Source organism: Winogradskyella sp. KYW1333, from assembly GCF_003335675.1.
Taxonomy (GTDB): Bacteria; Bacteroidota; Bacteroidia; order Flavobacteriales; family Flavobacteriaceae; genus Winogradskyella.
This window is the reverse complement of sequence record NZ_QPHL01000016.1, coordinates 1-115,343: the sequence shown is the minus strand read 5'-3', so window position 1 is coordinate 115,343 and position 115,343 is coordinate 1. Positions and strand designations below refer to the sequence as shown.

Here is a 115,343-nt window from a genome sequence, read left to right as displayed (position 1 = left end):
CTGATTCTCCAGAACTATTTATGGTTTCTTGTTTTTGAAGCGTTGTTGCAACTGGCTTAAATGCTACATTAAAATAAATGTCCATACCGTTACTAATACCGCCTTGTACACCTCCGGATCTGTTAGTTTGAGTGCTTCCATCTTCATTAAATTTATCATTATGAACACTTCCCAACATTTTAGAACCTTCGAAACCGCTACCATATTCAAAACCTTTCACAGCATTTATAGAGAGCATAGCTTTTCCTAATTCTGCATGCAATTTATCAAAAACAGGCTCGCCCAAACCAGCTGGTACATTTTGTATAACACAAGTAATAACACCACCAATGGTATCGCCTTGTTTTTTAACTTCATTGATGCGGTTAATCATAACCTCAGCCATGGTCTCGTCTGGACACCTTAACACATTAGACTCTATTTTACCTAAGTCTAAGTCTTGATATGTTTTGTCTAAGCTAATATGACCAACTGCAGATGTATATGCGTGTATTTTAATAGAACTCAATAGTTGCTTCGCAATGGCACCAGCGACTACTCTACTTGCAGTTTCACGTGCAGAACTTCGTCCACCACCTCTGTAATCTCTTACGCCATATTTTTTATCATAGGTATAGTCTGCATGACTTGGACGATATACATCTTTAATATGTGAATAATCCTTAGATTTTTGATTTGTATTTTTGATTACAAATCCAATTGGCGTACCTGTCGTAACACCCTCAAAAATTCCTGAATAGAAATCAACAGTATCAGGTTCTTTACGCTGAGTTACAATTTTTGATTGACCTGGTTTACGTCGATCTAATTCATTTTGAACTGCCTCTAAGTCTAGTTGAATACCTGCCGGACAACCATCAATTATACCACCTATTGCTACGCCATGAGATTCACCAAATGTGGTGAGTTTAAATAGTTTTCCGAAGGAATTTCCTGCCATTAAAAATATTTTTACGCTAAGGTAAATGTAATATTATAGAAACAAAAAAAATTGTTCTAAATTTGAAACTATATGACTTTAAAATTATGAAGAATACTACCTTGTTTTGTCTTATTGTTTTCTTGTTCAACTCTTGTTCCACAGACGATTCAACAAGCAATAATCAAATTAATAGCGCCGTTGATTATTTTCCAAATGAAATAGGTAACATCTGGAATTATAATGTTGAAAATATTAGCCAAAGCAATCCAGAGCTAAATACAAATACAGTAGATGTGGTCAGTATCGAATCTTCAAATGAAAGTTCATTTAGCTTGGATGTAAACAATGGAGAGATCGCAAACGGAACTACCAATTCAATTTTTAGTAACGGTACGTTTCTGGTAAACACTGAAACACTAATATTTAATGGTGATTTGTCATTATTGTCGAGCTTAGAGATTTTTCAAGATTTTGAAATTGCATTTACTGATTTTGTTGTCTACGACATTAATGCCACTTTAAATACTGAATTATACTTTTCTGAAGATACTATTGAGCAAGAAGTTGATTTAGGAGAACAGGTTATACCATTCTTATTGGAATACAACTTGTCAAATACACACATAACATACTTAAATTCATTGAATGTAAATGAATTTGAGTACAACGACATTATTCAAACTGAAATTAAACTAAACTTATCTGTTTCTGCAGTCTTCGACTTAGGAATTCCAATTACACAAAGTATCTTAAATACACAAGATGTTTTGGTTATCAATAATTATTATGCAAAGGATGTAGGCTTAATAAAGTCAGTGGCCATCCAAGAATTTACACTAAATCCAACTTTTATTACATTATTGAATACGTTAGGCATTGATATTGATTTTCCAACATCACTTGAAGTTGAAAACACACAAAATCTTGATAGTTATTTCTAAAATTTTAAACTAGCGCTTCTTTCAGAATTGTGATGGGATGTTTTGCCACAACTCCTGTCCCATCCTTTATTTGATGTCTACAACTTGTGCCATTAGCAACAATTATAGTATTTGCAGAAACCTTTCTTACGGCAGGAAACAAGGTTTGTTCCCCAATTTGCATACTAACGTTATACTTATCCTTCTCGAAGCCAAAACTTCCAGCCATACCACAACAACCACTTGGTATTATTGAAACTGAGTAATTTTCTGGAAGACTTAAAATATCAAAACTTGATTTTTGATTGGTCTGAGCTTTCTGATGGCAATGTCCGTGAAACTTCAACTCTACTTTATTAGCGGTAAACTGTTCTTTGGTTATATTACCCTCTTTAATTTCATTTTGGATAAATTCTTCAATCAAATACGTGCAATTTGCCAATTGCTTAGCATCACGTTTATCATCTGCTAATCTTAAATATTCGTCCTTAAATGATAATATAGCTGAAGGCTCTAAGCCTATTAAGGGTGTATCTTCTGAAACTAAAGGTTTAAGATGAGAAATATTTTTATTCACTATCGATTTTGCCTCTTCTAAAAAACCTTTAGACATATAAGTTCTTCCACTTTCTAAATTATTGATTATATGCACTTTGTAATTTAATGATTCAAGTAAATATTTAGCATCAAAAGCAATCTCTGATTCTAGGTAATTTATAAACTCATCAACAAATAAATAAAGAGTTTTTATGGGCTTAACATCTATTGATTTGGAATTATTAAAATTGATCTTCATTGGTCTTGAAAAATGTGGAATTGAACGCTCTGGATGAATCCCCAAAGTCAATTTCACGATTTTAGAAACAAATTTGGTATTGATTAAGGCATTAAAAAACCAAGGTGCCTTTGCTCCTATTTTATTATACTTTGTTGCCTTAGCAAAAAATCGGTCTTTAAATTTAAAACCGTTGGCTTTTTGAAAATGGTATTGAAATTCTGCCTTTAAACTTGCTACATCAACACTGCTTGGGCATTCACTTGCACATGCCTTACAGCTTAAACAAAGACTAAACACCTCTTTAAGCTCCTCGTGATTGAATTTATTGGGTTTTGTAGAATGTGTTAAGAATTCACGCAGGGCATTGGCTCTTGCGCGAGTTGTATCTTTTTCGTTGCGTGTTGCTCTATAGCTAGGACACATGGCACCACCAAATTCAGGTAGTTTACGGCAATCACCTGACCCATTACATTTTTCAGCCTCTCGTAAAATACCTTGAGCACTGGAAAAATCTAAAACCGTTTTAATTTCAGGTTCTGTTCTATCTGACTGATATCTCAGATTTTTATCCATAGGATAAGCGTTTACAATCTTACCTGGATTAAAGATGTTATTAGGATCGAAAGTAGATTTAATTCTTTTCAGAATCTCATAGTTTTTCTCACCAATCATGAGTGGAATAAACTCTGCTCTTACAATACCATCACCATGTTCACCAGACATTGAACCCTTATAGCGTTTTACAAGCTTTGCTACATCTTCAGTAATCTTTCTAAATAGCACTACATCTTCTGATTTCTTTAAATCTAATATGGGTCTTAGATGGAGTTCACCAGCACCAGCATGAGCATAATACACAGCTTTTTGGTTGTGTTTAACCATCAATGCAGTAAATTCGGAAATGTAATTGTCTAAATCCGTTAAAGCCACTGCGGTGTCTTCTATACAAGCCACAGCCTTTTTGTCACCAATTATATTTCCCAGTAATCCTAAACCTGCTTTTCTTAATTCTATGGCTTTATCAATAGCATCATCCTTCAACACAGGATTGGCATAGCTAAGATTTAAACGATCTACGGATTCCAAAAATTCGTTAACTATGGCATTTAATTCATTTTCGGAGTTGGCTTTTAGTTCGCACATGAGTATGGCAACTGGATCCCCTTCAATAAAACGTCTATTCTCCTGCTGGGTTTTATTGTGCTTGGTTAAATTTAGAATGGAATCGTCCATCATTTCGCAGGTATACAAGTCGTGCTGCATCAATGACTCAACAGATTTGAGACATTTTTCAATACTTTCAAAATGAAGTGCAACCATGGCGTTTTTAGTTGGTGGCAAATCATCGAGTTGTAAAGTAATTTCAGTAGTAAAAGCCAATGTGCCTTCGCTACCCGCTAGAAGTTGGCACAAATTTAGCTCAGTACTTTCGGGATTAGAGGAGTCGAATACATTAGAATTTATCAGCTCATCAATGGCATAACCTGTATTTCTTCTATGGATTTGAGGCTTTGGGAATTGTGACTGTATTTCTTTTTGAACTTCATCTCTTTTCAGCGTCTCAAAAATATTACGGTAAATATCTCCTTCAAGCGTTTTTAATTCTAGCTTATTTTTGAATTCGTTCTTTGATAAGGCTTTAAATTCAACATCGCTACTATCACCTAAAATCGTTTTTAAGCTAATTACCTTATCTCTTGTAACACCATATTGTATTGAGGTTGTACCAGAGGAGTTATTACCTACCATACCTCCTATCATACATCGATTAGATGTAGATGTGTTAGGGCCAAAAAAGAGTCCAAAAGGTTTTAAATAATTATTAAGCTCATCTCTAACCACTCCAGGCTGTACAGTTGCTGTCTTTGCTTTTTCATTAATATCAATTATTCGGGTAAAATATTTAGACACATCTACCACAATACCATCGCCTACACATTGGCCAGCTAATGAAGTGCCCGCGGTTCTCGGTATTAATGATGTATCGTTTTTTTGCGCAAAATCAATTAGAAGTTTTATATCATACTTGTCTTTTGGTAAGGCCACAGCTAGTGGTAACTTCCGGTAAACTGAAGCATCTGTCGCATAGAGTTTACGCATTAAATCATCAAAATACAATTCTCCCTTAAGGTTTAATTTTAATTGATTTAATAATGGTTTTAGCTTCATTTATATTGAATAAATATGTTTATAAAACTATAAAGAATTATAAATATAAATTTCGTTTTGGCGTTATTTTTGTAAAGATTAATGAAATCAATTAAAAACGAAATATTATGAGAAAATTATTTTTATCTACAGTTGCCATCTTTACTGGTCTTTTATTTATGAATGCTCAGGACGTATCAGAAAATGCAATAGGTCTAAGACTTGGTGATAGTGATGGATTTGGTGCAGAAATATCGTACCAAAGAGCTCTTGGAGAAGCCAATAGACTTGAGGTAGATTTAGGTTGGCGTAGTGCACGCGACTATGACGGTTTTAAACTTACAGGAATTTACCAATGGGTTTGGGAATTAGATGGTGATTTTAACTGGTATGCAGGTGCAGGTGGTGGACTTGGGTCATATGGATTTGACAACAGTGCTTTAGACGATGAAACCTTTGTGTTTGTTGCAGGCAATGTTGGTATTGAATATATTTTTGATATCCCTCTCTTATTGTCCCTAGACTTTAGACCAGAATTGGGCTTTGGTGATTTCAATGACGACCTGGATTTTGACATCGCTCTTGGTATTCGTTATCGATTCTAACAGTGTCTATCATAAAAATATTAACCACCTTTCGTGGTGGTTTTTTTAGTCTAAATTCTAACATAATATTAAAACTTAACGCGTAAAATTGATTAATTTTGCGCATCATTTAAGATTACAACATTAAAGACTAAATAATGAAAAACACTGCATTAACAGACACTCACGTTGCACTAGGTGCTAAAATGGTTCCTTTTGCTGGTTATAATATGCCTGTACAATATGAAGGCGTAAACATTGAGCACGAAACGGTTAGAAATGCAGTGGGTGTTTTTGATGTCTCTCATATGGGAGAATTTTTAATTGAAGGCCCAAATGCGCTAGAATTAATCCAGAAAGTATCGAGTAACGATGCCTCTAAATTAGAAATAGGCAAAGCACAGTATAGTTGCTTACCAAATGACGATGGAGGTATTGTAGATGATTTAATTATCTATAAAATTAAAGACGAAACTTACTTGTTGGTAGTCAATGCCAGTAATATTGAAAAAGACTGGAATTGGATAGCATCTAAAAACGATGTTGGTGCTGATATGCGCGATTTAAGTGAAGATTATTCACTTCTCGCCATCCAAGGACCAAAAGCAGTTGAAGCTATGCAGTCCTTATCGAGTCATGATTTATCAACCATAAAATTTTACAACTTTGTTGTTGGTGATTTTGCAGGCATTGAACATGTGATCATCTCTGCAACAGGTTATACTGGCAGTGGAGGTTTTGAAATTTATTGCAAGAATTCTGAAGTTAAACAAATTTGGGATAAAGTATTAGAAGCTGGAGAAGAATTCGGCATTAAACCAATAGGCTTAGCTGCAAGGGATACGTTACGATTAGAAATGGGCTACTGTTTATATGGTAATGATATAGATGACACTACTTCACCTATCGAGGCAGGTCTTAGTTGGATTTGCAAATTCAACAAACCATTTACCAATAGCGAAGCGCTTCAAGACGAAAAAGAACGCACTCCAGAACGTAAATTGGTAGCCTTTAAGTTAGATGACAGAGGTATTCCAAGACATGGTTATGATATTATTGATAATAGTGGCAAAACCATTGGTAATGTAACCTCAGGTACTATGAGCCCAAGTTTAGGGGTTGGTTTAGGCTTAGGTTATGTGCCAACAATTTTCTCTAAAGTTGATAGTAAAATTAACATTCAGGTGCGCAAAAAAGCCATACCTGCAACAGTTGTGAAACTTCCATTTTACAAAGGTTAACCAGTTTTAATGTGTTGGAAGATTAATGAAGAAGGATTTAAACAAACATCGCATACTTATATTAGGTGGTAGTGGCTACATAGGCAATGCGCTCTATAAAGAATTGGGTCCATACTTTAGAACCTATGGCACATACAGTACGCCTAAAAAGGAATTTGAAACCAACAAACAATTCTTTCAGTATAATGTAGAGGAAGACGATGTCTATGAAATCATAGAAGCCTCCAGACCATCGATTATAATTTCTGCCATTCGTGGTGATTTTCATGCGCAGACGATCGCACACCAGCATGTTACAGAGTATGCTTTAGAGCATGGTAGTAAAATCATTTTCCTGTCTTCTGCCAACGCTTTTGACGCCTACAGCAAGTATCCAAGCTATGAGCTTGATAAAACACTGAGTCATAGCAAATATGGTCATTTTAAAATTAAGATTGAGAACATGCTATTACGTCTGCCTAAGAAGCAAGTTGCTATCTTGAGACTACCAATGGTATTTGGACCAAATTCTCCAAGAATACAAGAAATAAAACAGCTTGTTGGTGAAAAGGAACCTATTGAGATTTTTCCAAATCTTATAATGAATGTTACTTTAGACAAAAAAGTAACACAACAAGTGCATTATATTATAAACCGAAACAAGTACGGTATTTTTCATTTGGGCAGTACAGACTTAGTACACCACGATGAGTTTATAAAAGATATTCTAAAGGTCATTGCCAACGGTAATGTAAAGTTTAAGCATGTTTTTACAACCAATGAAGACCGTTATCTTGCTGTATTACCTAAGTTTAATAAGTTACCAAAACATCTACAGATAACAAGTGATGTTGTTTTAGAGGAACTACAGAAATAGGTTTGTTATGGAGCAAGTTATTTAGTAATTTTCAGATAAAGAAAAAGTATATGAAACTAGACGATTCTACCATAGAAAAAAAGTTACTACATTTCCCAGATTGGGCATTTCATAAAAATGCCATTCATGCCGAGTTTGAGTTTGATAATTTTAAGGATTGTTTCAGTGCCATGAGTAGAATAGCATTTGAGTGCGAGGCACAGAACCATCATCCAGATTGGACTAACGTGTACAACGTTTTAAAAATCTCTCTTTCCACTCATGACGCTGGTGGAGTTACACAAAAGGACTTTAATCTTGCATCAGCTATTGAAGCTATTGTAGAGGTTGAAGAATAAATCGGCAATTTAAATTCGTCGGTTTTCAACCTTCAAAAAAAATTAGAAAACCGTTATATTTGAGCCTTTAATAATTCACACTAAAATAAGACATATCCTATGGGAAGAGCTTTTGAGTTTAGAAAAGCAAGAAAAATGAAACGTTGGTCAGCAATGAGTAAGGCCTTTACCAGAATTGGTAAAGACATTGTTATGGCTGTAAAAGAAGGAGGACCAGACCCAGATAGTAACTCACGTTTAAGAGCTGTTATACAGAATGCCAAATCGGTTAATATGCCCAAGGATAATATTGAGCGTGCTATAAAACGTGCCAGTGACAAAAATCAGGGAGATTATAAGGAAGTACTTTTTGAAGGTTATGCGCAACATGGTATTGCCATACTCATAGAGACGGCAACAGACAACAATACACGTACGGTTGCTAATGTACGCTCTTATTTTAATAAGTGTGATGGCAGTTTAGGTACTCAGGGCTCAGTAGTTTTTATGTTTGACCATACTTGTAATTTTAAAATTAAGGGAGACGGATTAGATCTTGAAGAATTAGAGCTGGAGCTAATAGATTTTGGTGTAGAAGAAATTTTTGAGGATTCTGATGAAGATGCAAATGGAAACGAGCAAACCAGCGTAATGATCTATGCACCATTTGAAAGTTTTGGTAGCATACAATCGTATTTAGAAGATAATAATATTGAAATTATTTCATCTGGTTTTGAACGAATACCTCAAGTCACTAAGACATTAACACCTGAACAAATGGAAGATGTTGAAAAACTTATAGAAAAACTAGAAGAAGATGATGATGTGCAGAACGTATATCATACCATGGAAGAGATTACGGAGTAATTACTTCATTACATATAAATTTAAAAGAGGGCTGAAGCCTTCTTTTTTGTTATTAAACCTTAACCAACTATGAAACTTTAATTGTTCTTTGAAGTCGTTGTTTGCCCTATTCCTTCTTAGGAAGATGAATACTCAAAATCCTTGGTGTCTTACAGAAATATTTATGTCAAAATGAATTCAGAAGGAATTTCAATCCAGAATAAAGCATTGAATCTATTAGATGTAATTGGTAAAATCAAATCATATTGACTCGCTACAAAATATATAATACCTTTAATTATAGTGATATTAATTAATAAATATCATAATAGCACCCAGAGAAATTAACAAGTACATGCCAATAACGTTTATAATTCCATATATTTACTTCGTTTGTTGGTTGGGTAAAGATTAATAACCCATTTGATATTTAAATAAATGGAAAACACTCCCAAAACGGGTTTTAAGGGACTTCTTGAGAATTGGCAAAGCGATTTAATCGCAGCGGTGAGTGTAGCACTCATTGCATTACCCCTTTCGTTAGGTATTGCATTAGCAGCAGGAGCACCAGCAATGTCTGGTATCTTTTCAGCAGTTATTGGTGGTGTGGTTACTACACTCTATCGAGGAGGTCATATTTCAGTAAACGGACCAGCTAAAGGAGTTATTGGGGTTATTCTCTTAGGTATTGTATTAATGGATGACGGAAAAGGTCAGGCATTTAATTACGTTTTGGCTGCAGTGGTTGTTTCTGGTGCGATACAAATGCTATTGGGAATATTAAAGTTAGGTCGATTAGCGGATATTTTCCATAGTTCCGTGATTCATGGCATACTAGCTGCTATTGGTATTATCATTTTCGCAAAACAGATCCACGTGGCAATGGGCACGCATTCTGATAGTCCGAGTATTATACAAAACCTTATTGATGCTGTTTTATTGTTGCCTCAAGCTAATCCATTCGTGCTTATTATTGCTTTGTCTGGATTACTATTATTATTGTTTCATTCAAAAATCAGTTATAGATTTTTTCATCTACTACCTGCACCAATGTGGGTCATAGCACTTTCTATTCCTCTTGTTTATGTATTCAATTTCTTTGACCAACAAACGCTTTCATTTCTAGGTAGATCCTATGAAGTAGGACCTTATTTATTGTTGGATATACCAGATACTATTGTGGATTCCATAATGCATCCCAACTTTGGGAAAATTAATACCATTGAATTCTGGACGACCGTATTTTCAATTTTGATCATAACAAGTATAGAATCCTTAGCTATTGCAAAAGCAGTTGATAAAATAGATCCATATAGACGAAAAACAGATTTAAATAAGGATTTAACAGGTATTGGGTTTAGTACAATGATTGCTGGATTAATTGGAGGTTTGCCAATCATTGCTGTGATTATAAGAAGTACTGTTAATATTCACAATGGTGCAAAAACTAAATGGTCTAATATGTATCAAGGTCTTTTGTTGTTACTTTTTATAGTAGTATTGAGTCCAATAATGAGACAAGTACCATTATGTGCTTTTGCTGTTCTACTTGTATATACAGGTTTTAAATTGGCATCACCCGCCGTCTTTAAACAAGTGTATAATCAAGGAACGGAGCAACTCGTTTTCTTTATCGCTACAATGATTTTAACCTTATATACTAATTTATTAGTTGGTTTAATTGGTGGTTTATTATTAGCATTAGTAACCCATATGTTACTTGCTAATGTGCCCATCCCACAGTTTTTTAAGATGGTTTATAAATCGCGTACAAAATTAATGAAACGTCCAGATGGTAGTTTTGATTTAAAGATTAGGGGTATTGCGAATTTCTTGGGAATTTTAAAAGTGGATAAACTGGTAGCACAAATTCCGGCAGGAGCAGATGTTAATATTGATTTATCAGATACAAGATTAGTAGGCATGACCTATATGGACTATTTAGTAGAATACCTCAAGATACAAAAATCAACAGGTGGTAGGGTGTTTATAACAGGATTGGATTCGCATGTTTCGTCATCTACATATAATAGAGCTTTAAAACTTAGTTTAACCAGTTCAACAGTTAAATTGTCTCAAAGGCAAAAACGATTAAGAAATTTAGCAACTGAAAAAGATTATGAATATTCTAGTCTGGTTGATTGGAATACAATTTATTTAAAGAAGTTCCACTTTTTTGAAATAAGACCAATTGAACGTAAATACAATTGTCTCAAAGGAACATTTGAAGATTTAAATGTATCGTGGGAAATTGCAGATGTAACTTTTAATGAAGGTCAAGCTTTTACAGCTGAGACATTTAACACAACGCTCATGATTCTAAAATTGAATAAAAAAATTCCGGTTTTCACAATGGAAAAAGAAGCGGTACTAGAAAAATTATTTGACCGCGTTATGGCTTTCACAGGTTACAAAGACATTGATTTTGAGATGTATCCAGATTTTTCGAATAAATTCCTACTCATGGGAAATAATGAATCTGAGATTAGGTCATTTTTTACGGATGAAATAGTTCGATTTTTTGAGAATAATCAGATTTATCATTTAGAAAGTAATGGAGAGGCAATAATTATTTTTGATAAAATCAAATTGGCACGTACAGATGAGACTATAGCGTTTATAGATTATGCCAAAGAATTAGCTACGCTATTAGATACGAAAACGACATAATATTCTTTACCTCAAGCTAAGATTCGGTTAAATTTTGATTGCTCTACTGAATATTTATTTCATCCGAATTAATTAATTTTAAACTACATCAATCAATAATATTTAAATTCTCAGGATCTAAATATTAAAAAATATGAATCAAACTTTCAAAATAAATAATGATACACAAATACCTTCTATCGGGTTTGGTACTTAACAAACTCCTGATAATAAAATAGCAAAAAATGCTGTAGTTTTAGGCAGTAATAAATGATAATGTTTTTTTATCCAGCTTAATTTACATTAAGAATGTCAGACAAACCGTCTTTTATAGACCATTTGGGATAATAGTTAACCTTTTTATAAATATCATCATCGTATTTAAATCCTTGACCTGATTCTTTTCTGTCTTTTACAAATTCAATATTAACAGAATTGTTCGTTAATTCATAAACGTTACGAGCAATCTCTAAATACGTATTTGGCGTCACTGTAGTACAGTCATATACACCATATACATTATTTTTTACAACCCTATAAATCACTTCTGTAAAGTCCTTTATATGAAGATAATTAGCACTACCTCCAAACTTTCCAAATAAAGAAATTGGTTGACCTTTAGAGGCCATTTCTACAATTTGATAAAGAAATGGATGATGTTTTATGAACGACGGATCATTACCATACAACTGAGAAGGCCTTAAAATAGTGAATGGTATTTCATCTCTTTCTAAACAATAATTTATAATTTCTTCTGCATGTCTTTTAGAAATATCATATATACTGTGGAGTGGTGATGAATCCTCCAAATGAACAAATATGCTAGATATAAAAATAAAGTGCTTCACATTCATTTTTTTCAACTGAAAACACAATTCCATTGTATCCAATACATTATACTTTTCTGTTTCATATATTTCCTCTGCTGTATTCCTACCAAATGCAGCAGCTGTATGAATTACAATATCCACATGTTTGGGTAACTGATCTGATAACGATCTTTTTGCATCCAAATTGATATCACAATCTCTACGACCAACTGTAATTATCTCATAATTTTCAGAAAATAATGGCTGTAAGTACCTTGAAACGCTCGAATTTCCTCCAATAATTAGTATTCTCATTTGAATTTAAAATTTCTTCAAGTATATCACCCATTTTAAGAGGGCGGACTTAATATTAATTGGCGCAAATGTAAGAAAATTTCTCATTGATTATGAGCCGTTGGATAAGAGAAACTATATCGAATGCACAAGTACCTAGATTAACAATTTCGAATTATCGATCAAAAATGTATGTAATGATTAAAGGCTATTAAAAGGATGTCAAGTACCTGGCCTTCCTCTTAATGGTACTACACAATAACAAATACTAAAACTCTAAATGAATAAATGTCTAGATTTTACCATTAGCCGCACAAATATGTAAATAACCACAAAAATTAATCAGAAATAGAACTTTTTGAAATAATTGTTTTTTATTTGTTTCAAGTTACAGAAAATAAAAAAGGATTTAAATAAAACTAAACCAATAATGAAAAAAGAGTATTTAGAAAAAGTTCAAACCATAGATGATTTAATAACAGCATTTTATGCTTGCCTTGGTGGAGAACCAGGTGAAAAAAGAGATTGGGATTTTATGAAATATTTATTTCACCCTCAAGGGATGAAAATTGGTTATGAATATGATATAAATAAAAACTTTAGACCTCAATGGATTCACCCGAATGATTATATTGAACGTATTGGATTTTGGTTCAATAATACTCGAGAAACAGCATTTTACGAAAGAGAATTAGGTAGAGTTGTTGAAACTTATGGGAATATTGGTCATGCCTTTAGTCATTGTGAGGCTTTCCATAGTAAGGAAGATATGGCAAATAATAAACCCTACAAACAAGATGTAAAAAGTATTCAATTGGCTTATTACCAAGACAGATGGTGGATTATCAATATGTTTTGGCATGGTGTTACACCAGAATTCCCTGTACCAGACAGATATAAGAAGTTTCAACAATTTCCTTGATAATTTATTTTTCTCATTATACTACTATATTACAATATTAATATTAGTAGCGCATGTAGTCGGTTTTAAATTTCAGCATTAAATTTATCAAGTTAAGTTTTTAATGGTTTACAGAAACTTACAAGATTATTATCTCGTGTAGATAGAAATTAATAAATGATTTATGTATGTATAAAAACTTTTTCAAGAGAATTTTAGACATTCTAATAGCTCTAATGGCATTAATTGTATTATCTCCATTGATTATTGTTTTAATAACTCTGTTGATATTTGCCAATAATGGTAAACCGTTTTTCTTCCAAAAAAGACCTGGTAAGAATTCAAAAATATTTACCATCATAAAGTTTAAGACCATGAGAGACCCAAAAATTAATGAAAGTATATTGCGCAATCAAGAGGAACGTATTACAAAAATTGGGGCATTTATTAGAAAGACTTCCTTAGATGAACTGTTGCAATTAGTCAATGTTTTAAAAGGCGATATGTCAATCATTGGTCCAAGACCACTTTTAACAGATTATCTTCCACTTTATAATCAGGAACAAGCAAGAAGACATTTGGTGAAACCAGGTATCACTGGCTGGGCCCAAGTTCATGGACGTACATCTTTGTCGTGGCAAGAAAAATTTACTCTGGATGTTTGGTATGTTGATAATTTGAGTTTCAAGAATGATCTCATAATCTTACTAAAAACTGTAAAAAAAGTCTTCAATAAAGAAGACATGTCCTCTATTGAAAGTGCATCTTTTAAAGGCTTTGAAGGAAACTAGTAAATAATATTAACCTATTTTACCAATATATTCTAAACATAATATTTGGAGTAATTCCTATAGAATAACGCTCGACAAGTTCAACAGGATCACTTAAACTGTTATTACCACGATATTCCCGAGAAATCAAATTATTTCTATTGTATAAGTTACGAATAGACAAACCTATTTTCCCTCTTAACTTATTTCGATTAGACATTTTAAAACTATATGTAGATGAGAAATCTAACCTATGATAAACTGGTAATTCAGCAGTATTTATACCTCGATTAAACTCTAAACCTTCAATACCTTCGTCAGCTAATGTATATGGTCTACCTGTTTGCCATTTCCAGCCTAAGGCCATTTGAAAATCACCTACCTTATAACTAAACGCAGTTGATATTGCATGAGTAATATTAGATTTAGATTTAAAAGACTTATTTTTATTAAGATTATTGAATTGACTTCTAGACCTAATAAACGAATAGCTTATCCAAGAATTAAAACCATTAAATCGTTTTTTAATAAAAGTGTCAACTCCAAATATATTCTGATTACCTGAATTAAAACTAGTACCTTCCGGGTTTAAAAAACCAAGAGATAAAGCTGTGATATTATTCAGTTTTTTATAATAGGTGTCTACGTCAAGACTGAATGCACTGTGAGTATAAATAAATCCTCCAGAAATATGTTTACCATTAATAATCGGAAAATCCTTACCATTAGACAATCGCCATACACTATTCTCTAAAGACAAATCACTAAAAACAGTTTCATCAATTTCACTTATAATTTGATTCTTAATTTCAGCACTTACTTGAATTTTAAATCGCTGATTTAATTCTTTAAAAACCAATAATCTTGGCTCAAATCTGAGTGCATCTAGTTCTGCGAAATATGTACCTCTTAAGCCAAATGAAAAATCAAATAATTTTGAATTTTTATAATTTAAGTTTCCATATACACTATGGGTTTGCACTAGGTTTTGCTCGGTATCTAGTATAAATTCTAGGTCTGTCGTATTAATAAAAGCATAAGCAACATCTTTTAGTGTATATTGATATCCAAGGGTAAAATCTGTATCGTTAAATGTATTATAGTTTAACTCTGTAGAGATACCAGAATCAAAAATTGTATTTCGTTTTTCAAAATTAGAAACCTGTATACTTTCCTCTGAGGTAATATAGTTATAACCAAATTTATAATCTGAAAAAAAAGCTTGGGTAGTTTGCTTTAATTTGTCATTCCAAATAAAGTCCCAACCCAATCCATAACCTGTATTTTTAATTGATAGTTTGTCATTAAAACTCGTTGTACTTTCCTTTTCATTAGAAACATAATCTAATAGATTCTCTACATTAATCACACTTACATAAAAACTATTAGAAGAATTTAGTTGGTAATTCAACTTAACGTTATAGTCTAAAAATGAAAAATTATTGGCATTGTCTTCATCTTCAATAATCTTTGTGTTTTCAAAAATCTTATCTGCCAATTGATTAAATGTAAATGTTTCTAAAAAGTTGGCATAACTACTTCTAATAGATGCCTGTAAACTCAGTTTATCTTTTATAATTGGTAATTCTAAAACAGCATCAACATTTAGCCCATTAAAACCCATTTCTGCTTTAATATCATTATTAATGGCTGAGCTAGACCTTATATCTATTACACTAGATAATCGCTCACCATATCGAGAATGAGAACCTTTATTAACAAATGTAATATCGGATTGAACATTTGGGTTTAACGGTGATATCATTCCAAATAAATGTCCTTTGTGATAAATGTTAATACCATCCCAAATTAAACGGTTCTGGTCTGCAGATCCACCTCTCACAAAAAAACCAGATGCAGTTTCATTTGGACTTAATACACCTGGTAATAATTGAATACTTTCTAAAACATCTGGTTCTATTAAACCAGGTAAAATACCCAAACGAGATGGATATAACCTATATGTTCCATCACTATTTTTTTCTATCCCTTTCGCTACATAACTTCTTATTAAAACTTTTTTTAGTGCTTCAGTTTTTCCTTCTCTATCCTTTGACACACTTACAATAATATAGCGCTTATAAATCACCTCGTAAAATAATTTGGAAATACTCTCAAGCTCATGCAATGTTTCTTCCAGAGTTCTTTTTTTTCTTATAAACGTTACTTTTTTTCCAATAAGGTAATCATCCTTATATGAAAAAAGAACATTATAAATGTCTTCAATTTCCCCTATTGCCTCGTTTAAATCTACATCTTTAAACTCAATGGAAAAAGCCTCTTCTTGAGAAAAGGCTAGTATAGGAAGTAACATTAAGACTAAGACATATATTAACCTCATTCTTTATATCTAAGTTTAATGTTACGTTTTTCTTTTTCTGTATATTTTATATTTAGTGTCTCAAAGACAGTCTTTAATGCAACATTTAAACTGTCGTGGGGAAAGCTTCCTGTAAAAATATCTGAGTCATTTATAGATTTGTCATCAAACTCAATTTGATATTGCTCCTCCAAGGCTTTTATAACATAACGTAGTGGTACACTTTTAAAGGTACTTTCACCATTAACCCATGCTGGCATTTTATCTAATGTTTTAGAAACTTCAGAAGTATTTCCATTTATTTTTCTAAATGTATCAGTCGGATAAAGCACATGATCCGATTGTAAAGTCTTAACACCTACTTTACCCTCAAAACAAACTACATCAAAAAAATCTGTTGTAGAATTAACATTGAATTGTGTTCCCAAAACTGAAACTGTTCCATTATTTGTAATTACTACAAAACCTTCTCCTTTTGTAACTCTAAAGTAAGCTTCACCATCAAGATATAATTTACGCTCTTTAATCCAGTTATCTTCGTCATAAATAATCTTAGTTTTTGAATTTAATATAACTTCAGAACCATCTAATAGTGCTATTGTCTTACTTTCCCCAAAACCTGTTTCGATAATAATCTCACCAGTGTCTAAAAACATAAATAACCCGAATAGCAATGCTATGGAAGCTGCAATACCAATAGCCCAATTAGAATATAATGGTCTAACCTTGTCTTTTTTACTTTGTATTTTATCTTGAATTTTTGAAAAGGTTGCATCAGTCGGTCTATCTAACAAATTTCTTACATGCAGACCATGACGTATTTTTAAAAAAGCATTATAGTCGTCTTCATTGACAAGATTTTTAAATTCTTGGTCAGTAAGCTCTCCTTCTAACCACTTGGCCAAAAACGAATCTAAATCACTATTTAAATATTCTTTTTTCATCTTTCCTATTATTAAGACAACTAAGGCATAATAAACCCTACTTTATTTTATTATTAGATATTTCCTATTTCTTTTCTCATAACCAAAAGGGCTTGATGCATTCTTTTTTCTACAGCTTTAAGTGAGATACCTAATTGATTTGCTATTTCTTTATATTTTTTCTTTTCAATTCTATTTAATAAAAAAACCTCTCTTTGTTTTTCTGATAATTTTGAAATTGTAGTTTCTAATTTATCCATAAACTCCTTTTCTAACATTATAAATTCTGGAGATTCATTCGTTTTCTCTTCTTTGTAAAGCTTATTATACTTTCGTACTATTTTTTCATGTTTAACTTCATTCAAAAACATATTGTTCGCTGTAGTAAACATGTAACTTTTTACCTTATCATAATCTACTTTATTACAATTATCCCATAATTTTATAAAAACATCTTGCATTAAGTCTTCTGCTCGCTCTATATTTTGAGTTTTAAAAAACAGAAACTGTCTTATGTCTTTTGCATAAGTTTTATAAATATTCTCAAAATTTTGAGACTGACATATATTGCGTTTATCGTTTACATTAATCATTTTAAAGTAGTTGCATCGAAGCTAAATAAAAATATTTTTCATTAAAAGTAGGGTTTTTATTTTATGAATTGTCTTATATCCGATTAACCTCATAAATTTGTTTAATCTTATAATATGTACAAAATGAAAAATTTTAAACGTGTAATTTTAAGTATCGTAATGGGACTTTTAATATTTAGTTCTTGTAATAATGAAGAAGTAATCATTAACCCCCAGGAATTAATAGAAGAAAGTGAATCTATTACTGATGCCTTAAATTTCATGAGCAAACAATTTGATGCAAATGGCAATGTTGTAGCAGATGAGAATCCTGCAGGAGATATAGTTTTTGATTTTTGTTTTAATTTTATTTATCCAATCGATCTTTCCTTTAACACAGGTGCTACAATTACTATCAATAGTTTAGAAGAGCTTGTAACTGTTGTGACGGCCTCAACGGAGGAATTATTTATAAATGGAATTGCCTTCCCTTTTGAAGTAGAAACATATAATGAGGATAGTAATTCACTAGAAATAGAAACTATAAACAACGAGGATGAATTTAATAGTCTCTTAGAAGATTGTGAACTTGAAGAAAATGATGATTGCATTTGCACTGAGATATATGATCCAGTTTGTATTGATATTACAGATTTAGATGGAGAAGTATTTACAATTTCATATCCTAATTCCTGCTATGCTATATGTGACGGATTTACTGAAGAAGATTTTAGTGAAGAATGCGAAGGAGACTATGCAAATGGCCTAGACGAATGTTTTGATTTTGTATACCCTATCTCAATAATATTAGATGATAGCACAGCTGTTAATATAAATTCTAATGAAGAATTGTTTAATACAATATATGGAGTTCATTATTTTGATTTTGTATTTCCGTTTGAAGTACTAATTGAAATTGATACAGTAATAACTATTAATAACTATGATCAATTAGAAGACATAATAGAAAATTGCTTTGACGATGGTTATGGAACAATAGACTGTTCAATTGAAGACATTGCAAGTGCTTTAATAAATTGTTTTTGGCAAATTGATTTTGTTGATGATGACCAATATCTCTATAACTTTTTCAACGATGGCACATACCAGGTACAGTCTGGTGATAGTCTTCTTACATCTGGGGAATGGATTATAAATGATGGAAACGAGACCTTTTACATAACCCTAGCGGCAAACTCACCTAACTACAATGACGAATGGGTGGTTACTATATGTGATGAAAATTTAGAAATGCAAAGTTTAGTATCTCCTCAAGCGGAGCTTTACTCAATTGATTGTTACGGGATAGATTTAGACTGTTCAGTTGAAGACGTTGTTGTACTTTTATCTGATTGCTCGTGGTTAATTGACTTTATTGATTTTAATGAATTTAGCTATAATTTCAATACCGATGGTACATATGAAGTGCAGGACCTTGGAGGTAATTCTAATGGTAGTATTCTTACTACAGGAGTATGGGGCATAGATGTAACAAATAATTCCTATACGATTTACCTAATCGCGGATGACTCACAATATAACGATACATGGTTAATTAGTGATTGTGATGAAGATGAATTAACGATTGAAAGCATTGATTATCCGCAAGCTGATATTTATTCTATTAATTGTGACTAAGCATAAAAATACCCGTTAAAAAAAGTGTATTTAAGTTAGTAATTAAAATACTTTTTTAGCCCTCAGTACTATATTCTGAGGGTTTTTTATGTTTAAACAATAATATTAAAATAAAGTAAAGATCATTCAAGAAGTTAAAGATTTTGGTTTCTTCAACTAAAATATCAAGTTAAATCTCCACTGTCTAATACTTCCCATATAATTTTTGGTAAGCGTGAGTTTCAAGAACTAACATATCCCACAAAAAAAGAATTCAATTATAAAGTTAAGGTTGTCTATTGAGGGTTTTTAAGGAAAGGAAACCAAGAACTTGCTTAATGTTTCTTCGTAAATAGCTTCGTATCTAGGAACAATATTATGTATGTCAAATTTCTTGGACTGTGTTTTTGCATTCTTTTTAAATGTACTTAACACATCTTTATCTTTCAATATTCTTAAGGCATTTATTGTCATATCCTTAACTGCGTTAACATCACTTAAATAACCTGAATATCCATCAACATTTACCTCAGGAAGTCCTCCTGTATTAGTTGATATTACAGGTACTCCACTTGCCATAGCTTCTAATGCAGCAAGTCCAAAACTTTCAGTCTGAGATGGTAATAAAAATAAATCGCTGAAACATAGTATTCTATCTATCTCATTACTATTTCCAAAAAATATAACCCTATCTGAAATACCTAATTCTTCAACCATAAGTTCTGCTCCCTCCTTCTCTGGCCCTTCGCCTACCATCATTAGCTTAGCTGGTATTTCTTTCTGTATATTGTAGAATACCTTAATAACATCTGGAATTTGTTTAACCTTTCTAAAATTACTGATATGCGTAATTATACGCTCGTGATCTTCTGCCATCATTCCTCGCTGGCAATCTGTAAAATTATTAAGATGCTTTTCTAAATCAATAAAATTTGGGACAACATGAATATCTTTTTTAATACTAAAAAGTCTTAGTGTATCTTCCTTTAAACTCTTCGATACAGAGGTAACTGCATCAGATTTATTAATACTAAAGGTTACTGCTGGTTTATAGAAAGGATGACTACCAACTAAAGTAATATCCGTGCCATGTAAAGTTGTAACAATAGGTACTAAAATACCTTCATCCAAGAGCATTTGTTGCGCCATATAAGCTGCATATGCATGTGGCATAGCATAATGCACATGCAACAATTGAATTCCATGCAACTTTACCATATCTACCAGCTTACTCGAAAGTGCTAGCTCATATGGTTGATAATGAAAAAGTGGATATTCTGGAACATGTACCTCATGAAAATGTACGTTGTTGCTTAACAATTCTAATCTTACAGGTTGGCTGTAAGTGATAAAATGGATTTCGTGGCCTCTACGAGAAAGTTCTAACCCTAATTCTGTAGCCACAACGCCACTACCTCCAAATGTAGGATAGCAAACAATTCCTATTCTCATGTAATACTAATTGTATTGAGTTGATAACATTAAATGTCTAAGTTATTTAAAATACTTACAACCTAAGATCTTTTTAACTTATTATTAAAATAGTTTATTCTATAATCGCCTCGTAGATAAGACGTTGAATTTCCGTTCTAATATTTTCTCTCAAGAGTAAATTATTTCCAGCTTCAGGATAGGTTCTATTGGCTAAAAATACATACACTATTTCTTCCTCAGGATCGGCCCATGCATAAGTGCCTGTAAAACCTGAGTGTCCAAAGCTTGTCATAGAAATACATCCGCAAGTTGGACCTTCATCTCCTAGCTGTGGTTTATCAAAACCTACACCTCTTCGATTATCAGAATCGCAATAATAACAGGTATTGAACTTATCAATAGTTTCACTCTTAAAATAGCGTTTCCCACCGTAAAAACCTCTCTGCAAATACAATTGCATGATTTTTGCAACATCATTGGCATTACTAAAAACACCTGCATGTCCTCCGACACCATCTTGCATCGCGGCACCCATATCATGCACGTAACCATGTATTTTACTATATCTATAATACTTATCTACCTCTGTAGGTACAATATCCTTTAAACTAAATTTTTTTCTTGGGTGATAGGTTGCATAATTTGCTCCTAAGGATTTGTAAAAACGATCTTCAGTAATTTCATTCAACGGTTTGTCGTAAAATCCTTCTAAATATTCTTTCAAAATATAATAAGGTAAATCACTATATCTATACCTTAACCTAGTAAGTAAATCACTCTCTTTAATAATTTCTTGAATAGAATCTTTATAATCATTTCGTAAGTAAAGTGTATTCGTAACTTCAATATTAAAGCCTTTTGTCCGTTTTTTTCTATAGTATTTTGGATTAGGTTTGTTAGTTAATGAATCTAATGTAGAATAATAGAATGGAATCCAAGGTTTAAGCTGGGCATAGTGGGATAGCATTTTTTTTAAGGTAATGTCCTCTTTATTTGTACCTCGATAATCCAATATCAAATCTCCCAATTTTGAGTCTAGGGAAACAGCTCCTTTCTCTTCAAGCTCCATTAAAACGGGTAAGGTACCAAGTATTTTAGTTAAAGAAGCAACATCATAAATATCATCAAAATCTACCTTATTCTTTTTAGCATAGGTATGATAACCGAAACTCTTGTTGTAAATCACCTTACCACGTCTTGCAACCAACAATTGAATACCAGGTGTCATTTTATTCTTTACAGCATAATTAGAGACAGAATCTAATTTTTCTAATAGATATGAGTCCATACCTACACGCTCAGGAAGACCATAACTCAAATTTAAAATTGCATTATATGATTCACCAGTACCTAATGGAAAAAATTGTCCAGTACTAACAGGCAACCTACCCTTAGCAGGTATTGCTCCAAAAATTACTTGAGCAGACTTTTGTTGAGCAATTTTACTATTCTGGTAACTCATGATAATTCCTTCAATATTATCAATTGATAATATATCATTCAATGCGTAGGGTCTTGCAAATACGTCTAATATAACTGTATTGTTTCTAGAAATTTCATATAACCAAGCCATCTCCTTTTGTGTGAATTTGTAACCTCTCCAAGGATTAGCATTAGATTTGTGGAAACCAATAATTACGGTATTATAATTTTGAAGTTTAGAAATTAACTCATCTAGCTGATCTGCCTTAATGTGATGTACTTTGGTGTATTTTTTTAATTCACTATAAAAAGTAGAGCCGTTATCATCACCCAACTTTACGTAAGCTATTTTTCTAGTTTCTAAATCTCGCAACGGTAGGATTACTTTATCGTTTTTCACAACCGTAATGGCATTCTCCATTAGCTCTTCATACAAAATGTCATCTTTAAGTCTATTAAGGTCATTCTTCAAATTTACAAGACTCACTGGGCTGTAATTGTTTAATCCAACCTTATACTTGGCCATTAATATTTTCTTTACAGAATGTTCTAAGCGTTGCTCAGAAATAATACCTTCCTTATAGGCCTCAACAAATCTTTCTATTCCATAAACAGGATTTTCAGACATAAGCATAACATCATTACCAGCTAAAAAAGCCATAAGATCTATCTCTCCACCGGTTCTGACAGAATTCTTGTTAATTCCATCTATATTCTTTTCAACATAATCTGCAGCACCCTTCATAGTTAGAGCATCAGTGAATATTAATCCTTTAAAGCCGAGTTCTTCTTTTAAAATATCGGTAACTATGTATTTGGATAGTGAAGAAGGAAAACCACGACGCTTTTCTAGACTAGGAACGTTTAAATGAGCTACCATGACACTAGAAAGGCCTTTCTTAATCAAACTGCGATATGGATGAAGCTCAACAGAATCTATACGTTTTTCACTAAATGACACAGTTGGCAATGTTTTATGACTATCATCTTCTGTGTCACCATGTCCAGGGAAATGTTTAGCATTTGCAAGAACACCAGCACTCTGCATCCCTTTCATAAACGCTAATCCCTTTACCGTTACATTATCTCTATCCTCACCGAATGAACGATTTCCAATAATTGGATTTTTAGGGTTAGTATTGATATCTACAACTGGTGCAAAATTAAAATGTACACCAAGGCGTTTACAATGTTCGCCTATATGTTTACCTGTACGTTCAATTAAATCATTGTCTGAAATTGCACCCAAAGTCATATTCCACGGAAATGCGTAAGTAGAATCTAAGCGCATACTCAGTCCCCATTCTGCATCCATACCAATGAGCATTGGAACTTTAGATACAGCTTGTAATTTATTATTTAGCTTGGCTTGACGCATTGGACTACCCTTAGAATAAATAATTCCACCAATACCATATTCATTTACTAACCTGAAATATTTATTATTAACATCCGCATTGTCAGCTGACATTATCTGAACCATGAATAATTGTGCAATTCGCTCTTTGGTTGACAAGGTTGCATAAATACTATCAACCCATTGTTTTTGAAGCAAAGAATCTTGAGACTGAAGTGGACTCTTTATGTCATTTTGAGCAAATAAAGGAAGAAGGTTTAATAAAAAAATGATAAGGGCAAATCTTCGCATGTAATAAAATTTCAAATTTAGATTAATCAATAACGAATACTATGCCAAAATAGTACAATAAGCAGTACAAATGAAGACTTTAAGATAGATTTATAAACTGCTTAGTTAACAGTTTTAGTCTAATAGATCAATGTGCCTATCGTGATAACCTAAAAGATATAAAACACCGTCTAAACCTATACTTGAAATAGAACTTTGGGCATTATCCTTAACTTTTGGTTTTGCATGAAAAGCGATACCCAAACCTGCTAAATCTAACATCTTAAGATCATTAGCACCATCACCAACTGCTATAGTCTGACTAATATCAATACCCATTTCATCTGCAAGTAATTTTAAATATTCTGCTTTCTTTTCTCCATTTACAATATCGCCAATATAATTACCAGTAAGTTTGCCATCTTTAATTTCTAATTCATTGGCATAAACATAATCAATGTCTAACTTTTCCTTTAGATAATTTCCAAAATATGTAAAACCTCCAGAAAGAATAGCAGTTTTAAAACCATAACTATGGAGTGTATCAATTAACCTTCGTGCACCTTTGGTAATAGGAAGTCCTTCTGCCACCTGTTGCAAAACCTCTTCGCTAAGACCTTTCAATAGTTTCATTCGTCTTTGAAAACTCTCATTAAAGTCTATTTCACCTTGCATTGCCGACTCTGTAATAGCCTTAACTTGTTCTCCAACACCAGCTAATTCAGCTAACTCATCAATAACTTCAGTTTGGATTAGTGTAGAGTCCATATCAAAGCAAACCAATCTTCTATTACGCCTAAAGATATTATCCTCTTGGAAAGCTATATCAACATCTAAATCATGAGCTATCTCCATAAACTTCTCAGTAAAATCACTCTTATTTTCAATTTTACCCCTTACAGATAATTGGATTGAGGCTCTTGGATACTCCTCTTCTTTAATTAAAGAAATTCGCCCTGTTAGGCGCTTAATAGCATCAATATTTAGATTTTTGTCAGATATGACTTTAGTAACCTCCGATATTTGTTCAGCAGCAAGTTTTTCTCCAAGAATAGTAATTATGTAGCGATCCTTACCTTGAAGATTTACCCATTTCTCATAATCCTCTTGGGTAATTGGTGTAAACTTTGCTTGTATTCCTAACTCATAGGCTTTAAACAGCAAGTCTTTGAGTACAGATGCAGATTTTTTGCCTGAACTAATCTCAAAAAGAATCCCCAATGAAAGTGTATCGTGAATATTAGCCTGACCAATGTCTAAAACTTTTGCACCATATTCCGCCAGTACACTTGTGAGGCTAGATGTTAATCCTGGTTTATCTTGTCCTGAAATATTAATTAAGAAAATATCTGTAGCCACTATTTTATTGCGATTAAAGAATTGTAAAATTCAATATTAAAAATGAATAATAAAACATATGTTAAAGTTTTATTTTAAAAAACGACTATGCCAGCTTTCACTAGCTGGTACTTCCCAATTATCTTTAAACTCGGCAATGTTATTAACCAAATTGTTAAACACAATGGTACCTTTACTTATCGCTCTGTCTTTCGCCATTTTTTTAAAGTCCAACAATGGTTTATAAGCAATAAACTCACCTTGTTTATAAGATACATTCATTTTATCCATTAAATCTACGTTATATTTTTGCTCTAAATCCTGAATAAAGTGTACAGAAGCATCAATAGAGCAACCTGTTGCGTTATTCAAGTTTTGATTTAAGGCAATAACTATAAATCTCTTATAAACAATTTTATAGCCAGATTCAAGGTCCTTACCGTGAGCTGTCCAGTTTTCAATAAAAACATCCAATTCACTTTTAAGTTCCTTAATTTCAACATCAGAAAAACTTCGGTTTGCTTGATAAATCCAAACTCTAGATTCGTCTGGTAAAACATCGAAATCTACTAGCATTATTTTAATTCTTTAAAGGATTAAAGTATATCTTAAAGTTCTTCACTTTTAGTAATCACTTATATTTTAAGCTATGTGTTAGCAATTAATTCTGCAATATCCATTACAGATATTTTATCTTCCTTTTCATTGAATTTTACACCATCTGTCATCATGGTATTACAATAAGGACAACCTGTTGCAATAATATCTGGTTTAGTTTCTAAGGCATCCTGAGTTCTAAGGATATTAATGTCCATATTACCTTTTTCTGGCTCCTTAAACATTTGAGCACCTCCTGCTCCGCAACATAATGCAGTTGCTTTATGACGCTTCATCTCTATTAAATTCGCATTAGTTTTTCTTAAAACGTCTCGTGGTGCATCATACTCGTTATTGGCACGCCCTAAATAGCAAGGATCGTGGAAAGTGATACGCTTGCCCTTATAAGTATTACCCTCAAGGTTTAGCCGACCTTCTGATATTAATTCTTTTATATACTGTGTATGGTGTACAACATCAAAATTTCCACCAAGTCCAGGATACTCATTCTTAATGCAATTAAAGGAATGTGGATCACACGTTACAATGCGTTTAATACCATATCCATTTAATACTTCGATGTTCATCATAGCCTGCATCTGAAACAAAAACTCATTTCCTGCGCGTTTAGCTACATCACCAGTGTTACTCTCTTCACTACCCAATACAGCAAAATCTACATTTGCTCTATTTAGAATTCTAACAAAAGCCTTCGTTATTTTTTTTGCCCTATCATCATAACTTCCGGCAGATCCTACCCAGTACAATATCTCAGGTTCTTTACCCGCTGCCATAAATTCTGCCATCGTAGGCACTTCTAATTGATCACTCATTGTTTCTAATTTCATTTTTTCTAAAATCAGCTCGCAACAGTCCAATACCACCACCGATTAATCCACCACCAATCAAATGATTATAACTATTATCGCTATCAGATAGTATCATTACTGAAATACCTGAAATAATCAAAAGTACACCAATACCAATGACTATCTGTTTCCTACTCATCTTTCCAATTTAAACGGTCCATTTGGTTGTATGGCCAAGGAGCACCATTATTTTCGATGTTAGTCATCATATTATTTAATTCCATTGGTGCATCACTTTGCTCCATGACCAAATACCTCCTCATTTCCAAAATAATGGATAATGGATTTATACTTACGGGACACTCCTCAACACATGCATTACATGTTGTGCATGCCCATAACTCCTCATTACTAATATAATCTCCTAAAAGTTGTTTACCATCATCCTTAAACTCGCCACTATTGGCATCAATATTTTTACCAACCTCCTCTAAACGATCTCTAGTATCCATCATTATTTTACGAGGCGATAATTTTTTGCCGGTTAGATTGGCGGGGCAAGCAGATGTACAACGTCCGCACTCTGTACAGGTATAAGCATTCAACAGCTGTATTTGGTTTAAATCCATTACATCACTAGCACCAAATTTAGCAGGCATCTCATCTCCTTCACCTTCGGCTGGTGCCGCAAATGGATCAGCATTAGGATCCATCATAAGCTTTACTTCATTTGTAACAGCTTCTAAATTGTTGAATTTGCCTTTAACCTCAACGCTACCAAAATATGTGTTCGGAAAGGCCAACAATATATGTAGATGCTTGGAAAAATAGAGGTAATTTAGAAAAACTAATATACCAACTATATGAAGCCACCATGCACTACGTTCAATTAGATGTAAGGAAAATTCAGACATTCCTTCAAACCAAGGCGCTATAAATTGTGAAATAATATTTCCAGAACCTAATTCTTGAAATGAGGTATCCGTGGCATTCATTAGCAGGAACAGACACATCAATACAACTTCGAAATAAAGAATAATATTACCATCATTTTTAGGCCAACCTTTCATCTCAGAGCTTAAGAATCGTTTTAGCTTTACAACATTTCTTCTAAGCCAAAAAACAACTACAGCAAGCAATACCAAAACGGCCAAAACCTCAAAAGCACCAATTAAAAATCCATAAATAGATTCTGGTAATAGCTTTAAACCAATGCGGTGTGTGCCTAACAAGCCATCAATAATAATTTCAAATACTTCTATATTGATTATTACAAATCCTATATACACGATAACATGCATGATACCTGCTATAGGCCGTTTTACCATTTTACTTTGCCCAAGCGCTATCATTATCACATTTTTCCAGCGCTGAGATTTATTATCACTGGCATCTACGTTTCTGCCAAGTTTAATATTGCGGATAAGTTTCTTTACGTTTCTGGTAAAATAACCAACGCCCAAAACTAAAATAATTGCAAAAAGGATATTAGGTATGTATTCCATATTGAAATTTAGGTCTAGTTCTTTTGATCTTCTGTTGGTGATTGGTATGGTATCTCCTTTTTTGATAAGATACGTCTGTATCTTGCAGGATGAAGTTTAATATCTAATAATAGCAACTCCATTTCTTTTGAAGCGGCTTCTAAATTATTATATAAAGAATCGTCATTTAATAACTTACCAATTGTGCCCTCATTATTGTCAATGGTTTGAAGCATATTCTGTACACTAACCAAAGTCTTGTTTAAATTTTCAATAGTTTGTGACAATCCCGCCTCTTTAATCTCATTTGAAAGTTCACTTAAATCTTTACTCGTCTTGTCAAAATTATCTAGCACAGAAGAAATCTTTTCATCATTGGTCGCTATAACACCTTGTATTGAATTTGACAGATCCTTAAATGACTTTAGAGTTTCATTTAATTCTGCAATTGTATTTTTTAGGCTTCCCGCACTTTCGTCGATTACCATAGCGTTAATACTAGTCATTAAGGTATCTGCCGACCGAATTGCGCTATCTAAATCAGTACTAATACCAGAAAAATTGTTTTTTAAAGTTGTAATTAACCCAGGCTGAACATCTGAAGGTATAAAATCACCAGATTTTGCCAAGTCATTATCATTAGCCCTAATAATAGCGAGGGCATTACCACCCATCAAACCTGTTTCATAAAGCCTAATAGTACTATTTTTAGAAAACTTAAGTTTAGGACTTACCGAAAATTCAACTCTTGTCTTTCCAGTTTTAAACTCATAACTGATATCTTCTATTTTACCAACTTTATTACCACGAATGGTGACTGGTGACGACATACTTAGAGCGTTATAATCAAACTCTGTATAATAGGTGTTTGTTGTCGTGAAAAGGTCTTCACCTTTTAAATATGAAAATAGATATATAAAAAGTGCTATTCCAGAAAGTACGAGAATAGCGGTTTTAATTTCTCTTGAGATCTTCAATTGGTTTTAATTTGAATGTAAACAAAATTAGGAATATTTTTATTAATAATGTTTCTAATTTGTTGATGATTTCAACACATCAGAAACATCAATCCTTTCCCCATTTTTATAAGCAACCACAAAGCTAGATGTATAGCCTTTAGTTTTAGCTTCTTGCAATAATTGTTTTACTTTACTGTAATCTGAAGTATCACCATAATAATATTTATAAAGATTACCAACCTTATCCTTAGTAATATCTGATAGTCCATTAAAATTGTAGGATTTAGGAGCAAGGTTTTTAGAGCTTGCCGCAATTTGCACCTTAAACGTTACACCACTGTAAACTTGAGGTAAATCCTCATATTCATTTGAAATATCCTCATTCAATCCTGCAATATTTGTGCTTATATTCTGGTCTAATTCTTTCTTGTATGCTATTATAGCATTTTTGATAGCCTTTGCCATTGAAGACTGCCCTTTTTTAGTATTTAAATAAGCGCCTTCACGTTTATTTGTTAAAAACCCAACTTCTACCAAAACACTTGGCATATATGTATTTCTTATTACAAGTAAACTTGCCTGCTTTAGACCTCTACTTTTACGTTTAGCCTTACCAATGAAATTATCCTCAATTTTTCGAGCCAGAACAATACTCTGCTCAACATAAACTTCCTGCTCAATACCGATTGCAATTGTAGATTCTGGTGAACTAGGATCAAATCCCGCATAATTTTCTTCATAATTTTCTTCAAGAAAAATCACCTCGTTCTCACGTTTTGCAACTTCGAAATTTCTACCTGTATTCTTTTCTCCAAGAACAAAAGTTTCAGTACCGTAAGCTTGTGAACTATGAGCATTACAGTGTATAGAGACAAAAAGATCAGCATCTGCCCTATTAGCAATGTTAGCCCTTTCGTGCAATTCAATGAACACATCCTTTTTCCTTGTATAAATTACTTTGATATCTTCATTTGACTCAAGTGCTTTACCAACTTCTAATGCAATTTTTAGTGCAATATGCTTTTCTTTATGGCCATTACCCAAATTACCAGGATCGTCACCACCATGGCCTGCATCAATAACCACCACAAACATATCATCTTGAGCATATACCGAATTAAGCGATGTTAAATAAGTGATAAATGTAAAAGCAAGAAATACTATTATATAGGGACGTTTCGTTTGCATATTTAATCTAACGATTTAAAAACTCAGTTATTACCCATTATTATTGGCTAACAAACATTTTTAAACTTTGTGATTTTAATAATTAATCACAAAAAAATATCTGTACTTTTGGCGTTTCAAAAACCGAGCCATACTTTTACAAAAATACATTTAAAAGGATTGCGTACAAACAGCCTACACATACTTTTTAGTCTGAGTTTTACAGTGTTTATCAACACTTTGAGCTTTGCGCAAGAATTACCTAAAAAGAGTAAAGAAATTCCTGCCCGGGAATTAGACGACCGTATGCCAATTAGAGCAGATTCAATTATTAACAGACCAGTAAAAACCATAGAAATTGATACTACTGAGCAAGATTCTATAAAACAAGATGAATTTCTTAAGGATGTAGTAACCTATAAAGCAAGTGATTACGTAGCTGTAAACCAAAAAAAGCAAAAAATCTATTTGTTTAATGAAGCTTTGGTTCAATATGAGGACATGGAGATTAAGGCTGGTGTAATTGAAATTGATTACAGTAAGAACTTGGTCTATGCTGGCCGTTTAAAGGATTCTACTGGTTACTCACAAAAACCTGTTTTTACCCAAGGTGCTAATGTCATTGAACCAGATTCAATTATTTTTAACACGGATACTAGAAGAGCTTTAATCTTTAATTCTGTTACCGAACAAAGTGGTGGTACTGTGATAGCAGAGCGGACAAAACGCGAAAATGATTCAGTCTATTTTATTGGAAGAGGCAAGTTTACTACGTCAGAAGATCTAGATGACCCAGAGTATTACATTTTGATGAATAGGGCCAAAATTGTTCCCAACAAGAAAATTGTTACGGGATTAAGCCAAATGTACATATATGATGTGCCGACACCTATAGCCATACCTTTTGCGTACTTTCCTATGTCTAAAAAACAAACCTCAGGTATAATATTCCCATCCTTTGGTGAAGATACTGGTAATGACAGAGGGTATTTTTTACAAAATGGAGGTTATTATTTTGCTATTAGCGACTACTTAGATCTTGCTATATTAGGAGATTATTACACAAACGGAAGTTATGGGTTCAGAGTAGACAACAATTACGCCGTTAGGTATAAGTTTAGAGGAAACATTAGTTTTAGATACGAGAATTTATTGAATAGTGAGCGTGGCTTCCCAGACTTTGCCCAAAGCACTATTTATAATTTTAGGTGGTCGCACAATCAAGATGCAAAAGCTAATCCAAATTCTCGCTTTTCAGCTTCTGTGAATTTGGGTAGTTCTCAGTATTACCAGCGATCCATAAATCAGCTAAATCAATCTAATTTTTTAAATAATACACTTGCATCTTCAGTTTCTTATTCTAAAACTTTTAAAGGGGAACCACAAGTAAACTTAAATGTAACAGCCACGCATTCTCAAAATACAAATACAGAGTCAATTAATTTAACTTTACCAACGGTACAGGCTTCTATGAGTAGAGTTTTTCCTTTTGCCCCTAAATCTGGCGCCAAAAAGGGTATTATTCAAAATATAAACTTCCAGGTAAATACTAGAGGTGAATATCGTATCAATACTACTGATTCCTTGTTTGGTAAAAGTGAAATGTTTGATGATGCTATTGCAGGAATGAAACATACCATACCTCTTACAACCAATTTTAAAGTTTTTAATCATTTCAGCGTGAGTGCGAGTACAAATCTTGAGGAAACCTGGACCTTAAAAACCATTAGACGCTTTTATGATGCAAGCCTCGATGAAGTCGTTACAACAGATATAAATGGTTTTGACAGGTTTTTAACTTATAATTTCAGCACTAGTTTAGGGACAACCCTTTATGGAATGTATAATTTTGATAAAGAAGGGAAAGACCCTAAGATTCGAGCTATAAGGCATGTTGTTCGTCCCTCGCTTTCTTACAGTATAACACCTGCATTCAATCAATATTATGAAACCTATGAGGTGATTGATGCAGATGGTACTACAACTGAGGAATATACTAAATTTGAGAATTCACTTTTTGGAAGACCAAGTAATAATTACTCCAGTAGTTTAGGTATATCTATAGGAAACAATTTTGAAGCTAAAATACGGGATAAGGATTCCACTAAAACAGAAGCTAAAAAGGTCTTTTTACTTAATAACCTAAATTTTGGAACATCTTATGATTTGGCTGCTGACTCTTTAAACTGGAGCCCTGTTAGAGTTACTGGTGGTACGCAGATTCTAAATAAAAAGATGAATATAAACTTTGGTATGACATTAGATCCGTATGCATTAGATAGTAACAATAATAAAATCAACACTTATAATATTGATAATGGTGGCAGTCTATTCAGACTAACTTCTGCTAATATGAATATTAGTTACTCCCTATCAAATGAAAGTTTTGGAGGTGGAGATGATGATGAAGATAGTGCTTCATCAAGAGAGGCTGCAAGATCTGGTGGTAGAACTGATGGTCTATTTGGAAAAACACAAGACTTCGCCGACAAAAGACTTTCTGATAGAGACAGAGATAATAAAGACGAAGAAGAAAACAATGATTTCTACAATTATAAAATGCCTTGGTCCTTAAGATTGTCATATGCCCTCAATTACACCAATACCAGAAGGCAAAATCAGATTTCCTCAAATTCATTAATGTTTTCTGGTGATGTAGAATTATCGCCAAGATGGTCAATAGGTGCTTCATCGGGTTACGATTTTCTCAATAAGGGTTTTACATTTACTCAATTACGTTTTGAACGAGATTTATTGAGTTGGCGTATGAATTTTACTTGGGTGCCTTTTAGTGATCGTTCGTCTTGGAACTTTTTTATAGGAATAAAATCTAACTTATTAAAAGACCTGAAATACGATCAAAGACGTCAACCAGATCAACGTTTAGGAAACTAACCTAATTGATTTAAAGGTATTTTTCTAAATTTAATTCACCAACATGCATACCCTAATTTATTTAAGATGAAAAAAATAATTAATACTTCAAAAGCTCCCGCTCCAATAGGACCGTACAATCAGGCTATTTTAACTGGAAATACACTTTACACCTCTGGACAGATTGCTCTAGATCCAGAAACTATGGAATTAGTAACAGATTCGATAGAGGCAGAAACCACTCAGGTTATGGAAAATATGAAAGCTGTTTTAGTTGAAGCAGGTCTGACCTTTGAGAACGTTGTGAAAACTTCAATTTTTATTAGTGATATGAATAATTTCTCTAGAGTCAATGCTATCTATGGAAAATATTTTGATGAAGCAACTGCGCCAGCAAGAGAAACCGTAGAGGTTGCAAATTTACCCAAGTTCGTTAACGTTGAAATTAGTATGATCGCCATTCAATAAAGGCATATTAGGTTTTAACTAATTCGAATCTTCAATTAATACATAAAAAATTAAATGACTATGGTCATTGTTTGCATTTTAATTTAGAATTCAATTAAAGATTGCACTATTAAAATAAAATCCAATACCAAAAATGAAAAAATAACTATTAGCGGGCATTTAGACTTTTACTTATGTGAATTCACAAAAAAATAAAATTTAAATGCTATGATACTAGGTTTACTATTGATCTTCTCTTTTCTGATGGCTGTTATAGTATTAACCCAAAATCATCTAGGTATGAAGCCAATAATAACACTTTGTGGTTACCTATAAAACTAAATAAAAAATCTAAAACCATTTATAAATCTAACGGGGCTGTACGAAGATCATTTATATATTTTCCAAGTATCATAAAAACCATTTTTAATATTATAGACATAAGTTTATACAATTATATTGTGAATGATAAGATCCTAATATTTGAAATGTATTAAACTGTATAAGAAGCATTACTTTTGTAAAAAATACCCTATTATTGAAACTTAACAAAACAGAACTTAAGGAGTTTTTAGATACTAAAGTTAGCCTCTATAATAATCCCAAATTTATAGATAGTGATCCTATCAAGATTCCTCACAAATTTTCCAAAAAAGAGGATATTGAAATTATTGGTTTTTTAACCGCTACCATTGCATGGGGAAATCGTAAAAGCATAATCACAAATGCCAATAAAATGGCGAAATTAATGGACTTCTCCCCTTTTGACTTTGTGATAAACCACCGAGCATCAGATCTAGAAAATCTTAACGGATTTGTACATCGTACTTTTAACGCAGAAGATTTTAAACAGTTTATAAAAAGCCTCCGGCATATTTACCAAACTCATGGTGGATTAGAATCAATTTTCAATAAGTATTGTACTGAAGAATCATTACAAGTAAGTATTCATAAATTTAAAAATGTATTCTTTGAAATAAAACATTTAAAGCGCTCAGAAAAACATGTTAGTGATCCTTTAAGAAATTCTGCTGCAAAACGAATAAACATGTATTTACGTTGGATGGTTAGAAATGACAACAATGGTGTAGACTTTGGTATATGGAAATCCTTAAAACCATCGCAGCTTAGTTGTCCATTAGACGTACATTCAGGAAACGTAGCTCGCAAACTTGGTCTTTTAAAAAGGAAGCAGAATGATGCTAAGGCTTTGTTAGAACTTGATACCGCCCTTAGAAAATTAGATCCAACAGATCCGGTTAAATACGACTTTGCACTTTTTGGACTTGGAGTGTTTGAAGGGTTTTAATTTACAGGTTCCCTTTTTATTATCTTTAAACTTCAAAAACCTCTCAAATGAAACTTTATAAATTATTATTCATTTTTTTATTCTCAAGCTGTCTTGTTTATGCACAAGATCTAAAAATTCCGCTTGACACAACAATTATTAGTAGTGGCTCAGTGTCAATAAAAGGAAAGCAAGTAAACTACAAAGCTGAAACTGGATTTCAACCCGTTTGGGATAAAGATGGCAAGACCATTGCCTCACTTTATTACACTTATTATAAGCGTACTAATGATAACAAGGGAAACAAACGGCCTATTATTTATTCTTTTAATGGAGGTCCTGGTTCTGCCTCAGTTTGGATGCATTTGGCTTATACCGGACCGAAAATCTTAAAAATTGATGAAGAAGGTTATCCAATCCAACCATATGGTGTTAAGGATAACCCCAATTCTATTTTAGATGTTGCTGATATAGTTTATATAAATCCTGTCAATACTGGTTACTCTAGAAAAATTGCCGATAACGAAGGTAAAATGCCTGAAGATCAATTATTCTTTGGAGTAAATGCAGATATAAAATATTTGGCAAGTTGGATGAACACATTTACAACGCGTCACAACCGTTGGGAATCTCCCAAATACATAATTGGAGAAAGCTATGGCGGCACCAGAGTAATGGGATTGTCACTTGAATTACAAAATAGTCAATGGATGTATTTAAATGGCGTTATTCTTGTATCTCCTGCGGATTATAAAGTTTTGCGTGTTGGAGGTCCACTGTCCTCGAGTTTAAACTTACCTTATTATACGGCAGCCGCTTGGCATCATAATGCTTTGCCTAGTGTTTTACAATCTAAAGATTTATTAGATATATTGCCTGAAGCTGAAGAATTTGCAATAAATGAATTAATTCCTGCGTTGGCAAAAGGCGGATTCATTAGTACCGCCGATAAACAAAAAATTGCCAATAAAATGAGCTACTATACTGGCTTATCCGAGAAAGTAATACTACAACAAAATTTAGATGTTCCAAACCATTTTTTCTGGAAAGAACTCTTAAGGGACAAAACAGGACAAACCATAGGCAGATTAGATTCTAGATATTTAGGCGTGGATAAGGTAGAGACAGGAATAAGACCAGACTATAGTGCAGAATTAACATCATGGCTACATAGTTTTACACCAGCAATCAACCATTATGTCAGGAATAATTTAGGCTTTAATACAGATGTAAAATACAATGTCTTTGGTGATGTTGGAGAATGGGATAGAACCAATGACAATACTAGAGACAACCTAAGGCAAGCTATGGCACAAAACCCTTATCTAAAAGTACTGACCCAATCCGGATATTATGATGGAGCGACAACATATTTCTCGGCAAAATACTCACAATGGCAAATTGACCCAAGTGGTAAGATGAAAGACCGCATTTATTTTGAGGGCTATCGTAGTGGACATATGATGTACCTTCGAAATGTAGATCTCATAAAAGCCAATGAGGATTTAAGAGAATTTATTATTAATTCATCCTCTAATGGCAAAGCGGCCAAATATTAATTAATACAACTAAAATTTAAAGTATATTAAATAGTGACTATTACATCGCATTTAATTCAACAATGATTTAGGAAACTGAAATAAGATTATTCAAATAATTTCCGGTTAAGTAAATTATTTTTTAACGGTAAAGTAAAAAGTTGTACCAATACCTAAAGTAGACTCAAACCAAATTTTACCACCAGCATTTTCTATTATTTTTTTAATGATCCATAGGCCAACACCACTAGAATCTGTTCGCTTATTCATTTTTTTAAATATTGTAAATACCATATGATGATGACTATCGTCAATACCAATGCCATTATCTTTGATTTTAAATAAAATGTGATCAGATTTATCCTCGAATGATATATCAACATAAGAACTTTTCTTCTTATCTCTATATTTAAAACTATTATCAATTAAATTTTGAAATATTTGTTTTATTTGAACCTCATTGTATTCAATATCTGGAAAAGTCTTTGGGAGTCTTACTTCAAATTCATTTTTAAAATGCAAGAAATTATTGTTGATTAAACTATTAATGGTTTCAGATAAATTAATTAGAATATTTTTATTGCCTTCCGCGCTTCTTATTTCGGCAAACTGTAAAGTGCTAGAAATGAGTTTATCCATATCTACAATAGTATCTTCTATGGTTTTTATATGGTTAATACTTTCTTCATTTAAACTATCTACATTATCCTCGTAAATCCAATTAATAAAAGTAGAAATTGTACGCAGTGGAGTCTTTAAATCGTGAGATACCAAATGAGCATAATGCGATAGCTCTTCGTTACTATCTGTTAAATTCTCAATTAATTTTTCATTTTTTTCGATAAGGTTTTTAAGCTCTGTTATATCCAAATTAACCCATACCGAACCATAAGAATTACCATTAATATCTTGAATTGCACTACCACTTGTAAGCCATTTGCGAATTGTACCGTCTTTTGTTTTAATATCTAACTCAAAAAGAACAGAATAATCATCTTTATTTTTATCTCTAGAATGTTTGAATACATCATTTAATGCACTTTCATCTGCAAGTAATAAATCCTTCGCCTTTACACCAAAAAGTTCTTTATTTGAATAACCCGACATATCCATAAGAGATTTATTTACAGACAGAATGTTATCATCATTGTCAACCTCCAATAAACCTAAATTCATATTATCGATTATACGCTTGTATTTTGATTTTTCAAATTCTATACTTTTTTCATAATTAACACTTAGGGTAACATCTCTATATCGCCATACAAAACAATCTAGCTTTCCATTAAATAAAACAGGCATAAAATCTCGCGACACAAACCTACCGTCTTTTAATTCCAATACCTCTTGCAATATAGGTTGTTGATTTTTAATGAGTTCTTCAATTCTAGTAACAAATTGTTCCTCATTTACAAAAAAAGACTTTAAATTTTCTCTTGCAGTAGAACAAGACATTCCTATGAATACCTTTTTTTGTTCTAATGGTATATTAAATAATTTTAAAAATGCATTTCCAAGGTCTAATATTGACCCGTCAGAAGATTCCACAACTTCAGCGTTATGGTCGCTATTGAAAATTAATTCTAATCTATTTTTTGTTATTATTAACTCTCGATTTTGAATGTCTTTTTCTATTTCTATTATCGATGCTTTAACTCTTAAGGCTATCGAATTACTTATATTTGTTAAGAAGTCTAATTGCTCTTGTTTATAATAGTTTTCTTCAGGGTGTTCAGAGTCTATAACACCAATGACTTTGTTATCTAAGATTATTGGTACGGTTATTTCTGATAATCTTGTGGCATCGTCTTTAATATATACTTTTGATTGTCTAGTATTTTTAGTTATTATACCTTTCTTAGATCGTGCTACATAGCCTACTATACCTTGATCTACGGGGATTTTTAATTTATTTATTATTTGTGTTGTATTATACTTAATCTTGTTGCCAGTTGCGGCTATTTGAATTAATTTATCATCGATAAGTGTGTAAAACACACAATCGTCGGTTTTAAGATATCTTGCTATATGGTTAACTAATGACCAGGAATTTTCAATAAGGTCATTTTCAACTAAAAACTCCTTTAATATCAGAGCCTCGAACTTTTGATTTTCATAACGTTGTTGAAGCTGTAGGTCTAATTGATGTTCAGTAGTAATATCCCTTACTATAGCTTGAATGGCATGGGCTTTACCAGTAAAGTTATGTAATAATCTGGACTTGATCATTACTACTTTTTTTTCGTTTTTCCTATTAGTAAAACTCCATTTTAAGCTTATTTCGCTATTCTTTTTGAAATTTACATTTTTGAACAAAGATGTAATTTCTTTATAATTTTTACTTTTAAATTCTTTTATAGATTGTGGAAAAACTTCGTCTGAATTTAAACCAATTAATTTTCTAGCCTCCTTGTTGGACTGTATAATATTACCCTTGAAGTCTACTACAAATAGGGCATCAACTAAATTCTCAATTAAAATTTGTTGGAACTCAGATTGGGATTTAAATTTTTTGTTTAGGGATAAATTTTCAGTATAAAGTTCAAAAATACGCTGTTCAACAAATAATTCTGCATCCTCCTTTGCCTTACGTTCTCTTTTTAAAGCTCTTTTTAGTATTTCAATTTCACCTTGGGACATAATCTCGGAGTTAATTACTTAAGATAAACTTTTTTATGATGCAACGAATAATCGATAAATTACTTTAATTCTCATAAAATGCAAAGTGTTTATATCTATGAATCTATAAAGTACAATTAATCCTCTAGAGTTACAGTAAATTTTACCGCATTACTATTTTTTGGATTAAAACTTTCATCAATTGCTACGATACCTTTTACTTTGAAATGTTTTAGAGTTTGTTTCATTAATCCTATAGCAAAATAAGTAAGTCCTCTTTTAGATTGATAAATAATTATAAGTTGCTTATCGGTTTTTTCAACTAAAGTAAATGTAGGTAACTCTGCATCTTCATATAGTTTTTTTACCTCAATATGTATGTGGTTTTCAATACCTGCAATGAGCTCTATGGGATCCTTATAGTCTTCAATAATATAACTATGCTTACCTATTAAATAAGGGAATACAAATTTACCAAATTCCTCTAGGGCAACTTCTGGTTTCAATCCAGATTTTGAACATACATAGGTTAGCATACTTTGCAATTCACCAAACTCATAACTATTAAAGGCAGTATAAATACCTTCTGACTTTAAATTTGAGTTAGCGATCATCTGGTCGACCATTTCTAAGCCAAATGATTGCTCTACAAAGTCAAGGAAATTAGTAAAAACAAATCCTTTCATATTCTGTTATTAAATGAATTAATCCAATACTTCCCAATGGTAATTAGGGTTTCTTTGTACTTATTAAAGTCTACATTTTTCACAAAATAACCGCTAACACCCAAATTTTTACACTTAAAATAGTCCTCTAAATTAGAACTTGTCGTGTGTATAACAACCGGTATTGTGGAAAAATTATCATCCCTTCTTATCTCGGATAAAAATTCTATACCATTCATAATTGGCATATTCAAATCTAAAAGTATAAAGTAAGGAAAGTCAACTTTGTTACACTTCTGTAAATAGTTTAGTGCCTCCTGACCATTTTCAGTAATTGTGATATCTATAAGAGGATATTCTTTTTTTAAAATTCTTGTATTAGCGAGGTTAGTAACCTTGTTATCTTCAACAGATAATAGCTTCATAAATAAAAAAATAATTGGGTTAAGGGCTTTTAATCATTCTAAGGAGTGATGAAATTTACAAAAAAAACATAATTATTCACAAAAAATAAGAAAATATTATGATCCTTTGTGCATTAAGTCTAACTATATGGTATATGGTATAGGGTAGAGAGATACATAATGATAAAAAAATTCTATTATATCTTGAACAAAAAAAGAAATAAAAATGATATAATATTATTTCTTTAGCCAGGCATTACGTAAAGCAACTTTCTCATCTGATGCGTTAGGATCTTCAATTAATGATTCGCTTTCTGCTGTAGCCTTTGTAAGAACCGTTTTAATCGAAACTGTTTCACCATTGCGATTTAATTCAACATCAATCTCCTGCCCTTCTTGCCATCCATACATTTCTGTAATAATTTCTTGAGCATTCATTAAGGTCAATTCTTTAGCATCAACTTTTTTTATGACATCACCAACCTGCACACCTTGAGACGCCCAGAACGAATTTTTAAGTGCCATTTCAGAGAAAAATATTTCGCCTTTTTGAGGATCAGCATCAAAAATTATATTTTGGCCACCAGCAAAAATATAATTTGTTGGAACTTCGGAATTGCCATATATTAAACCAACCATATCAAAAAATTCATCATAATTAATAGGAACATCACCTTCAACATATGTTTTAAAAAACTCTCCTATGCTTGGGTAGGTCATAGTAGTCATTTCTTCAATAATTTTATCATCTTCAAATGGTTTATTCTTACCATATTTATTTGATAATTCTTTCATAAGCGATAACATGCTACGCTCTCCATTACTTTCCTTACGCATTAAAATATCAATACACATACCTATAAGTGCGCCTTTCATGTAGACATTATAATAATTGGTTGCATACGGTTCGTCTAATACATTTTCACTCATTATTGTAAAGCTCATAGCATCATCAAGATTCATAGATGTTGCAATTTTTTGCATTACCGTATTATAAAATTGATTATTGTCTATAAGACCTTCATATACTTGAAAATGCTGAGCAAAATATTCTGTAACACCTTCGTACATCCATAAATGCTTAGAAAATGTTGGTTTGTTATAATCGAAATAATGAACATCTTCTGAGTGCACTGACAAAGGCGTTACAATATGGAAAAACTCATGCGCTACAACATCGACCATTTGAAACTTAAGACCTTCTAAAGTGCTATCTTCAGGAAATACTACCACAGTAGAAGTATGATGTTCTAAAGCACCAAACCCTTTTGGAGAGGTTTCATCACCACGTGATAGATACACATATATATCATATCTAGGTGTACTGTTTATATCACCCAAATAAGCTTTTTGGGCTTCCATCATCTTGTAAACGGTTTCCTTTAAACTAGAGGCAGTATGCTTTTTAGTTGGAGAATATAGACTCAAAACAATTTTGATATCTCCAACCATAAATTCTTCTACATCGAGTTTACCATACATCATTGGATTATCAGTGATATCAAAATAACGTGGTGCATGATAACTACTTGTTATTGATTTGCCATCAGCCGAAGTGACGTTACCTTTACTTTCTAAAGCAGAGGTTCTTATAAAATCTGCAGGTGCAGTAACATCTAGAGTGTATTGGTTATTCTTTAAAGAATCAAAGTAACCAACAAATCCATGCAGGTTTAATACATAGTTTTCAGGCTCAATATTAGTACCTGCTGGAGAAAAAGGCTGTTCTCCTTGTATACCTCCACTTGTTTCGATATCGTAGGTGTCATTTACAAAATATTCTATTCTGTCTAATTGAGTAGCATTGTTAATAGACCAAGAGTTTGTATCAATTTTGTTGACTGATAAGGTATTGCCGTCGTAATCAAACGCTCTAAAATCGTCTACATACTTGCTAAAATCACTCACTGAGTATGTTCCCTGAACTACTCTAGGTAATCTATACGTTACCGTTTCTGTAGTGAATCTTCCTGGGTTAATTACAACAGGTACTTTATCCTCTTTTACTGCAGACAAATTAAGTGCAGTTTCGATGGGATTGTTTGTTGCCAAATCATCAATTTTAGGTTTTGCAGATCCACAAGCGACCAAAATCAAACTAAGACCAAAGAGGGCTATATATTTCTTCATTTTAACTATATTTAGTTTTAACATATCGCACAAATCTACAACCTGTTACTCCTTAAAATCTAAAGGTTTTGTTAAATTCGTGTTGTGTCAGAACCATTAATAACCATATTAACACCCTTCAAGAATACCGAATCATTTATTGAGGAATGCGTCCAATCTATTATTAATCAGAGCTATACAAATTGGGAAGCAATTTTTGTAGACGATAATTCTACTGACAAGTCATTCAAAATTATGGAGACCTTTACTCTCAAAGAAAAAAGAATCAAACTTTTAAGTAATGAAGGTTCAGGTATAATTGAAGCCTTAAGAACCGCATATAATGCGAGTTCTGGACAATACATCACAAGGATGGACAGTGATGATATAATGGCCAACAGTCGTCTAGAATACATGCTTGATGACCTTATTTTATATGGTAGAAAACACCTTTCAATTGGTTTAGTAAAATACTTTAGGGATGATGGCATTAGTGATGGTTATGCCAAATATGAAACATGGATTAATGGTCTAACTAAAGTAGGACAAAATTATTCTGAAATCTATAAGGAGTGTGTTGTGCCCTCACCTTGCTGGATGTTGCATAAGGAGGATTTTAATAATTGCGGAGGGTTTTCACCTAATCTTTATCCTGAAGATTACGACCTTACATTCAGGTTTTATAAGGCTGGTTATACTTGTATTCCTTGTAATGAGGTTTTGTTACACTGGCGAGATTATAGCACAAGAACTTCAAGAACACATGAGCATTATGCTCAAAATTATTTCTTAGACATAAAAGTTCGTTATTTTCTAGAATTAGATTATGACAAATCAAGACCATTAACTATTTGGGGAGCTGGATCTAAAGGGAAAACTGTCGCACAACTTCTAATTAAGAATAGCATCCCATTTCATTGGATATGTGATAATCCAAAAAAAATTGGAAAACACATCTATAACAAAAAGATGCTGAAGTTTGAATATTTAAAAGAACTTACTAATCCGCAAAGCATTGTTACGGTTGCTAACGAAGAGGCGCAAAATGAGATACGCTCTTACTTTTCAAAGCAGAAAATGACCTCAATGTCAGATTATTTCTTTTTCTGTTAAATTTCTCAAAAGTGACTCACAGTTATCATTGAGCATTTTCTATATTTGACAGTACAACTTTGGCTTAAAAACGAATGCAGTTTAAACATCCGGAATTACTATACGCTTTATTTTTACTGGTTATTCCAATTCTCATTCATTTATTTCAACTTCGACGTTTTCAAAAGGTAGAATTTACTAACGTAAAATTTTTAAAAGCCGTCAAATTACAAACTCGCAAAAGTTCTCAACTTAAAAAATGGTTAACCCTGTTAACTAGAATGCTATTAATAGCATCTGCAATTATTGCATTTGCCCAGCCTTTTATACCAAAAACAGAAAATTTCAATGAATTGCAAGAAACTGTTATCTATTTAGATAATTCATTTAGTATGGAAGCACAAGGTAGAAACGGTAGCTTACTAAATGAGGCTATACAAGATCTTATAAATTCAGTATCTGAAGACGAAAAAATCAGTGTTTTTACTAATGATAATGTATTTACTAATACAAGTATTAAGGCCATTAAAAATGACTTGATTAATCTATCGTTTTCTAATAATCAAATTAATTACGATGCTGTTATCTTAAAAGGAAAACAAATGTTTTCTAAGAATACTAATGCAGAAAAAAATCTGGTTCTAGTTTCAGATTTTCAACAAGGAACCAAGGCTCTTGACATCGAGAAAGACAGCATAGTAGACATATCATTGGTACAACCTAAATCAAATCTAGTCGCAAATGTTAGTATTGACAGTGTTTATGTTGCCAATACAAATGCAGAAACCTTAAATTTAAACGTAAAACTCACAAACTATGGAGAACCAGTTGAAAGTATAAGTATATCATTGTACAACAATAATGAGTTATTAGCAAAGAACTCTGCAAACATTGAAAATGAGGCCGAAGCCACATTTACTATTTCAAATAACACTGAATTAAATGGTAAATTAATTATTGAAGATGCTGGCTTGCAATACGACAACGTCCTTTACTTTAATATTGGTAAGAAACCCAAAATTAGAGTGCTGGCCATAAACAATAAATCGAGTGATAATTTCTTAAAACGCATATATACCAATGATGAATTTGATTTCAATTCATACAATATCAATGCACTTAATTTTAATTTAATAAATGACCAAAATTTGGTTGTATTAAATGAACTAGAATCTATTTCATCGGCTTTAGTATCAGCTCTAAATGCATTTAAAAAAGATGGAGGAAACATATTAACTATACCATCAAATAACATTTCACTAAATTATTATAATCAATTATTTAACATAAATAATTTGTCTAATTTTGTCGATGGCATCTATTCTACAAAAAGAGTCACCTCTATTAATTATGACCATCCTTTGCTATTGAACTCTTTTTATACCAAAGTGACTAATTTTCAATACCCACGTGTCAACTCGTCGTTTAGATTTTCATCAAATACAGGTGGTGTGTTATCTTATGATGATGGCTCTATATTTTTGCAAGGTAAAAATGGTAGTTATGCTTTTGCTTCAGCCATAAATGTCGACAATTCAAACTTTCAAAACTCTCCTTTAATTGTTCCTGTTTTATACAATATTGGTTTACAAAGTCTTGAATTACCAAAATTGTTTTATACCATAGGCAGGCCTAACTCAATTGCTATAAAAGCCGTATTAGGACAAGATGACATTTTAAGTCTTCATGCAAACGATGGGTCTGTTATTCCTTCTCAAAAAACATATAGCAAATCTGTTGTATTGGAAACCCAAGAATATCCTGAAAATGACGGTATTTATACCATAAAGAACGATGATGAAAATTTGCAAAATATAAGTTTTAATTACGGCAGGGAGGAGAGCAATATCAATTATTTAAATATTAATTCCCTAAACAATATAAATACAGAAACCAGCTTGTCTAAAACAATAAATGCGATAAAAAGTAATGCAAATGTTAATGCGCTATGGAAATGGTTTGTTATTTTTGCGCTAGTATTTCTGCTTTTAGAGATACTTATTTTAAAATATCTTAAATGAACGCACTCATAAAATCTGCAACTATCGTTGATTCTAAAAGTGATTTTCACAATGAGACAGTCGATATTTTAATTGAAAAAGGTCGTATCGCTGAGATTTGCAAAAGAATTTCTAATCCCAATAATTACAGAGAAATTAAACTAGACAACCTTCACGTTTCACAGGGCTGGTTTGATAGTAGTGTCTCATTTGGAGAACCAGGATTTGAAGAAAGAGAAACCATTGACAATGGTCTTAAAACAGCCTCAAAATCTGGATTCACAGCTGTAGCATTAAATGCTAATTCTTTTCCTGTAATTGATAACTACGCAGACATTTCATTTGTTAAATCTAAAGCATTCAACAATGCTACTCAGCTTATACCAATTGGAGCATTGACTAAGGAGAGTAAAGGAATAGAACTTGCTGAATTGTTCGACATGAGCAATGCAGGCGCAGTAGCATTTTATGACTACCAAAAGCCTATTTCTAATCCTAACTTAGCCAAAATTGCAATGCAATATGCAAGTAATTTTAATGGTTTAATCTGTTCGTTTCCACAGGAAAATAAGATTACTGGGTCAGGAGTTGTAAACGAGCATGTCAATAGTACTAAACTCGGTCTTAAGGGCAATCCAAATCTAGCTGAAGATTTACAGGTCGCAAGGGATTTATTTTTATTAGAATACACAGAAGGTAAACTTCATATACCCACAATATCTACTGCAAAATCAGTTGACTTAATAAGACAAGCCAAGGCAAAGAAACTTGATGTCAGCTGTAGTGTAGCCATACATAATCTTATTTACACCGATGATGTATTATCGGATTTTGATACTAATTTTAAGGTTTTACCTCCTTTAAGAACTCAGAATGATTGTAAAGCATTAATTGAAGGTTTAAAGGATGGCACTATTGATATGGTTACTGCAGATCACAATCCAATTGATATTGAAGACAAAAAAGTAGAGTTCGATTATGCTAAATATGGTACTATCGGTTTAGAATCTTCATTTGGAGCGCTTCAAACAATTTTCACAACCAAAAAAGCTATTGGTCTTCTTACGCAGGGAAAATCGAGATTTGGTGTTGATGAAAATACGATTAATGTAGGTAACGATGCAGAATTAACACTATTCAATCCTGATGTTAATTACCAGTTTTCTGTTTCTAACATACTATCAAAATCAAAAAACAGTGCTTTTATTGGCCAAAACCTAAAAGGGATGGCTTACGGTATTGTAGCAAATAAAAAAATCGTCTTACTTTAATGAATCAGAATTCTGCTAAGGAAGGCAAAGGCCTAAGTATTATTGCTTATATCACCATTATTGGTGTGCTGATTGCTTTTTTTATGAATCAAGAAAAGAAAAACTCATTTACTTTTTTTCATATTAGACAAAGTCTAGGTCTTTGGTTAATGTATTTCATTTTTGGATATGTAGTAAGCGGATTTGATAGTTGGATGCTCACCTACTCTTTTTGGATATTTTTTGCTGTTTTATTTCTATATGGATTACTAGGTGCCATTTCTGGAAAGGCAAATAGCATCCCTTTTCTCGGTGATTTTTTTCAAAAGCTTTTTAAGTCATTAGGTAATTAATTATGAGTGATTTATTTTACGTAAAACGTCCTTCATCATTACAATCTAATGCTCCTTTGGTAATCATGTGTCATGGTTATGGAAGTGATGAAAATGATTTGTTTTCCTTTGCTCAAGAATTGCCAGAAGAACTTTTCATTATTTCCTTGAGAGCTCCTTATAGAATGCAACCTTTTGGGAACGCATGGTATGCCATAAATTTTGATGCAGTACAAGGCAAATGGAGCAATAATGAACAAGCCAAAGAATCGGTTAATTTAATTGCGGAATTTATCGATTATGCCTGCACTATTTATCCCGTTGACAAAAACAACGTCACATTATTAGGTTTTAGCCAAGGCACAATTTTAAGCTATGCTGTCACCTTAAATTATCCAACAAAAGTAAAAAACGTTATTGCGTTAAGTGGTTATATAAATAATGATATTATTCCAGACAAACTGGATACAGAAAATTTTAAACATTTAAATTTCTATTGCTCACATGGTACAGTAGACCAGGTAATCCCTGTAGATTGGGCTAGAAAAACCCCTGCTTTTTTAAAGGCTTTAAACATTAACCATGTTTATTCAGAATATCCGGTTGGACATGGAGTTGCTCCGCAAAATTTTCATGATTTTAAAGACTGGCTAAAGAAATATATTTAATAATTCATTGGATACATAAAGTATTCAACGAGATTATATTTTAATTCATTGTTTTCATTAATTTCATAATTCACAAAAATCTCACCCCAATTTTCTGTATCGGTAAAATCTGCAATAATCCATTTGTGATTAAGTATTCTCACTTTATTGATTACCATTTTTGAATCTGTCATGGATACATATGGAACAATTGGGTGATCTTCACCTTTGTAATTGTTCATGCTATATAAACCATCAACTATTGCTGGAATGAGTTCTTCAGTATTATAGCCTTTATCTTCAAAAAATGTCAAAGCATCTTCATTTCCATTAATAATGAAATGATTTAACTCAAAATTCTGCTCTTCTAATTCATTAGATTTCTGCTCCAGTTCAGTAATATTGGCCTTAAAGGTTTGTATATCTTTTTCGTATTTATCAATAATATTTTTTGAATTAACATATTGAAATACAATAAGTAATACAGAAAATAAAAACAAGTACATAAAAATTCTATTCTTCATTATTAGATTTGTATTTGTAGATTATCGTATGCTAAAAAAACGTTTTTGGGAAGTTTTTGTTGTACATCATCATGAAATCCCATATGATGACTGATATGTGTTAAATATGCACGTTTAGGTTTAACCTCCGCAATAAATTCTAAGGCTTCCTCTAAATTAAAATGTGAGATATGTGGCTCTTCACGTAATGCGTTAACGACAAGAACTTCTAAATTCTTTAATTTTTTCATCTCCTTTTTTGATATAGTTTTCATATCGGTGAGATATGCAAAATCGCTAAATCTAAATCCGAAAACTTGTAATTTATAGTGCAAACCATCTATTGGCCAAACATCCAAGTTACCTGCTCTAAAAGCACTATTGGATATCTCATGTTTTATAACACTTGGCACACCAGGATATTTCTTTTCGGAAGTGAATATATAGTCAAATCGCTTTTCTAGTGCTTTAAAAACTCTTTTATTAGCGTATAGTGAAATATCGCCTTGCCTAAAAAAGAATGGTCTAATATCATCTAATCCCATCGTATGGTCTGCATGCTCATGTGTAAATATTATGCCATCTATACGATTCACTTTAGCATTTAGCATTTGCTGTCTAAAATCAGGCCCGCAATCCACAACAAAAATGTAATCATCCCACTCTACCAATATAGAAACTCGTAATCGTTTATCTTTTGGATTTTTGCTTAAGCAAACAGGATGTTCACTTCCGATAATGGGTATTCCTTGCGACGTACCAGTACCTAAAAATGTTATTGTCAAGACTGTTAAGTTTATAACAAAAATAAGCTTATTTTTTTGTATACCACCGTAAAATAGTACCTTTACGGCATTAAGAAGAACCCAAATTCTATGGAAGACATAAGGTACAAAGGTGACTTTGAGATAGAAAATATACCTTCATTAAAGGACAAAGCCCTACGAATAAACCTTAACAAAGATATTTATGGAACATTCGCAGAGATTGGTGCAGGCCAAGAAACTGTGCGTCAGTTCTTTAGAGCAGGTGGAGCTTCTGGCACCATTGCAAAGACAATGTCAGCATATGATAAGGACTTTAGTGATGCTATTTATGGTATTGAAGACGATAAGCGTTATGTAACCGAAGCTAGGTTAAGAAAAATGCTTAATCATGAGGTAAATCTTATTGAACAACGTATAGGAAGAGAAAAGCAACCAAACAAAATATTCTTTTCATATGCTAATACAGTTGCAACAATTGATTTTGCAAAGAAATATAAAGGCCACGGATGGGTAGGGATTAAATACCAGGTAGCACCAGACCAAGATTACAATGATATTGTGTTGCATATTAGATTTAAAGAAAACGATGCAAGACTACAACAAGAGACCTTAGGTAAATTAGGAACTAACCTCATTTACGGTGCTTTCTATAAATACAATCAACCCCGTAAATTATTACGCTATTTATATGACCATTTAGACAAAGATCAATTAGAAATTGATACCATTAATTTTTCTGGTCCGGTTTTCGAAGATGTAGATAACAGATTAATGAGTCTTCAACTCGTTAAAAATGGAATGACCGATGCAGTAATGTTTGCACCAGATGGTAATAATGTTCTACCAGCAAGAGTACTTTACAAAAAAAATATACTTGCATTAAGAGGAAGCTTCAGGCCTGTAACAAAGGTGAATATGGATATGTTTGAAAAATCACATGAAATGTTCATTAAAGAAAACAAGGTTGATAAAGAAAAGACGCAAGTAATTTTTGAAATCACCCTTTCAAACCTTAGGGCTGAAGGTGAAATAGACGAGCAAGATTTTATGGATAGAGCTCGGCTACTGTGTTCTCTAGGTCAGACTGTTTTGATATCCAACTTTCAAGAATATTATAGACTGGTTGAATATTTCTCTCAATATACTAGAAATAGAATGGGTCTAGCAATGGGTGTAAACAATCTCATTGATATTTTTGATGAAAAATACTACCGTCACCTAAGTGGTGGTATATTAGAAGCTTTTGGTAAGCTTTTCTACAAAGATCTACGCGTTTACCTATATCCTATGGAAAATGAAGATGGAAGCTTAACAAATAGTGAAAATCTTAAGGTTCATCCACGGATGAAAGAATTATACAAATTCTTTAAGTACAATGGAAAAGTGGTAGATATTCATGATTATGATCCATCCATATTAAGAGTTTTCTCTCGAGAAGTTTTAAAGAAAATCACTAGTGGTGATGATGGTTGGGAAGAGATGCTACCAGAAGGTGTTGCTAAACTTATCAAAGAGAAGTCGTTATTTGGTTGTGAAACTGAAGAAGTTTTAAGGTAATCCCATTTTTTTATTCTTACGATAAATTGCATATTAGTTGAGGACTAATGATTGCTGTAATGCAGTTTCGGCTATAATTACTTATTTTGTCCAAAAATTCAATAATCACTGCTAACATGAATCAACTATTCAAAACTCTTCTTTCCATCGTAGTTATATTCTTAATTTTTTTCTCATGTAAAGAAAAACTGAAAGAAAAAAAATTTAATACAAAAGAGCTAACTGAAATTGGATCAAAAAATGAAGGGTGGAGTTTGGTATGGTTAGACGAATTCGATTCGGATACTATAGATTCAAATAATTGGAATCTTCAAGTTCTAAAAGCCGGTCAATTCAATGATGAGTGGCAACGATACACAGATAGCAATGAAAATGCATTTATTGAAAATGGAAATTTGGTCATAAAGGCTTTACATGAAAGTGATACTCATGGTATAGACCAATATTCTTCAGCAAGGCTTAATACGGCAAACAAGCAATCTTGGAAATACGGTAAAATCGAAGCTCGTATAAAACTTCCAAAAGGCAAAGGAATATGGCCTGCATTCTGGATGTTGGGAGGGAATATAGATGAAAATGGAGGTGATACTCCATGGCCACAATGTGGTGAAATAGATATTCTAGAGCTATACGGTACTAAACACGATGCCGTTGTCGAGGCTAATTTACATTATGCTGATCAGTCAAATTCTCATGCAATGATGGGAGCAAAATCCTATAAATTAGATAAGGGAATTTTTGCAGATGATTTTCACATATTTGCTTTAGAATGGGATGATAAAAATATCAAATGGCTTGTAGACGGTTATCAATATGCAATCACCTCTATTTCTGAGGCAGAACGCTCAGAATTCCATAAAGATTTTTTTATCCTTCTTAATCTAGCTGTTGGTGGTACGTACGCAGGACGACCAGATACCTCTACTCCATTTCCACAGTTAATGTATGTAGATTGGGTAAAAGTTTATCAAAATAACCAAAGTAGCTAAGCTCTGTTTATTATAATTCACTGACCTCAATGACATATATTCTAAAAAACAAAACCATTGAACTCCATATTGATGACCCTTCGGAAAATTATAATTTTTCTCGTTTTGACTGGAGCGGTAAAATCAAAAAACTAATTTTTAAAGGTACTTGTGTAACAGGTGATGAAAAGACAGACGCAAAGGAAATTCCAAATTATGGGAGAGGATTTTACAATGAATTTGGAATAAATAAACCTGTAGGTTATCAAAACCTTGAACTGAATGATTGGTTTCATAAAATTGGAGTTGGACTTTTAAGAAAGGAGGAGTCAGATTATTTTTTCATGAAAAAATACAATATTAAACCAGCAAGATTTTCGTTGAATGCTAATTCTGAAACACTTCAAATTAAATGCCAATCTCAATCACATAATGGCTATGCGTATATACTCGAAAAAGAAATAAAACTATTAAAAAGTGGATTTGAAATTAATTATACTCTCAAAAACACTGGAGAAAAATCCATTATTACAGATGAATATGCACATAACTTCATATCAATAAATAGAGCCTTGATTAATGAAGATTATGACTTGATTTTTAATTTCAATATCAATCCTGACACCTTCAATGAAACTGTTAATCCTGAAAATGTAGTCAAAGTCTCCAACAATCAAATATCTTTTAATAGCACTCCCAAAAGTGATTTTTTCTTCAGTAATATGACTGGAGGAAAAAGAGTTAAAGCACAGTGGAAATTAGTAAATAAAAGAAATAAGATCTGCATATCGGAGAAAGGTGATTTTGAAACTAACTCAATTAATCTCTGGGGTTGTCGTCATGTAATAAGTCCAGAATTATTTATTGATATTAATCTTAAACCAGATAATACCAAGAAATGGTCAAGAACATATATACTATATAATTTAAGTTAAACTTCATAATTTTTGGTTTAATAATAGATTATTACCTTAGACGATATTTTGGCGTAAGCCATTTTAAATTACTAACTAACTCTTACCAACTAAAATGAATAATCAATCTTTATATACCATACGTATTGCTCTTATTGTAGCATTAGGAGGTTTCTTAATGGGTTTTGATGCATCTGTAATTTCTGGTGTTAACAAATTCATTCAAATAGATTTCAATTTAACAGATATTGAACTAGGTTTCTCCGTAAGTTCATTAACCATTATAGCTGCCTTAGCAATGATGATTTCAGGACCTTTAAGCGATCGTTTTGGTAGAAGGATTATGCTAAAGGTTTGTGCAATAGTATTTACAATTTCTGCCGTTGGTTCAGCCCTGGCGTCAGATTTTTCACTTTTCTTGATTTTTAGAATGCTTGGTGGTTTTGGCGTTGGAGCATCATTAATTTTAGCGCCAATGTATATTGCTGAGATTGCACCACCAGCACAAAGAGGTAGACTTGTATCTTTCAATCAATTAAATATTGTACTTGGTATAACCATTGCGTTTTTTAGCAATTACTATATTTTATCACTTGGTGATTCTGATGCAAGTTGGGTACAATCTCTAGGGATAGCAGAAAATAATTGGCGTTGGATGTTAGGTGTAGAAGCCCTTCCTGCAGTTCTTTACTTTTTTGGGCTATTAACTGTTCCTAGAAGCCCTAGATGGTTGGTTATGAAAAATCATTTAGTTGAGGCAAAAGGCGTACTACAAAAGTTTTATACAGATGAACAAGCGGAAAAGGATATGGTAGCTATACAAGATTCATTAGAAACTGATAAGAATAAAAAGAAAGTATCAGTAATGGAAATCTTTAAACCTGCCATGAGACTAGTTATCACCATAGGTTTAGTTGTAGGTATTCTCCAGCAAATAACAGGTATAAATTCTGTCTTTTTCTATGCACCGATGATATTTGAACAATCTGGTATTGGCACTGATGCGTCATTCATACAAGCCATACTAGTTGGAGTAAGCAATTTGGTCTTTACAATTTTAGCAATGCTATTAATTGATAAACTTGGGCGTAAACCATTACTTACATTTGGCGTTGCCGGAATTGGTGTTTTTATGGTGTTATTAGCCTTTGGGTTTAATTCAGCAACATATTCATTAGATAGTGAAAAAATAAACCAATTATCAAATACAGAATTAAGAGAAGAATTATCTGTTCTTGCTGGGAAATCCTTTAAAAATGATGTCGCCTATAAAAATGAACTAAAATCACTTTTAGGACCAGAAAGAGCAAAACAAAATGAGTCTGAATTAATTACTGCCGCAATTAGTATGAACCCATCTCTTATCCTTATAGGTATCCTAGGCTTTGTAGCATGCTTTGCAATTTCACTTGGGCCTGTTATGTGGGTGCTTTTTTCAGAGTTATTCCCATTGAGAATCAGAGGTGTGGCAATTTCATTCGTTGGATTCGTAAATTCTGCTGTTTCAGCAGGAGTCCAATTTATTTTCCCATGGGAATTGTCTACCATAGGCAGTTCAATGACCTTTTTGATTTATGGTCTTTTTGCCTTTGCTAGTCTAATATTTATTATTAGAGTAATTCCAGAAACAAAAGGTAAATCCTTAGAAGAACTAGAAGCTCAATTGGTAAAATAGCTTGTTAAAATTTAATATTACATCAATGTTCTAGTCGACTAGAATTTGAGCTGTATGACCTTTGGTTTTAACTTTAGTGATTACATCTTCTATGATCCCCTTTTCATCTATGACAAAAGTAGTTCTATGGATGCCATCATATTCCTTACCCATGAACTTTTTTGGTCCCCAAACACCGAAAGCATTTATGACTACCTTTTCCTCGTCTGCTAGTAGAGGATATTGAAATCCATATTTAGTTTTAAAGTTAGATTGACGCTTAGCACTATCAGCACTCACACCTAATATTTCATAGCCTTGCGCCTTAAACCTATCGTAATTATCGTTAAGATTACAGGCCTCGGCAGTACATCCTGGTGTACTAGCCTTTGGATAAAAGAAAACTACAAGTTTTTTACCTTGGTAATCTGCTAGTGATATTGTATTTCCTTGTTCGTCTTTTGCCTTGAAACTAGGTGCCTTATCACCTATTTTTAAGTTCGTCATAATGCTTAATTTTATTTTTGTAAAAATACGATGCATAACAAAATATTGAAAACCTAGGTTTGTTATTAATAAGTTAAATTATACTATAGATTCGAATAAATCTTTCCATTTTAACATTATATTCTCTTTTGAATACCTTTGAATATTATTATATGCCATATCCCCAAATTCAGACCTTAGTTTATCATCCTCAATTAATCTTATAATCGACGTAGCGAGAACATTAGTGTCATTTGGAGGGACCAATAGGCCATCAATACCATCACTTATTATTTCACTAGGTCCATATTTACAATCGAATGAAATTACAGGAATTCCAAAAGACATGGCCTCTAGAAGTATTAGTGGAAAACCCTCTAGTCGTGAACTACAAACATATATTGATGAATTTAAATAAATACTTTCGATATTCTTAGTGGGCATTTGAACTTCAACAGAGTTATTTATTCCAAGCTTATCAATTTGTTTTTTAAGCTCATTATCAGTCGCTTTAACACCAACTATCTTAAGTCGCCAATCTGGATATTTTAAAGTAACTATACTCCAACTTTTCAACAACATATCAAAACCTTTAATCGGATCTGATCTTCCAATAGCTAAAACAATTTTTTTGTCTAATCTAGCCTTTCTTCTGTCATCATTAATCGTCAATGGATTTTCGATTACAATTAAATTATTTAGATTTTTCCAATCTGCCCTATGTGCATCTGAAAGTATCACAAATTTGTCATACTTATGGCCTGCTAAATTGAGTAAGAATATTTTTAAAGTATTACCAAAGCTTATTTTAAGATTACCACTAAGTCTTTTTAAATTTCTTTCTTTTGTATCATGACGTTGATATATATATTTAAATCTTGAATTTGTAAAATAAGGTAAATAAAGACTAAAGAAATTACTCTCCACAGGCATCACTATAGTTGGATTTATCTTATTAAGTATTTTATTTAAAAGTTTAAGTTTTTGAAAAGTGTGTTTAACCCCATTTCTTTTTCTGTTAATAAAATGTAGATTAACCTTGCAATTTAAATCATAAAAAAAAGTAATTTCTTTAGGACTTTGTTGTAATAATATAAAATCTATATCATAACCATAATTACTAATAAAATAATTTGCTTGTAGAGTTACCATTCTAATAATACCTGAAGTACCATTTAAAGTGTTTATGATATAAGCTAATTTCATAATAACTATAGGTTTCAAAGATATATCCATCATTTATTACGAAATTATTTATTAGATTAAAGGCTTTATAAATCCGTCCTAAAAATTAAAATATAGTTTTAAAGCATGAATAAACAAGAAAAGGTACAATTTGTTATAAATACGTTAAATGAATTATACCCAGAAATTCCTATTCCTTTAGACCACAAAGACCCATATACGCTTTTAATTGCAGTACTAATGTCAGCACAAAGCACAGATGTACGTGTTAACCAAATCACGCCCTTGTTGTTTGAACGTGCAGACAACCCCTATGATATGATTAAATTAAGTATTGAGGAAATACGCGAAATTATAAAACCAGTTGGTCTATCTCCAATGAAAAGTAAAGGAATATATGGCTTATCTCATATTCTAATTGATAAGCACAATGGTAAAGTACCTAAAACCTATGAAGAGCTTGAAGCATTGCCAGCTGTAGGCCACAAAACGGCGGCTGTTGTACTTTCACAAGCCTTTGGCATACCTGCTTTTCCTGTTGATACTCATATTCATAGATTGATGTATCGTTGGAATTTAACCAATGGTAAAAATGTTGTACAGACGGAGAAAGATGCAAAACGTTTATTCCCAAAGGAACTATGGAACGACCTTCACCTTCAAATAATATGGTATGGTCGTGAATATTCTCCGGCTAGAGGTTGGGATTTAGAAAAAGACATTATTACGAAAACAATTGGCCGACAGTCCGTAATTAAAGATTATTATAAAAATAAAAAGTAGTGGCAGTGGTATAGTTATTGATGCTTTTTCATCAAACTAACTTTCCATGAAAAAATTTGTTCTATTCATATTTTTAACTGCTATTATCACATCTTGCATTCCTACTAAAATTGCACCACGGTTTAAAAATGAAGATTATAAGGTAATGCAAGCGAAAAAATTTGAGCGGAAACTACCCAGAGAGACTTCCTTTATCTTCAAGGATCCTAAAGATGCAGATGAATTTTATCAATTCATAAATATCAAGTTAAATCTACAGCACAAAGACGTGGGATACAATTCCCCTTTTCAACTGGATGGAGCGACTTACTATCTATCTTACAAAGAAGTGGGCAAGGAAGACAGAACTTTAAATATAGGATTGGCAGCTGTAGATCTTGTTCTCAGCGAAAAAGCTGGGTTTAGAGTTTTTGACGAGAATTATGATAGTAGAAAAGGCCACTGGTACATCCTTATAACGGTATATGATGAAAAGGTTAGCAATTGCTTATTAAATAAGCACTCTAAAAGACAAGATATTCTTCAATATTTAAAATCATTAAAAAAAGAATATTTAGATACGCACAACTACGAAGAGTTATTATTCACAAAAAAATCCTGATTGTAAAATCAGGATTTCTTTCCAACTTAATTTAGAAGTGCTTCAAACTTCAATTTATTATAATTTATAACACTTAAAGCCTTAGAATAATTCAAAAGGAAACTTACAGTTTCATCTTTTGGTTTTAGGTTAATGTTTTTTGGGGTTTTAGTAGAGTAAATTTTTGCCATATTAATAATTTAGGATTTATTATATGGCTATAACGCAATCTATTCTACTTTATTATATCAATTTGTTAAAACAATATTCTTTTGTTCTATCACCTTACGCATATTGATTAATGCATACCTCATACGTCCTAATGCTGTATTAATACTAACACCAGTTCTTTCTGAAATTTCCTTAAAACTCATGTCCTGGTACATGCGCATCATTAATACTTGTTTCTGGTCATCTGGTAATTCTTCAATAATACGTCTTACATCTTTTTCTACTTGCTCCTTAATAATAGATTTTTCAGCGTTCAGACTAGAATCACTTAAAACCGAAAAAATACTGAATTCGCCTGCGTTGTCAAACTTGGGCATTCTGCTATTCTTTCTAAAATGATCAATAACCAAATTATGGGCAATACGCATTACCCAAGGTAAAAATTTACCTTCTTCATTATACTTTCCTAATTTTAAAGTTCTAATTACTTTAATAAAAGTATCTTGAAATATATCTTCAGTAATATCTCTATCGTAAACTTTAGAATATATAAAGCTATATATTCTTTGCTTATGCCTTTCTATCAAAATTGATAATGCATTCTCATTGCCTTGTATGTAATTTGATACCAACTCAGCGTCTTGGATAAGTTCTTTATTCATAACATCTACTTTAATACCTAATAACTAGGCTATTAGGCTTGGGGTTTCTAGCTTTTTAATTAAAGTAATATTATGCTATACGCTGTTTTTTTAATTGAATACGTCTCAAATATAACAACAATCATTCCGAAAAAACAAAATTTACTACTAAATTTTAACATTTAATCTAACATTATTGCGTTTTATCAGCTAAATAAGTTATAGTATCTTTGCAAAATTATACACTTCGATTACCTATGAATACTGCTATCACAGATGTAAACCCTAAAGAAAATATCATAATAAAGGGTGCGCAGCTCCATAATCTTAAAAATATAGATGTTGTAATTCCTAGGAATGAACTAGTAGTTATCACAGGATTATCGGGTTCTGGTAAATCAAGCCTGGCCTTTGACACCTTGTATGCAGAGGGCCAAAGACGATATGTAGAGAGTCTTTCAAGTTATGCTCGTCAATTTTTGGGTCGGTTAAACAAACCCAAGGTTGATTACATAAAAGGTATTGCACCGGCAATTGCTATTGAACAAAAGGTGAATTCTACAAATCCACGTTCTACTGTGGGTACTACAACTGAAATTTATGACTATTTAAAATTACTTTTTGCTAGAATTGGAAAAACATATTCACCAATTTCAGGTAAACAGGTTAAGAAACATACGGTAACAGACGTTATTGACTTTATTTCATCCTTTGATGAAGGAACAAAACTGTTGCTCCTATCACCTATAATTTTAGAGGAAGGCAGATCAATTGAAAACAAGTTAGATACACTTCAAAAACAAGGTTATTCTAGGGTTAAAATTAATAATCAGGTAATAAGAATTGACGAGGTACTAAAAAATGGAATTAAATCCAGCGAAAATCTTTTCTTGGTAGTAGATAGAATAGTATTTAAGCATGATGAAGATTTTTTAAACAGGTTGGCAGATGCTATTGAAACCGCATTTTTTGAAGGTGTTGGTTCATGTATAATAGAAACCGTTAATGAAGGCAAGCAAACTACCTTTAATAATAAATTTGAACTAGACGGTATTACATTTCTAGAACCAAATGCACATCTCTTCAGTTTTAACAATCCTTATGGTGCTTGTCACAAATGTGAAGGTTATGGTGATGTCATTGGTATTGACGTTGATTTGGTAATACCTAATACTGCTTTGTCTGTATATGAAAACGCAATATTCCCATGGCGTGGTGAAAGTATGAGCTGGTACAGAGATCAACTAGTCATTAATTCACATAAGTTTGATTTCCCAATTCACAAACCGTTTTTTGAATTAACCGAGAGCCAAAAGTCCTTAGTCTGGTCTGGTAATGAATATTTTGAAGGCTTGGATAGCTTTTTTACCGAATTAGAATCCAAAGCTTACAAGATTCAAAATCGTGTGATGTTATCTCGTTATCGTGGCAAAACCAAATGCAATGTATGTAAAGGCAAAAGATTACGTGAAGAGGCTAACAATGTTAAAATCAATAATTCTACCATCACAGATTTGGTTGATTTACCAATCAAAGAACTGATTTCATTCTTTAACGAATTAAAATTAGATAAGTACCAATCTAAAATTGCAAAGCGTCTTTTAGTTGAAATTAATACTAGGTTAGAATTTTTATCTAATGTAGGTTTAAGCTATTTAACGTTGAATAGAAAATCAAACTCACTATCTGGTGGAGAGAGTCAACGTATAAATCTTGCAACCTCATTGGGTAGCAGTTTAGTTGGTTCAATGTATATATTAGATGAGCCAAGCATTGGGCTTCATCCTAAAGATACGGAACGGCTAATTAATGTTCTAAAATCTCTTCGTGATTTAGGAAATACAGTCGTTGTGGTAGAACACGACGAGGATATAATGAAAGCAGCTGATACCATTATTGATATTGGACCTGAGGCTGGTACATTTGGTGGTGAGGTAGTCGCTACAGGTGGTTTTAAGCATATATTAGAATCTGATACACTTACTGCCAAATACTTAAATGGAGAATTGCAAATTGAAGTTCCCAAAAAACGAAGAAAAACTAAATATTACATTGATGTTTTAGGTGCCAGAGAAAATAACCTGAAAAATATAGATGTAACTTTTCCATTAGGCATGTTAACCGTAATTACTGGTGTTTCTGGAAGTGGTAAGAGTACTTTGGTTAAGAAAATCTTATACCCTGCAATACAGAAAAAGTTAACTGGTTTTAGTGATAAAGCTGGTCAATTCACCAAAATAAATGGTAACCATAGCAATGTACAACATGTTGAATTTGTAGACCAAAATCCAATTGGTCGTTCTTCAAGGTCTAATCCCGTAACATATGTAAAGGCATATGATGATATTAGAGCTTTATTTGCATCTCAAAAATTAAGTAAAATTCGAAATTACCAAGCCAAACATTTTAGTTTTAATGTAGATGGTGGTCGATGTGAGACATGTAAAGGTGAGGGTGAAGTTACTATAGAAATGCAATTTATGGCAGATGTGCATTTAACCTGTGATACGTGTGGTGGAAAACGATTCAAAAAAGAAGTGCTCGAAGTAACCTTTGAAGGTAAAACAATAGAGAATATTTTAAATATGACTATTGATAATGCAATTAACTTTTTTGAAACTACTAGTCAAACTAAAATTAAAAACAAACTACAGCCGTTGCAAGACGTAGGATTAGGTTATGTTACTCTTGGCCAGTCCTCTTCTACTCTATCTGGTGGAGAAGCACAACGTATAAAGCTTGCAACATTTTTGGGCAAAGGAAGCAAAAGTGATAATGCGCTCTTTATTTTTGATGAACCTACCACAGGCCTACATTTTCATGATATTCAGAAATTACTTAAATCATTTCAAGCACTAATTGAAAAAGGACATTCAATTATAGTAATTGAACACAATATTGATTTGATAAAATGTGCTGATTATATCATAGATCTCGGGCCAGAAGGCGGCAAAGAAGGTGGTAACCTAATAGCAAGTGGACCACCTGAAGAAATTATAAAAAATTCGAAATCCATAACAGGAAAATACTTATCTGATAAGCTCCATTAATAAAACACAAAGGAGAATGCTAACAACAGCAAAAATGAAGTTGGAATAATAAATATTGTAAAAATAAATGTGATTATTCCACTTTTAAACCAAGTTAGCAACCAGTGCTGGCGATAAAATTTTATCAGTGCTATTAAAAAATACAAATAGGTTGAAATTGCAATTAGCCAATCAATCCCATCCGGAATATCATAAACAAATCTGTTGACTGCAAATAAAATTGCAAATACTGTAAACAGAAATGAGAAAAAGTAAAAACTAAAAACTAAGTGGTGCGCGTATGTCCCTTTATTGTAATAGAAAATTTTCAATATAAAGGCAAACAGCGGCATTAAAAAGAACATCGCGATTGGTATACTATCAAAAAAGGCCTGTACCATTCCTCCCGCTCCTCTACCTTCCATAAGATTTAGAATATTAGCAAAAAATCGTCTTTCTAAGAAACTAGCGTCATCTGTCATTCCCATTTCCTTATAAATTAACTCTTTATCAGAACCAGCATTAATCATAGAGTCAATTTTCTTCTTATTAAAATCAAATGAAGATTTTATATTATTTGGTTCATTATTAGCACTCTTAATTATAGAATCTGGTATTTTAAAATCATCTTCCTTTAGACCTAACTTATCTTGATTTTCCTTTAATGGCTTCAATACTTTCTCAAACTGTATTGAATCGAGAACAGCTTCTACACTATCAGTATTAACCGTTTTGGTTTCGATATCACCTTTTACTACCTTTTCATTAAAAGTATTTGCTTGTGACACCAACTCTCTTGTACTAAATGAAATAACAAAAAAGAAAATCACCGAGATAAATAAATACATCTGGGCAGGATGTAAATAGAGCAGTCTTTTTCCTTTAATAAACTCTTTTGCCAAATGACCTGGTTTAAACATTAATGGCAAAAAACTCTTTAAAAAACGAGCATCAAAAGAAAAGTAGTTACTAATAGTGTTGTAGAACAAAATACCAATTGTGAGATCATCATTGGTCTTTTGCCCACAATGAGGACAGAATCTAAACCCTTCTTGATAAGGTTGTTCGCAATTTTGACAATTGACTTGTTTGTTACTCATGGTTGGTTAATGTCTGTTTAAAATTAGTAAAATTTCTAATACACTTCACTCAGAATATAGAAGATTGAAAATAAATATTGTAACAACACAGTAATAAATAATTCATTTAATCACCTGAATATATGGTATTTACAATAATGGCACGCTAATTGAAACCGGCTTAACAAATAGCGTAAGGCGAAAAGCTAGATATGAGTAGGCAAAATCTAAATTTTACAACTATGAAAAAATTAGTTTTACTTTTTACAGGTTTGTTAATGGGATTAACAAATGTATCCGCAACAGAAAAATTTTCTGAAAATAAAAGTATCAATTTAGATATTACATCACGCTATCGTCATGCACAACCTATTTTGTTTGTAGAGCGTGGTGTAGAATTCTTAATCTTTGCTGATGGAAGCTTTGACTTTAATACAGAGATTTTCTATGATTCACCTCGAGATGTCTATTACAAAGACAGACGAAATAGAAGAAGTAGAATTTACGGAGCTCCAGGGCATGGTTACGGAAGATCTAACCGAGGAACACTTGTGAGACATGATAGATTCGGAAGAGTCAGGCGTATTGGAAATGTATTTATTAATTACGACAGATTTGGAAGAATTATCAGGGCAGGTTCAGTATATATGGATTACAGACGTGGTTTACTGCATCAAATTGGAGGATTGAGAGTTTTATACAGCAGACATGGTATTATGACCGGTACGCGTGGACAAATAAACTTTAGAAATCCAGGTAATGGTATATATGGTTTTAATGATTTTGAATCAGATCGATATTATGATAGAAGAAGACAAAGAAACAATAGATGGGTTAATGATGACTGGGATGATGACAGATACTTCTATTTTAAAAAAGATGGAAAAGTCAAAAAACAGAAAAAGCTGAAAAGCAAAATTTCAGATTGATTTATAGTCCATTAAGATTTTCTTGGTGGTTTCAAAACCCTGAATATTACCCCAAATAATTCAGGGTTTTTCTTTTAATATATCTCGCTAACAATCAGGATTTTAAGTTTTTTGGCACGCTGTTTGTATCATAGGTAATGAGTGTAATTTTAAAACCCTTTTACTATGAAACGATTACTATATTTATTTGCAGTTTTGGTGACAGCTAGCACCACAGTATTTGCAACCAACACAAGTTCAAAGGAAGCTGATGCTTCAATTAATAATTATGTGAGAGGTTATGGTAATTCTTTCATATTTATGGAAGCAGGTATTGAATTCTCTGTATACCCAGATGGTCAGTTCGATTTCTACATGCCTCAATATGGACCAAATGTTAGCGTTGGCATCAATAGACCAGGCTTTACTTTAAGCTTTAATACGGGTTTTGATTATAATGCATACGTACAGTACGATGGTTATGGGGCAATTATTCAAATAGAAAATACACCGATCTTCTATGATTATTATGGTAGGGTAAACCAAATAGGTAACATCTTTATCAATTATAATGGGTTTGGAAGAGTTAATAGAATTGGTGGATTAAACATTTATTACAGAAATAATTTCTGGAGATATGATGGGTTTATAAATGTCTATAACAGAGGTTATGTTTGGAGACCATGGCATAGATACTATGCAATTCCTCCGGTAAGTTTCTGTGTAATAAACACATATCCATACAGACAGTTTTACACGCCTGTACGACATATTTGGTATAGACCATACAGAAACAATGTAAGATATTATAATGTTCAAAATGGAAGTCGTGGTAACCCACAATATGGAAGACGTAATGCATCTACCAGAAACTCAAATAGATATGCTCAAACTCCTCGAAATAGAACGGAACGAAATGTTCAGAAATCAGTAGAACGTAGAAATGCAGAAATTACAAGGTCTAGATCAACGCGTATTGTAAGCAATTCTGGTACTATGCGCACTGGAACAACTAATACATCAGGATCATTAACATCCCGCTCTTCATCTAGAAACTCTGAACGAAGTCTGAGTACTAGATCCAATAGCAGAAATATTGAGCGCGGTGTAAACACTAGATCTAATAGTAGGAATGTTGAACGTGGTGTTAACACGAGAACAAATTCTAGAGAAAATACTTTAAGTAGATCACAAAGTTTTAGTAATAGTAACGCTACTAGTTCCCGATCTAACTCAAGAGTAACATCTCAAAATAGAACAAGTAGATTAAATAACAATACACGTTCAAGAAATTTAAAAGAAAATGTAACCAGAAGTAGATCTTCTGTGTCCAATGAACGAACAGGAACAAAAAGTACTTCTGTTAGAAAACCAAAATTGGCTAGTTCTCGTAATTATAGTAGAACAACATCGAAAAACAGTAGACAAAGAAGTAAAATACAAAATAAGAGAAAGTCATCGTCGGTATTGACAAGATCTAAAAGCAGTAGAAAAAGCAACCAAAGTTCTACAAGATCAAGTTCAAGACGAGCAAGAAGATAAAAAATGATTTTTTTGGTTGGTTAGTAGAAGTCCCGCGTGCTGTATGCCTCAGAGTACCTTGCGGGGCTTCTTATTTATATAGGTACTTAAAACTTTAGATATCTTTTTATTTGCTCATTAACGTCTTCTGAAACATTTAATTTATAAATACTCACAAAGTATAAAATCCCAATTAAAGTAGATTTTAATGCTATATTAAGAATTGGATGAAACGGAAAGTCCCAGAAATACATAACTAGAACCGAAACTACTAGTAAAAGGCATATTTTCAACGATTCAGCTGAAAACGGTTGCATATTAAATTTCCGTTTAACAAAAAGGATTTTCACCGTATTATAAAATACAATTGCTAAAAAAGTGGCAAGTGCAGAACCTTCAATTCCATACCTTGGAATAAAAATAATATTCAATACTATAGCAGTAATCGCAAGAAAAACACCAAAATATAGAACCATCTTATAGTATTCGCTATTAAAGAGTATGGCATTATTATTTCCTAAACTGTTATCATAGAGTTTAGCTAGACTGACAATAAAAACAACAAATAGGCCACCAGTAAATTCTTTTGGTAGGATAAGATAAAGCTGATTAATATTTAAAACTATTAGTAAAAAAATAAAACCACTTACTACCAATAGAGTCATGGAACTACGTTTATACAAATCTTCAAGCGCAGTTAAATCATTATCATTTAAATACTTCGCTGTTAACGGCATCATAATTTGATGCATAGCTCGCTGTGGCACGGCTATAACAGTAGCTATAAATATTGCTACACTGTAATATGCTACTTGTTCAATATCTTCTATTAGTATGCCTATCATAAACTTGTCTATATCCAAAATCAACATTGCAACAGAGCCAGCAATTATCATTAATAAAGCATACTTAAATATAGATGATAAATTATTTGGTAATTGAAATACAAGTTTTGGAAATCTAACAGTATAGGCATATAATTTCATTATAAGCATTCTTAAAACGTAAACTCCTACCAATCCAATAATAAACTCATCTATGCTAAGCCAATTAAGATAAACTGCGAATAACAAAATCATTATGGCTACTCTATGGAAAACTTCTTTCATTATATTTCCAAAAACAGTTTGCATTTGCACTTTTGTCCACGCAAAAAAGATCTCAAAATAGGCCATAGCAATGGCCAAAATAAAAATATACCATGTATAATTTTCTACAATTGAATTTTCTCTAGAAAGAAAGGAACCTATAGTTTCATATGAGAAATAACCTATAGTCCCAACTGGAATAATAAAGATTAATGGAAGGAACAGCATCAATGTTAGGAATCCATTAATACTATTTTTTGTTTTAAAAGAAGAATAATATTTTATTATCGCATTATGAACGCCAAACGCCATAAATGGCATCATAATATTGGCTGTAGAAAACAAAAATGCGACTAATCCATAATATTGATCAGTTAAAAGATTGGTATAAAGAAAAAGCGTATTAATAGCACCTATACCAAAACCTAGATAAGTACTAATGGTATTTTTGAAAGATTGTTTTAAAATGATGCCCATTGCTAGGCAATTTACAACTTAATTTTATTTATGATAAAAGCTTCATTATTAAACCCTATGAATAATTTTGCTCAATTTTTCGGTTAAAGATTTACGGCTATATTGTTCTAGGCCAACTGCATTTACTTCAATATTCTGAGACTTATAATCCGCAAATAATGATAAAATTTTAGTCTTTAGATTACCCTTGTCATTATATGTAAAATAAAACCCAGTATTTGTTGATATTATTATTTTCTCCACATCAGAATCAGATGGGCCAATGGCTAAAATTGGAGTTTCAGAAATCAAATATTCAAAAACTTTACCTGGTATTATTGATTTTGTATCCTCAGAATCTATTTCAATTAACAATAATACTTGAGATTTCATTTGATAAGCCAGTGCTTCTTTATGTTCAACATAGCCCATTATATTCATGTATTTATCAAGCTGATGGTACCTCATTGATTGAATTACTTCCTCGCTGACAACTCCAATTAAATTCAATTGAAAGTATTCGGCAAAACCCTCACTTTCAGAAATGATTTCTGAAAGTACTTCCCACAACACCTGCGGATTTCTCTCAGATAATAAAGATCCAATATGTGAGAAGGTAAACTTTTCATCCTTCATATCAATTATTACATTATGAGTATCATAACCATTTGTAATTACCGTAATGGGCTGTTTTGTTTTAGATGAAAACTCGGCTTTAGTATTTTTACTAGTGACAATTATCTCGTCAGCATTGTTCAGTACTCTTGATTCGAGATTTCTATGCTTTTTCTTAGATATAGAAGTTAATTTCAATTCTTTGTGATACCCAATTGTTGTCCATGGATCTCTAAAATCTGCAATCCACTTGACTCCTATTGCGTTTTTTAAAGCTAATCCTATTAAATGCAAACTATGAGGTGGACCTGTGGTAATTATAGAATCAATATCATTTTCTGTAATAAACTTTGAAAGAAATTTCACCGATGGTTTAACCCAATTTTTACGTGCATCAGGAATGAAAAAGTTGCCTCTTATAAAAAGTAATAGTTTTTCTATTACAGATTGTTTCTTTGACTTCGGTATTATCCCTGAGCTTATGTTTTTTGTGCTTTTACTTGAAAATGCACTAGCAAATCGATAGGGTTCTTTAATTGAACGCTTAACTATCTTTATACCCTCTGGTATTTCATTAACTAAAGTCTCATCAACTATTGGGTAACTTGGATTTTCAGGACAAAAAACAAATGGTGTTACATTAAAATCTGCTAAATACTTTACGAATTTTAACCAGCGTTGCACACCAGGACCACCAGCTGGTGGCCAGTAATAGGTAATCACTAAGACTTTCTTTGATGACATTACTATAAACTAAGTATCAATTTTTTTACGTTTAAACTCAAAGAAGAGTCCTAAGAATAACAAAATACCTAAAACTACAGAACTGGCCAATGCAATTTTACTACCTATTTTAACCACTTGAGGCTCAAATTTAAATTCGATTATATGAGTACCTTTTGGTATTGACATCCCTCTTAAAACATAATTTACTCGTTGATGTGGGACTTCTTGACCGTCTATTAACGAAATCCAACCTGGCTGGTAATATATCTCTGAAAATACAGCAAAAGCGCTATTACTATTGTTGGTTTCATACTTTAAGTAGTTAGGTTTAAATTCTATTAACTCTATCGAGGCAATTGAATCTAGTGAATAACTTTCTTTTAAAATATTCGAACTTAATAGTGATTTTTGAATTACTGCCTTCAATTTTGTATCTAAACTATCGAGAGCTTTTATTTCTTCATTAGCAGTTTCAACAATTTCCAATTCCCTAATAAACCAAGCATTACCATTGGTTTCTTTATTTGTATAAGGCAGTACTTGGCCTTGCTCTTCAATGATAATATATTTTGTATTAAGCATGTTTAAGACATTAATGTTGTTTCTATAAACATGAAAATCTAGTAGTTCATTATAACGTCCAAGTTTAGCGGCATGGTAACCCAATAAAGAATTATGGAAATAGGCAGCCTTTCCAGGTTGACTCTGACCTTGGGACGACATGTCCAAGACTCTAAAATGACTTTTATCCCTCAATATATCCTTATCTGCCGTGTTTGCCTGATATGGCATATCAACAATTCGTGCAGATTTAAAATTACTACTATTTACGTATTCTCGATCAACCGAAACCAAATCAAATAGAACTAAAATTACAAACACAATTACAACCTTTTTTTCTGAGAGCTTTTCCTTTAAAAAAAGAAATACGGTTCCTGCGGACAGCAAAACGAAAATCAGCGTTCTTAGGGTATCAGTAGTAAACAATGCTTTTCTATCTTCAATTAATGCGTCTACGAAGTGCTGACCATAAGCCTGAGCATATCTGTCATCGCGTAATCCTTCAAAATCAAAAAGAGAGGATTTAAATAGTAGAAACACAACACAAAGACCTGCCGTAATAATTACTGTGTATTTTAAATACCTTAATTTATCTTCATTATTTTGAAAGTCATTAAACAAACGTACTAATGCAAAAACACCTAATATAGGTACACATAATTCAAGAATGACCTGTACTGAACTCACTGCCCTAAATTTATTGTACAACGGCACATATTCAATAAAGAGATTAGTAAGGAAATCTAAATTCTTACCGTAGGACAATAGTAATGAAAAAATAGTACCACCAACTAACCACCATTTTAATCTTCCTTTCACTAAAAACAGACCAAGAACAAATAAGAAAATAATTACAGCGCCAACGTAAGCTGGTGCTTCAACTATTGGCTGATCTCCCCAATACATAGGTGCTTCTCTAGATGCTTCTAATGCTTCAATAGGCGATGCACCAAGATTTACATAAGCTTTGTAAGTTGCGCTTTCCTTTCCGACATCTTCCGAATTTCCACCACCCATAAATTTAGGAATGTAAAGATTAAAGGTTTCCCAAATCCCATAGCTGTATTCTGTTATGTATTCGTTAGACAAACCTGTTGAGACCTCCTTTGGTGAACCATCAGGATTAATAGTCAGTTCGCTTTTACCGCGAGTACTTTCCTTAACATATTCTTGAGTGGCCAAAAAGTTGGTAGCATTTAAACCAACAGCAATTATGGTAGCTACAATTAAAATCCCAACAGATTTAAAAAAGTGTGGCACTAGTTTTTTTCTATATGCATCAATGAGATATGTTATTCCTATTACTAAGACTAACAATAACAGGTAGTAGGTCATTTGAAAATGATTGGCTACAATTTCTAATCCTAGTGCTATTGTGGTTAATAGAAATCCTAAAACATACCTATTTCTAAAAGTTAATATTATACCTGCCAAAACCATTGGTATGTACGCAATAGCATGTGCTTTAGAATTATGGCCTACACCAAGAATAATTATCATATACGTTGAAAACCCAAAGGCTAAGGCACCAAAAGCAGCCAATTTAAATTCAACCTTCAAGCTTAATAATAAAATATAAAAACCAATAAAATACAAAAAAAGGTAATCTGCAGGTCTTGGCAAAAAGCGTAAGGTTAAGTCTAGTTTCTTTATATAGTTATGTGGGTATTTTGCACCTAATTGATAAGTCGGCATTCCTCCAAACGCACTATTGGTCCAGTAGGTTTCCTCTCCTGTTGATTTTGCAAATTCTTTTTGCTGTTGGGCCATGCCTATATAATGCATGATATCGCTTTGGAAGATCTTTTTACCCTCCAATACTGGGCTAAAATAAGCCAACGACAAAATAACGAATCCTAGTAAAACAAAAAGATGCGGAAGAAATTTCTTCAAAGAAAACGACATGAATTATGAAAGATTTGAATGATACTGAAAAGTAGTTATTTTTTTGAAAAGAATTTGATATGACTTACTCTATTTCCTCGTAATCTATATATTCTCCTACTTTATCATTTGAATTTTTAGACTTATTCGGCATTTTATCTATTACAGTCTCACCTTCTTTTCTGTGGTCATTCCGACTATTGTTTTGATTTTGAAAACCACCGAATTGATCACCAAATCGTCGCTCTGCCTTCTTAGCAACAAAACGCAAAAGTAATGGAGCAAAAATTCGTGACAATATCTTTAATCCAAAATAGATTAGTAAAATAATTAATATAGTTCTCAATAATCCCATTACCGACGCCGTATATATCATATTATCAAATTCTAATCAAAAATACAATTATCATAATTTATAATACGTTATAATTCCCTAAAAAAACTATAAAATATATATATTTGAATTTAAACAAAAACCAATGAAAATTCTCAGATCACTACTTACCTTACTTATTTCATTTAGTTTTTTTACAGCCTTTGGTCAATATACAGAAGTCATAAATTCCAACAGACCAGGTGTCTCAGAAAGTGCATTCTCTGTTGGCACAGGTATTCTTCAATTTGAAGCTGGAGCATTTACCGTTAAGGAAGAGCATACACCCCTTAACTATGAAGTAGGTGGATTTGGACTTGATTTTTCAATTAGATATGGTGTTCTGTTTGAACAACTTGAATTTTCACTTGATGGCATTTACCAGAATGATAAAATAACATTTAACAATGCCGCAATCCCTGTAGAAAACAAAAGATCTAATTTTAAAAATTTTACACTAGGCGCTAAATATTTGGTTTATGATCCTTATAAAAATGCGGAAGACGATAAACCAAATCTGTATAGCTATCATGCAAATAGAAAATTCAAATGGAAATCATTAATCCCTGCTGTGGCAGTTTACGTAGGTGCAAATTATGATAGTGACCCAAACCCATACACAGCAACAAGTGTTGAAGGGTTTAGCTCAAAAGTAATGATAGCAACTCAAAATAATTTTAATGGAGGTTGGGTTTTTGTAATGAATTTAATTCAAGACAGAATCGGATCAGATGATTCAATTTTTCAATACGTTCTGACATTAACCCATTCATTCAATCCTAAATGGGTTATTTTTGGCGAGGCACAAGGCATAAATAGTGATTTTTATGCCGATAACATTTTTAGAGTTGGTGGTGCCTATCTTTGGGATAAAGATTTTCAATTAGATGCCAATATTGCATTTAATACAAAAGATACACCATCAGTATTTAATATAGCATTTGGTGCTTCGTACCGTTTAGATTTTCATAAAGACAAGAAAATTGATAACGGATATTAGACATATCATCTCAACCAACTATATGATTACAGTAAAAGAAGTTTCTTCAAAATCGGGCCTTAGAACCTTTGTCAAATTTCCATTTAAACTATATGAGGACTCAAAATATTGGGTACCTCCAATTATATCAGAAGAAGTAAAAACTTTTAACAAGGAGAAAAATCCTGTATTTAAAGATGCAGACGCGAGGTTTTTCTTGGCTTACAAAGGAAACCAAGTTGTTGGCCGAGTCGCTGCAATAGTAAATTGGTTAGAGATTAAAGGCCAAAAGCAAAAGAAGATGCGTTTCGGTTGGTTTGACTTTATCGATGATTTAGAAGTTAGCAAATCATTGTTGGAAGTTGTTGAGAACATTGGTAGAGAACATAAATTAGACTACGCAGAGGGTCCTGTAGGATTTTCTAATTTAGATAAGGTAGGTGTTATGACTGAAGGATTTGATAGTGTTTCTACTATGATTACTTGGTATAACCATCCATATTATGTTGATCACTATTTTAAGCACGGCTACAAAATAGAAAAAGAATACTCTGAAAGTAAATTTCCATTTAAGAATGTTACGCCCGAAGCCTTTGTAAAGGCTCAGGAGCTTATTAAACGTCGTTATAAACTCAGAGCGCTTAAATTCACCAGAACTTCGGAAGTGATGCCTTATGCGGATAAAATGTTTGATTTATTCAACGAGAGTTATGCGGTACTTTCGTCATTTGTTGAAATCACAGATATCCAAAAAGAGTATTTCAAGAAAAAGTTTATAAGTTTTGTGAATCCTGAATACATAAAATTTGTGGTAGATGCTGACGACAATCTCATTGGGTTTGCAATTGTTATGCCTCGATTTGCAGAAGCATTACAAAAAGCTAAGGGTAGAATATTTCCGTTTGGCTTTCGACATATATTAAAAGCTAAGAAGAAAAGTAAAGATGTTATTTTCTACCTAATAGGTATTCATCCTGATTACCAAAACAAGGGTATTCATGCAGTTATTTTCAATGAATATTATGAGACGTTTAAAGCAAAAGGTATTGAATTTTGTTACAGAACGCCAGAGTTAGAGGATAATGAGGCAATACATAAAATTTGGAAACATTTTGACACTATGGTATATAAACGACGAAAAACCTTTAAAAAATATTTATATTAAAATGAAAAAGACCTTGCAATACAAGGTCTTCTGTTTTTATGATAATTAAATAATGATTACTCTCCCATTGCAGCGATTAGAGCTGCAGACATTCTTTTATAAGTTCCGTTAGTTAAACGTTCTCTTATTGCGTCAAACGCATCTAAAGTTAGTTTAACATCTTCCAATGTATGGGTTGCTGTAGGTATCATTCTCAATAGAATCAATCCCTTTGGAATAACAGGATAAACAACAATGGAGCAGAAAATACCATGATTCTCTCTTAAATCTCTTACCAATGCCATTGCCTCTGGTATACTACCCTTTAAATAAACGGGGGTAACACAACTTTGAGTTGTACCTATATCAAATCCTCTTTCTTTTAGTCCTGATTGCAATGCGTCTACAATAGTCCAAAGGTTTTGCTTTAACTCTGGCATTGTTTTTAGCATTTCTAGACGCTTTAATGCACCTACCACAAGTTGCATTTGTAATGATTTTGCAAACATTTGAGAGCGCAGATTATATTTCAAATAATCTATTATTTCTTGATCACCAGCTATAAAAGCTCCTGTACTGGCCATCGATTTTGCAAATGTTGCAAAATACACATCAATCTCATCTTGTACACCTTGTTCTTCACCTGCACCAGCTCCTGTGACTCCTAATGTACCAAAACCATGTGCATCGTCAACAAGGAACCTAAAATTAAACTTTTTCTTAAGCTCAACGATTTCCTTCAATCTACCTTGCTCACCTCTCATTCCAAATACTCCTTCAGAAATTACAAGAATTCCTCCTCCAGTCTGCTCAGCCATCTTTGTGGCTCTCTCAAGATTCTTTTCTAAACTAGCAATATCATTGTGCTTGTAGGTAAATCTTTTGCCCATGTGTAAACGAACACCATCAATAATACATGCATGAGCATCAACATCATACACTATAATATCGTCTTTAGCCACTAATGCATCAATTGTGGACATGATACCTTGGTAACCAAAATTTAAAAGATAGGCTGCTTCTTTATTAACAAACCCTGCAAGTTCATTTTGTAATTGCTCATGTAAGTCAGTATGACCAGACATCATTCTAGCACCCATTGGATAGGCTGAGCCATATTGCTTGGCAGCTTCCGAATCAACTTTTCTTACTTCTGGGTGATTGGCTAAACCAAGGTAATCGTTAATACTCCATGTAATAACTTCTTTACCTTGAAAATTCATTCTATTAGAGATTTGACCTTCTAATTTAGGAAACACAAAATAACCTTCTGCCTGAGACGCCCATTTACCTAAAGGACCCTTATCTCTATAAATTTTCTCAAATAAATCTTTCATTAGTTACGTTTGCCATTAATCGTTTAAATAGTGCTTTCCAATCACATAAATAAACTCTTAAAGTTTAGTTAATTTAATCTTGTCAGTTCGTGCAAAATTAATTAATAATATTATGACAGCATAATTTATTTTTATTGTCTATTCACACTGTTTTCAACATAAAAAAACCTATCACAGTATTACCATGATAGGCTTTATCTATTATTAAAATAAAATTATTTTATATACTCTATTGTAGTATGTACTTCATGCTTACTATCAAAGAATCCTTGATCTTCCATCCATTTATCGCTATAGACCTTGCTCATATATCTTGAACCATGATCTGGGAAAACCACAACAACCTTATCAGTTGATTTGAATTCTCCTTCTTCATTTAATTGTTTGATTGCCTGCATCGCGGCACCACTAGTATATCCTACAAAAAGTCCTTCTGTATTAGAAATTTCTCTTGCTGTATGTGCACTTTCTTCATCTGTTACCTTGACAAACTTATCAATTGCATCAAAATCTGTTGCAGTTGGAATTAAATTTTTGCCTAATCCCTCAATTCGATATGGATAAATCTCTTTGTCATCAAATTCTCTGGTCTCATGGTATTTTTTCAATACCGAACCATAGGCATCAACTCCGATTATCTTAATATTAGGGTTTTGCTCTTTCAAATATTTGGCAATTCCTGAGATAGTTCCGCCAGTACCACTACAAGCCACAAGATGTGTTATTTCACCTTCGGTCTGATCCCAAATTTCCGGACCAGTTGTATTGTAGTGTGCATCAATATTCAATTCATTAAAATATTGATTTATATAAATAGAGCCTTTAACTTCTTCATGAAGGCGTTTTGCAACTTGATAGTAAGATCTAGGGTCATCTGCATTAACATGGGCAGGGCAAACATATACTTTTGCTCCCATTGATTTTAACATGTCAATTTTATCCGCAGAAGACTTTGAACTCACCGCAAGAATACATTCATATCCTTTAATTATGCTTACCATAGCGATACTAAAACCTGTATTACCAGAAGTAGTTTCGATTATAGTATCACCAGGAGTTAAAATTCCTTGGCGCTCTGCTTCTTCAATAATGTGTAGTGCTATTCTATCTTTAGAGGAGTGACCTGGATTAAAAGCTTCTACTTTCGCGTAAAAATCACCGTCGAAATCGGCAGTCATCTTGTTTAATTTGATTAAGGGAGTACTGCCAATAAGCTGTAGTACATTATCAAATACATTTTTGTTTTTACTCATAAATGCTATTTATCGCTCACCAATTTAACACATTGATGACCTAAACCTCGCAAAAGTAACATTTTTTTTTAAATCAGCCCCTTATTCCTTCAAGATCTAATAGGAAAGCAAATTCTTCTGCATCTTCTCTTAGACTCTCAAATCGGCCAGAAGCACCGCCATGTCCTGCATCCATATTGGTTCTTAGGTACAGCTGATTAGAATCTGTTTTCATCTCTCTTAATTTGGCAACCCATTTTGTTGGTTCCCAATATTGTACTTGAGAATCATGCAAACCTGAAGATACAAGCATATGAGGGTATTTTTTTGCTTCTACATTGTCGTATGGAGAATAAGATTTCATATAGTCATAATATAACTTATCATTAGGGTTTCCCCATTCATCATATTCACCTGTAGTAAGAGGTATAGCATCATCTAGCATTGTGGTGATAACATCTACAAAAGGAACAGCCGCAATTACTCCATTATATAATTCTGGTGCCTTATTGATAACAGCACCAATTAATAGTCCACCTGCACTACCTCCCATTGCATATAAATGTTTAGATGATGTAAATCTTTTTTTTATTAGCTCAATTGAACAACTTATGAAATCTGAAAATGAATTTTTCTTATTAAGCAACTTACCATCTTCATACCATGGCCTTCCTAGATATTCTCCACCGCGTACATGAGCTATCGCATAAATAAATCCTCTATCTAATAAACTTAGTCTAATAGTTGAAAAATAAGGGTCTACTGTAGAACCATAACTTCCATAAGCATATTGCAATAATGGATTTTTTCCATTTTTTTTAATCCCTTTTTTATATACAAGTGAAATTGGAATTTTAGTTCCGTCTTCTGCCTTGGCCCAGATTCTTTCTGATATATAATTTTCTTTTTTGAATTTACCTCCTAAAACTTCCTGTTCTTTTAAAACTTTCTTTGATTTAGTTTTTAGATTATATTCTATAATGGAGGCAGGGGTTGTTAAGGAATTGTATCCATATCTTAAGACATCAGTATCAAATTCGATATTAGTAGTAGTGTAGCATGTATAAGTCTCATTATCAAAAGGTAAATAATAGTCCTCATGATTATCCCAACGTTTTATCCTTATTTGGTTTAAGCCATTGCTCCGTTCACTAATTACCAAATAATCCTTAAAAATATCTATGTTTTCAATTAAAACATCATTTCGGTGAGATACTACATCTTTCCATTTTTCAATGGAAGTATCATGTATTGAAGTTTTCATTAATTTGAAGTTGGTAGAATTGTCTTTATTAGTCAGGACGAAAAAATGATCCTTGTAATGAGAAATACTGTATTCTACACCTCTTATTCTTTTCTGAAATAATTGAAACTTACCCTCTGGTTTATCAGTATCTAAAAAATGATATTCGTTAGTTAATGTACTGTAACAAGCAATGATGATATATCTTCTTGATTTGGTCTTGTAGACTGTAACACCAAAGGTAGTATCACCTTCTTCAAATAACAAGTCATCCTGATTATCTCCAAGCTTGTGCTTGCAGATTTGATGTGCTCTTAAGGTAACTTGATCCTTCTTTGTAAAGAAGATTGTTTTATTATCATTTGCCCAACTGGATGAACCAGTTGTGTTATCCATTGAATCCTTAAGAATCTCTCCAGTAACTAAATTTTTTATATGAATAGTATATTGACGTCTGCCCGTTAGATCAATTCCATAGGACACCAATTTATTGTCTGGACTAATACTTATACCAACAATTTTGAAATAATTATGTCCTTCTGCCATTTCATTGCAATCAAAAAGGAGTTCCTCAGGGTTAGCTAGAGAATCTTTTTTTCGAGTATAAATAGGATAATCTTTATCTTTCTCAAATTTTGTAATATACCAATAACCATTGTATTTATAAGGCACAGACGAATCATCTTCTTTTATTCTAGCCTTCATTTCTATGAATAAACTTTCTTGAAATTCCTTTGTATGAGACATTTGCGCATCACAATAATTATTTTCAGCCTTTAAGTAATCAATTACCTCTTTATTTTCTCTATCATTCATCCAAAAGTAGTTATCGATTCGCACATCACCATGTATTTCTAATCTCTGTGGCTTTTTTTTCGCTATTGGATAAATTGAATTTGATTTCTTTAACATTGCTTTAAAATTATTTAGACTAGAAAAGTTGAGCAATTTACTAATTTTGTACTCCACAATATAAAATTGAAGAATATGTTTGGAGATATGATGGGTATGATGAATAAACTTAAAGAAGCCCAAAAGAAAGTTGAAGAAACAAAAGAGCGTTTAAATACAGTACTTCTTGATGAGTCGAGCAATGACAATAAACTCTCTGTTACGATTACTGCAAACCGTACTATAAAATCAATAAGAATAGACGATGAACTACTTGAAAACAAAGAAATGCTTGAAGATTACTTAATCTTAACTTTAAATAAAGCAATAGAAATGGCTTCAAAAGTCAATGAAGCTGAATTAGCTGCTGTTGCAAAAGAAGGCATGCCAAATATACCAGGAATGGATATGTTTAAATAAAAGGAGACTAAAATTTTAGACTCTTTAAAATTTTTAAATGAGAATCGTGCATGTCATCTGTATAATCTAAATGCGTAACCATCCTTAATTTGTTGCTACCCATACCTATTATATGAATATTATTTTCAGTTAAAGTAATTAAAAAGTCTTTTTCGCTTACAGAATCATTTAGTTCAAAAATTATGATATTTGTTTCAATAGGTTCGACCTTTTTAACAAAGGTTAATGATTCTAAAACTTCACCTATTTCTTTGGCTTTTATATGGTCTTTCCTGAGACGCTCAATGTTGTTATCTAGAGCATATAATCCTGCTGCCGCCAAATAGCCAACTTGGCGCATACCACCACCAAATATTTTTCTTATTCTAATGGCATGTTGCATCAACTCTTTATTTCCTATTAAAACAGATCCAATAGGACAACCGAGACCTTTGCTCAGACAAACTGAAATGGTATCGAATAATTCACCATATTGTTTTGGTTTATGATTTAAAGCTACTAACGCATTCCAAAGTCTTGCACCATCTAAGTGATATCCAAGATTATGTTTATGAGCTACTGCCTTAATTTTCTTAAGTTCTTCAAAATCCCAACATGCACCACCACCCTTATTGGTTGTGTTTTCTACCTCAATTAACGAGGTTAACGGGCTATGATAAAAATCCGGTGGGTTTATAGATGCTTCTGCTTGTTGAGCTGTAAACATTCCTCTATCCCCGTCTATTAATTTACATGATATACCACTGTTAAATGATGCCCCTCCACCTTCATAATTATATATATGGGCATATTTATCACATATGACTTGTTCTCCTGGGTTTGTATGTAATTTAAGTGCTGCCTGATTAGCCATACTTCCAGTAGGGAAAAACAGAGCCTTCTCCATCCCAAACATATTTGCTAGCTTTTCCTCCAAGGCATTAATCGTAGGATCCTCTTTATATACATCATCTCCAACTTCTGCATTTATCATGGCATTTAACATGCCTTTAGTAGGTTTGGTAACTGTATCACTACGTAAATCTATAGTCATTTTTATAATTGTTTCTTCAAAAATACTTCAAATTTGAATAATAAAATAGATTCAATTTGCATCCAAGTTTTATAATTCATAAAATCATGACAATATTGATTATTAAGCTCATACCGTACAAGTAGTTTTAAATTTTTCAATTACTATTTATCCAATAAAAAAGAAATTTATATATTAATTCCTTTTCCACCTAAATAGTATTTTTACATCCTACTTTCTAAATATCTTTTGAATTAATATGTTCTTTGTGCGCCAAACAAATTTATAAAGCATAGGCATAGGATCTCTTAGAGCAAAACTAATAGGCGTATTTTTCCAAATGTAACTAGTGTTAATGATAAAAAATGGGTTCGTTTTCAAACGTTTAATCAAACCTTTTAGGTTTAAATAAGTTATTTTATCAGCCTTTTGAATTTTAAAATTATGATTTAAAGTTGATAAACAATATAGATAAGGAAAGTTTACACCAGCCATTGCGGATGCTTCAATATTTTCCCAGAATCTCGTGTTTATTTCAATAATCTTAAATGTGCTAATATCAATGTCATACCTACAATCAATATTTGCTACACCTGACCAGTTAAGGCTTTTCATTAATTTTTTTATTATTTGGAGTAATGCTTCTTCTTCAACAAAAGAAAAACTTAATTGAGGCGTTAATTTTCCTTTCTCGCTGAAATGCGCTTTCTGAATTGAGTATGCTATTATATCTCCATTTTTACAAAGAACATTACAACAAATATCATAACCTTCAATAAAGTTTTGAAAAATAGTATTACAACTAAATGTGTGTGATTTAATATATTCAAATATATCTTTATTTTCACTTAATACTTCTATTCCTTGACCCGCTCCAAAACCCTCAACTGGCTTAGCAACAACGGGAAATGTCAATTCCGCTAATTCTATTGGCTTATTTGGTTCAAGGATTACACTTTGAGGACAGGGCAAATCATTAGCTTTAAGATGACGATATAACGAATCCTTATTTCTTGCTGATTCAAAATTTGGAAAGGTTGGCAAAGAGCAAAGTTTATCTTTTTCTTTTAGTTTGTTCTTGTTTTTAATAATTCTGTTAAATCCAACTTCAAATACAGGCATGATAACATCAATATCATTCTTCTCAACTTCGTAATTAATGTTATTAACCCAATCTCTATCGTTTGAATCTGGATAAAAAACATAGCTCTTGATGTATCTAGAATATTTCATATAATAATGCCGTCTTGATGACATAACATATACTTCTACATTTTCAACAAGTGACAAACAATTAATAACAGATAATAATCTAGGGCTTTCCCCATCTGGAATCAATACTGTAATTTTTTTATTGAAATTCAAATACATGTAAGAACAAATTAAGTATACAACATTTCGAATAATAATTTTATTGAATTACTAAGAGCTTGCTAATTAACAATCTAAATACAGAAAAACTTTTATTTAACTCTCTTATTTTGGTTACTATCCTTAAAATAATTTTTACAATATTTTAATAATCGATAACAAATTAATTTATAAAAATTCGCAATTGGATCTTTTAAAACAAATCTAAAAGCGGTATTGTTCATTATATAGTTTATGTTAAAGACAAATAATGGATTATTTTTAATTTTTTTTAATAAACCATGTAAAGTAAGAAATGAAATAAACTTGACTTTAGGGTTTTCAAATTCTATTTTAAGACTAGTCAAGCAATACAAATATGGAAAGTTAATTCCAGCTAATGCAGATGCCTCAGTTGTCATCCAAAATCTAGGATTTATCTCAAGTATCTTAAATTTAGAATCCTTCTCATCAAACATCAAATCTATATTTGCAATTCCAGACCAATTAATACTTTTCATTAGTTTTCTGGTCGCATCAATAATTAGATCTTCTTCAACAATATCTAGACCTATTTGCGCAGAAAACTTTTTATTACTAAATAGATTGCCTTTTTGAATAGTATAAGTCAAAATATCTCCATTTAGACATAGCACGTTACATCCTATATCGTAACCACGAATAAACTCTTGGATAATAGTTTTTCCAGCAGGTTTAGAACAATTATAATAGTTTTTCAAACCTTCTCCATCTTGAAATAACTGTATCCCCCTTCCATCGCCTAAGTTTTCTACTGGTTTGACAATTACTGGGTATTCAATTTCAGAAAAATTCGGTAATTTATTTTGTTTAACTACTTGGCTATTAGGACATGGTATACTATTGGCTTTCATGTGATAATATAAAAGCCCCTTATCATTAGCTGTATTGAAATCACTTAATGCTGGCAAAACACAAAGTTTATCCTTATTTTTTAATAACTTTTGATGTTTTATTATTCTTTTAAATCCATTTTGAAAAATTGGGATAATAATATCTATATTATTTTTTTCAACCTCATGATTTATTCTGTTAAGCCATTCCTCATCACTAGAATCAGTGAAAAAAATATATTCCTCTACAAAAAAAGAATACTTCATGAAATCTGATTTATTGCTCGAGATTACAAAAATCTTAATATTTTTAACTAAGCTTAAACAATTAACTACAATCTGTAAAAAAGATGATTCTCCATCAGGAATAAGCACAGAAATTGATTTTGACTTTGATTTCATGCAATTAGTCATTAAACAAAAATCCTGGTGAGTTTATCATATTTTGAATGAATAATTCCAGATTTATAATTAATGTGTTTTTTAGTATCCAAATCATAATTATCTATAATCCAGTCAACATAAACGGCTGTAATATTAGCCCCTGCTAAATGCGAAAATGGGTAACCTCCTCCAAATCTCAAGTTTATATCTAAAATAAAAATCTTTTTATCTTGAACTATTACATCAACATCAGCAAGACCAAGATGCATCAAGTTTTTAGATATTTGTTTCCCAACATCAATTAGTGACTTATCAATTACAGAAATTGCCATATCAGTCTCGCCATTTCGCATAGATAGTTTTTCTCTAGCAAAACAGGCGAAAAATTTAGAATTAAAATTATTAACTATGTCTAGCCCAAATTCTTTACCCTCAACTTTTTCTTGGATTAAAACATTATTTTTAAAGGATAAAGCTGTACTATCATTAATTGAATTAGCTTTTTTTATTTGAATGCATTTTATTTTATAAAAAAGTTTTAACTCTTCAACTGTTTCAGCTAACTCAACACCTTCAGATCCACTTCCAATCGTAGGTTTGATTACTACTGGGAAGTTTAAAATATTGTTATCTATATCATTCAGTGCATCTTCTAACTTAAGATAAGACTTTGGTGAATTAAGACCAATTCTATTAATAAAGTTATGACATTTCCATTTATCAAAAACGATAGAAACTATTTCTTCAGTTGGTACAATAACTTTAGTTCCTAAACTTTCAAGATATTTTTTGTTTTTAGATAAAACCAATAGCTCATAATCATTCAATGATATAATTACTTTTACCGAATATTTTTTGATGATTTCTACAATATCTTCAATATATTCTTGTTGATTGAAGCTTGATACACAAATAGACACATCAGCATCTGAAAATGCTGTGGCAAATTTATTTGAATCGGCAACAATTATCATTCCCCTATCTTTTAATGCAACTTTGAAATAATTGATTAGGTAGTTACGCCGTCCTGCAGAAGTAATTAATATATTAAATCTCATCAACTTTTGAATTATGCTTTTTACAATTTCGTCTTGATACGTCTAAATCATCTATGACATTCGAAGTCTCAAAATCAACATCTTGATTAGAAAAGATTTTATTAATTGTTTTAAGAATTATAATTAAATCATTCTTAAATGATATATTATTAACATATTGAATATCTAATGAAAATTTATCATCCCAATCTAAACTATTTCTACCTGAAATCTGAGCTAATCCCGTAATGCCAGGCTTTACACTGTGTCTTATAGATTCTTCTAAGGTGTAAAAAGGAAGATATCTTACTCTTAAAGGTCTGGGGCCAACAAAACTCATATCCCGCTTGAGAACATTAATTAACTGAGGTATTTCATCTAATGAATATTTTCTTAAAATTAATCCAACTCGAGTAACTCTATGGCTATTTGGCAACAAAAGCCCTTTTGAGTCTTTTTTGTCTGTCATAGTTTTGAATTTTATTATTTTAAATATTTTTTCATTTTTACCCGGTCTTTTTTGAATAAAAAATACTTTTCCATTATTATCTAATAGAAGAATAATAATTAATAAAAGTATTAGTGGTAATAAAATCATTAAACACATAAAAGCAAGAATGAAATCTAAAACATCCTTTATGAAATTTCTATAAATAATTTTCAAAATATGGTATAAATTTACTTTTTGTTTGATTTAGTTTTGTGTTGTAAAAAATTAATTGGAGAAATAAGAATTATAAATAACAGAAAGGATAAAACTAATGATTATAAGTACAAATACCACTTCCAATGGGTGAACCGTCTGGTATTTTCGGTGAAGGTATTATTTTGAACTTTTCTGGATGTGATTTAAATTCAATAATCAATTTCAAATATTGATTAGCATAAGGAACAAGCTTTTTCTTGTCATTAAGAAACGAACTGAGATTATTAATCACTTCATTAGATTTAGCTTGAACCTGAAAAAATGAGTTATTATTCACTGCTAGATTCATAATGTATTTCAACACATTAATGTTTATTTGGTGCTGCACTTCAGAAAAATAACTGTCCTCATGTTTGATACCAAATGTAGATTGAATTAACGCATTCAAAACATTGTGTAATGAGAGTTGATTTTCATCTAAACTATTTTGAATAACTAGCCTATTTGCGCGTTCTGGATGTAAAAGTAATTTCAAAGTCATATCACTTGCAGTATTTACTGCGCTAAATGGATCAAATGCCACTCCAGTTTGACTTTGAAACGATTCACGTGTTCGATTAAAACCATATGCTCTCGGCGGAAACATAGAAAGTTTATTCTTAGGAATGGCAAGCGTTTCAACTCTTAAAGTATTAATTATAGCATTTAAAGTCTGTTCTTGTAATTTTTTATCAACACTTTTTGTAGTGAATTGCCCATCGCTTTTCACAGCATAATTATAATCTAATCCACCAATAACTTTCGTCGCCGCTTCAACTTGATATCTGTGATAAAAATATAAAGGAACAAACACATCTTCTAAAACAGAATATGGCTCAAAACTTTTAATATTGTTACTAGAAAAATTACGTATTGCTAATTCCCGCACTTTCATCACTTCTGATAGCTCTTGATGTGGGAATTTACCATTATCCCATAAATGGGCAAATGCATGAGCCCCACCAATAGCTCGCGCATCGCTATCGGAGATAAAACGTAAACCATCATTCTTGGCTTTTTCTAAAATATCATTCAAAGCCTCAGTTTCATTTATTGTTTTATCAAATTCAGAATAACTATAAGCAGTCGTTATTTTATCCCACTCTCCTATCCCTTTATCATAAGCATGGCTAAAATCAATAATATTGTGCTTTACAACAACATTTGGGTGTGGATAATCCATTACAGAAGCCCTATCATTAGTGCTCGAGGCAAAATTATGAGTAAACCCTAGGGTATGTCCAATTTCATGAGCACTCAATTGTCGTATTCTTGCCAATGCTAATTCTAACATTGGTTCATAATTATCATCACTTAGAGCATACGGATTATTCATTAAAGCCTGGGCGATCATAAAATCTTGACGAATACGCAAACTTCCTAAGCTAACATGACCTTTTATAATCTCGCCTGTACGAGGATCAACTACACTTGCCCCATAACTCCAGCCTCTGGTACTCCTATGTACCCACTGTATAACATTGTATCTACAATCCATTGGATCAGCGCCTTCAGGCAACATCTTCACTCGAAAAGCATTTTTAAAGCCTGCTAATTCAAATGCTTCATTCCACCATCTACCGCCTTCTAAAAGCGCGGACCTAATAGGCTCTGGTGTTCCTGGATCTAAATAATAAACAATTGGCTCTTTCGCTTCACTTTTTGCCAAATCTGGAAATTTCTTCTCTAACCTATGACGAATAATAAAGCGCTTTTTGATATTTTCTTGAATAGGTGTTGCATAATCCATATAAGAAATTGATATGGCTCCACTTCTTGTGTCAAAAGCCCTTGGCTTATAGTTATTATCTGGTAACTTAATAAATGAATGGTGTTGAATAACAGAAACAATTGAAGGCGTAGGTGTTACAGTTTTCAGGTTTTTCCCTATTGGTTGCCCCGTATAGGTTATCAGAGCTTCAAATTCCACATTTTCAGGAAAGGCTTTGGTAGTATTCAATTCTATAGCACTTCTCGTCTTATCTAACTTAAAATTACCTTCCTTTTTACTTTTTAATCTGTTTATAACACCATGGGTATCCTGCATTAGAAATGGTGTAAAATCAACAATATAACCATCAGTATCGGAAAGTATTTTAAAACCAAACAAGACAGATTTGGCAAAAGCTTGTTCAATACTTTTCCGTTCTAACTCATTCTCAGTGTTGGCACGATACTTTAAATTTGGTTGAATCAGTAACAATTTATGGCCGGCTTTTTGAAAATAAACCAGTCGCTCATTACCTAGTTGACCACGATCTAACCCTATGTCATTGCTACCAATACCAGAGGCAAGAGAATTTACATAGAGAAATTCTTTATTTAAATTTTCAACTTTTAAATAAATCTTATCCGTACTTTCTTCATAATAAAAATCAAAATAGCCATCGAATGCTTGTAAATTCTTTTTGTTTAAAATTTGAGCATTCACTAAATCCGAAACTATGAAGAGAAGAATAAGAACATTTTTCATAATAGTTAATTTATAATATGATTTAATCTGTAAAACTATTTTTAGTTTAAAAATATACTTCTAAGTATTTCATCTTGAAATTTTCCAAAAAGAGGTCCATTAGTAATCTGATGAATGTCAATACCTTGTGCATAGGTGTTATATTCAATAAAAACAGGAGCGTCATTGATATCTAGTGCTATATCCCAAGATACAATTTTAAAATAGGGTATTTTAGAATGGAGTGCTTTTACCATATTCGTAACTTTAGGAAAATTTGGTATTAAAATTCCATCTAATTTTAAGCCTGATGGTGATGTATTTGTTATTTCTCCATTCTCTTTGTAGCTATTAGATTTCAGATAACCCGTGTCTTCCACACCACAAATCGATCCTCCTTTACCATAATTATCAATTCTAGAGTCTTTACCTCCCATTCTTAAAACTGTAGATAGAATAACCACATCATTGTTACGAAAAAAAGAAAGAACTCTTAAAGTATTTAAAGAAGTAGGATTTAATTCCTTTAATATTTTACATTGATCTAATATTTCTTGAATTATAAAGTCTTTTTTGTATAATTCAAAAAGATCATTAATTTTTAAATTTTTATAGTTTGTAGTAGACTTTTTTACTTTAAAAAAATTAATCATTTTACCACCTCCAGACCTGATACTCGGCTTTATTATAAGCTCTTCTTTTTGATTATTTAATATACTTATTGCCTGATTAAGACTTATTAATTGATTATTTGAATAAAAATATCCATTAATATTTTTAATGATATATTTTGGTTGTGAAAAGTTTTCAAACAATCTATCATATAAATTTTTATCCAACAATGCCGGCCATTGTACTGAATTATTAAATTTAGGTAAAATTACAGAGTGAAATATATCATCGGGTATATAATTTTCATAAAATTGTCCTGTTATTGATGTATAATATTGATGAGCGTATGTGTTTTTTAATTTAATACCATAAAAATTGTAGAATCTTATTGCTTTTATTTTATTTCCATTTGACAATTTTTTTGCTTTTGTCAGAGCTATTAAGTTTTTTAAAAAAATAATCCAATTTTTTTTTGAATTGTAGATAATTAAATTCTTTTTAATTGAATTAAAAGGCTTTATAATTTTGTTTTTTATATGGTAATACATGATATGTAAATGATAGCTTTTTATCAGTTACTAAACTACCAACAATATTTAAAGTTTAGTAAAAAAGTATTTAGAATCTTAATAATTAATTTAATTCCAATTAAAATTCATAAATAAAGTCAATACTGATTAATCATGAATATATTAATTTTACAAAAAAACAAAAAATGATAACATCAGATCACATTAAAGATCTAAATACGCGCCTAGCTAAGCTAAGGCAATATCTTTGACTTAGATGCTAAGTTAATAGAAATTACCAACGAGGAAGAACAAACCTTCGATCCAAATTTTTGGAACGATTCAAAAATAGCTGAGCAAGTGATGCGTTCTTTAAGAGAAAAGAAAAGCTGGGTTAAGGATTTTGAAACTGCAAATACGTTGTGTGAAGACCTTGAGGTCATTTACGAATTCTACAAGGAAGATGAGGCTCCAATGGAAAACGTTGAAGCTCGATTTAGCAAGGCGATAGAAGCCATTGAAAAGCTCGAATTTAAAAACATGCTTTCAGAAGAAGGTGATAGTCTTAGTGCGGTTTTGCAAATTACAGCAGGCGCAGGTGGGACGGAAAGCTGTGACTGGGCCAGTATGTTAATGCGTATGTACTTGATGTATGCAGAGAAAAATGGATATAAAATAAAAGAATTAAACCATCAAGAAGGAGATGTTGCTGGTATAAAAACAGTAACATTGGAAATAGAAGGCGACTACGCTTTTGGTTGGTTAAAAGGAGAAAATGGAGTTCATCGCTTGGTAAGAATTTCCCCTTTCGATAGTAATGCTAAACGTCATACAAGTTTTGCTTCAGTATACGTTTATCCTATGGTTGATGATTCTATTGAGGTTGAAATAAATCCAGCTGATATTGAAATTACAACAGCTCGTTCAAGTGGGGCGGGAGGACAAAATGTAAATAAGGTTGAAACAAAGGTTCAACTTTTGCATAAGCCAACCGGAATTCAGATTCAGTGTTCAGAAACCAGATCTCAACACGATAATCGCGCACGAGCTTTACAAATGTTAAAATCTCAGTTGTACGAGATTGAACTACAGAAACAAATGGCGCAAAGAGATGATATTGAAGCTGGCAAGATGAAAATTGAATGGGGAAGCCAAATTAGAAACTATGTGATGCATCCATATAAATTGGTGAAAGACGTCAGATCTGGTCACGAAACCGGTAATATTGATACTGTAATGGACGGTAATATTGAGCCGTTTTTAAAATCTTATCTTATGATGATGGGACAAAAAGAAGAAGATAATAACACTATATAAATGAACAAGATAGATACCGTTATTTTTGATTTAGGAGGTGTTCTAATCGATTGGAATCCAGAGTATGTCTATTTGGATGTATTCAAAGGAAATCACCAGAAAATGAAATGGTTCTTTGATAACATCTGTACCAACGATTGGAATGAAAATCAAGACGCAGGCTATCCTCTACAACTAGCAACTGAAGAGAGAGTAGCCATGTTTCCAGAACACGAAGAAATAATTAGAATGTATTACGGCAGATGGGTTGAAATGCTTGGAGATTCAATTGAAGGATCTGTAAAAATATTAAGGGCGTTAATAGATAATCCAAATTACAAAGTAGTTGCATTAACTAATTGGAGTCATGAAACTTTTCCAATAGCATTGGACCGTTTTGATTTTTTACATTGGTTTGAAGGCATTGTTGTTTCTGGTGAAGAAAAAACAAGAAAACCTTTTAAAGATATCTATGAAATAACCTTGAATAGGTTTAATATTACGGCACAAAATTCAATTTTTATTGATGACAATCTAAGAAATATTGATGCTGCGAAAGAATTAGGTATAAATGGCATACATTTTGAAAACCCTAAAGCATTGATTAAAGAATTAAGTAACTACGCAATCAACATTTAAAATGATAACTATTTATCACAACCCACGATGTAGAAAATCTAGAGAAGGTGTTTCAATTATCGAAGCATCAGGTAAACCTTTTGACATTGTTAAATATTTAGACAATAAAATACGTAAGTCTGAGTTAAAAGATATTCTTAAGAAACTTGATATTTCACCAATTGAATTAATTAGGAAGAATGAAGCAATTTGGAAATCAGAATTTAAGGGGAAATCTTTATCTAATGATGAATTAATTGAAATAATGATTGCTAATCCAAAGTTAATTGAGCGACCAATCGTTGTAAATGGTGATAATGCCGTAATAGGTAGACCACCAGAATGTATTAATAGAATTATATAATCTAATTAAAATGAATAAAACAGTTGTAGCTATAGTATTCCTTTTTTTAAGTCTTAATGTTCTAAGTCAAACCAGAAGAGACCGAATGGGAAACCCACAAGTTAATAGAGAACCTACCGAGCAAGAAATTGCTAAACGAGAACGCGAAATCGAACAACGAAAACAAGAATATATTTCTAATTTTTTAACAACACTTGAAGCAGATGAATTCCAACAGGTAATAATAAGACAGCACCTCAATTCTTATTATGATGCAAAATTATCTATACTTAAAACACCTTTTGAACGCAGTTTTGATAGAGCAAATGCCATTAAACATCTTGAAAACACTCATTTTGAAGAATTGAAGACTTTGATTTCAGAAGGTGACATGAATAAAATTCAAGACATGATTGAGGGCGATTTTGATGAAAAGGCTGTAAAGAAAGAGAAGAAAAAGAAAAAGAAGAAGACGAAAAAGAAGAAAAAGGGTTAAGTTTAAATACTCAGCTACAGCGAAAAGTAAATTTCCTAGATCACAAATCCTTAAAAAGAATTGACGTTGGTGTTACCTGTGAACAATGTAGCATTAAAAATTGTGAGGTGAGACAAGTTCCAGCAACTCAGTTAGTGTCTAAAGAAAAAGAAGCTACAACTACTGCTGTAATTAAACAGATTACTGAACGCTACAGTTAATCACTTAAAAAAGTGTTTAGATTGTCAAACCTTATGTCATTAAAATCTGAAATAACTAAATCTGCATTCGAATAATCCTGCCCAGATGAGTGAGAGCTTTTAAAGCCAATACAGTAAATATCAGCATCATTAGCTGCTTTAATGCCATTTGTGGAATCTTCAATAACTATACATTCAGTCTTTAAGAAACCTGTAAATGCAGATGCTTTTATAAATATCTCAGGATGTGGCTTTGATTTCTTTAAATCAGCACCACTAAATTTTCCAGTGAAATATTGGTTTAAATCAAACCTTTTAAAAACCCTTTCAATATTAGGCATTGAAGCAGAAGATGCAACCACTAACTTAATGTTATTATTGTAATAATCTTGGATTAATTGCAATACACCATCGATTAGCTTTAAGTCCTTATCATGTTCAAATAAATATTTAAAATGCTGACGTTTAAGTTCAACTAAATATTCAGGTGCAAAGTCTAAATTGAAATGATCGACCAATCGTCTGCAAATATCAATTGTAGATTGCCCAGTGAATGATTCATACAAATCTTCATCAACATTAATATTAACATCTCCAAACATCTTATGATAGGCCTTATAGTGTAAAGGTTCAGTATCTACAATAACACCATCCATATCAAAAAGAACAGCTTTAAGCATAGGTTTCTGATTTGCGGCGAATATAAAAACTTAAATATGAAAAAAGCATCAAACCACAATTTGATTTGATGCTTAATTTAAAGGTTTAGAATATTAGATAGGTCTAAACAACATTGTCCATAATATCTTGAACCACCTCAGGATTCAACAAAGTACTCGTATCCCCTAATTTGCTTGTGTCATTTGACGCTATTTTTCTTAATATCCTTCTCATGATTTTACCAGATCTTGTTTTAGGCAAGCCAGAAGTAAACTGAATTTTATCAAGCTTTGCAATAGGGCCAATACGATCGGAAATCAGTTGGTTTATTTCTTTTCGAACATTTTCATGAGAACGTCCTTCTCCTGTATCTTTCAAAGTAATGTAACCATAAAGCGCATTACCCTTAACATGATGAGGGAATCCGACAATTGCAGATTCGGCAACAGCATTATGCTCATTGATGGCATCTTCGATTGGTGCAGTTCCTAAATTATGACCGGAAACAATAATTACATCATCAACTCTACCTGTTATTCTATAGTAACCAACCTCATCTCGCAAGGCACCATCTCCAGTAAAATACATGTTTTCAAAAGCAGAAAAATAGGTGTCTTTATAACGCTCATGATTTCCCCAAATAGTTCTCGCCATTGATGGCCAAGGAAATTTTATACACAATCTACCGTCTACTTGATTGCCTTTTATCTCTTGTCCATTTTCATCCATAAGAGCTGGCTGAATACCAATAAATGGCAATGTTGCATATGTTGGTTTTGTTGGTGTAGAAAAAGGAATAGGTGTTATCATAATTCCTCCTGTTTCCGTCTGCCACCAGGTGTCTACTATTGGACTCTTCTTCTTTCCTACATTATCATTATACCAATGCCATGCCTCTTCATTTATCGGTTCACCTACTGAACCAAGTACTTTTAAAGATGATAAATCATATTTATCAACTAATTCCGTACCATGCTTCGCTAATGCTCTAATAGCCGTTGGTGCCGTATAGAACTGATTAATTTTATGTTTTTGTACTATTTCCCAAAAACGTCCAAAATCAGGATAGCTAGGTACACCTTCAAACATTACTGTGGTTGCACCATTAGCCAGTGGACCATAAACTATATAACTATGTCCAGTAATCCAACCTATATCAGCGGTACACCAATACACATCTTCCTCTCTATATTGGAATACATTTTTAAAGGTATATGCCGCATACACCATGTAACCAGCTGTTGTGTGCATCATACCTTTTGGCATACCAGTGGAACCCGACGTGTAAAGAATAAATAATGGGTCTTCAGCATCCATTTCAACAGCAGAATATTCCTGAAAAGCATTATCTAAAAGTTTTTGTAGCCAATAGTCCCTCCCCTCTTTCATATGTATGTCAGAATCTATACGTTTTGCAACTAGAACGGTTTTAACTCCTAAGCAATCTTCTAAAGCCTCATCTACAATACCCTTTAAATCAATAGTTTTAGCACCGCGATAAGAACCATCTGAAGTGATAACCATTTTAGCATCACAATCATTAATTCGAGTTGATAGTGCTGTTGAAGAAAAACCAGCAAAGACCACTGAATGTATAGCGCCAATTCTAGCACAAGCCAGCACTGAAACGGCAAGTTCTGGTATCATTGGTAAGTAGATACAAACACGATCACCCTTTCTTATACCCTTATCATGAAGCACATTGGCAAATTTACAAACACGTTGATGCAGGTCTTTATATGTAATGTGCTCAGCTGACTCATTTGGGTCGTTAGGCTCAAACAATATAGCTGTTTTATCACCTCTTGTATGTAAATGTCTATCTATACAATTTTCGGTTATATTAAGCTTTGCGCCTTCAAACCATTTTATTTCTGGTTTACTAAAATCCCAGCTGAGGACGTTTTCCCATTTTTTGCGCCAAACAAAATGTTCTTCAGCAATTTCTTCCCAGAATTCTTCAGGGTTTCTTACTGATTTTCTATAAACCTGAAAATACTCTTCAAAATTCTTAATGTGGTAATTACTCATAATAAATCTAATGTTGAATAGCTTCTTTGGCACCGCTTGGGATTCTTATATCTTCAACAATTTTTTGAACCTCTTCAGGTGGTGCTTTAGTGAGCTTCATTATTATAATTGATATTATAAAATTAAGCATCATCGCAATAGTACCAAAACCTTCTGGTGAAATTCCAAACCACCATTCGCTCTTATCAGGTAATTGTGAGTCAAACCAACCGAGTTTGTATTTGATCATGTAAAGCAACATACTTATAATACCTACCAACATACCTGCAATAGCACCTTCCTTATTCATTCGTTTGTAAAAAATACCCAATATTATAGCAGGAAAGAAAGATGCCGCTGCCAAGCCAAATGCTAAAGCAACAACGGCAGCTACGAAACCTGGAGGGTTTATGCCAAAATAACCAGCAATACACACAGCACCAACAGCAGATAAACGCGCTACAACAAGTTCTTCTTTTTCAGAGATTGAAGGTTTTATAATTTTCTTAATTAAATCATGAGATATAGAAGATGAAATCACTAGTAATAATCCTGCAGCAGTAGATAGTGCAGCAGCTAAACCTCCTGCCGCCACTAAAGCAACAACCCAATTAGGCAGTTTGGCAATTTCAGGGTTTGCCAAAACCATGATATCTCTATCGATTGTTAACTCATTTTTTGAAGTATTAGCAACATAAGAAATTAATCCATCTTTATTTTTATCATCAAATGAAATTAGCCCTGTAGTCTCCCATTTCTTAAACCATACAGGCACTTCAGCATAAGGTTGATTGGAAACCGTTTCAATCATATTTGTTCTTGCAAATGCTGCAACTGCTGGCGCTGTAGAGTATAAAATAACAATTAACAATAATGCTATACCTGCTGATTTACGAGCATCTTTAACACGCTTTACGGTAAAAAATCTAACAATGACATGAGGTAAACCAGCTGTACCTATCATCAAAGCTAATGTGATTGCAAAAATATCTATAGTCGATTTTGAACCCTCTGTATATTCAGCAAAACCAAGTTGGTTACTTAAGTCATCTAACTTATCTAACAAATAAGTTCCTGAACCATCACTTAATTCTGAGCCAAATCCTAATTGTGGAATTGGGTTACCAGTCACTTGAATGGAGATAAAAATTGCAGGCACCATGAAAGCAAATATTAATACACAGTATTGTGCTACTTGTGTGTATGTGATACCTTTCATACCGCCAAGCACTGCATAAAACAAAACAATGAGCATTCCTATGATGACGCCAGTATTAATATCTACTTCAAGAAATCTTGAAAATACAATACCGACTCCACGCATTTGTCCTGCCACATATGTAAATGAAACTAACAAAGCACACATCACAGCAACAATTCGTGCTGTTTTAGAATAGTACCGATCACCAATAAAATCTGGAACTGTAAATTTCCCAAACTTACGAAGGTAAGGCGCTAGCAACAATGCAAGCAAGACGTAGCCACCTGTCCAACCCATTAAATATACCGCTCCATCAAAACCTGCAAAAGAAATAATACCAGCCATAGAAATAAAAGAAGCAGCACTCATCCAATCAGCTGCCGTTGCCATACCATTTGCAAGTGGTGACACTCCACCTCCTGCAACATAAAATTCTTTGGTTGAGCCTGCTCTAGACCAAATGGCAATTCCAATATAGAGCGCGAATGTGGTTCCAACTAAAATGTATGTCCAATTTTGAACATCTAATTCGGCTATAAGTAGAAGTTTATTTATCATAACCGTATTTTTCATCAAGTTTATTCATCATCCTTACATATATAAAAATCAATATCACAAAAACGTACATTGAGCCTTGTTGAGCAAACCAGAATCCGAGTTTGAATCCACCAATCTTAATTTGATTCAATTCATCTTTAAACAAAATCCCAGCACAATAAGACACAATAAACCATATTACTAGCAAAATGATAACATATTTAATATTTTCACGCCAATAGGCTTTTGCATTATCTGTTACCTTCATTATCAGTTTGATTTTAATTTTGAAAAATAAAATTTTGATACTTCTAAGACCTTAGGCGCAAGAATTATGGTAGAAAGCATTGTAGGTATAGCCATTAAAGCAAAAACACCGTCAATAAGATTAATCATAGCCTCAAACTCCGTCGTCGCTGCTAATACTATACTCGCTATATACAAGTAATTATAATAATGCTTTTTATCTGCTCCTATCAAGAAAGACAAGCATTTGGTACCATAATACGCATAAGAAAACAAGGAGGACACACTAAAAAAGAAAACGCATAGCATCAAAAGGTATTGGCCATATGGCATTGCATTCTGAAATGCTTCAGCTGTAAGGCTTACACCACTGCTACCTGTGGTCTCCCAAACACCCGTTACTAAAATCGCTAATGCCGTTAAAGTACATACCACCAGGGTATCTATTGCTGGGCCAAGCATCGCCACCAAGCCTTCCCTAACCGGTTCATCGGTTTTTGCAGCACCATGTGCTAAAGGTGCAGTACCTAAACCTGCTTCGTTAGAAAATGCACCTCGTTTTATACCATGTAATATCAATCCACCTAGAACACCACCAAGAAACGACTCATCTTTTGGATAATAATCTGCATTAAAGGCATCTGTAACTATTAGTGCCAAATATTTAGGAACTTCCGTGTAATGCATTGAAAGAATTATCATCACTAAAATAAAGTATAGCACAACCATAGAAGGCACCAAGCGAGATGCCAAAATACTAATACGTTTTAGACCACCTAGTATTACAATACTTGTAAAAAGTACTAATACCAAGGCAATGACTAGATTAGATTGAAAAGATACCTCTACACCGTTTGGTATCAATATTATATCGTTTATTGCTTGCTTTAGCTGGTTAACGTTAACTACTGGAAGAGCACCCAACATACCAAAGAAACTAAACATCACTGCAATAGGTTTCCAATGCTTACCCAAGCCTTCCATGATAAAGTACATAGGACCACCTTGTACCACACCAGCACTATCCCTCCCTCTATATAAAATGGCGAGCGTAGATGTAAAGAATTTGGTAGACATCCCAACAATGGCACTTACCCACATCCAAAACATAGCACCAGGTCCTCCAACGGAAATGGCCAGGGCCACACCAGCAATATTTCCCATACCGATGGTTGAGGACAGTGCTGTCGTTAAGGCTTGAAAATGCGATATATGACCAGTATCATTCTGATCATCATACTTACCATGTAAAATACTAATGGCATGTCCTAAATAACGAAATGGTAAAAACTTAGAGCGAATAAGAAGGTATAAACCACCACCAATAAGTAGTATGAGCAATGGCAAACCCCAAGCCAAGTCCGAAAATTGCTCTAAAAGATAATTGAATGTATTCACTGCTGTCAAAAATAAGGAATCTAAAGGACTGTTTGTAATTTCTTAGAATTGCATAGCCAATCTATTATTTTCCGATTTTGAAACCTTTTACATGGCTTATCACCCAATAAAATTAATTAAAGCTGGATTTATCAAACTGTTGACAACCAAATTAAATTCTTTGCAAAAATGATTAATATCACCTCTGAAAAGAATGAATATTATCCACTTCAAAATATTTGTTGATTTGGATCAATAGAGTCATTGTTTTTTATTTAATTTAATTTGTAAAACAATTACTTACAAAAATAATTACGAAAAGCTTTTTGAGAATCCTATTTAATCCTGAACACCTAAGGATTATAATATTTTAAAATCCTAATATATTCATGATTCATAAAATAATTGCATACCCCCCCTATCTTATTTTCAATTTATTAACTTGCTAATACGAAGTGATTTTTAAGCTCTGCTTTGGTTGTATATTTTCTTTTTTTAATGAGTTTATTAGTTAACAGTGTGTACTCTTGATCAATAAATTCATTCCTGTAAATGAAAGCCTTTTTTATATTTTCACGTTTCCACTGGTCCTTTTTATCTGCCTTTTCATTTATAATCTTTTCTATGAGTGGAATACTCTTATCTATTTCCTCTAATCGAATATAGGTAATGTTGTTAAGACTACTCGTTTTCTTCGTGAAATCGAAGTAAAACTTTATAAGTTTATTTATAATGATTTCATTCTTTTCAGTATCATTTTCAAAATCAAACTGTCTTAGGTCAACTCCTATTTTATCTTTCCAAAATAAATCATAAGAAACACAAAAATTTAGTGCGGACATATTAGGTCTATTCCAATAATTAATTACTGATGTTATCCATGAAGATGGAGGTCTTAAAACACATAAATAATTTAGTTTCTTTGCAATTTCATTTGTCGCCAATTCATCGACATAAGCACTCCAATATCCTGAACATTCGAATTTTAAATTTAAATACCTCAACCGTTTAGGGAAGTATTTATTAAAATCTTTATCTAGTATTTTATAAGTTGTATAGTGAAGTGGTTCGTGCTTAGACACCTCTGAACCAAATGTACTCGATAAGAATGTTGTTCCGGTTTTATATGGTGAAATACAAATTAAAGTATTTGGTATTAATCGAAGGGGTCTTTTATGACTAAGCTTAATTGACACAATAGCAAATTCTATTCCTCGAAAAAATTTCGCTAAAGGAGTTTTCAGCAAAAAAAACTTAAATTTATCGAAGGTTTTCATAGTTTATGAATTTATAACATCGATAATACTTAAATAAGTGCAAAAGCCTGAGTGTAGTGCGCTAATAATGTTTTAATCAATAACTTACTTAGGGGCTTTTTCGATATTGGTTCTAAAACGGGCTTCTATTTAATTAAAAATGTTCAATTATCCTGAAATCTTCGTTAAAAGTAAGTTTCTATACGTCAAACAATGGTTTTACACAAAATATTACTAGCAAATTTTGTCTTTTAAAATGTAAGAAAAATCAACTGAAACCTATAAAGGGTTTAATAATCTAAATCTTATATTTGGTATCAAACAAATAATTAATTGAGTTCTAATAGGTTATATTTTATTGATGCGGTGCGTGCATTTGCCATCTTAATGATGTTGCAAGGGCACTTTATTGATACCTTGCTAGACGTTAACTTTAGAGACGAGAACAATACTGCGTTTCAAATTTGGACCTACTTTAGAGGGATAACTGCACCCACGTTCTTCACCATTTCTGGGCTTATTTTTACCTATCTACTTATCAGAGCAAAGCAAAAAGGCACATTAAAACAACGAATGCGAAAAGGTTTGATACGAGGATTAATGCTAATAGGTATCGGTTACCTTTTGCGCGTACCAATTTTTGAGTGGCTGGTTGGTGAGTTTAACAGCTACTTTTTGGTTATTGATGTTTTGCAATGTATAGGTTTATCGCTAATTGGTGTTGTCCTCCTATATAAACTAACACTTAAAAACACCTTGGTCTTTTCGGTTTTAATGTTACAGATTGGGATATTAATTTTCACAACAGAGCCTTTATATCGCGACTTAGTTCTGCCCAATATACCAGAGTTTTTGGCAAACTATATGACCAAATCAAACGGTTCTGTTTTTACCATTTTACCATGGTTTGGATATATAGCCTTTGGTGCTTTTATTGCCACCTTGTTTTATGGTTATGTTGACAGACCAAAGTTTAAACCAAGTATTATAGCTAGTTTTTTTATCGTTGGATTGTTTTTAATAAATACCTCATCTTATACGTTGATGAAACTCTATTACTGGAGTGATTTTGTGTTACTAAAAGAGGTGGCTTATTTTAATTATCTATACACCAGGTTAGGAAATGTACTTATTCTATTCGCAATTTTTTATTTGTTTGAATCTATTGTAAAACAACCACTAATATTAAAAATTGGTCAGAAGACACTATCCATTTACATCATTCACTTTATTATAATCTGGGGAAGTTTTACAGGTACCGGATTGCATCAAATTATTGGTAAAACCTTAGTGCCTTGGCAAGCTATTTTAGGTGCTTTATTATTCTTAACCGTAGTTTGCTTCATATCATTTCATTATACCAAGACCAATGCCTTTGTATATTCCAAAATCAGAATATTAATAGATAAGATAAAGCGTCGTGCACAATAAAATTGATGCGAGCTTTAAGTTTAAAGATGGATTAATAATAAAGCATACTTATATATTTAATTTACATAAATGGGTAAGGCAAGCAATGGGCTTGAAAGACTTACTATTAGGTGGGTTTTCTTTCTTTAAAAGTAAATTGAATCAACATTCTAATCATCTATTAGAAAAGTATATGAATGAAAAAAAGCTACCTCGTTAGGACCTAGATAGCTTATTTTAATAGCAATGTTTCTTTTTAGGGACTTTATAAGTTTACTTTATGTTTCATTACATATTAGAATACTCAAATCTTATACCAAAAATTTGTTACTTAAAGTTAACAGATTGGTACTAGAATCCTCTATTTCGAGGGAAACGGAACATAAATTGGATAAAATAAAAGCGGAAGTTGTTTTTATCGATTAACTGTAGGCCTTTACCTTACCCACTACACCATTATAAAATGACTTTATGCCTTCAAAATCAGCTTCTATATCATCAGTTGGGTAAAAAGGTTCAGAAACTTTATTCTGTTTATTTTCAAAATCTAAAGTGAACATTATTATAGGCACATTGGCAGCTTTAGCTATATAATAAAAGCCTGTCCTCCACTCTTCTACTTTTTTACGAGTACCTTCTGGCGCCAAGGCCAATCTAAACTCATCTTCATTTTCAAAAAGCTTTGCAATAGCCTCTACCTTATTTTGACCAGGAGTTCTATCTATTGGTCGTCCTCCAATGGCTTCAAAATAATAATTAAAAGGCCATTTAAAGAGCTCCTTTTTGCCAATAAAATTGGTTTTAATGTTTACAATCTGTCTCAGTAAAAGTCCTATATAAAAGTCGTGCCAACTAGTATGGGGTGCAGCGATAATTACCGCTTTTTTGATGGTTTCTTTAGAAAAGGTTGTGTTTCCAACAATTTTCCAGTCAAAAATTTTATAGTAAATAAATTTTGCTAACCAACGCATTCTACATCTTTTTGTATAGCGTCGTCAATTTTTCTCTGGTAATTTTGGTTTTCCAGTTCTTACCTAAAGCATTTTCCCAAAGCGGTTCCAGGCTAAAAGCCACATTCACCATAATATTTATTTGATCGTCATGCAAGTCCGCGCAAATACATTGTGGTAATTCGATATTATGCTTTTCTTTCATTTGCTTAAAAATGGCCACACCTTCTGGATAATACTCCTCAAGATGATCAAAAACGATACAGTTGCCAATTCCATGTTTTATGCCTAAAAGATAACTTAATCCATAACTCATTGCATGAGCAACACCTACTTGAGAATATGCAATGCTCATACCTCCATGCCATGAGGCCATCATTAATTTATCTTGAGACTCTTCTTCAGTCAAAGTATCACTTAGAAATATTTCTATACACAGTTCAAACGCCTTTTCGCCATAGCTCTGGCTAAATGCGTTAAGAAACGTTCCATCTAAAGACTCTACACAGTGAACAAAACAATCCATACCTGTGTAAAACCATTGATCCTTCGGTACACCCTTAGTTAATTCTGGGTCTAGCAAAACTTGATCAAACGGAGTATAATCACTATTAATACCTAATTTTCTATCAGGACCAGTTAATATAGTAGTTCTAGAAACCTCCGCTCCAGTTCCAGATATAGTTGGTACGCCAACATGATAAATTGCTGGATTTTTAATTAAATCCCAACCTTGGTAATCCTTGGATTCCCCTGGGTTTGTTAACATCAATGAGACTGCCTTGGTAATATCCATTACAATACCACCACCAATTCCAATAATTCCAGAGGGCAACTCACTGAACTCAAGTATAATATCTTCAACTAGTTTATCGATCTGAGAAGTTTTAGGCTCCTCTTCAGTGGGAATGTAAATGATCTTATCCTTGTATGACAAAGAAATTCTAGAAGTCAACCAGTGGTTTCCTTTAAAAACATCATCAACATAAAATATGAATGGTGCATTACGTCCTTTGCGTTTTGGCGCCAAAATTTCATCTAATTGATTTAAACTTCCGCGTCCAAATATTACTCTAGACACCATTGGATAATTTTTATATAACATTTACTTAATTTCTTAAACAAAAATAAAACTTAGTTTAATTCTTTACTTTGAAATATTTTAAAATTTCAGTTAAACTTTCTACTGTTTTATAAGACTTTCCATTAGTTTCCTTATCAGTTACTTCTTCATGTTGCCATGTTGTATGAAAAGGCACATGAATTGCTTGTGCACCGATATTAACTAATGGTAAAATATCTGACTTTAATGAGTTACCTACCATTAAAAACTCAGAGGGTTTTATATCTAAGTGCATTAATAGCTTTGAATAATTGCTTTCTTGTTTTTCGCTCAATACTTCAATATGATGGAAGTAATCTAACAGTCCAGATTTTTCCAGTTTTCGTTCTTGATCTAAAAGATCACCTTTTGTTGCCAATATTAATCTGTATTCTGTTGAAAGCGTTTTTAAAACATCCTCTACGCCATCTAATAGTTCAATTGGTTTATTAATCATCTCTTTACCAATATCTAAAATCTGACTAATTATAGAATTTGCAACAGTTCTATTAGAAAGTTCAATAGCCAATTCTACCATAGACAGAACAAATCCTTTAACACCATAACCGTAGGTGCCAAGGTTTTTCATTTCCATCTTAAATAATTCTTGGTCTATCTTATTAGGTGTTTCAAAATGAGACAATAAAATTCCTACACGTTCTTCAGCTTCACGAAAATATGTTTCGTTAACCCAAAGCGTATCGTCGGCATCAAAACCAATTACTTTTATATGTTCAAAATCTATTTCCACAGTCGTTTTGCACGTTCTAAATCTTCAGGTGTATCTATTTCTACACCTTGTATTTCGGTTTCAACCATTTTTATGCGCTTACCATATTCTAGGTATCTGATGCACTCAATCTTTTCAGTTACTTCTAGAAATTGCATAGGCAATACTGTAAAATCTAAAAGTGCTTGTTTTCTAAATGCATATATACCCTTGTGCTTAAAATAACTTGCACCTGCACCCTTATCTCTTGGATATGGTATAGCGCTTCTAGAAAAGTACAAAGCGAAATTATCTTGATCAACAATCACCTTAACCGTATTTGGGTTATTGATTTCATCCCAATCGGTTATCTCTACCATTAAGGATGCTAAATCTATCTCCTTTTTGGAATCACCCTTAAAAACTTCTAATACTTTTCTTAAACTTTCACGTTCTGTAAATGGTTCGTCTCCTTGAACATTTACAACTATATCACAATCTACTGATTCTACAGCTTCAGCTATCCTATCACTACCAGACTCATGTTCCTTAATACTCATTATAGCTTTGCCGCCATTATTCACAATTTCATCATATATAATAGAACTATCAGTAACAACATATACCTCACTAAAAAGCTCCGTCTCCACTGTTGCTTCATAAGTACGAAGAATGACGGATTTACCAGCTAAATTCTGCATTAACTTACCTGGAAATCTAGAAGCACTATAGCGTGCAGGTATCATGGATATAATCTTCATGTATCTATTTTAACGAAATCAAAAATACGGGTTTAGGTTGATTTTTCTCTCTTAGATTTTAACTTTTTGTACTCTTTAAAAACCAAGTAAAAAATAAATAAAACTAAAATAATTACCAATATTGGTAAAAATATAGAAACAATGGACATAACTACGGATGCAACAAGACAAATGCCAAAAAATATACTTAAAACTGTTAAGGTTGTCATACTTTTAACTTAAATCATTATCAACGAACATTTCATTTTTAAACCCAATAAGATATAATTTCTCCTTAGCTCTTGTTACGGCAGTGTATAACCATCTTATATAGTCTTTATCCATTCCATTAGGCAAGTAAGACTGCTCAATAAAAATGGTATTCCATTGACCACCTTGAGATTTATGGCATGTTATTGCATAAGAAAATTTCACCTGTAGCGCATTGAAGTATTTATTATTTTTTACACCCAAAAATCGTTTGTAGTTAGATTTTTCGTGAGCATAATCTTTAGTAACCTCTTGATATAACCGATTTGACTCCTCGTAACTTAAGGATGCACTCTCAGCGTCAATTGTATCCAGTAATAGTACAGTTTCAAACGGTCGCATCCTTGGGTAATCTACCATTTTTACTTTTACTTCGGCGAATCTAAATCCATATAACTCTTTAATGCTGAAAATCTCAAGTACCTCTACAATATCTCCATTAGCAATAAATCCAGCTTCTGTGGTTGGTTTTATCCAGAAATAATTATTTTTCACCACCATTAAATAATCACCAGCAGACAATTCACTTTCATTAAATAAGATCCGTTCTCTTATTTGCTTGTTATATAGGTTTGCCCTTTTGTTGCTTCTTACAATTATCGCTGTTTCCTCATATCCATAATTACTGTAGGCATCATTAATAGCATCCATGATTTCATGACCATCTATAAGACGAACTATATCCTCAAAAGGGTTTACATAAAATTTAAAACTTTCATAAAAGTTAGATTCTAATACAGCCCTTAATTCGGTAGCGTTCTTTAAAATACCAGAATCTTGTTCTTGCCTAACGACTTCATCCAATTCAATACTTGTAACTTCCTTGTTGTAATTAAGGCTCAATTTGTCTCCATCTAAAGCAGGACTTAAATCTGATTTTATCGGTGGCAATTGTGCCTTGTCTCCAATTAGTAGTAATTTGCATTGGTGGCCAGAATAGACATATTGCATTAAGTCATCTAATAATGATCCGTTTTCAAATAGTTTTGAATCCGAAGGGATATCTGGGATCATAGAAGCTTCATCAACAATAAAAATTGTATTTCTATGCTTATTGGGTTGCATTACAAATTTTATACCACCACTTTTTTCCTTTTTCGGAAAATAAATTTTCTTGTGAATGGTAAAAGCTTCTTTTTTAGAATAATTGGATATTACTTTAGCCGCTCTACCTGTCGGTGCCAACAAAACGGCACTTTTTTTAGCTTGCCATAAGTTTGAAACCAAAACTCCTATTATACTTGTTTTACCAGTACCAGCATATCCTTTTAACAAATAAATGTCGTTGAATGACTTATCAAAAATAAATTGCGATAACTGCATCAACACCATATCTTGCTTGGATGTAGGTGCAAAAGGAAACTTGGATTTTATCAAAGTATAGAATGCAGAGGCATTGGAAATCATACATCAAAAATATAGAAGCAAGATAGTACTATTCTACATTTAAAAAAGGGTTATTTGAGTTAGTACGCTATTTTGAATGATTTTTATTTAGATAGTTTTTACGAACAAAAAAAAATTGTAGATTTGCGATAGACCTAATTAAGTAATAAGAATATGTTAAACGTAATCATAGCAATTATAGTTATTATTCTATTGACCATTGGTATAGTATGGTTGATTGATAAATTTGTACCAAGTAAAATTAAACCTGTAATTAACATCCTTCTTTGGGGTTTAATAATTTACTTGGGATATATTACGTTCATGTCGGTATATAAAGAAATCCAATTCAACCAATTAAAAGTAAAGCGCTATGCAGTTGTAATTGATAGATTAATTGATATTAGAGATTCTCAATTGGCATATAAGGAAGTTAAAGGAGAATATGCTGATACATTTGATAAATTGATAAACTTTATAGATACAGATAGTGTACCAATTACTCAAAGAAGAGACACACTGGTTTTAGATGAAGAAAGAACACGTGCATTTGGTGGTGTTGAGACTATGAAAACCATTACACTAATTGACACACTAGATCATTGGTTTGTGAAGGACTCTATTTTTAAAGGAAATAATAGATATAAAAGTATGGCTGACGTTGGTATTGGGAAAGAAGGCGCTAAGTTTAAGCTGAAAGCTGGAAAATTAGAGGATATACCAGTTTTCCAAGCTAGCGTAGAGAAGTCTGTTATTTTAGACGATCAAGAAAAATATTTAGTTGAAAAAGAAAACCAGGTTGTTTCTGTTGACGGTGTCAACGGTTCAGCATTGACTGTTGGTTCTATGGAAGAAGTTAATACTACAGGTAACTGGCCTAAAAACTATTCTAAAAAGCAGTAGTTTTGACTAAAAATAATATTAAAGAACTGTCCATTCAAGTTAATTTGAATGGGCTTTCTTTTTGCATTTTAAATAGAACCTCTAATACAATAGAATATCTAAACTGTTTAAGTTTTGATACTAAACTAACACCCTTTGGTCTTTTAAATAGATTAAAAACAGAACTGAGCTCAAATACTGTATTTGCAGATGAGTTCAACGAGGTACAAGTTATACATCAAAATGAATTGGCATCACTTGTACCAAAAGAGCTATATAGTGAAAACCATAAAGCAGACTATTTAAAATTCAATTCTAAAATTTTAAAAACAGATTTTATTGCAACGGATGATCTGGCAATAAATGAAAGTATTAACGTATATGTGCCATTTGTCAATATAAATAATTTTGTCTTTGACACCTTCGGTACCTTTATCTATAAACATTCGTCTACAATAATTATTGATTCTATCTTACAAAGAGAAGAAACTACTGAATTACCTCAGGTTTTTATTAACGTGAATTCAAATACTATTGAAATGCTAGTATTTCATAATAAAGAGCTTTTATTATTTAATGTATTTGAATATCATAGCAAGGAAGATTTTATCTATTATATTCTTTTTGTTTTTGATCAATTAAAGCTAGATACTGAAACAACACCAATAGAACTAAGTGGTAACTTACAAATTGACGGAGAGTTATTTAAAACCCTTTATACATACGTTAGGCATGTAGATATAAATAAATCAAAATACTCATTCAATTTCACCGAAGATTTAAATGAGAACTACCTACATAATTACTTTCTAGTCTTAAATTCATTTTAGTGAGAATTATCTCTGGATTATATAAAGGACGACGCATTACTGCACCGAAAAAATTACCTGTAAGGCCTACAACAGATATGGCCAAAGAGGCATTATTTAATATCTTAAATAATAGATATTATTTTGATGGTATTTCCGTTTTAGATTTATTCTCTGGCACAGGTAACATATGCTATGAATTTGCATCACGAGGCACAGAACAGATTTTAGCTGTAGATGATAATTTCGGTTGTATAAAATTTATAAATGAAACTGCAGAATCTTTTGAAATGCCTATAAATACAATAAAAAGTGATGTGTATAAATTCTTAAACCAAACTAAGAAAAAACATACAATAATATTTGCAGATCCTCCTTATGATTTTGATTTGGATACCTTTTCAAAAATACCTGAATTAGTATTTAAAAATAAGTTGTTAGAAGACGAGGGACTTCTAATTGTAGAGCATTCTAAGCACACCGATTTAAGTAGATTAGAACACTATTCACAATCCAAAAATTATGGTGGGAATGCCTTTAGTTTTTTCGAAAAACACTGATTTTCAATTATATAGGTGTTTTCCTATTTAATTTTTCATTAATTTTAATAGCCTTCGCATAAAAATACAAAACAATTCTTCTGTGAATCTATTCCCTTATACATGGTTAAATAGCTATTAACTAAATTCACAACAATCATGAAAATTTTTAAAGCAGGAGTGCTAATCTTATTGACTTTAATCTTTGCATTTAACTTTTCAAATACACAAGACTACCTAACAACAATGTTTTTAATATAACGGACAATCTTAAATTCGGAATGATGACCCATTATGAAGAACTGGTCAAGGAACTAAAAGCTCATTGTGACAAGCACAATGTAGAAGGTGCCAACTGGACGGTTATTAGTGTTGAAGACGGCAGATATGTTTATGTAACACCAGTTAAAAGTATGGTGGATCTTGACAAAAACACAAAGGAAAATTTCGCTGTGAAAATGGGTGAAGAAGAGTTAGCTAAACTTCTTGATAAAATGGATGAATGCTATGACTCGCATAGCGATTCAGTATTGCATTACATGTCAAATCTGTCACACCTACCAGAAGAATATATTACTGTAGGGAAGAATCATAGAGAGTATCATTTCTTATGCGATGTTATAAATCATTCTCAAGAAAGGAACGCTGCATGAGTGCGATACAGGCTGAGTCTAAAAACGAATTGGAATCTAAACATGAATAAAACCTAATTTCAATGTTTATAAAAAAACCTTCTTGAAAAAGAAGGTTTTTTAATAGGTAAATCTATAAGCCGAATTCTGTACTCCAAAGAGTTCTTATCATTTATCTGAGTCTATCGTCACCAATAGACTTTAGCTGTCTACCCTCCAACATTGGGCGTGCAACCCTCAAACGTTGGTTTACATGACATTGCACCACATAGAGTTTACCTGATTTCACTACAGCATTACCTGTACATACTTTCTGTTGCACTTTTCCTAACCTCTCGGTCGATGGCTGTTAACCACTACGATGCACTAGGGTGTTCGGACTTTCCTCCATTTCATAAATGAAACAGCGATAAGACAATTTACCACTGTAAAGGTACTTAAATTGTTAATAACTACTATTAATTTTAAGACTCTAAAAATGGCTATTTATTGGTTATTATTAAATTTGTAATTCAGTTAGTTATTAATGGAACATTTTGTAGTATCAGCACGAAAATACAGACCCCAAACATTTAAAGATGTTGTTGGGCAACAGGCTATTACAAATACTTTACTAAATGCTATTGAGAACAATCATCTAGCTCAAGCATTATTATTTACTGGTCCTCGTGGTGTTGGTAAAACCACATGCGCACGGATTTTAGCAAAAATGATAAATAGTGATGGTAATACTAGTGAAGATGAGGATTTTGCTTTTAATATTTTTGAATTAGATGCTGCATCTAACAATTCTGTAGATGATATCAGAAATCTTACAGATCAGGTAAGAATCCCACCACAAATTGGAAAATATAAAGTATATATTATAGATGAGGTACATATGCTATCTCAAGCAGCATTTAATGCTTTTCTAAAGACATTAGAAGAACCTCCAAAGCACTGCATCTTTATTCTCGCAACAACTGAGAAACATAAGATTATACCAACAATACTATCGCGTTGTCAAATATTTGATTTTAAACGAATTACTGTTACAGATGCAAAAAATTATTTAAAGTTTATAGCAGGAGAACAAGGCGTACAAGCTGAAGATGATGCATTGCATATTATTGCTCAAAAAGCAGATGGCGCCATGCGTGATGCACTTTCGATCTTTGACCGAGTTGTGAGTTTTTCTGGGAAAAACCTAACTAGACAGGCTGTAACTGAGAATTTAAATGTCCTTGATTACGAAACTTATTTTACAAGCACGGATTTAATTTTAGAAAATAAAATTCCAGATTTGTTGCTACAATTCAATTCAGTTTTGGCCAAAGGTTTTGATGGTCATCACTACATTGCTGGTCTTGCCTCCCATTTTAGGGATTTAATGGTTTGTAAAAACCCTGAGACTATTGAACTTCTAGAAGTTGGCGAAGACACGAAACAAAAGTATATTGATCAAAGTAAAAAGACCTCAAACACCTTTTTAATGCAAGGCATTAATCTTGCAAATGATTGCGATTTAAAATACAAAACAAGTAAAAATCAGCGATTGCTTGTAGAATTAACATTAATGCAATTAGCCTCTATCACTTTTGATGGAGAAAAAAAAAACAATAAACACTTTATAATACCGCCTTCGTATTTTAAAGCAAAAGGAATAAAACCAGTCCCTGTTCAGATTACACAAATTGAGAAACCTGTTGAAGAAAAACCCCTTATTAAGGAAAAAGAATTAGTAAGAGAGGAAATATCCGACAACATTGTAACAGAGCCAGTCATACCTAAACTTTCAATAAAAAAACCTGCTAACGTTACATCTGGTCTTTCTCTAAAAAGTATTAAGGAAAAGAAAGAGCACCAAATAAAACAGTTAGATGTTATAATTGATGAAGAACTACTCCCTAAAGAACCTGTTAATCAAGAAGATCTAATTAAGGCTTGGAATGAATATACCGAATCTCTTCACAGAAAGGGTGAAAAAATATTAGCCTCTATTTTCGAGATGGAAGTACCAAAATTAAAGGATACTGCAATTTGCCTTACTTATTCAAATAATACTAATAAGATTGAATTAGAACGTGCACAATATCCGTTAATGGTATATTTGAAAAAAACCTTAAAAAACTATGATCTTTATTTAGATATATTAGTAAACGAGGAGGTTGCTAAGAAATATGCATTTACACCACAGGAGAAGTACAAAAAGCTAAAAGAGAAAAATCCAAATATAGAAGTACTTAGAAAAACTTTTGGATTAGATATTTAATACTGATATCATGTTAGGACTAAAATTACCAACGGACCCAAGATGGGTAAATATTGTAGAGAAAAATATTCAAGAAATTTTAACCGATCATGCCTATTGTGAACAAAAAGCCGCAAGCACAGCAATTTCTTTAATAGTAAGTTTTCCTGAATATACTGAGCTTGTACAAGAAATGACAGAGCTGGTTAATGAAGAAATAAGCCATTTTAAAATGGTTCATGATAGAATAATCGAAAAAGGTTGGGCGTTAGGTAGAGATCGTAAGGACGAATATGTTATTCAATTAATGAAGTTTTTTCCTAAAGGAGGAAGTAGAACTACGCAATTAGTGCATAGGTTACTGTACGCTGCCCTAATTGAAGCAAGGAGTTGCGAACGGTTCAGACTTCTTTCAGAGGAGTTAGAAGATAAAAAATTAGCGATATTTTACAGAAAATTAATGATTAGTGAGGCTGGGCACTACACAATGTTTCTCAACTTTGCAAGAAAATATGGAGATAGAAAGGAAGTAGATGAGAAATGGCAGCAGTTATTAGATTACGAGGCAGAAATAATGAAAAACCTCGGTAAAAAAGAAACCATTCACGGATAATAAAAAAGCTTCGGTAATACCGAAGCCTATTCACTAATGTCATCTTCTAAAATTATATTTTGATTCCTAAACCAAATTGAATAACATTATTCTTTGCTGAACTATTAGTCATATCCTCGTCTAATATGTTGGTTAACCCAAAAGAAAATCTCGCGTCAACAAACAGATCAGAAGTAATCATATATTCTGTACCTAATACACCTGAAAATACAAAAGTTGAAAAAGCATCTTCATTCTTCCAAGTTTTTAATGCAACTTGAGGTCCTACTCCAAAAGATAAACGGTCAGATGCTGAGAGTCTAAGCTGAATAGGCAATTGAATATAGTCAGCCCTAAGATTTTCATCTTTACCGCCTTCGGCAGACCATTGAAGCTCAGTTAATAATGAAACAGTATCGGAAAATCCAAATTCTACAAAACCACCGAATGAAAAACCATTACGGTGTTTATTTTCAAAATCTGCATCTGGATCAAAGTCTAAATTCGATATATTTAATGCGCCTCTTACACCATAACTTACGTCTTGAGCCATTGCAAAAGTTGTAAAACAAACTAATAAAATGGCTAATAAATAATTTTTCATAATAATAAATTTGAGATTGCCAATATAAATGAAAAAATTAAACTAATAATAATTGAAATGATTTAAGGACAAATAATTCAGACGAAGAACATTTATTAGAATTTGTGTTTAAACTGATACACTAGTAACAGTTTCATAATAGACGCTTTTAATAATTCCATCAGATAAACCTATTTTTGGAACATAGATATGCTTGGCGCCACTCCATTTCATCGCTGAAAGATAAATTCTGGTTGCAGGAATAATTACATCAGCCCTATCTTGATTTAAATTTAATTCAGTTATCCGTTCTTCATAAGAATAATTCTGTAGCATCTTATAGTAGGTCGTTAAATAAAAGTATGTTAAAGGTTTACCTAAATCCTTACCAGAAATCTTGAAAATCTTATTAATATTTCCTCCAGATCCAATAAGTTCTATTTTATAATAATTCTGGGTGTTTTCTTTTATCCAATGCTCTAATTGGTCCCAAACTTCTTTTTTAACAATATCATTTAACAATCTTACCGTCCCTATTCTAAAAGATTTTGATTGCACTTTTTCTCCATTGTGAATAATTGAAAACTCAGTACTTCCACCACCAACATCTACAAATAGGTATGTTTTATTAGGATCTATGTAAGTATTTAAATCTGTTGCTGCAATAATGGCTGCCTCCTCTTCACCACCAATAATATCAATACTAATACCACAGACATTAAAAATCCTTTTTGTTAAATCAGCACTATTACTTGCTTCTCGCATCGCCGAAGTAGCACAAGCTTTATAACGCGAAACACCATGAGATTTCATCAAAAGGCTAAATGCCGTCATGGTATCTAACATCCGTTGTTGATTAAATTCTGAAATTTTACCATTAATAAATACATCTGCACCTAACCTAATGGGAACCCGAACCAGTGAGTTTTTCTTAAATACTACAGATTTATTATTTTGTTCTATAATATTAGAGATCAACAACCTTACTGCATTAGACCCTATATCTATAGCTGCGTATTTCTGTATTTTCAGCATTAACTCTCTAGTTTTTTTAGATAATAATTATATGTTTCAAATTGTGCCCTTATTTTCTTTTTATCATTTTTAAGATAATTATTATCCTGAGTTTCATTAATAACTCTAGCCTTTACATTATCATTCCAACAAATGTCAAATAAATCTAGGAGCTCCTTTTTAATATTTTCATCATATATAGGGCAAGTCACCTCAACTCTAGTGTGGATGTTTCTTGTCATCCAGTCAGCTGATGAGATATAGATCTTAGGATCATCATTATTGGCAAATACAAATAACCTAGTATGCTCTAAGAATTTATCTACAATACTTATCACCTCAATGTTTTCGCTCATACCATTTACGCCCGGAATTAAACAACATATTCCTCTTACTATCATTTGTATTTGTACTCCTGCTCTGCTCGCTTCATACAATTTTTTTATCATATCATTATTCGATATGCTATTCATTTTTAATTTAATATAAGCAGGTTTTCCAGAATTAGCATTTAAAATTTCGTTGTCAATTAGATTGAAAAGTTTAGTTTTTGTATAGTGTGGTGAGGTAATAATATGCTTATACCGATATACCTTATAGTTGACCCTGAAAAAGTCAAAAACCTTATTAATATCCTTTAGAATTTTAGAATTTGCAGTTAATAAAGTAAAATCTGTGTAAACCTTTGCGGTAGACTCATTGAAATTACCTGTGCTGATAAAACCATACCGCTTCAACTTACCTTCCTCTTCGCGCTCAACAACACACATTTTACAATGTACTTTTAAACCTGTTACACCAAAAAACATTTTAACACCAGCACCCTGCATCTGCTCAGCATAATTAATATTTGCCGCTTCATCAAATCGTGCCCTTAATTCAATGGATACTGTAACTTCCTTTCCATTCTTGGCAGCATTTATTAAGGAACTGGCAACATGAGAAATTTGAGCTAATCTATAAATGGTGATTTTAATTGTTTTTACATTTGGATCAAGTGCCGCTTCCCTTAAAAACTTTACGATATAAGAGAACGTATGATAAGGAGTATATACCAAATAATCCTTATTTGCAATCGTATTAAAAATACTTTTTTGAAGACTTAGTCCTTTTACTGGTAAAGGCTTTATTTTATCGTAAAGTAAATCTGTTCTACCTAAACTAGGAAAATCCATATAATCACGTCTATTATGATAACGACCACCAGGAATTATACTATCTTGAGAATCAATACCCATAATATTGAGTAGAAAATCTAAAGTGTCTTGGTCAATTTTTTTATCATAAACAAAACGAACTGGTTCACCACTATTTCTATCCTTTACACTAGCAGAAAGTTTTTCAACGAAACTCTTACTTAAATCACTATCAAAATCGAGTTCACCATCTCTAGTGATTTTTATCATATGAGCAGATATACTATCGTAATCAAAAATATTAAAGATGTCATCTAGACAATATCTTAAAATATTATCCACCATTATGATGTATTGAGAATCACCAACACTAGGTAAAACTATGAAGCGATCCATTGCCTTAGATATCTCAATTAAAGCGAATCTATCATTTCCATTAGTATTTGACATTTTAACCGTAAGATAAGCCGCACTATCTTTTAATTCTGGTAAGGCTACTTCTTCATTTAAAATAATAATCACCAAAGCTGGACTAATAACTTGTAAGAAATAATTCTTTATAAAATCATGATGGATCTCGGTTATATCAGATTCATTGAGAATATGAATGTTTTGGTACTCTAATTCAACTTCTATTGAAGATAGGATTTTTAAACTTTCACTTTGTTGATCGATAACAATTTTTGTAATTGCTTCCAACAATTCCTCAGCTTTTAAACCTCCTAATTGGCTCTTCCCCTCTTTACCTGCTTCATAAATACGTTTTACCGTAGCATACCTCACTTTAAAAAATTCATCTAAGTTATTCGAAAAAATACCTAAGAATCTCAATCGCTCTATTAATGGCACATTATTGTCTGCCGCTTCTTGTAAGACTCTCGCATTAAAATGCAACCAGCTAAGCTCTCTATTTATATACCTGTTCTTTTGTTTAAGCATTATCGTAAATCCTTTGGGAAGATTATTAATTCAGTTTTACCTTTTTCTAGTGATTTCCAATTATCAATATTAAAACTGATTTTTACTAAACCACTAGTTGGTAAATTTTCAATGAAATTGTCGCCAAAGATATTAGAAATAGATGTGAAAGCATGATTATGACCAAATATCATAACAGAATCGAGATTATTATCGAGATTTTTTAGAAAATCAATGACATTTCTACCGTTGAAATCATATAATTCTTCGATAATCGTCACCTCATTTTCACTTTTGTCGGACGTTTTTAGAAATATTTTACTGGTTTCAAAGGCTCTTTTCGCAGGACTTGAAAAAATTTTATCAGGTAATTCGCTAATTCTTAAAAACTGTTCTGATACAAGCTTAGCATCATTTAAACCTCTTGTTTTCAAGGGCCTTAACCGGTCACCGACGTCATATTTCCATGATGATTTACCATGTCTCATAATAATAATTGTCTTCATATTAATCGTTTAAATGCGTATTTTTTCGATAAAATGTTGTGTATGTCCGTTTTAACGATTATTTTGCCGCTTAAACTCTAATGTTTGTAAGAAACCTTAGATATAAGTTATTTTGTTTGTAAAATTAATGTAAATGACCCCAAATCAAAAATATATTAATTCAGCCTTGGACGCATTTGCATTTTTGATACTTCCCTCAGTATTTCAAGTTGAACAAAAACAGATGATGTTAAAAGAGTAACAATCTGCTAACTTTTTATGCAGTAATGTTTCGTCTTTTAGCGCAATATGACATTTAGAAGTTATTATGTGTAATATGAGAAATACCTACCATCGTGTACATCGATATAAGTTCATACAAATTGTTCTTACAATAATATTTTGTTGGTTTGTACAAACGTTTAATGCTCAGGGTAAAATCAATCCAACTACCTATAAAAACTTTGAAGCAGGAGCTTCAATTATTGATATGGGAATTGTTCCTCAAACAGAAAATAATGCCTTAAAACCTTATGGTTTAATTGCTGAACTGGTAAATTCAGAGATACCTGTTAATTGGGTGATAAAGCCTAATAAGAGTTTTGGTCAAAACGATCTATCAAATAAATTAGATGACTATGATATTTTAATTTCCGGAACCTTATCATCTAACATTAATAGCCAAAGTATTGTTAATTACCCTTGTAAGACTGGAGCTTTTCTTATTTCTAAGGAATACATAGATCAAGCAAAACCTATACTTGAAACTTGGATAAATAATAACCCTGGGTTAACAGTATATTGGAATTTAAATGCATTAAACAATGTACCGGTGTACGGTGTTTTAAACTCTTTCCCGAATGTAGTCGTTTTTGATAATGGTAGGCATACAGATGTAGCCACTGGTTTTTATGACAGAGCAGGTATTACTTCTGGTTATAGAATGGGAACCCCCCAGGATGTAACTGATTGTGATCAGTTTTATGTGCTAAGTCACCACACGGATCCTGATAAGCTGCCATGGACAATTGATGATACCAATAAGTTATATGATTTTGTTACGAATGGTGGTAACATATGGATGGGATGTCATGATGTGAGTTTAACTGAAAATAAGCTTAGAACTAGTTCTGGAAATAATTTAAATTTTTTATCGCAAAGTGGGCTCGTTCCGTATAAAGATATATCTACCGTTCAATATCCGTGGTTAAGTCAATATGATGCACTGGATGGGAATACTGATAATAAAATAAAAAAACATAATAATTCCTTTAACAATAATGACATCTATTATGATAGTAATTTTGCTAGCCATCCTATCATGCAATTTCAAGGAAATATCGAACCTGCTTTAAACGGTAATTCAGAGCGCATATATATTCCTTTTTCAGGTGGTTGGAACCAAGAGACAAATGTTCCGATGTATGATAGTGGACCAACTGATAATAGAGCTACAGGACGAAGTGCAATTGTTGCTTTCGGACCAGCCTTTGGAGACGAATCAAATGGAAATATTCTTTACACAGGATCACACATTAGTTCAAAAAATGACGGTACAAATTCGCAATGGGTAGGAGAAGCCAGATTATTCGCAAATTTTTTGTTGTTAACAGCAATCGAAAATAAACCTCAAATTGAAATTTTAAATTTAGATAGCACATTTTCAGGTTTAGTCCAAGACTCTACAGTTAATATTGATGCCACTGTAACCGGAGTACCCAATAATGGAGTCTTAAGCTATTCATGGGAATCAGAAGTAATAAGCGGTGACACGGTTAATATATTATTTTCTGATGCTAATATTGAAGATCCAACAATACAGTTACCGCTTGTAACGGAAACAACTACATTTAAAATAATATTTACAGTACAGTTTACCTCGAACTCCAGTTGTCAAGCACCAATTGAGACCAAATATATTGGAGTATTTCAATTAGAACCAAACGCATTTGTTGATATTCAAACCAATAATTCAGAGTGTTCAAATATGAATAATGGCTCTATAGATATAACAATATCAACAGCTGTGGACCCATATTTTATTCAATGGACCGGACCAAATAATTATAGTTCTAATTCAGAAGATTTAAATAATCTTTCAGCTGGAACGTATGAACTAAATATAGAAGATAACGCAGGCAATAACATTTATTCCAATAATGTTATTGAAATATTGGCTAATGACAACGAAAGTCCAATTATTGTAGCTCCAAACGATATTAATCTAAATGGTTGTAATACCGGAGTAATAAATAACCCTATTTATTCTGAATTAATTTCTAATATTTCAGAAATTGATTTTCTTAATTTATCTGGAGGAAATAGCAGTGTTAGTGATGATAGTGGTCTTTATTCTATAACATATTCAGACATTCAAATTGATTCCTGTCCAATTACAATAGAAAGAACATTTTTTGTTACTGATAATTGTGGAAACACAACAAGTGATATTCAATTAATAACCATAATGGACTCTGAGGCTCCTGTATTTGATTCAGAAGCCTATGATTTGACTGTTCAATGTAACTCCAGCATAAATACCGATCAATTAAATGACTGG

98 protein-coding genes and 1 other RNA gene (1 of these 99 running past the window's edge) are annotated in these 115,343 nt (G+C 32.3%); 43 read left to right on the top strand and 56 right to left on the bottom strand.

Translation table 11 applies throughout. From position 1 onward, the window contains the following. Nucleotides 1-940, bottom strand: the 5' portion of a protein-coding gene (gene aroC, locus DUZ96_RS08135) for a chorismate synthase (RefSeq protein ID WP_114301446.1). The gene continues 128 nt to the left of window position 1, outside the view; only the first 940 of its 1,068 coding nucleotides appear in the window; it begins with the start codon at nt 938-940; the stop codon falls past the left edge of the window. An 86-nt stretch (nt 941-1,026) separates the two neighbouring features. Here aroC and DUZ96_RS08130 point away from each other — a divergent pair, with 86 nt between their 5' ends. Continuing rightward, on the top strand, nt 1,027-1,863 hold the full coding sequence (locus tag DUZ96_RS08130; protein ID WP_114301445.1) for a hypothetical protein: 837 nt from the start codon (nt 1,027-1,029) through the stop codon (nt 1,861-1,863). Nucleotides 1,864-1,867: 4 nt separating this feature from the next. On the opposite strand, the gene DUZ96_RS08125 is transcribed toward DUZ96_RS08130, so the two are convergent. Continuing rightward, on the bottom strand, nt 1,868-4,789 hold the full coding sequence (locus tag DUZ96_RS08125) for an FAD-binding and (Fe-S)-binding domain-containing protein (RefSeq protein ID WP_114301444.1): 2,922 nt from the start codon (nt 4,787-4,789) through the stop codon (nt 1,868-1,870). A 107-nt stretch (nt 4,790-4,896) separates the two neighbouring features. On the opposite strand from DUZ96_RS08125, the gene DUZ96_RS08120 reads away from it, so the two are divergent. The 6 genes from DUZ96_RS08120 (at nt 4,897) to DUZ96_RS08095 (ending at nt 11,282) form a co-directional block, all read left to right on the top strand. Then, nucleotides 4,897-5,373, top strand: coding sequence for a hypothetical protein (locus tag DUZ96_RS08120; RefSeq protein ID WP_114301443.1), 477 nt, complete (start codon nt 4,897-4,899; stop codon nt 5,371-5,373). A 137-nt stretch (nt 5,374-5,510) separates the two neighbouring features. After that, a complete protein-coding gene (gene gcvT / locus DUZ96_RS08115; RefSeq protein WP_114301442.1) occupies nt 5,511-6,593 on the top strand; it encodes a glycine cleavage system aminomethyltransferase GcvT in 1,083 nt (360 codons plus the stop codon). Nucleotides 6,594-6,618: 25 nt separating this feature from the next. Then, nucleotides 6,619-7,449: a sugar nucleotide-binding protein gene (locus DUZ96_RS08110; protein WP_114301441.1), complete on the top strand. Its 831-nt coding sequence runs from the start codon at nt 6,619-6,621 to the stop codon at nt 7,447-7,449. Nucleotides 7,450-7,499: 50 nt separating this feature from the next. Next, nucleotides 7,500-7,787, top strand: coding sequence for a 4a-hydroxytetrahydrobiopterin dehydratase (locus DUZ96_RS08105; RefSeq protein ID WP_114301440.1), 288 nt, complete (start codon nt 7,500-7,502; stop codon nt 7,785-7,787). Nucleotides 7,788-7,886: 99 nt separating this feature from the next. Next, on the top strand, nt 7,887-8,633 hold the full coding sequence (locus DUZ96_RS08100; protein ID WP_114301439.1) for a YebC/PmpR family DNA-binding transcriptional regulator: 747 nt from the start codon (nt 7,887-7,889) through the stop codon (nt 8,631-8,633). Nucleotides 8,634-9,050: 417 nt separating this feature from the next. After that, complete coding sequence (locus DUZ96_RS08095; RefSeq protein ID WP_114301438.1) at nt 9,051-11,282, top strand: SulP family inorganic anion transporter; 2,232 nt, start codon at nt 9,051-9,053, stop codon at nt 11,280-11,282. 272 nt (nt 11,283-11,554) lie between these two features. Here DUZ96_RS08095 and DUZ96_RS08090 read toward each other — a convergent pair whose 3' ends face one another. Beyond that, nucleotides 11,555-12,385 carry an NAD(P)-dependent oxidoreductase gene (locus tag DUZ96_RS08090; protein ID WP_114301437.1) on the bottom strand — a complete coding sequence of 277 codons (831 nt, stop codon included), beginning with the start codon at nt 12,383-12,385 and terminating at the stop codon, nt 11,555-11,557. 409 nt (nt 12,386-12,794) lie between these two features. Between DUZ96_RS08090 and DUZ96_RS08085 the strand changes: the two genes are divergently transcribed. Both DUZ96_RS08085 and DUZ96_RS08080 read left to right on the top strand, forming a co-directional pair. Next, nucleotides 12,795-13,286 carry a hypothetical protein gene (locus DUZ96_RS08085; RefSeq protein ID WP_147267070.1) on the top strand — a complete coding sequence of 164 codons (492 nt, stop codon included), beginning with the start codon at nt 12,795-12,797 and terminating at the stop codon, nt 13,284-13,286. Between the two features lie 167 nt (nt 13,287-13,453). Then, nucleotides 13,454-14,056 (top strand): sugar transferase, encoded by a 603-nt coding sequence (locus DUZ96_RS08080; RefSeq protein WP_114301435.1) that lies wholly within the window; start codon nt 13,454-13,456, stop codon nt 14,054-14,056. A gap of 19 nt (nt 14,057-14,075) precedes the next feature. Here DUZ96_RS08080 and DUZ96_RS08075 read toward each other — a convergent pair whose 3' ends face one another. The 3 genes from DUZ96_RS08075 to DUZ96_RS08065 are packed head-to-tail and all read right to left on the bottom strand — an operon-like array spanning nt 14,076 to nt 17,871. Next, on the bottom strand, nt 14,076-16,376 hold the full coding sequence (locus DUZ96_RS08075) for a TonB-dependent receptor plug domain-containing protein (RefSeq protein ID WP_114301434.1): 2,301 nt from the start codon (nt 16,374-16,376) through the stop codon (nt 14,076-14,078). Then, the gene (locus DUZ96_RS08070; protein WP_114301433.1) at nt 16,373-17,299 is read right to left on the bottom strand and encodes a FecR family protein; all 927 of its coding nucleotides are present in this window, start codon (nt 17,297-17,299) and stop codon (nt 16,373-16,375) included. Before DUZ96_RS08070 ends, DUZ96_RS08075 begins: the two co-directional genes overlap by 4 nt. 53 nt (nt 17,300-17,352) lie before the next feature. Then, entirely contained in the window at nt 17,353-17,871 is a 519-nt protein-coding gene (locus DUZ96_RS08065) for an RNA polymerase sigma factor (protein WP_114301432.1), read from the bottom strand. A 123-nt stretch (nt 17,872-17,994) separates the two neighbouring features. Between DUZ96_RS08065 and DUZ96_RS08060 the strand changes: the two genes are divergently transcribed. Then, nucleotides 17,995-19,488, top strand: a complete 1,494-nt coding sequence (locus tag DUZ96_RS08060) for a hypothetical protein (RefSeq protein WP_114301431.1) — start codon at nt 17,995-17,997, stop codon at nt 19,486-19,488. A 288-nt stretch (nt 19,489-19,776) separates the two neighbouring features. On the opposite strand, the gene bshA is transcribed toward DUZ96_RS08060, so the two are convergent. From bshA to DUZ96_RS08015, 9 genes are all read right to left on the bottom strand, one after another. Continuing rightward, entirely contained in the window at nt 19,777-20,919 is a 1,143-nt protein-coding gene (bshA, locus tag DUZ96_RS08055; RefSeq protein WP_114301430.1) for an N-acetyl-alpha-D-glucosaminyl L-malate synthase BshA, read from the bottom strand. Between the two features lie 94 nt (nt 20,920-21,013). Further along, nucleotides 21,014-23,971, bottom strand: coding sequence for a glycoside hydrolase family 3 N-terminal domain-containing protein (locus DUZ96_RS08050; protein WP_114301429.1), 2,958 nt, complete (start codon nt 23,969-23,971; stop codon nt 21,014-21,016). Nucleotides 23,972-24,085: 114 nt separating this feature from the next. After that, nucleotides 24,086-25,309: a phosphoserine phosphatase SerB gene (serB, locus tag DUZ96_RS08045; RefSeq protein ID WP_114301428.1), complete on the bottom strand. Its 1,224-nt coding sequence runs from the start codon at nt 25,307-25,309 to the stop codon at nt 24,086-24,088. A gap of 69 nt (nt 25,310-25,378) precedes the next feature. Further along, entirely contained in the window at nt 25,379-25,864 is a 486-nt protein-coding gene (locus tag DUZ96_RS08040; protein WP_114301427.1) for an ABC transporter ATPase, read from the bottom strand. 71 nt (nt 25,865-25,935) lie between these two features. Continuing rightward, nucleotides 25,936-26,718: a (Fe-S)-binding protein gene (locus DUZ96_RS08035; RefSeq protein WP_114301753.1), complete on the bottom strand. Its 783-nt coding sequence runs from the start codon at nt 26,716-26,718 to the stop codon at nt 25,936-25,938. Next, nucleotides 26,711-26,893, bottom strand: coding sequence for a hypothetical protein (locus DUZ96_RS08030; protein ID WP_114301426.1), 183 nt, complete (start codon nt 26,891-26,893; stop codon nt 26,711-26,713). The genes DUZ96_RS08035 and DUZ96_RS08030 overlap by 8 nt, the downstream gene beginning before the upstream one ends. Beyond that, entirely contained in the window at nt 26,886-28,199 is a 1,314-nt protein-coding gene (locus tag DUZ96_RS08025) for a (Fe-S)-binding protein (RefSeq protein WP_114301425.1), read from the bottom strand. The genes DUZ96_RS08030 and DUZ96_RS08025 overlap by 8 nt, the downstream gene beginning before the upstream one ends. A 14-nt stretch (nt 28,200-28,213) precedes the next feature. Then, nucleotides 28,214-29,155 carry an MlaD family protein gene (locus DUZ96_RS08020; RefSeq protein WP_114301424.1) on the bottom strand — a complete coding sequence of 314 codons (942 nt, stop codon included), beginning with the start codon at nt 29,153-29,155 and terminating at the stop codon, nt 28,214-28,216. A gap of 54 nt (nt 29,156-29,209) precedes the next feature. Then, nucleotides 29,210-30,325 carry an N-acetylmuramoyl-L-alanine amidase gene (locus tag DUZ96_RS08015; protein WP_114301423.1) on the bottom strand — a complete coding sequence of 372 codons (1,116 nt, stop codon included), beginning with the start codon at nt 30,323-30,325 and terminating at the stop codon, nt 29,210-29,212. Nucleotides 30,326-30,433: 108 nt separating this feature from the next. Between DUZ96_RS08015 and DUZ96_RS08010 the strand changes: the two genes are divergently transcribed. From DUZ96_RS08010 to DUZ96_RS07995, 4 genes are all read left to right on the top strand, one after another. Next, complete coding sequence (locus tag DUZ96_RS08010) at nt 30,434-33,199, top strand: putative LPS assembly protein LptD (RefSeq protein ID WP_114301752.1); 2,766 nt, start codon at nt 30,434-30,436, stop codon at nt 33,197-33,199. A 66-nt stretch (nt 33,200-33,265) separates the two neighbouring features. Beyond that, entirely contained in the window at nt 33,266-33,646 is a 381-nt protein-coding gene (locus DUZ96_RS08005) for a RidA family protein (RefSeq protein ID WP_114301422.1), read from the top strand. A 517-nt stretch (nt 33,647-34,163) separates the two neighbouring features. Beyond that, nucleotides 34,164-34,934: a TIGR02757 family protein gene (locus DUZ96_RS08000; RefSeq protein WP_114301421.1), complete on the top strand. Its 771-nt coding sequence runs from the start codon at nt 34,164-34,166 to the stop codon at nt 34,932-34,934. A 47-nt stretch (nt 34,935-34,981) separates the two neighbouring features. Then, nucleotides 34,982-36,472 carry a S10 family peptidase gene (locus tag DUZ96_RS07995; protein WP_114301420.1) on the top strand — a complete coding sequence of 497 codons (1,491 nt, stop codon included), beginning with the start codon at nt 34,982-34,984 and terminating at the stop codon, nt 36,470-36,472. A gap of 114 nt (nt 36,473-36,586) precedes the next feature. Here DUZ96_RS07995 and DUZ96_RS07990 read toward each other — a convergent pair whose 3' ends face one another. The 4 genes from DUZ96_RS07990 to DUZ96_RS07975 all read right to left on the bottom strand — a co-directional run bounded on the left by DUZ96_RS07990 (nt 36,587) and on the right by DUZ96_RS07975 (nt 42,269). Then, nucleotides 36,587-39,091 (bottom strand): PAS domain S-box protein, encoded by a 2,505-nt coding sequence (locus tag DUZ96_RS07990; RefSeq protein WP_114301419.1) that lies wholly within the window; start codon nt 39,089-39,091, stop codon nt 36,587-36,589. 116 nt (nt 39,092-39,207) lie between these two features. Continuing rightward, a complete protein-coding gene (locus DUZ96_RS07985; RefSeq protein WP_114301418.1) occupies nt 39,208-39,756 on the bottom strand; it encodes a heme NO-binding domain-containing protein in 549 nt (182 codons plus the stop codon). Further along, entirely contained in the window at nt 39,753-40,160 is a 408-nt protein-coding gene (locus DUZ96_RS07980) for a response regulator (protein WP_114301417.1), read from the bottom strand. Before DUZ96_RS07980 ends, DUZ96_RS07985 begins: the two co-directional genes overlap by 4 nt. Nucleotides 40,161-40,376: 216 nt before the next feature. After that, nucleotides 40,377-42,269, bottom strand: coding sequence for a peptidase M61 (locus DUZ96_RS07975; RefSeq protein WP_114301416.1), 1,893 nt, complete (start codon nt 42,267-42,269; stop codon nt 40,377-40,379). Nucleotides 42,270-42,353: 84 nt separating this feature from the next. Here DUZ96_RS07975 and DUZ96_RS07970 point away from each other — a divergent pair, with 84 nt between their 5' ends. From DUZ96_RS07970 to DUZ96_RS07950, 5 genes are all read left to right on the top strand, one after another. Continuing rightward, a complete protein-coding gene (locus tag DUZ96_RS07970; RefSeq protein ID WP_114301415.1) occupies nt 42,354-43,361 on the top strand; it encodes a glycosyltransferase family 2 protein in 1,008 nt (335 codons plus the stop codon). Nucleotides 43,362-43,435: 74 nt separating this feature from the next. Then, nucleotides 43,436-45,361 carry a BatA domain-containing protein gene (locus tag DUZ96_RS07965; protein WP_114301414.1) on the top strand — a complete coding sequence of 642 codons (1,926 nt, stop codon included), beginning with the start codon at nt 43,436-43,438 and terminating at the stop codon, nt 45,359-45,361. Beyond that, nucleotides 45,358-46,611 carry a dihydroorotase family protein gene (locus DUZ96_RS07960; RefSeq protein ID WP_114301413.1) on the top strand — a complete coding sequence of 418 codons (1,254 nt, stop codon included), beginning with the start codon at nt 45,358-45,360 and terminating at the stop codon, nt 46,609-46,611. Before DUZ96_RS07965 ends, DUZ96_RS07960 begins: the two co-directional genes overlap by 4 nt. Continuing rightward, on the top strand, nt 46,611-46,943 hold the full coding sequence (locus DUZ96_RS07955; RefSeq protein ID WP_114301412.1) for a hypothetical protein: 333 nt from the start codon (nt 46,611-46,613) through the stop codon (nt 46,941-46,943). Before DUZ96_RS07960 ends, DUZ96_RS07955 begins: the two co-directional genes overlap by 1 nt. Before the next feature lie 2 nt (nt 46,944-46,945). Then, complete coding sequence (locus tag DUZ96_RS07950) at nt 46,946-47,590, top strand: alpha/beta hydrolase (RefSeq protein ID WP_114301411.1); 645 nt, start codon at nt 46,946-46,948, stop codon at nt 47,588-47,590. Here DUZ96_RS07950 and DUZ96_RS07945 read toward each other — a convergent pair. Beyond that, complete coding sequence (locus tag DUZ96_RS07945; protein ID WP_258774348.1) at nt 47,587-48,093, bottom strand: hydrolase; 507 nt, start codon at nt 48,091-48,093, stop codon at nt 47,587-47,589. The genes DUZ96_RS07950 and DUZ96_RS07945 overlap by 4 nt on opposite strands. A 2-nt stretch (nt 48,094-48,095) precedes the next feature. After that, complete coding sequence (locus DUZ96_RS07940) at nt 48,096-48,857, bottom strand: MBL fold metallo-hydrolase (RefSeq protein ID WP_114301410.1); 762 nt, start codon at nt 48,855-48,857, stop codon at nt 48,096-48,098. A 90-nt stretch (nt 48,858-48,947) separates the two neighbouring features. On the opposite strand from DUZ96_RS07940, the gene DUZ96_RS07935 reads away from it, so the two are divergent. From DUZ96_RS07935 to DUZ96_RS07920, 4 genes are all read left to right on the top strand, one after another. Then, complete coding sequence (locus DUZ96_RS07935) at nt 48,948-50,396, top strand: TonB-dependent receptor (protein WP_114301409.1); 1,449 nt, start codon at nt 48,948-48,950, stop codon at nt 50,394-50,396. Nucleotides 50,397-50,512: 116 nt separating this feature from the next. Continuing rightward, nucleotides 50,513-51,385, top strand: a complete 873-nt coding sequence (locus DUZ96_RS07930) for a family 16 glycosylhydrolase (RefSeq protein WP_114301408.1) — start codon at nt 50,513-50,515, stop codon at nt 51,383-51,385. 29 nt (nt 51,386-51,414) lie between these two features. Next, nucleotides 51,415-52,299 (top strand): hypothetical protein, encoded by an 885-nt coding sequence (locus DUZ96_RS07925; protein WP_114301407.1) that lies wholly within the window; start codon nt 51,415-51,417, stop codon nt 52,297-52,299. Nucleotides 52,300-52,393: 94 nt separating this feature from the next. Continuing rightward, the gene (locus DUZ96_RS07920; protein WP_114301406.1) at nt 52,394-53,953 is read left to right on the top strand and encodes a sugar porter family MFS transporter; all 1,560 of its coding nucleotides are present in this window, start codon (nt 52,394-52,396) and stop codon (nt 53,951-53,953) included. Nucleotides 53,954-53,983: 30 nt separating this feature from the next. On the opposite strand, the gene bcp is transcribed toward DUZ96_RS07920, so the two are convergent. Together bcp and DUZ96_RS07910 are read right to left on the bottom strand one after the other, a co-directional pair. Then, entirely contained in the window at nt 53,984-54,439 is a 456-nt protein-coding gene (gene bcp / locus DUZ96_RS07915; RefSeq protein ID WP_114301405.1) for a thioredoxin-dependent thiol peroxidase, read from the bottom strand. A gap of 78 nt (nt 54,440-54,517) precedes the next feature. Further along, nucleotides 54,518-55,624, bottom strand: coding sequence for a glycosyltransferase family 4 protein (locus DUZ96_RS07910; RefSeq protein ID WP_181855253.1), 1,107 nt, complete (start codon nt 55,622-55,624; stop codon nt 54,518-54,520). Between the two features lie 105 nt (nt 55,625-55,729). Between DUZ96_RS07910 and nth the strand changes: the two genes are divergently transcribed. Together nth and DUZ96_RS07900 are read left to right on the top strand one after the other, a co-directional pair. Further along, nucleotides 55,730-56,386: an endonuclease III gene (nth, locus tag DUZ96_RS07905; protein WP_114301403.1), complete on the top strand. Its 657-nt coding sequence runs from the start codon at nt 55,730-55,732 to the stop codon at nt 56,384-56,386. A gap of 46 nt (nt 56,387-56,432) precedes the next feature. After that, entirely contained in the window at nt 56,433-56,987 is a 555-nt protein-coding gene (locus DUZ96_RS07900; protein WP_114301402.1) for a hypothetical protein, read from the top strand. Nucleotides 56,988-57,013: 26 nt separating this feature from the next. On the opposite strand, the gene DUZ96_RS12930 is transcribed toward DUZ96_RS07900, so the two are convergent. Together DUZ96_RS12930 and DUZ96_RS07895 are read right to left on the bottom strand one after the other, a co-directional pair. Further along, a complete protein-coding gene (locus DUZ96_RS12930) occupies nt 57,014-57,157 on the bottom strand; it encodes a hypothetical protein (protein ID WP_181855252.1) in 144 nt (47 codons plus the stop codon). Between the two features lie 57 nt (nt 57,158-57,214). Next, a complete protein-coding gene (locus DUZ96_RS07895; protein ID WP_114301401.1) occupies nt 57,215-57,799 on the bottom strand; it encodes an RNA polymerase sigma factor in 585 nt (194 codons plus the stop codon). 236 nt (nt 57,800-58,035) lie between these two features. Here DUZ96_RS07895 and uvrA point away from each other — a divergent pair, with 236 nt between their 5' ends. Then, nucleotides 58,036-60,828, top strand: coding sequence for an excinuclease ABC subunit UvrA (uvrA, locus tag DUZ96_RS07890; protein WP_114301400.1), 2,793 nt, complete (start codon nt 58,036-58,038; stop codon nt 60,826-60,828). Here the strand turns inward: uvrA and DUZ96_RS07885 are convergent. Next, nucleotides 60,825-61,907 carry a DUF3667 domain-containing protein gene (locus DUZ96_RS07885; protein ID WP_114301399.1) on the bottom strand — a complete coding sequence of 361 codons (1,083 nt, stop codon included), beginning with the start codon at nt 61,905-61,907 and terminating at the stop codon, nt 60,825-60,827. The genes uvrA and DUZ96_RS07885 overlap by 4 nt on opposite strands. Nucleotides 61,908-62,128: 221 nt before the next feature. Between DUZ96_RS07885 and DUZ96_RS07880 the strand changes: the two genes are divergently transcribed. Continuing rightward, a complete protein-coding gene (locus DUZ96_RS07880) occupies nt 62,129-62,815 on the top strand; it encodes a hypothetical protein (protein ID WP_114301398.1) in 687 nt (228 codons plus the stop codon). 165 nt (nt 62,816-62,980) lie between these two features. Next, complete coding sequence (locus tag DUZ96_RS07875) at nt 62,981-64,336, top strand: hypothetical protein (RefSeq protein ID WP_114301397.1); 1,356 nt, start codon at nt 62,981-62,983, stop codon at nt 64,334-64,336. A gap of 86 nt (nt 64,337-64,422) precedes the next feature. On the opposite strand, the gene DUZ96_RS07870 is transcribed toward DUZ96_RS07875, so the two are convergent. The 4 genes from DUZ96_RS07870 to DUZ96_RS07855 form a co-directional block, all read right to left on the bottom strand. After that, nucleotides 64,423-65,880: a polysaccharide biosynthesis C-terminal domain-containing protein gene (locus DUZ96_RS07870; protein WP_114301396.1), complete on the bottom strand. Its 1,458-nt coding sequence runs from the start codon at nt 65,878-65,880 to the stop codon at nt 64,423-64,425. 48 nt (nt 65,881-65,928) lie between these two features. Further along, on the bottom strand, nt 65,929-67,218 hold the full coding sequence (locus tag DUZ96_RS07865) for a glycosyltransferase family 4 protein (RefSeq protein ID WP_114301395.1): 1,290 nt from the start codon (nt 67,216-67,218) through the stop codon (nt 65,929-65,931). Between the two features lie 9 nt (nt 67,219-67,227). After that, nucleotides 67,228-69,666 (bottom strand): YfhO family protein, encoded by a 2,439-nt coding sequence (locus DUZ96_RS07860; protein WP_114301394.1) that lies wholly within the window; start codon nt 69,664-69,666, stop codon nt 67,228-67,230. A gap of 64 nt (nt 69,667-69,730) precedes the next feature. Continuing rightward, the gene (locus DUZ96_RS07855; RefSeq protein WP_114301393.1) at nt 69,731-70,021 is read right to left on the bottom strand and encodes a DUF4834 family protein; all 291 of its coding nucleotides are present in this window, start codon (nt 70,019-70,021) and stop codon (nt 69,731-69,733) included. Between the two features lie 103 nt (nt 70,022-70,124). Here DUZ96_RS07855 and DUZ96_RS07850 point away from each other — a divergent pair, with 103 nt between their 5' ends. Continuing rightward, on the top strand, nt 70,125-71,018 hold the full coding sequence (locus DUZ96_RS07850; protein WP_114301392.1) for a transporter: 894 nt from the start codon (nt 70,125-70,127) through the stop codon (nt 71,016-71,018). A 22-nt stretch (nt 71,019-71,040) separates the two neighbouring features. After that, on the top strand, nt 71,041-72,162 hold the full coding sequence (locus DUZ96_RS07845) for a GNAT family N-acetyltransferase (RefSeq protein ID WP_114301391.1): 1,122 nt from the start codon (nt 71,041-71,043) through the stop codon (nt 72,160-72,162). Between the two features lie 56 nt (nt 72,163-72,218). Here the strand turns inward: DUZ96_RS07845 and DUZ96_RS07840 are convergent, their stop codons facing one another. From DUZ96_RS07840 to DUZ96_RS07830, 3 genes are all read right to left on the bottom strand, one after another. Continuing rightward, complete coding sequence (locus DUZ96_RS07840) at nt 72,219-73,478, bottom strand: aminotransferase class I/II-fold pyridoxal phosphate-dependent enzyme (RefSeq protein WP_114301390.1); 1,260 nt, start codon at nt 73,476-73,478, stop codon at nt 72,219-72,221. A 215-nt stretch (nt 73,479-73,693) separates the two neighbouring features. Next, the gene (locus tag DUZ96_RS07835; protein WP_114301389.1) at nt 73,694-74,731 is read right to left on the bottom strand and encodes a PLP-dependent cysteine synthase family protein; all 1,038 of its coding nucleotides are present in this window, start codon (nt 74,729-74,731) and stop codon (nt 73,694-73,696) included. Nucleotides 74,732-74,804: 73 nt separating this feature from the next. Then, complete coding sequence (locus DUZ96_RS07830; protein WP_114301750.1) at nt 74,805-76,865, bottom strand: S9 family peptidase; 2,061 nt, start codon at nt 76,863-76,865, stop codon at nt 74,805-74,807. A gap of 75 nt (nt 76,866-76,940) precedes the next feature. Here DUZ96_RS07830 and DUZ96_RS07825 point away from each other — a divergent pair, with 75 nt between their 5' ends. Next, nucleotides 76,941-77,264 (top strand): YbaB/EbfC family nucleoid-associated protein, encoded by a 324-nt coding sequence (locus tag DUZ96_RS07825; protein ID WP_114301388.1) that lies wholly within the window; start codon nt 76,941-76,943, stop codon nt 77,262-77,264. A 7-nt stretch (nt 77,265-77,271) separates the two neighbouring features. On the opposite strand, the gene DUZ96_RS07820 is transcribed toward DUZ96_RS07825, so the two are convergent. The 7 genes from DUZ96_RS07820 to DUZ96_RS07790 form a co-directional block, all read right to left on the bottom strand. Then, on the bottom strand, nt 77,272-78,297 hold the full coding sequence (locus DUZ96_RS07820; protein ID WP_114301387.1) for a low specificity L-threonine aldolase: 1,026 nt from the start codon (nt 78,295-78,297) through the stop codon (nt 77,272-77,274). A gap of 210 nt (nt 78,298-78,507) precedes the next feature. Then, nucleotides 78,508-79,647 (bottom strand): ATP-grasp domain-containing protein, encoded by a 1,140-nt coding sequence (locus tag DUZ96_RS07815; RefSeq protein WP_114301386.1) that lies wholly within the window; start codon nt 79,645-79,647, stop codon nt 78,508-78,510. A 92-nt stretch (nt 79,648-79,739) separates the two neighbouring features. Then, nucleotides 79,740-80,900: an ATP-grasp domain-containing protein gene (locus tag DUZ96_RS07810; RefSeq protein WP_181855251.1), complete on the bottom strand. Its 1,161-nt coding sequence runs from the start codon at nt 80,898-80,900 to the stop codon at nt 79,740-79,742. 11 nt (nt 80,901-80,911) lie between these two features. Beyond that, nucleotides 80,912-81,940 carry an ATP-grasp domain-containing protein gene (locus DUZ96_RS07805; protein WP_114301384.1) on the bottom strand — a complete coding sequence of 343 codons (1,029 nt, stop codon included), beginning with the start codon at nt 81,938-81,940 and terminating at the stop codon, nt 80,912-80,914. After that, on the bottom strand, nt 81,930-82,583 hold the full coding sequence (locus DUZ96_RS07800) for a sugar transferase (RefSeq protein ID WP_258774347.1): 654 nt from the start codon (nt 82,581-82,583) through the stop codon (nt 81,930-81,932). Before DUZ96_RS07800 ends, DUZ96_RS07805 begins: the two co-directional genes overlap by 11 nt. 94 nt (nt 82,584-82,677) lie before the next feature. Then, nucleotides 82,678-85,077, bottom strand: coding sequence for a zinc-dependent metalloprotease (locus tag DUZ96_RS07795; protein WP_114301383.1), 2,400 nt, complete (start codon nt 85,075-85,077; stop codon nt 82,678-82,680). 41 nt (nt 85,078-85,118) lie between these two features. Beyond that, complete coding sequence (locus tag DUZ96_RS07790) at nt 85,119-86,084, bottom strand: sugar-transfer associated ATP-grasp domain-containing protein (RefSeq protein WP_181855250.1); 966 nt, start codon at nt 86,082-86,084, stop codon at nt 85,119-85,121. A gap of 299 nt (nt 86,085-86,383) precedes the next feature. Here DUZ96_RS07790 and prfB point away from each other — a divergent pair. The 4 genes from prfB to DUZ96_RS07770 all read left to right on the top strand — a co-directional run bounded on the left by prfB (nt 86,384) and on the right by DUZ96_RS07770 (nt 88,930). Next, a protein-coding gene (gene prfB, locus DUZ96_RS07785; RefSeq protein ID WP_114301381.1) for a peptide chain release factor 2 occupies nt 86,384-87,494 on the top strand; the annotation gives its coding sequence in 2 pieces (ribosomal slippage) (nt 86,384-86,446 and nt 86,448-87,494; 1,110 coding nt in all). Next, nucleotides 87,495-88,112 (top strand): HAD family phosphatase, encoded by a 618-nt coding sequence (locus DUZ96_RS07780; protein WP_114301380.1) that lies wholly within the window; start codon nt 87,495-87,497, stop codon nt 88,110-88,112. 1 nt (nt 88,113) lies between these two features. Then, a complete protein-coding gene (gene arsC, locus DUZ96_RS07775) occupies nt 88,114-88,455 on the top strand; it encodes an arsenate reductase (glutaredoxin) (RefSeq protein WP_114301379.1) in 342 nt (113 codons plus the stop codon). A 10-nt stretch (nt 88,456-88,465) separates the two neighbouring features. After that, on the top strand, nt 88,466-88,930 hold the full coding sequence (locus tag DUZ96_RS07770) for a hypothetical protein (protein WP_114301378.1): 465 nt from the start codon (nt 88,466-88,468) through the stop codon (nt 88,928-88,930). Nucleotides 88,931-89,126: 196 nt separating this feature from the next. Here the strand turns inward: DUZ96_RS07770 and DUZ96_RS07765 are convergent, their stop codons facing one another. The 6 genes from DUZ96_RS07765 to DUZ96_RS07740 all read right to left on the bottom strand — a co-directional run bounded on the left by DUZ96_RS07765 (nt 89,127) and on the right by DUZ96_RS07740 (nt 96,336). Then, a complete protein-coding gene (locus DUZ96_RS07765; RefSeq protein WP_114301377.1) occupies nt 89,127-89,789 on the bottom strand; it encodes an HAD family phosphatase in 663 nt (220 codons plus the stop codon). Between the two features lie 103 nt (nt 89,790-89,892). Beyond that, complete coding sequence (gene acs, locus DUZ96_RS07760) at nt 89,893-91,800, bottom strand: acetate--CoA ligase (RefSeq protein WP_114301376.1); 1,908 nt, start codon at nt 91,798-91,800, stop codon at nt 89,893-89,895. Between the two features lie 7 nt (nt 91,801-91,807). Beyond that, nucleotides 91,808-93,538, bottom strand: coding sequence for a sodium:solute symporter family protein (locus DUZ96_RS07755; protein WP_114301748.1), 1,731 nt, complete (start codon nt 93,536-93,538; stop codon nt 91,808-91,810). Beyond that, nucleotides 93,528-93,785, bottom strand: a complete 258-nt coding sequence (locus DUZ96_RS07750) for a DUF4212 domain-containing protein (RefSeq protein ID WP_114301375.1) — start codon at nt 93,783-93,785, stop codon at nt 93,528-93,530. The genes DUZ96_RS07755 and DUZ96_RS07750 overlap by 11 nt, the downstream gene beginning before the upstream one ends. Before the next feature lie 2 nt (nt 93,786-93,787). Next, the gene (locus DUZ96_RS07745) at nt 93,788-95,161 is read right to left on the bottom strand and encodes a sodium:alanine symporter family protein (protein WP_114301374.1); all 1,374 of its coding nucleotides are present in this window, start codon (nt 95,159-95,161) and stop codon (nt 93,788-93,790) included. Nucleotides 95,162-95,577: 416 nt separating this feature from the next. Continuing rightward, entirely contained in the window at nt 95,578-96,336 is a 759-nt protein-coding gene (locus DUZ96_RS07740; RefSeq protein ID WP_147267069.1) for a hypothetical protein, read from the bottom strand. Between the two features lie 393 nt (nt 96,337-96,729). Here DUZ96_RS07740 and DUZ96_RS07735 point away from each other — a divergent pair, with 393 nt between their 5' ends. Beyond that, nucleotides 96,730-97,827: a heparan-alpha-glucosaminide N-acetyltransferase domain-containing protein gene (locus tag DUZ96_RS07735; RefSeq protein ID WP_114301372.1), complete on the top strand. Its 1,098-nt coding sequence runs from the start codon at nt 96,730-96,732 to the stop codon at nt 97,825-97,827. A 401-nt stretch (nt 97,828-98,228) separates the two neighbouring features. On the opposite strand, the gene DUZ96_RS07720 is transcribed toward DUZ96_RS07735, so the two are convergent. The 5 genes from DUZ96_RS07720 to DUZ96_RS07700 all read right to left on the bottom strand — a co-directional run bounded on the left by DUZ96_RS07720 (nt 98,229) and on the right by DUZ96_RS07700 (nt 102,984). Next, entirely contained in the window at nt 98,229-98,777 is a 549-nt protein-coding gene (locus DUZ96_RS07720; protein WP_114301369.1) for a 1-acyl-sn-glycerol-3-phosphate acyltransferase, read from the bottom strand. A gap of 1 nt (nt 98,778) precedes the next feature. Continuing rightward, on the bottom strand, nt 98,779-99,861 hold the full coding sequence (locus DUZ96_RS07715) for an iron-containing alcohol dehydrogenase family protein (protein WP_181855249.1): 1,083 nt from the start codon (nt 99,859-99,861) through the stop codon (nt 98,779-98,781). Between the two features lie 34 nt (nt 99,862-99,895). Continuing rightward, nucleotides 99,896-100,609 carry an HAD family hydrolase gene (locus tag DUZ96_RS07710; RefSeq protein WP_114301368.1) on the bottom strand — a complete coding sequence of 238 codons (714 nt, stop codon included), beginning with the start codon at nt 100,607-100,609 and terminating at the stop codon, nt 99,896-99,898. Beyond that, nucleotides 100,600-101,328 carry a 3-deoxy-manno-octulosonate cytidylyltransferase gene (gene kdsB / locus DUZ96_RS07705; protein WP_114301367.1) on the bottom strand — a complete coding sequence of 243 codons (729 nt, stop codon included), beginning with the start codon at nt 101,326-101,328 and terminating at the stop codon, nt 100,600-100,602. Before kdsB ends, DUZ96_RS07710 begins: the two co-directional genes overlap by 10 nt. Before the next feature lie 213 nt (nt 101,329-101,541). Next, on the bottom strand, nt 101,542-102,984 hold the full coding sequence (locus DUZ96_RS07700; RefSeq protein ID WP_114301366.1) for an ATP-dependent RecD-like DNA helicase: 1,443 nt from the start codon (nt 102,982-102,984) through the stop codon (nt 101,542-101,544). 153 nt (nt 102,985-103,137) lie between these two features. On the opposite strand from DUZ96_RS07700, the gene DUZ96_RS07695 reads away from it, so the two are divergent. The 4 genes from DUZ96_RS07695 (at nt 103,138) to DUZ96_RS07680 (ending at nt 105,846) form a co-directional block, all read left to right on the top strand. Next, nucleotides 103,138-103,866 (top strand): hypothetical protein, encoded by a 729-nt coding sequence (locus tag DUZ96_RS07695; protein WP_114301365.1) that lies wholly within the window; start codon nt 103,138-103,140, stop codon nt 103,864-103,866. Between the two features lie 2 nt (nt 103,867-103,868). Further along, on the top strand, nt 103,869-104,675 hold the full coding sequence (locus DUZ96_RS07690; RefSeq protein WP_114301364.1) for a DUF3822 family protein: 807 nt from the start codon (nt 103,869-103,871) through the stop codon (nt 104,673-104,675). Next, entirely contained in the window at nt 104,675-105,214 is a 540-nt protein-coding gene (gene rsmD, locus DUZ96_RS07685) for a 16S rRNA (guanine(966)-N(2))-methyltransferase RsmD (protein ID WP_114301363.1), read from the top strand. Before DUZ96_RS07690 ends, rsmD begins: the two co-directional genes overlap by 1 nt. A 263-nt stretch (nt 105,215-105,477) precedes the next feature. Continuing rightward, nucleotides 105,478-105,846, top strand: a complete 369-nt coding sequence (locus DUZ96_RS07680; RefSeq protein ID WP_147267068.1) for a hypothetical protein — start codon at nt 105,478-105,480, stop codon at nt 105,844-105,846. Nucleotides 105,847-105,945: 99 nt separating this feature from the next. Here DUZ96_RS07680 and rnpB read toward each other — a convergent pair. Beyond that, nucleotides 105,946-106,251, bottom strand: an RNA gene (rnpB, locus tag DUZ96_RS07675) — RNase P RNA component class A. 100 nt (nt 106,252-106,351) lie between these two features. Between rnpB and dnaX the strand changes: the two genes are divergently transcribed. Further along, nucleotides 106,352-108,076, top strand: a complete 1,725-nt coding sequence (gene dnaX, locus DUZ96_RS07670; RefSeq protein WP_114301361.1) for a DNA polymerase III subunit gamma/tau — start codon at nt 106,352-106,354, stop codon at nt 108,074-108,076. Nucleotides 108,077-108,086: 10 nt separating this feature from the next. Beyond that, complete coding sequence (locus DUZ96_RS07665; protein ID WP_114301360.1) at nt 108,087-108,668, top strand: tRNA-(ms[2]io[6]A)-hydroxylase; 582 nt, start codon at nt 108,087-108,089, stop codon at nt 108,666-108,668. Nucleotides 108,669-108,720: 52 nt separating this feature from the next. On the opposite strand, the gene DUZ96_RS07660 is transcribed toward DUZ96_RS07665, so the two are convergent. The 4 genes from DUZ96_RS07660 to DUZ96_RS07645 all read right to left on the bottom strand — a co-directional run bounded on the left by DUZ96_RS07660 (nt 108,721) and on the right by DUZ96_RS07645 (nt 112,804). Next, entirely contained in the window at nt 108,721-109,251 is a 531-nt protein-coding gene (locus DUZ96_RS07660; RefSeq protein WP_114301359.1) for a porin family protein, read from the bottom strand. Between the two features lie 108 nt (nt 109,252-109,359). Continuing rightward, on the bottom strand, nt 109,360-110,265 hold the full coding sequence (locus tag DUZ96_RS07655; RefSeq protein WP_114301358.1) for a Ppx/GppA phosphatase family protein: 906 nt from the start codon (nt 110,263-110,265) through the stop codon (nt 109,360-109,362). Next, complete coding sequence (gene ppk1 / locus DUZ96_RS07650) at nt 110,265-112,319, bottom strand: polyphosphate kinase 1 (protein WP_114301357.1); 2,055 nt, start codon at nt 112,317-112,319, stop codon at nt 110,265-110,267. Before ppk1 ends, DUZ96_RS07655 begins: the two co-directional genes overlap by 1 nt. Beyond that, entirely contained in the window at nt 112,319-112,804 is a 486-nt protein-coding gene (locus DUZ96_RS07645) for a histidine phosphatase family protein (protein WP_114301356.1), read from the bottom strand. Before DUZ96_RS07645 ends, ppk1 begins: the two co-directional genes overlap by 1 nt. Nucleotides 112,805-113,120: 316 nt before the next feature. Between DUZ96_RS07645 and DUZ96_RS07640 the strand changes: the two genes are divergently transcribed. Next, nucleotides 113,121-115,343, top strand: a 2,223-nt coding sequence (locus tag DUZ96_RS07640; RefSeq protein ID WP_147267067.1) for a hypothetical protein, incomplete at its 3' end; no start/stop codon positions are given.

Coding starts and splice junctions, on each gene's coding strand:
- DUZ96_RS08005 (WP_114301422.1), top strand. CDS start 33,266: ATGAAAAAAATAATTAATACTTCAAAAGCTCCCGCTCCAATAGGACCG.
- DUZ96_RS07695 (WP_114301365.1), top strand. CDS start 103,138: ATGTTAAACGTAATCATAGCAATTATAGTTATTATTCTATTGACCATT.
- nth (WP_114301403.1), top strand. CDS start 55,730: ATGAATAAACAAGAAAAGGTACAATTTGTTATAAATACGTTAAATGAA.
- DUZ96_RS07965 (WP_114301414.1), top strand. CDS start 43,436: ATGCAGTTTAAACATCCGGAATTACTATACGCTTTATTTTTACTGGTT.
- DUZ96_RS07765 (WP_114301377.1), bottom strand. CDS start 89,789: ATGCTTAAAGCTGTTCTTTTTGATATGGATGGTGTTATTGTAGATACT.
- DUZ96_RS07920 (WP_114301406.1), top strand. CDS start 52,394: ATGAATAATCAATCTTTATATACCATACGTATTGCTCTTATTGTAGCA.
- DUZ96_RS08105 (WP_114301440.1), top strand. CDS start 7,500: ATGAAACTAGACGATTCTACCATAGAAAAAAAGTTACTACATTTCCCA.
- DUZ96_RS07930 (WP_114301408.1), top strand. CDS start 50,513: ATGAATCAACTATTCAAAACTCTTCTTTCCATCGTAGTTATATTCTTA.
- DUZ96_RS07885 (WP_114301399.1), bottom strand. CDS start 61,907: ATGAGTAACAAACAAGTCAATTGTCAAAATTGCGAACAACCTTATCAA.
- DUZ96_RS07900 (WP_114301402.1), top strand. CDS start 56,433: ATGAAAAAATTTGTTCTATTCATATTTTTAACTGCTATTATCACATCT.
- DUZ96_RS07975 (WP_114301416.1), bottom strand. CDS start 42,269: ATGAAGAAATATATAGCCCTCTTTGGTCTTAGTTTGATTTTGGTCGCT.
- acs (WP_114301376.1), bottom strand. CDS start 91,800: ATGAGTAATTACCACATTAAGAATTTTGAAGAGTATTTTCAGGTTTAT.
- DUZ96_RS07655 (WP_114301358.1), bottom strand. CDS start 110,265: ATGCTGAAAATACAGAAATACGCAGCTATAGATATAGGGTCTAATGCA.
- DUZ96_RS07755 (WP_114301748.1), bottom strand. CDS start 93,538: ATGATAAATAAACTTCTACTTATAGCCGAATTAGATGTTCAAAATTGG.
- DUZ96_RS07895 (WP_114301401.1), bottom strand. CDS start 57,799: ATGAATAAAGAACTTATCCAAGACGCTGAGTTGGTATCAAATTACATA.
- DUZ96_RS07715 (WP_181855249.1), bottom strand. CDS start 99,861: ATGTTATATAAAAATTATCCAATGGTGTCTAGAGTAATATTTGGACGC.
- DUZ96_RS07720 (WP_114301369.1), bottom strand. CDS start 98,777: ATGCGTTGGTTAGCAAAATTTATTTACTATAAAATTTTTGACTGGAAA.
- DUZ96_RS07645 (WP_114301356.1), bottom strand. CDS start 112,804: ATGAAGACAATTATTATTATGAGACATGGTAAATCATCATGGAAATAT.
- DUZ96_RS07660 (WP_114301359.1), bottom strand. CDS start 109,251: ATGAAAAATTATTTATTAGCCATTTTATTAGTTTGTTTTACAACTTTT.
- dnaX (WP_114301361.1), top strand. CDS start 106,352: ATGGAACATTTTGTAGTATCAGCACGAAAATACAGACCCCAAACATTT.
- DUZ96_RS07860 (WP_114301394.1), bottom strand. CDS start 69,666: ATGTCGTTTTCTTTGAAGAAATTTCTTCCGCATCTTTTTGTTTTACTA.
- DUZ96_RS07960 (WP_114301413.1), top strand. CDS start 45,358: ATGAACGCACTCATAAAATCTGCAACTATCGTTGATTCTAAAAGTGAT.
- kdsB (WP_114301367.1), bottom strand. CDS start 101,328: ATGAAGATTATATCCATGATACCTGCACGCTATAGTGCTTCTAGATTT.
- DUZ96_RS07910 (WP_181855253.1), bottom strand. CDS start 55,624: ATGAAATTAGCTTATATCATAAACACTTTAAATGGTACTTCAGGTATT.
- DUZ96_RS08030 (WP_114301426.1), bottom strand. CDS start 26,893: ATGAGTAGGAAACAGATAGTCATTGGTATTGGTGTACTTTTGATTATT.
- DUZ96_RS08120 (WP_114301443.1), top strand. CDS start 4,897: ATGAGAAAATTATTTTTATCTACAGTTGCCATCTTTACTGGTCTTTTA.
- DUZ96_RS07820 (WP_114301387.1), bottom strand. CDS start 78,297: ATGACTATAGATTTACGTAGTGATACAGTTACCAAACCTACTAAAGGC.
- bcp (WP_114301405.1), bottom strand. CDS start 54,439: ATGACGAACTTAAAAATAGGTGATAAGGCACCTAGTTTCAAGGCAAAA.
- DUZ96_RS07830 (WP_114301750.1), bottom strand. CDS start 76,865: ATGTTAAAGAAATCAAATTCAATTTATCCAATAGCGAAAAAAAAGCCA.
- DUZ96_RS07770 (WP_114301378.1), top strand. CDS start 88,466: ATGAATAAAACAGTTGTAGCTATAGTATTCCTTTTTTTAAGTCTTAAT.
- ppk1 (WP_114301357.1), bottom strand. CDS start 112,319: ATGCTTAAACAAAAGAACAGGTATATAAATAGAGAGCTTAGCTGGTTG.
- DUZ96_RS07815 (WP_114301386.1), bottom strand. CDS start 79,647: ATGTATTTGAATTTCAATAAAAAAATTACAGTATTGATTCCAGATGGG.
- DUZ96_RS08050 (WP_114301429.1), bottom strand. CDS start 23,971: ATGCGAAGATTTGCCCTTATCATTTTTTTATTAAACCTTCTTCCTTTA.
- DUZ96_RS07855 (WP_114301393.1), bottom strand. CDS start 70,021: ATGATATATACGGCGTCGGTAATGGGATTATTGAGAACTATATTAATT.
- DUZ96_RS08075 (WP_114301434.1), bottom strand. CDS start 16,376: ATGAGGTTAATATATGTCTTAGTCTTAATGTTACTTCCTATACTAGCC.
- DUZ96_RS07870 (WP_114301396.1), bottom strand. CDS start 65,880: ATGGGCATCATTTTAAAACAATCTTTCAAAAATACCATTAGTACTTAT.
- DUZ96_RS07880 (WP_114301398.1), top strand. CDS start 62,129: ATGAAAAAATTAGTTTTACTTTTTACAGGTTTGTTAATGGGATTAACA.
- arsC (WP_114301379.1), top strand. CDS start 88,114: ATGATAACTATTTATCACAACCCACGATGTAGAAAATCTAGAGAAGGT.
- DUZ96_RS07665 (WP_114301360.1), top strand. CDS start 108,087: ATGTTAGGACTAAAATTACCAACGGACCCAAGATGGGTAAATATTGTA.
- DUZ96_RS07845 (WP_114301391.1), top strand. CDS start 71,041: ATGATTACAGTAAAAGAAGTTTCTTCAAAATCGGGCCTTAGAACCTTT.
- DUZ96_RS08085 (WP_147267070.1), top strand. CDS start 12,795: ATGAAAAAAGAGTATTTAGAAAAAGTTCAAACCATAGATGATTTAATA.
- DUZ96_RS07680 (WP_147267068.1), top strand. CDS start 105,478: ATGACCCATTATGAAGAACTGGTCAAGGAACTAAAAGCTCATTGTGAC.
- DUZ96_RS08070 (WP_114301433.1), bottom strand. CDS start 17,299: ATGAAAAAAGAATATTTAAATAGTGATTTAGATTCGTTTTTGGCCAAG.
- uvrA (WP_114301400.1), top strand. CDS start 58,036: ATGAATACTGCTATCACAGATGTAAACCCTAAAGAAAATATCATAATA.
- DUZ96_RS08060 (WP_114301431.1), top strand. CDS start 17,995: ATGAAAAATTTTAAACGTGTAATTTTAAGTATCGTAATGGGACTTTTA.
- DUZ96_RS07980 (WP_114301417.1), bottom strand. CDS start 40,160: ATGAAGCTATTATCTGTTGAAGATAACAAGGTTACTAACCTCGCTAAT.
- DUZ96_RS08090 (WP_114301437.1), bottom strand. CDS start 12,385: ATGAGAATACTAATTATTGGAGGAAATTCGAGCGTTTCAAGGTACTTA.
- DUZ96_RS08130 (WP_114301445.1), top strand. CDS start 1,027: ATGAAGAATACTACCTTGTTTTGTCTTATTGTTTTCTTGTTCAACTCT.
- DUZ96_RS07945 (WP_258774348.1), bottom strand. CDS start 48,093: ATGAAGAATAGAATTTTTATGTACTTGTTTTTATTTTCTGTATTACTT.
- DUZ96_RS07700 (WP_114301366.1), bottom strand. CDS start 102,984: ATGATTTCCAATGCCTCTGCATTCTATACTTTGATAAAATCCAAGTTT.
- gcvT (WP_114301442.1), top strand. CDS start 5,511: ATGAAAAACACTGCATTAACAGACACTCACGTTGCACTAGGTGCTAAA.
- DUZ96_RS07850 (WP_114301392.1), top strand. CDS start 70,125: ATGAAAATTCTCAGATCACTACTTACCTTACTTATTTCATTTAGTTTT.
- DUZ96_RS08040 (WP_114301427.1), bottom strand. CDS start 25,864: ATGCTAGTAGATTTCGATGTTTTACCAGACGAATCTAGAGTTTGGATT.
- DUZ96_RS07875 (WP_114301397.1), top strand. CDS start 62,981: ATGAAACGATTACTATATTTATTTGCAGTTTTGGTGACAGCTAGCACC.
- DUZ96_RS07840 (WP_114301390.1), bottom strand. CDS start 73,478: ATGAAAGATTTATTTGAGAAAATTTATAGAGATAAGGGTCCTTTAGGT.
- DUZ96_RS08080 (WP_114301435.1), top strand. CDS start 13,454: ATGTATAAAAACTTTTTCAAGAGAATTTTAGACATTCTAATAGCTCTA.
- DUZ96_RS07795 (WP_114301383.1), bottom strand. CDS start 85,077: ATGAAAAATGTTCTTATTCTTCTCTTCATAGTTTCGGATTTAGTGAAT.
- DUZ96_RS07995 (WP_114301420.1), top strand. CDS start 34,982: ATGAAACTTTATAAATTATTATTCATTTTTTTATTCTCAAGCTGTCTT.
- DUZ96_RS08035 (WP_114301753.1), bottom strand. CDS start 26,718: ATGAGTGATCAATTAGAAGTGCCTACGATGGCAGAATTTATGGCAGCG.
- DUZ96_RS07750 (WP_114301375.1), bottom strand. CDS start 93,785: ATGAAGGTAACAGATAATGCAAAAGCCTATTGGCGTGAAAATATTAAA.
- DUZ96_RS08095 (WP_114301438.1), top strand. CDS start 9,051: ATGGAAAACACTCCCAAAACGGGTTTTAAGGGACTTCTTGAGAATTGG.
- DUZ96_RS07835 (WP_114301389.1), bottom strand. CDS start 74,731: ATGAGTAAAAACAAAAATGTATTTGATAATGTACTACAGCTTATTGGC.
- DUZ96_RS08125 (WP_114301444.1), bottom strand. CDS start 4,789: ATGAAGCTAAAACCATTATTAAATCAATTAAAATTAAACCTTAAGGGA.
- DUZ96_RS07935 (WP_114301409.1), top strand. CDS start 48,948: ATGGAAGACATAAGGTACAAAGGTGACTTTGAGATAGAAAATATACCT.
- DUZ96_RS07985 (WP_114301418.1), bottom strand. CDS start 39,756: ATGAAAGGATTTGTTTTTACTAATTTCCTTGACTTTGTAGAGCAATCA.
- DUZ96_RS07805 (WP_114301384.1), bottom strand. CDS start 81,940: ATGAGATTTAATATATTAATTACTTCTGCAGGACGGCGTAACTACCTA.
- DUZ96_RS08025 (WP_114301425.1), bottom strand. CDS start 28,199: ATGGAATACATACCTAATATCCTTTTTGCAATTATTTTAGTTTTGGGC.
- DUZ96_RS07825 (WP_114301388.1), top strand. CDS start 76,941: ATGTTTGGAGATATGATGGGTATGATGAATAAACTTAAAGAAGCCCAA.
- DUZ96_RS08110 (WP_114301441.1), top strand. CDS start 6,619: ATGAAGAAGGATTTAAACAAACATCGCATACTTATATTAGGTGGTAGT.
- DUZ96_RS08015 (WP_114301423.1), bottom strand. CDS start 30,325: ATGCAAACGAAACGTCCCTATATAATAGTATTTCTTGCTTTTACATTT.
- DUZ96_RS08065 (WP_114301432.1), bottom strand. CDS start 17,871: ATGATTAATGTAAACGATAAACGCAATATATGTCAGTCTCAAAATTTT.
- DUZ96_RS07950 (WP_114301411.1), top strand. CDS start 46,946: ATGAGTGATTTATTTTACGTAAAACGTCCTTCATCATTACAATCTAAT.
- DUZ96_RS12930 (WP_181855252.1), bottom strand. CDS start 57,157: ATGGCAAAAATTTACTCTACTAAAACCCCAAAAAACATTAACCTAAAA.
- DUZ96_RS07955 (WP_114301412.1), top strand. CDS start 46,611: ATGAATCAGAATTCTGCTAAGGAAGGCAAAGGCCTAAGTATTATTGCT.
- DUZ96_RS07990 (WP_114301419.1), bottom strand. CDS start 39,091: ATGTCCCAAGGTGAAATTGAAATACTAAAAAGAGCTTTAAAAAGAGAA.
- DUZ96_RS07865 (WP_114301395.1), bottom strand. CDS start 67,218: ATGTCATCAAAGAAAGTCTTAGTGATTACCTATTACTGGCCACCAGCT.
- bshA (WP_114301430.1), bottom strand. CDS start 20,919: ATGAGAATAGGAATTGTTTGCTATCCTACATTTGGAGGTAGTGGCGTT.
- DUZ96_RS07925 (WP_114301407.1), top strand. CDS start 51,415: ATGACATATATTCTAAAAAACAAAACCATTGAACTCCATATTGATGAC.
- DUZ96_RS08100 (WP_114301439.1), top strand. CDS start 7,887: ATGGGAAGAGCTTTTGAGTTTAGAAAAGCAAGAAAAATGAAACGTTGG.
- DUZ96_RS07810 (WP_181855251.1), bottom strand. CDS start 80,900: ATGAAATCAAAGTCAAAATCAATTTCTGTGCTTATTCCTGATGGAGAA.
- DUZ96_RS07780 (WP_114301380.1), top strand. CDS start 87,495: ATGAACAAGATAGATACCGTTATTTTTGATTTAGGAGGTGTTCTAATC.